This window comes from Roseobacter sp. EG26 (genome assembly GCF_049830555.1).
GTDB lineage: Bacteria > Pseudomonadota > Alphaproteobacteria > Rhodobacterales > Rhodobacteraceae > Roseobacter.
In genome coordinates this window covers 113221-225406 of the sequence record NZ_JBNBLH010000003.1, presented here as the reverse complement: position 1 = coordinate 225406, position 112186 = coordinate 113221, and the positions used below count along the sequence as shown (strand labels likewise).

The window sequence follows — 112186 nt, the reverse complement described above, 5'->3', positions numbered from 1 at the left end:
GGCCACGTCACGCTGCGCCGGGGTTTCCTCATTGACCCTGCGCCCGCCGATGAAAACCTCCCCCCGGTCGAGCTTTTCCAACCCGGAAATCAGACGCAGGGTTGTTGTCTTTCCGGCACCCGTTGGCCCCAGTAGCACGACAAATGCGCCATCCGGGATGGTCATGTCGATGCCTGCGACACCAACCGTGCTGCCGAAGGATTTGGACACATCCTTGAGGACAACTTCAGCCATGGGCGAGCACCCCTTCATTCAACTCGGACCGCAACGCGCGGCCGGAGGTTTCGTCAAAAAGCGTGATGGTGTCGGGCCGGAAATCCAGACCGATCTTCTCTCCCACTGTGGCCACCTGCCCCGCAGGAACGCGGGCCTTCAGGTCGCCGTCGGGCGTCTCCAGCGTGATGATCTGGGTGGTGCCCAGATACTCGGTGGCCAGTACTTCCCCCCGGTATGCGTCCGCATCGTTCAGGCGCACATGTTCAGGCCGCACGCCAAAAACCAACTTGCCGGACGCCCCGTCGATCTGGCGCGGCACGGTCATGGGTTGGCCATTCAAATCAACGGTTTGCGCCCCTTTCGCAACGGAGCCGTCAAAGCGCAGAAAGTTCATCGACGGCGAGCCGATGAAGTCGGCGACAAACATCGTGGCGGGCTTGTCATAGATCTCCTGCGGGGTGCCGAACTGTTCGACCACGGCGTTGTTCATCACCACGATCTTGTCGCCCATCTGCATGGCTTCCAACTGGTCGTGGGTCACGTAGACGGTGGTGGCGCCCATGCGGTCGTGCAGGGCGCGCAGCTCTTCGGACATGTGCTCGCGGAACTCTGCATCCAGCGCACCTAAGGGTTCGTCCATCATGAAGGCCTTGGGGTCGCGCACGATGGCCCGGCCCAGAGCCACCCGCTGACGGTCACCCCCCGACAGACCGCCCACGGGTTTGTTCAGAATATCGGTGATCCCGAGGATGCCCGCGACCTCCTCGACCTTGGCCTTGACGGCAGCGCGCGCCATGCCCTGAGAGACCAGCGGATAGCTGAGGTTCTTGCGCACGTTCATATGCGGGTAGAGCGCGAACATCTGAAAAACGAAGGCGATGTCGCGCTGGCTGGGTGGGCGCTGGCTGATCTCTTCACCATCGAGGTAGATCTCTCCGGCGGTGGGCAGCTCAAGCCCCGCGATCATCCGCAGGGTGGTGGTCTTGCCGCAGCCGGAGGGACCCAGCAGCATGAAGAACTCGCCGTCCTCGATGGTGAAACTCGACTCCTTCACAGCCGTGAAATCGCCGAATTCCTTGCGCAGATTTTTGATGATGATCTGGGCCACTGGGCTACTCCGGAAAGTGGCTGACGATGATGAACATCACCGTGCCGACAAGTGTGGTGATGAAGGAATAGGTGAAGGCCCACATCACGAAAGGCTGCATCAGCATGAAGACCCCAAGCGCGATGAGAATGGTGGCGACCATCTCCCAGGGGCCGCGTCTGAGGCGTAACAGACCGGAGAAGAAATTGCTCATCTCGGACCCTCCAAAGGCCGGTATGATCCGCGTGCACAACCTGTGCACCGTCTGTGCACCGCTTTGGTGCATATGGGAAAATCGCGAGACAGGATCATTTGCGCACCGCTCCGAAGGTAATGCCGCGCAACAGGTGTTTGCGCAGGGCGACGGTGAAGATCATCACCGGCAGCAGGAAGATCGTGGCCCCTGCCGCGACGGCGGGCCAGTCGAGGCCGCCGACGCCGATGATGGTCGGGATGAATGGCGGCGCTGTCTGGGCCGTGCCGGAGGTCAGCAGCACCGCAAAGGCATATTCGTTCCAGGCAAAGATCAGACAGAAGATCGCGGTCGACGCGATGCCGGTGGCGGCCTGGGGCAGCACGACCTTGTAGAAGGCCTGAAACCTTGTGTAGCCGTCGATCAGCGCGGCCTCTTCATACTCGCGGGGGATTTCGTCGATGAAGCCTTTGAGCAGCCAGACGGCCAGCGAAATATTGACCGCCGTATAGAGCAGGATCATGCCCAGATGTGTGTCCGAGAGGCCCAACTGCCGGTACATCAGAAAGATCGGGATGGCCACAGCGATGGGGGGCATCATCCTTGTGCTGAGGATGAAGAACAGCAGGTCGTCGGCCAGCGGGATTTTGAACCGAGAGAAGGCATAGGCCGCGAGGGTACCGAGCACGATGCTGAGGAAGGTGGAGCCAAAGCCGATGATCACCGAATTGAGGAACCGCTCGCCGAATTTCGAGGGGCCTGCGATGACCATGTCGCGTTCGCGCACGATCTCTTCGTACCAGGTGTCGGGTGGTGGCAGGGCGTCGAGCGCTTCCTGCCCAATGCGCGTGCGGGTGGTAAAGAGGTTCACGTAGCCTTCGAGAGAGGGTTCAAAGAACACCTTGGGCGGGTAGGAAATGCTGTCGGGCGGGGTCTTGAACCCGGTGAGCATGATCCATGCCAGCGGCACCATGGTGATGAGCGCGTAGAGGATGACCAATGTGCCGGCAAACCACTTGCTGCGCTGGCTGGGTTCGGTGACGGAAAAGCTGCTCATGAGGTGGCACCCTGTTTCCGAGGCACCGGCCCGGTGGGAACCGCCGGGCAGCGCCCGAGCCTGGGAGGGCGCTTCACGCCCCCCCAGGCTCGGGCGCTGCCCTCAGCGCAGGCGATTTCGGTGCAAAGCCAGTCGTTCATCATCACCGCTCCTTCACCTTGTTCAGTGCTTTCACATAGATGCTGGCCAGACCGAACACCGTCACAAAGAGGATGATCGCATAGGCCGAGGCATAGCCCGTGCGCCATTTCTCGAAAGCCTCGCGTTTGAGGTTGATCGAGGTGAGTTCCGTCGTCGACCCCGGCCCGCCGCCGGTCAGTTGCACCACCAGATCGAACATCTTGAAATTCTCGATGCCACGGAACAGCACCGCCAGCATCAGAAAGGGCAACACCATGGGAATGGTGATGGTAAAGAACTGCCGCAGCTTGGAGGCGCGGTCGATCTCGGCAGCCTCATAGATATAGTCGGGGATGCTTCGCAGCCCGGCGAGACAAATGAGCATGACAAAGGGCGTCCACATCCAGGTATCCACAATCACAATGGACCAGGGGGCCAGATCCACCGACCCCAGCATCTCAAAGCTGGAGGGATCCTTGCCGGTGAAAAAGGCCACGATGTAGTTGAAAAGCCCGATCTGCGGTTGATAGAGAAACTTCCAGAAGTTGCCGACTACTGCAGGCGACAGCATCATCGGCAGCACGATGATGGTGGTCCAGAGGTCATTGCCCCTGAATTTTTTGTTGATCAGATAGGCCAGCGTAAAGCCGATGAGCACCTGAAAGAAGATCGTCCAGAAGAGGAAATGCGCCGTGGCCTGCATGTTCAGCCAGATGTCGCTGTCCGTCAGGATGCGTTCGTAATTGCGCAGGCCCACGTTCTTGATTTCGCGCCCGGCGCGGTTGGCCTTGAAGTCGGTGAAGCTGAGCCTGATCGTCCAGATCAGCGGAAAGATGTTGATCGCCAACAGCAAAAAGATCGTCGGCCCGACAAATATCCAGGCAATGGCGCGGTCACTCAGCCCGCGGATCTTGCGCGCAACGCTGGGCGGTGTGGCCTGCGCGGCTCGGGAAAGAGGGGTCTCGGTCATCAGGCGCATCTTTCCTGACGCAAGACGGCCCGAAGGCACGCCTTGCGGTGTGAGATTTCCGTAAGGTGGGCTTCAGGCCACCTCGCCGGATGGGTTCAGAGCTTGCCTTCGTCCTCGAAGACTTCGGTCCAATCCTCGATCAGCTTGTCCAGCGCCTCCTTGGCGGTGCCCTGATCGGCCACGATGTAGTCGTGCATGCGTTTCTGCATGGCGATCAGAAGTTCCGCATAGGCTGGCTCCTGCCAGAAATCCTGCACGGCCCCCATGGCTTCGAGGAAATCACCGGCAAAGGGTGCTGACGCCGGAAAATCCGGGCTTTCCAGCACGGCCTTATGCGCGGAATAGCCGCCCAGATCCCACCATTTCTGCTGGACAGCCGGGTCCGCGAACCACTTGATGTACTCAAGCGCCGCATCCTGCTTGTCGGAATAGGCCACAACGGAAATGCCCTGCCCGCCCAATGTGGAGCCTTCCTGATTTTGCGGCGGGTTCACAAAGAAATCGATCTTTTCGCCGCCCGTGTCAGGGTCCGCGTAAAGACCGGGGAAAAAGGCAAACCAGTTCATCGCCATGGCGACCTGACCGGATTTGAACGCGTCGAGCGATTCGCCCATGTAGGAGTTCGTATAGCCCGGCGGCGTCGCCGTTTCATAGAATTCCTTATAGAATTCAAGTGCTTCCACGGCCTCTGGTGAGTTTACGGCGCCTTCCATATCATAGGAACCGGGCGTGTTTTCATATTTGAAACCCCAGGGATAAAGCGCGCCGGTGACGCCCATGGTGATGCCTTCGGAGCCACGTTCGGTGAAGATGGCCGCGCCATAAACGGTCTGGCCGTCAATCTCGCGGCCTTGGAAAAACTGCGCGATTTCCAGCAGTTCCTTTTGCGATTTGGGTTCCGCCAGATCGCGGCCCGTGGCTTCCTTGAAAGCGGCCTTGATGTCGTCGCGGCCAAACCAGTCCTTGCGATAGAACCAGCCATTGGCGTCCCCCATGGCGGGCAGCGCGTAGTAATTCGGCGTCCCCTTGGGCCAGGTCGAATAGGCGTAGACGGTCGCATCAGCGAAATCATCCATGGAGATGCCCGCGCTGTCGAAGAAATCGTTGAGCTTGACGTAATGACCGTTCTCCGCCCCGCCACCGATCCACTGGCTGTCGCCGATCAGCACGTCGCAAAGCTTGCCGCCGGAGTTCAATTCGTTGAGCATGCGGTCCGCAAAATTCGGCCATGGAATAAATTCAAAGCTCATCGTGTGCCCGGACTGGGCCTCAAATTCCTTGCTGAGCTCGACCAGCGCGTTCGCCGGGTCCCATGCGGCCCAGCAGAGCGTCAGATCATCCGCCTGCGCCGAGGCGCCAAAACCCGCGGCGACAAGGCTCAATGCGCTGACCGTTGTCAGTTTCGAATATGTCATGTGATTCCTCCCTAAGTGTCCTCCGACCGGTTGAAACGATTCGGATTTCAGACAGGTGAAGGCTAAATGAGGGGCGTACCTCATGTCGAATGATTTTTGAGGGGCGTACCTCGAAAACATACGCAATCACCTGATTTATAAAAGAAACATTTCTTGTACAGCCTGAAAATCAGGTGGTTTTCAGCGACCCGCAAAGGCCGGATCAGGCGCTGCGGTGCCGCAAACGCCGCTCGCGCCAGACAATCATCAACCCGCCAAATGCCACCAGAATGGCGCCGGGAAAGAGCTCTTCCCAGGGGGCTTCGTCAAAGAAAATCCAGCCCAGAACAAAGGCCATGGGGATGCCGAAATAGCTGAACGGGGCCAGATTGCTTTGTTCGGTCATGCGGTAGGAAACCACCAGAAACAACACCGCCGTGCCGCCAAATCCGCCCATTGCGAGGATCCATCCGATATCGCTGATCTGTGCCAGCGGGCTGAACCCGCCGGTCACAAACACCAGAGCCAACGCGCCCATCGCCGCCACGCCGGTGGAGTAGAGATTGATCAGCGCCGAGGGCACATCGTCATCCATCATCCGCGCCGTGACACCGGCCAATGCGTAAAGCAGGGCGGAGATCAGCGGCAAGAGCGCTGCCGGTGTAAAGGCATCGCTGCCGGGTTTGACGATCAGCATGACGCCCGCAAACCCGATGAGCACCGCCCCCCAACGCAACAGGCCCACCTTTTCGCCCAGAAGCGGCACGGCAAGCGCCGTCATGAACAGGGCATTGGCATAGGTGATCGAACTGGCCGTGGCAAAGCTGAGCAACCCCAGCGACATGTAAAAGGTGAACTGCGCAAAGGTCAGAATGACACCGCGCGCCATGGCAAGCGGCCATTGACGCACGCGTATCCGCCGCCCCGCAGCACGCCAGGCCGATGACGACCAAAGGACAATCGCCGACGGGATCAGACCACAGAAATTACGATAGGCAGACAGCTCGGCGGCTGAATAATCCGCAGACAAATACTTGATCACCAAGCCCATCAGATCGAACAGCAACAGGGCAACCAGAGAGTAAACGATGGCCAATGTGGTGCGGTTGGGGAGCATGAAACCTCGGTTCTGATGACCGGCACCCTAGCCAAAAGCGCGGCACTCACCAGCCCTTTCGGGGAAACCGGCCTCGCGGGCTTCAGCTTTCGGGGTCCACGCGCCCGCGCATTGCCTTGACCTCTCCACGCACTTTCTTGGCTTTGAGACGCCGCTTTTTCGACCCTAACGTGGGCTTTGTCGCGATCCGTCGCTTGGGGGCAACCAATGCCTTTCGGATCAGTTCCGCCAGACGTGTCCGCACGATATCACGGTTGCGCGCCTGACTTCGGGTCTCATCACATTGCAGAACCAGCGCGCCATCGGTGGTCCAGCGGCGCCCGGCAAGACGTTTCAGCCGGGTCTTCACCGGCCCGGGCAGGGATGGTGAACGCGCAGCCTCGAACCGCAACTCCACTGCTGAGGACACTTTGTTCACGTTCTGACCGCCGGGGCCGGAAGCACGCATGAAGCTCTCGGTCAGTTCCCAGTCCTGGAGTGCGATATCATCGTTGATCTGCAACATGCGCCCATCCTACTCCGTTGAAAAGCGCCCCGAAACACTGACGGAATTGCCTGATGGGTCCTTTGCATTGGCAAAAACATAGCCATCGCCGCTGTGCAAGGGGCCGAATGCCAGGCCGCGCTCTTTGCTCTGCGCGCAAAAGGCTTCGACATCTGCGACGGTGAACACCAGTTTGACCGTGGCCTGACCTTGCCTTTGACCCTTCGCTGCTTTGTGCAGGAGCAACCGCGTACCGGTGCCTGGAGGCCGCAATTCGACGATGCGGTCGCCGCCGGTGTCGTGCCGCGTATAACCGAAATGGGTGCTATAGAACGCGACAGTTTCATCGATCTTTGATGTATAGAGGATCAGGCTGGTGAGTTCCGGCATGGTCTTTCCCAATTGACTACGAAAAAGGGCCGCACGGTGACATGCGGCCCAATCGAATGGTTTTAGGAGGGGGATCGGTTAGACCGAAATCCACTCAGGAGTTCTGCCCGTCAAGGGCTGCCTCAGCAGGCGACCTCCAAAGCTGTTCCGACACCTCGCTCCAATACCTTTCTTGACACTGGATCACCTCCTTTACCTATCTGTTGACGTTGCAGGAATCGTCGCACAGGTTTCGAAAATCACCAAGCTTTTTTTCGTTAACGCGGGGTCAATGCGCGGGTGTGAGCCGGGCTGTAATCACGCGGAAGGGGATGAGAGCCAGAAGCGCCAGCGACAGTTTGACCATCCAGTCGGCCACAGCCAGCGAGACCCACAAGGGCGCGGCAGGGCCAAAACCCAAGAGGGGCAGAACCTCACCGGCCCAGGACACGTCATTGCCAGGCTCGATCCACATGAGGCTCGCGGAAAAGGCGATGGTGAAGAAAAGGGCGGTGTCCAGCGTGCTGCCGATCAGCGTCGAGGCCAGCGGCGCGCGCCACCATTTGCCGCTCCGGAGGGCTGCAAAGACCGATACGTCAATCAGTTGCGCGGTCAGGAAGGCCAGACCAGAGCCTATCGCGATGCGCAGGGTCACAAGCGGGCCGAATTCGCCGATGATCTGTGTGCCGATAAGCGAACAAATGATGCCCACCACAAAGCCCACGAAGACAACGCGGCGCGCGGCGGAGGCGCCGTAGACACGGTTCATTACATCCGTAACCAGAAAAGCCAGCGGATAGGTGAAAGCCCCCCAGGTCAGCCATTGGCCGAAGAGAAACTGCACAAGAATGTTGGAGGCAACCACGATGGCAGCCATGGCAAGAATGCCGGGAAGGTAAGCGCGTGTCATAAGATGATCCGTTTTGGCAAGGGTGCGGCACTTGGTCTGACGAGGCCAGACGGGCGCTCTTTAGGCCCAAAATCCGGCCTGTGCAAGTCAATCCTTGAGGACGTACTCAACGATATCGGTGTGCAGAATGGGCAGAAAATTGTCGTCCGATATCATGGTCAGCCGCGTCCGACCTGTATCATCCTGCCAAACTGATAGCCCTTCGAGATTGCCGTGATGCCGATGAGGTGTTTCCAGCAGCGTCTCGATATTCTCAAAGCCCGCGTCGGTTACGGTCATGCGGCGGATGCGGCTGCGAAATCCGAACCAGACAAAGGACCGTTCCAGCAGATAAAACTGCCCATCCGGCCCAAAATCGCCCCCAACGGGCAGGTAGCCCTCATCCAGCGGCAATGTGAACGCCTGAGACCAGCGCCCTTTCTCGTGGCGGCGGTAGACAAGGGCCTCGCGGGCACCGCGCGCCACACCTTCGGGGATCGAGAACAGTGTTCCCTGAGCGTCAATGGCGACGAGTTCGAGCCCCTTGTTGCTGCCCAACGCCCGCCATGCACGGGTATAGGAGGGCCATTCCGCGGGGCTGTCCCATGTATTGTAGCGCAGGATTCTATCCGCGAATTCAAAGGATACGAACAACCTACCTTTGTGATCGAGCGCCAATCCTTCGGCGTCGTTGTAGGGTCCGTCGCGCGTTTCCCCAAAGCGATCGACAAGTGGCTTGGCGGTAGTAACCTGGGCGTCGGTAATTTGATCGTTTTTGCGGGTGAGAGTCCCCCGCGCGAGAAATCCTCTGTCGGTCACAGCAAAGAAGTCCCGGCCGTTAGCGCCCAGCTCGAAGCCCGAAAATCCTCCGAACCACGGGGCATCATGACGCCACCTGTGCGTTGAAAGATGTTGGGCGGGCTGGGCTGAGGGTGCCACATCTGGCGGCTGAGGCAGCGGGTGGAATGCGAAGATCGGGGCGATGGCCAGAAGGCCGATTGCGGCTACTGCAATACTGCGGCGCATTGTTGGGGCAGGTCCGCCAGCAGGATTTCGCGTTTGGGTTTGGGTTTCGGTGCGTTCGGATCGGGTGGTGGCGGGTTCAGGATGTTGTTGACCCAGGCCTGCGCATCGGCACAGCCGTCACCCGCAGGGGGCGGGTTTTGGTTGACGCAGCCTTTCGCGCCGGCCGGGCAAGAGAGCCGCACGTGGAAATGATAGTGATGCCCGTACCAGGGCCTGATCTTGCGCAGCCAACTGCGATCCCCCTTGGCGTCGTTGCACATCTGCACCTTGGCACCGGGAAAGATGAAAATCCGCGCCACACGTGGGTCGGAAGCGGCAGCTTTGAGGATTTCATGATGCGCGGGCGTCCAGTTTTCATTCACGAAGGCCCCCTTGTTGCGCCGCATGGAGATGGACGAAATGCTTTCGCGTTGGGCGGCAGAAAGCGACAGATTGTCCGCCGGGCGCAGCCAGATATCCGCATCCAGACCGATCTGGTGACTGGCGTGCCCAGTCAGCATCGGCCCCCCGCGCGGCTGGCTCAAATCCCCTACGTAGAGACCGTTCCAACCCGGTTGCCGGGCGGCTTTGGCGCTGAGCCTGCGGACAAAATCAACCGTTTCCGGATGTGCCCAGTTGCGATTGCGCGACAGCCGCATCGCCTGCCATGTGGGCCCGGATTCCGCCAGCCGCTCTGACCCTGCAAGACACCCTTTTGCGTAACTGCCGAAGGGGGCCGGGGCGCTGGGCGAGCCTGAGGTTTCCGCTCCGAAAAGCTGTCGCGCCGGTTGCTTGCTTTTCGTGTGACCGGAGGTGCCAATGGTCGGCAGGATCACCGATGCCGTCTGCTGTGACTGCGGCGTGCCGTCCGAACAGGCAGCAAGACCCAGACCCAGAACAACGGCGGTGGCTAACTGGCGGAGTTTCATGTCACAAAATCCCCTTTCGGTTTGACCCATGCTAACAGGATGAGGCCCAGAATAAACAGCCCTGCGACGGGGGTGATGCCCATCCGCTGACTGCCGCTCAAATCGCTGGCCAGGGCGATGAGGGCCGGTGCGATGAAGGAGGTGGCCTTGCCGGAAAGCGCATAAAGCCCGAAAGCTTCGGTCATGCGTTCGGGATTGGCCTGATGGGTGAGCATGTTGCGCGATGACGCCTGTAGCACGCCGCCTGCCGCCCCGATCAAAGCACCCGCCACAAAGAAGGTGATGTCCGGGACGGGCGAGCCGTCGGCCAGCCCGATGCCCAGCACGGAGGTGGGCGTGAGCGAGATGATCAGCCCGGAAGTCAGGATCAGGAGGATGCAACAGGTCACGATCACCGGCATAGGGCCGATGCGCCGGTCGATACGGCCCCCCACCCAGCAAAAAACCGCGCCACTGATGGCCGCGACGATCCCGAAAATGCCAATGTCGATGATCGACCAGTTCAGCACACCCAGCGCATAAATGCCGCCGAAAGTGTAAAGCCCGTTGAGCGCATCGCGGTAGAACATCGACGAGCCGAGATAGGCCAGAAGCGAGGGGTGTTGCGGCAGCCCTTTGAGCGTTTGCAGCAGATCGCGCATCCCCTTGCCGAGCCTGTAGGGGCTTTTTTGCGGGCCGGGTCTGTCGCGGATGTAGAGAAAGAAGGGGATCATGAAGAGGGCGAACCACAGCGCGGTGAGCGGGCCCACGATGCGCGTATCGGCCCCTGTTGCCGGGTCGAGCCCGAAGAGCGGTGTCAGCCCGATCATGGTGCGCCCGCTGTCGCCTGCCTGAAAAAACCCGATCATCACGATCAGCGCGATCACCCCGCCCAGATAGCCAAAGGCCCAGCCAGAGCCTGATATGCGGCCACGTTCCTCTTTGCTGCTGTCCAGTTCCGGCAGGTAGGAATTGGTGAAGATGGTGGCAAATTCCATCCCGATGAGACCCAGGCCGAATAAGAAAAGCGCCCGGAGCACGGAGAAATCCGCAGGCGCCGTCCACCACAAGCCGCCTGCGCCGACCACATAGAGCGTTGAGAAAAGCCAGATCCATGGCAAACGTCTGCCGGAACTGTCGGCCACCGCACCTAGCACCGGGGCCAGAAGCGCAATGGCAATGCCTGCCGCTGTCAGCCCGTAACCCCAATAAGCCTGTGCCTGCGCCTTGGCGGCCTCCGCTGTCATACCGTCCGCGACAAGGGCTGCGGTCGCGGTCTGTGCGAAATAGGGCCCGAAGATGAAGGTCAGCAACAAGGTATTATAGGGCTGGCTGGCCCAGTCGAAAAAGTACCACCCCCAGATGCGTTTTCGCGGGCTGATCATGGATGTGCCTGTATCACTGCTTTGAAAAAGTTAGATCAGTCCGGGGCGGAGGAGGCAAGTGAAGCTTTGGGATCCATCAACCATGCAGCAGCACCGGCCTTGCTTATTGGAGCGGCCTTGCTTAATTGAGCATCGACACGGAAAAAGAGGTCTGCCGATGCAATCGCTGTTCCAAATCCTGATGCTGCTGCTGAACGTGGTGTGGTTTTTCATCATCGCCCATGTGATCATGAGCTGGCTGATCAATTTTCAGGTGCTCAACACCCGTCAACAACTGGTGGCGCAGATCTGGTATAGCCTGAACCGCATTCTGGAGCCGCTTTATGGCCCGGTGCGTCGCATTCTGCCCCCGATGGGCGGGATTGATCTGGCCCCCCTGGCGGTTCTGATCGGGGTGGCGGTGCTGCGGATCGTTCTGGTCAACAACTACGCGCTCTTTCTCTAGCCAAATTGCCCTGAGCGGTGATTTTTTGGGCCTGGGCGAGGCCTGAAGGCTTGTTCACGAATCCTTAGTGTGGGAGTCTGCGGCAAAAGAGCAGATTTCAATAAGGGTTTCCGATGACAGGCGCTGCCACTCTGTTGCAGGATGTGTTTGGTTTTGATGATTTTCGCCCCGGTCAGGCGGAGATTGTCGAGGCGGTGAGCGCTGGTGAAAACACCCTTGCGATCATGCCCACGGGGGGCGGGAAATCTCTTTGTTTTCAACTGCCTGCGCTGCTGCGCGAGGGGGTAACGGTTGTCATATCCCCCCTGATTGCCCTGATGCGCGATCAGGTGCGCGCCTTGCAGGAAGCCGGTGTCAGTGCCGGGGCGCTGACCTCCGGCAACACGCCGGAAGAAACCGATGCGGTCTTTGAGGCGCTGGAGGTGGGCAGGCTGAAACTGCTTTATATGGCCCCGGAGCGTTTGGCGGCCGGGTCGGCCATTGGGTTGCTGCAACGTGTGGGCGTGTCGCTGATCGCCGTGGATGAAGCCCATTGCGTCAGCCAGTGGGGCCATGATTTTCGCCCCGATTACCTGCGGATCGGGGCCTTGCGGCAGGCATTGAACGTGCCGCTGGCCGCGTTCACGGCAACGGCGGATCGCGAAACGCGGGTGGAGATTGTCGAAAAGCTGTTTGACGGGCAGGCCCCCCGGGAATTCCTGCAAGGGTTCGACCGGCCCAATATTCATCTGGGGTTTGCCGCCAAGGACGGGCCGCGCCGTCAAATCCTGGGGTTTGCCGCTGCCCGCAAGGGGCAATCCGGCATCGTCTATTGCGGCACGCGCGCCAAGACCGAAAGCCTTGCCGGGGCGCTGCGCGAGGCAGGCCATGCGGTGATGCATTACCATGGGGGCATGGAGGCTGACGACCGCCGCATCGCCGAGACCCGATTTCAGCGCGAGGACGGGTTGATCGTGGTGGCGACCGTGGCGTTTGGCATGGGCATCGACAAGCCGGACATTCGCTGGGTGGCCCATGCGGATCTGCCGAAATCCATCGAGGCCTATTATCAGGAGATCGGGCGCGCCGGTCGGGATGGGGCACCTGCCGAAACCCTTACGCTTTTTGGTCCCGAAGACATCCGGCTGCGCCGCGCCCAGATTGACGAGGGCCTCGCCCCGCCGGAAAGACGTGCGGCGGATCACGGGCGTCTGAACGCGCTTTTGGGCCTGGCTGAAGCGCTGACATGCCGCCGCAAAACCCTGCTGGAATATTTTGGCGAAGGGGATGTGACCTGTGGTCATTGCGATCTTTGCGATCAGCCAGCGGAGGTTTTTGACGGAACCACCGCGGTGCGCAAGGCCCTGTCGGCCATTTTGCGCACGGATGAGTGGTTTGGTGCAGGCCATCTGATCGACATTCTGATCGGTAACGAGACAGACAAGATCCGGCAACGCGGCCATCAGTCTTTGCCCACTTACGGCGTGGGTACTGAATACGACCGTCGCCAGTGGCAGGCGATTTTCCGTCAGATGATGGGGTATGATCTGGTGCGGCCCGATCCGGATCGCCATGGTGCACTTCGAATGACCGACGCCGCCTTGCCGATCCTGCGGGATGAAGCCCAGATCATGCTGCGGCGCGACAGCATCCGCGCGGCGGCCTCCAACCGCAGGCCTGCAGTCAAGGCGATGGTTTCTGACGAAGACGCGCCGCTTCTGTCCGCGCTGAAGGCCAAACGCCGGGCTTTTGCCGAAGCCGCCAAGGTACCGGCCTATGTGATTTTCAATGACCGCACCCTGATCGAAATGGCGCAAACCAGGCCGCAGTCGCTGGACGCGATGGCACAGGTTTCCGGCGTGGGGGCCAAGAAGCTGGAACGCTACGGTGCTGCATTTCTGGAAGTGATCAGCGGCGAGGTGACCCATATGCATCCCACGCGGCGCAAGCTGGCGGGGCGTGAGGCTGGCTCAATCTATGACCAGTTGCTGGCCGTTCAGGCCGATCTGTCGCGTGGCGCGGAAGGGACAGACAAACCGCTGAGTTGCTCGGCTTCTCTGCTGGCGAAGGTGGCACAATTGCGTGATGCGGATTCCACCGCCCTTCAACGGCTGTTAGGGGATCGTCGGGCGCAAAGATTTGGCCCGGCCTTTCTGGACGTCCTGCGGGAGGCGAGCTAAGTCGCGCAGCAAGGGGGCGTTGCCCTCCGCGCAAATGAGAATGGGGATGACAATATGTTGGTGGTGATTTCACCGGCCAAACGGCTGGATTGGGCAGAGCGGGATGTCACGATGACAGAGCCCGCGTTTCACGAAGATGCCCGGCGGCTGGTCAAAACGGCGCGCAACCTGACGCTTGGCAAGCTCAAGGGGCTGATGGATCTCTCCGATGATCTGGCCCGGTTGAACCGCGACCGGTTCGCCGCCTTTGCCGATGACCCGGCACCCCAGATCACGCGGCCCGCAGCGCTGGCTTTTGCAGGTGACACCTATCAGGGATTGGAGGCGCAGAGCCTTGATGCGGATGAAATGGCCTGGGCGCAGGATCACCTGCGCATTCTGTCAGGGCTCTACGGGCTGTTGCGGCCATTGGATGCGATCCAGCCCTACCGTCTGGAAATGGGCAGCCGTCTGAAGACGCGGCGCGGCAACTCCCTTTATGACTATTGGCGTGACGGGCTTTCCAAAGCGCTCAACGCGCAGGCCGAGGCACTGGGGTCGGACGTTCTGATCAATTGTGCCAGTCAGGAATATTTTGGCGCAGTTGCGCCCAAGGCGCTGAAACTGCGGGTCATTACGCCGAGCTTTATGGAAGACAAGGAGGATGGCAAAGGGCCGAAAATTGTCAGTTTCTTTGCCAAGAAGGCACGCGGGTCTATGGCGCGTTTTGTGATTCAGCAGCGGCTTGACGACCCGGAAGAGGTGCTGGGTTTCACCACCGGCGGTTACCGCTATGACGCGGCACTGTCACAACCGGACCGCCCCGTCTTTGTGCGGCCCTACCCGGCTTCCTGATCGGGAACATCGGGGCGCGGGTTTAGCGCCACTTCGGGGCAGTAATCCAGGATATGCGCGTGCATTTCTGCCTTGCGGACAGGTTTTGACATATAGTGATCGAGCCCGACGGCGAGGATTTCCTTGTTGTCGCCCTGCATGGCATGGGCGGTGAGCGCGATGATGGGCACATGCCGACCTGAGGTTTCCTCTTTTTTGCGGATCGTCTGGGTGGCCTCCTTGCCATCCATTCGCGGCATGGAAATATCCATGAAGATCAGATCGGGTTCAAAGCTGTCGTAGGCTTCGACCGCTTCGATGCCGTCGTTGGCAAACTTCAGGTCTATGTCGAAATCCTTGAGCATTTTACGCAGAACAAGCTGGTTGGTCTTGTTGTCTTCTGCGGCCAGAATGCGCATCTGACGCGGGGCGTCGACAGCGGGTTCTTCGATCTCGGCGGGGCTTTCCGTTTCGACCACGGGTTCGATCACAGCATCGGGCGCGTCCGTCGGCGGGGCGCTGGCATTTGCCCTGCGATGTGAGAATGTCGGCATCTCAAGATTGGGGAGCGCGTCCTCCTCCGGCTCGGCCGCTTTGGCCTCAAAGGCGGCCAGGCGTTGCAGGATTTCATGCCGCGGATAAGGCTTTTGCGCAATCGCATCGACCGCGCCTTTTGCCGGATCGGCATGGGCATGACCGACATTTGAACTCAGCAGAAAAATGGGCATTTTATGCCCGGCCTGACGCGCGGTTTCAGCAAATTGAATACCGTTCATATCGGCCATGATATGATCCACCAACACAACATCAACTGTCCGGTCCAAAAGCGCCAACCCGCAGGCCGCGTCCTCACAAAGCGTGACCTTGAGACCAAGCTCTTCGATCTGGCGGCCCATGATCAACCGGTTGGGTTCAAAATCGTCGATGACCATCACGTGCCGCAGCGCCGGGGGCAGGGTCGGGTGTTGGGCCTCCATTGCGTCCGCCACATCAAAGGAAATTTCAAAGCCAAAGCAGGACCCGACCCCTTCTTCGGAGGTCAGCCAGATACGCCCGCCCATCATCTTAATCAGACGTTTGGTGATGGCGAGGCCCAGACCGGTGCCGTCAAACTGGCGATTTCGTTCATTTTCGACCTGATTGAATTCCCCGAACACATGGTCGATCATATTTTCCGGAATGCCGATCCCGGTATCTTCCACGGTCACGCTGAGCGCCATTTTCTTGGCCTCGGCATCCGGTTTACCGCGCACTTTTACCGTGACGTGACCTTCTTGCGTGAATTTGACTGCATTGCCCATCAGATTGGTCAGGATCTGACGTATCCGCCCGGGGTCCCCCACAAACTGCGATGGCAGGAACAAATCGTAATCCAGAAGCAGGTCCAGCCCCTTGTCCCTTGCGGTTGATTGCAACAGCATGATGATTTCAAGAATAGATCGTTCGAGATCAAAGGGTTCAGGGTGCAAATCGAGACGTTCCGCCTCGATCTTGGAGTAATCGAGCACGTCGTTGATGATCACCAGCAGCGCTTCGCCCGAATTTTTGATGGTATCGACATAGAGCCGCTGCTCTTCGGTCAGCGGTGTATCGACCAGAACATCCGCCATGCCGACAACACCATTCATGGGCGTGCGAATCTCATGGCTCATATTGGCGAGGAAGGCCGATTTCGCTCGGTTGGCAATCTCGGCACTTTCGCGGGCGGCTTTCAGCTTCTCTTCGTATTTGACGGTGGCGGTGATGTTCAGACCCAACGAAATGATGTCGCCGTCCGGGCCACGCTGGTCGATGATCTTGATATACTCGCCGTTCCACAGGCGGATGACCACCGGTTCAGGCTCAGGGGATTGCACCCGTTCAATCATCATCTGACGCCAGGCGTCGGGCGTCATGTCCCCGGTGTTGACGATCCCCTCGTCTGTCAGAACCTGCAGGATGGTGACATAGCTGACACCGGGTTTGATCTCCTCAAGCTTGTCGAAAACCGCAAGATATGAACGGTTTGCCATGATCATTTCCAGATCTGGCGTGAAGAAGGCAAAACCGTCATTGATGGTCTCAATCGAATGCCACAGCCGCCTTTCGACAAGCTCGATCTTTTCATGGGCCGCTGAAAGGTCGGATTTGACGCGCTGGTTCTCATCGCGGACGTTGGCCACTTCGGCCTGGGTTTCGACGATCTGATGCGACAAGGCCTTGGCATGGGCGCCAAGTTTGCGATTGGCAGCAAAAAGCTCTGCCTGCTTGAGTTCAAGCAGGCGCTCAGCAGCCAATCTGCCACGTCGTTCCTCAGCCAGTTTGTTGGCGAGACTCATCCGATCACCGGCAATTTCGTTCCAATTGCGGCAGTTTTTCACAAATGTCGTGAATATCTGTTTAATTCATGTTGGTGAAAGTGAGCAGGCGATGCCAAACCAACGGATTTGGCCAGATATTCTGCTGGTTATCTGCGGCCTTCGCGCAGCCAGGCCGCGGTGATGAATGCAGCGGACATCAGCAGGACAAGCCAACCCGGCAACAGGTTGGTTTGCCGCACGTCCCGGGTTTCAAACGCATCGCGGGGTGTGAGGCCCACCCATCCACGCCCGGCAGCGGGGCGGCCTGCGCGGACGTTGCGAATCCTTGGTAACCCGTCTTCGATGCGCGTGGTGCCGCCGCGCAATCCCGCCAGTACCGGGGTTAGAATATCGGCGGTTGCAATTGTCTGTTCAAATTCGCGCGGGGCGGCAGGGCCAAGGCCGATAACTGCAAGCTGATCGCCATTCTCCAGCCGGTAGAGGCCGATTTCGGGGCCTTCGAACATACCTTCAAAAACACCGGGGCTCACCTCGTCGAGGGTCAATTCGGATTGATTGCCGGAGGGATCTGTGAGGGTCAGCGGGGGGACGCTGTCCTCAAGCGTGCGCCGCCGGATGCGCATCGTCTGCCCGGTCGCCTCCGCAGTCAGTGATTCCTCTTCGAGCTCGGGTTCCTTCATCATCCAATGCGCAAGACGCCGCAGCAGTTCCAGTTGCGGTCCGCCGCCTTCGTATCCGCGGTTCCACAGCCAGGCGTGATCTGATGCCAGCAAGGCAACGCGCCCCTCGCCGACCCGGTCCAGCACCAGGAGCGGGCGTTCGCCCACACCTGACATGACAACGTTGCCTTTGGCTTCGGTCACATCGATCTGCCGCAACCAGCGCCCCCAGTCCCCGTTCATCGGAAGATCGGTTGTCACGGGATGACGCGCGCCAAGGTCGGTGATCGTCGGCAGATAAGGCTGTTCAAGAACGCGGGCAGTGGGTGCGGCTGGTAGCACCGTGCCAAGCGGCGAGCGGAATATGCTGTCGGCACCGGCGAAATCCTCGCCCGCCGCCACCAGAACCGCGCCGCCCTGCTGAATGTAGTTTGCAACATTGTCCAGATAGAGCGCCGGCAGGATGCCACGGCGCTTGTAGCGGTCAAAGATGATCAAGTCGAAATCAGTAATTTTTTCCAGAAAAAGCTCGCGGGTCGGGAAAGCAATGAGCGAGAGTTCATTGACCGGCACACCGTCCTGCTTTTCGGGGGGTCTTAGAATGGTGAAATGCACCAGATCGACGGAACTGTCTGATTTCAGCAGGTTACGCCAGGTGCGACCGCCTGGATGCGGTTCGCCACTGACCAGCAGCACACGCAGGCGGTCACGTACCCCGTTCATTTGGATGAGGGCCGTGTTGTTGCGATCCGTTAATTCACCCTCGGCCATGGGTACCGTGAACTGGATCACGTTGCGCCCGCCATGCGGCAGGGTTACAGGCAGTTCGATATCCTGCCCAAGTGGCACGTCAAAACGTTGCGGCGGGTCGCCATCGACGGAGATTTCAAGAGGTGCCAGTCCGCTGCCTTGCGGGGCTGCGCCCATATCCTCGATGCGCAGCGTGAGCGTCACAGGTTCGCCAATGATGGCAAAGGCGGGGGCATTGCGGATGCTCAGGCGACGATCCCAATCGCTTTCTTTGCCTGTCATCAGCAGGTGCATCGGCGCGGGCAGATCGACCGGCAGGTCGGCGTCATGCACGCGGCCATCGCTGAGCGCCAGAATACCGGCGATCCGTGCGCGGGGTTCTTCGGCAAGTGCCTTTGAGAGCGCGGTCATGAGCTGGGTGCCCGCGTCGCCTTCGCCATCCGGAACCGTTACGCGGCGCACCTCGGTGTTGGGTCGGGCGGCGATGCGGGCGGCCAGCGCATCAGCAGAAGTGGCGACCTGTTCGGCGCGGTCGGAGAGTTGCTGGCTGGCGCTTTCATCTTCGAGCAGGATCACGATGTCGGTCAGGGGCGCGCGGTCCTCCTGCTGGTAGGAGGGGCCGGTCAGCGCACCCAGGATCACCAGTGCCGCCAGCGCGCGCAGGGCCCAGCCGTTCAGCCGCCGGACAATGGCCAGCATCACGCCGATGGCCGCAATGACACCTACCATGACCAGCAGCGGCCAGGGGATGAGCGGATCAAAGACAATGCTGCCGGTCATTGGCCCAACCTGTCGAGCAGTGCAGGCACATGCACCTGATCGGACTTATAGTTGCCGGTGAGCACATGCATCACCAGATTGACGCCGAAGCGGAAGGCGATTTCGCGTTGCCTTTCGCCGGTAAAGCCCCGCCCGATGGGCACCAGCGGCGCACCGTTCGACGCCACAGCCCAGGCGGCGGCCCAGTCATTGCCGCCGATCACCACGGGCGTGACCCCGTCGTTGAGGTTGCGGAAGGGCATGCCCTCAACCTGTTCGGCATCGGGCGGGGCTGCTTCGACCCAGACATCACGGCTGGCGTGGCGTCCGGGAAAATCCTGAAGCAGATAGAAGGTGCGGGTCAGAACATGATCGGCTGGCAGGGGTTCCAGTGGCGGAATGTCGAGCGGTGCGGCCAAATCCTGCAGTTTGCGCCCATTGGGGCTGGATGCGCCAAAACGCGCAATATCCGCGTCACGGGTGTCGAACAGGATCAACCCCCCGGAGCGCAGGTATTCGTTGAGCTTTACGTAAGCCTCGGAAGACGGGCGCGGCTGATCTGGCGTAATTGGCCAGTAGAGGATCGGGAAGAAAGCCAACTCATCCATTTCCAGATCCACACCAGTGGGGGCTGCGGGTTCGACAGAGGTACGGAAAAAAAGTGTATCCGACAGCCCGCGCAACCCGGCTTGGGATATCTCATCCACCCGGTCGTTACCGGTCTTGACGTAGGCCAGGGTCAGTTCGGCGGTGGCATCAAGTGCAAAGATATCTTCTTCGGCGCTCTGGGCGCTTGCCCGGTCCGGGAGCGTCAAAGGCACCCCCAGCATCAGCGCCACCATCGCGGCGCGGTTGACGTTGCCAAGCAGCCGTCCGGACAGGGACAGGGAGGCCACGACATCCGCCAGAAGCAGAAGTATGGCGAGGCTCAGAAGCCATCCGGCAACGGGTTGTTCCGGAGGCACTGCGAAGCCCTTGACGGGGATGCGCGCGGGCCAGGACACCGGGGTGATCGTTGTTTCTGCCTCAATGACATTGCGCGCCAATCGCCGGTCACCCGAAGCATAGATGCCGGGTTGCATGTCCGGACCGGGCGGCGCGTTCAGCAGGTCTGGTCCCGGCACGCCGGGCAAGGTTCCCGCATCACTGAGCGTGCCGAACCCATCCATCACCAGTTCCGGCGTCCAGGTGGTGCCCTCAAGCTGAACCGCATCCGGGCGCGTGGCCGAGGTTGAGACGGCGAGGCGTTCGAGCATCTGCACGAACAACCCGGAGAGCGGCAGGGTCGACCAATCCGCAGTCGCCGTGATGTGGAAAAGCACGATCTGCCCCTGTTCGCGGGTCTTGCGCGTGACCAGCGGCGTGCCGTCGGTCAGTTCGGCAATGACGCGGGCCGCCAGTGTCGGGTCGGGTTGCGCCATGACCTGACTGGTGATCTGCACATCGTCGGGAATTTGCAGACCAAAGAAGGGAGAGGTTTCGCGGAAGGGTGCCAGTTTCTTGGGCGCGCCCCAGCTCATTGCCCCGCCCACCGTGCGCCCGCCGGAACGCAACCGCACGGGCATCATAGGGTCCTCATCAATGCGACTGACATCGCTGGCGGCAATGCGCGGGCCAGCAAAGCGCACGAGCATGCCGCCTTCGTCGATCCAGGCCCCAAGCTCTTCGGCCTCGGCCGGGGCCAGCGTGGCCACATCCGCCAGAACGATCACATCGGGGTTGGCGGGCAACACGTCGCGCAGATCGCCGCGGATAAGGTCCGCCGTCGGCAACAGCGCCTGTTCAATGTAGTGCATCGGCGAGAGCAGCGGCAAGCCTTCGCGGTTCTCTGTTCCCGCGATCAGGGCGACTTCCCGGCGTCTCAGACCGTCATCCGCAAGGGTTGTTGTCCCTGCCGAGCGTTGGCCTTGCAGGTCAAAACGCGTGACCCGCGCGCGCATTTCGGAGGGTATCGACAGGGCAGTGCTGGCGGTTGTCTCACCCGGTGCAAAACTTGCCGTGGCCGTGGCCAGAATGCTTGCGTTGCCAGCGGGATCGCGTCCGTTGGCCTGAAACGTCACTTCACGTTCCGGCCCGGCGGCTGCACGAATGGCCGTAAGCTGTACCGCGCCATCCTCAAACCCGGCGGGGCTGAGCGCCAGGACATTTGCTGCGGTCTGATAAACCTCGACCCTGCCTTTGGCCTCAAAGGCGTCCAATGCCGCCTCGCGCCCGGGGTAGTCGAGCCCGTCACTGAACCAGAGCGTGTCGAAATTGCCTTCCGCTGCCGCGAAGGAAACCGCCTGAGCAGCATGTGCCGCGCTGGGTTGCCACGGGGCTGGTCGGAATCCCGGCAGGCGGCTGCGCCAGGCATCAGCGGTCTGGAAAACGGGGGGCTGCGGGCGCGCCATGTCGAGGAAGGCGACGGTGCGCCCGGCCCGACTGGCGCGGGTCAGCTGTGCTGCAATCGCCTCTTCCTGATCAGACCAGCGCGTCGCCCCGGCCCAACTGCCATCCAGCACGATCAGCAAGGGACCATTGCCCTGCGCCTGATCTTCGCTGGGGTTCAGAACCGGCCCTGCCAGACCCAGAATGATCGCCGCGATCGCCAGCATGCGCAGCAGCAACAGCCACCAGGGCGTGCGGTCAGAGACGGTTTCATCGTCCGTGAGCCCCAAAAGCAGGGCCACACCGGGAAACCGCCTGCGAATGGGCGCAGGGGGTACGGCGCGCAGGATCAGCCAGAGGATCGGTAGCGTCAGCAGGGCCAACAGCAACCAGGGTGAGGTGAAGCCTATGCCGCCCAGAACGGTCATCGCATCCCCCCTGTATCAAGTGCTCTGTAAAGCCAGAGCAGGGCGGATTGCGCCGAGGCATCCGTGTGATGCAGCCCGTATTGCCAGCCGGTCAGCGCACAGAGTTTTTGCAGTTCGGATTTGCGCGCGGCGAGGCGGTCAAGGTAACGGTCGCGCAGGTCATTGGCCTTCAGGGTTTCATGGCTCAGAGAGCCGCCAACGCTTTCGAAAATCGTGCGCCCGCGAAAAGGAAACGCCTCCTCGGATGGGTCCAGCACATGCATCAGCACGCCCCGTACGCCCCTGTCAGCGGCCTTGGTCAGCGCCAGTTTGACCTCTGCCACGTCGCCCATGAAATCGGAGATGAACAGCGCGCGGGCCGAGGGGATCATCGCGCGGTGTTCGGGGGGGGCATAGTCTTCGGCGGCATCCGTGGTGAACATTTCGGCCAGCCGCAGAATCTGGGCGTTCCCGCGTCGCGGGGGCAGAGCCGTGCCTGTCAGCCCAACCCGTTCACCGCCCCGCACCAGCAGGATCGCAACGGCTAGACCCAGCAGCCGCGCGCGGTCGGCTTTTTGGGCCAGATCCTTGGTGCTGGCAAAGCGCATGGAGGCCCCCTGATCGACCCAGAGCATGACCGATTGCGCGATCTGCCATTCGCGTTCACGCACGAATTCGGTGTCACCCCGGGCGGAGCGCCGGTGGTCGATCAGCCGCTTGCTGTCGCCGGTTTGCGCCGGTCGGTACTGCCAGAAATCATCGCCCATGCCCGCGCGCCGCCGCCCGTGATCGCCCAGAAGGACAGCGCCCGCCAGATGATCGGCGCGCGCCAGAAGGGCCGGCAGGGAAGCCGCCTGCGCTTCGGCGTCCGCGCGCAGGGCCGTGGGTCTGGAAATATCCTGAGAGGCGCTGAGCGGTGTCACGCGGCTGCTTTCGCCCCGGCCAGATCGCTTGCGATGGTGTCAATCAGATCAGAGAGGCTGTCGCCACGCGCGCGGGCTGCAAAATTCAGCGCCATGCGGTGGCTGAGAACCGGTCGTGCCATGTCCAGCACATCTTCGGCCGAGGGTGCGAGCCGCCCTTGCAGGAGCGCGCGCGCCCTGACGGTCATCATCAGGGCCTGTGCGGCACGCGGTCCCGGACCCCAGGCAACGGTCTCTCGCACCCGCTCGGAAGCGCCGTCTTCTTCGGGGCGGAAGGCGCGCACCAGATCGAGGATCATCTCGACCACGCTGTCGCCCACGGGCATCCGTCGCAGCACCTGTTGGGCTGCCAGCAGTTCGGCGGCGGTAAAGACTTCGGTCGATTCCGCTTCCGTATCGCCGGTGGTGGCCAGCAGGATATCGCGCTCGGTATCGCGGTCGGGATAATCCACGTCGATCTGCACGAGGAACCGGTCAAGCTGCGCTTCGGGCAGCGGGTAGGTGCCTTCCTGCTCAATCGGGTTTTGCGTGGCCAGCACGTGGAAAGGCATACCCAGGGCGCGGTCCTCGCCCGCAACGGTCACGGTTTTTTCCTGCATCGCCTGCAACAGGGCGGATTGGGTCCGTGGGCTGGCGCGGTTGATTTCATCAGCCATCAGAAGCTGACAGAAGATCGGCCCCTGAATGAAGCGAAAGGCGCGACTGCCGTCTGCAGAGGTATCAAGCACTTCAGAGCCCAGAATATCCGCGGGCATCAGGTCGGGCGTGAACTGCACGCGATTGCCGTTGAGCCCCATGACCGTCGAGAGCGTTTCGACTAGTCGCGTCTTGCCCAGCCCCGGCAGTCCGATGAGCAACCCATGGCCGCCACACAGCAGAGCAGTCAGCGTCAGCTCAACCACACGCTCCTGTCCGATAAAGCGCTTGGTCACCGATGTTTTGGCCTGGGTGAGTTTTTCGCCCAGCGCTTCGATCTCAGCAACCAAATCTTCTGCATTACTCATGACAAGCCACTCCAAAGAAATATATGTGTTAGATGTAACTCTATCGCGCGTGAGGGAAATGGCAAAAGCAATGAGTGGACAAAAAACCGTTACACCCTCGGCAGAAAGCCTTGCGGCTTCCTTAACAGCCGCAAAAACACGCGGTTTGCCGCCCGTGCACCTGTGGAATCCGCCGTTTTGCGGTGATCTGGACATGCGCATCGCACGCGACGGGACGTGGTTTTATCAGGGCACACCCATTGGACGGCCCGGGTTGGTCAAGCTGTTCGCGTCGATTCTCAAGCGCGAGGCGGGCAAATTCTATCTTGTCACGCCGGTGGAAAAGGTGGGGATCACGGTGGATGACGCCCCTTTTGTCGCCGTTGATTTCGAGGCAAAGGGTAGCGGGCAGGATCAAATCCTGACCTTTGAAACCAATGTGGGCGACAAGGCTGTTGCGGGCAGCGATCTGCCAATCCGGGTGGTGCGCGATGCCGAAACGGGCGAGCCTTCGCCCTATATTCTGATCCGCGCGGACCTTGAAGCGCTGATCGACCGCAAGAGTTTTTATCGTCTGGTCGATCTGGGCGTTCATTTTGACGACTGGTTTGGCGTCTGGTCCAAGGGCACGTTTTTCCGGATCATCCCGAGCCGCGAACTGCCCTGACGCCCTGCCGTTTGCGCGCGGCTGCGTGGCTTGAGAGCAACGCGTTGATGTGCATCAGCATCCGCAGAGTGCCGGAAAGCTTGGGCGTACCGACGAAGACCCCTAGTGTACTTTCGATGTACAGGGGTGGGGACCAATGTTCAAAATCGCAGCAAACCTGAGCCATTTATGGCCTGAACTACCCTATCTGGATCGGTTTGACGCCGCTGCCGAGGCGGGTTTCGAAGGGGTTGAGGTGCTCTTTCCCTACGATATGCCCGCCAAGGACACTCAGCGCGCGTTGTTGCGCAGCGGGTTGCCGATGGTCCTGATGAACGCGCCGCCGCCCAATTATACAGGCGGCCCCCGCGGTTTCGCGGCGGTGCCTGAGGCACAGGACCGTTTTCGTTTCGATCTGAGACGCGCGTTGCGGTACTGCGATGCGCTTAGTGTGCCAATGCTGCACATCATGACGGGTGCGGCTGAGGGGCAGCGGGCACGGGAGGTATTGATCGAGAACCTCAGCTGGGCGGTGCAAAACATTCCCAACGGTCTGACCCTGACGCTGGAACCCCTGAACGCCATCGACATGCCCGGATATTTTCTGGGGGACTATGATCTGGCCGCGGACATCCTGCAGGAAATTGACGCGCCCAATCTGGGGCTGCAATTCGATACATACCACGCGCAAACCATCCATGGGGATTGCCTTGCGGTTTTTGACGCCCACAAGGATATTATCCGTCACATCCAGATCGGTGATGCCCCCGGTCGTTGCGTGCCCGGGACGGGTGAAATTGACTTTGCCAGGTTTTTCGAGGTGCTCAAAGACAGCGGATATGACCGCTGGGTCAGTGCCGAATACACGCCGACCCTCCAGACGGAGGATAGTCTGGGATGGATGCAGATGTCGCAAAAGTGACCGGCGGCAGGGCCTGTCAGGTTCAGATTAACCTGCTTGAAATGCAAATCTGTGCATCTTTCATGGTCAGGATCGTCAATGGAGGTTCGCGATGATTCCCGCCCGCTACGCACATTTTGCCTATGGGTTCATCCTGTCCGGACTGATGTCGATGATGGTGTCGGGTATTGCCACGTTCCGAACTGTCGGGATGATCGACGGCTTTGTGACGCTCTGGCTGGGCAATTGGTTGCCAAGCTGGTCGGTGGCCTATCCCACGCTGCTATGTGTATCGCCTGTTGCGCGTCGGATCGTGGCAAAATTCACCCGCGTTGACGCCTGAAGGTAAGGCCGCGCGATGCTGACAATGATCTCAGTGTGCCACAGCCCAATTCGGACCCTGACCCGCATCGACATTCAGGGTGACGTCCAGCCTGACCACCGGGTCGGCGGCTGATTCCATGACCTTGCGGGCGGCGGCGATCAGATCGTCTTCCGCGCCTGTCTCAACTTCGAACAGCAGCTCATCATGCACCTGTAGCAGCATCTTTGCGGGCAGGTCTGAAATCGCCGCCGGCATGCGCACCATGGCGCGCCGGATCACATCTGCTGCGGTCCCCTGAATGGGCGCGTTGATTGCGGCGCGGGCGGCAAACCCAGCATGCGGTCCCTTGGCCCCGATGTTGGGCGTGTGAATGCGACGGCCAAAGAGGGTCTGCACATACCCGTGCTCTTTGGCAAAGGCCTTGGTGTCATCCATATAGGTGCGAATGCCGGGGAACCGTTCGAAATAACGATCAATAAACCCCTGGGCCTCGCTGCGCGGAATGCGCAGGTTGCGCGCCAGACCAAACCCCGAAATGCCATAGATCACACCAAAATTGATCGCCTTGGCGCGGCGTCTGATCTCCGGTGTCATCTCATCCATGGGTACATCGAACATCTCGGAGGCAGTCATTGCGTGGATGTCATCGCCGCGTTTGAAAGCCTCCTTGAGGGCTTCAATATCCGCGATATGGGCCAGAATGCGCAGCTCAATCTGGCTATAGTCCAGCGCCACCAGCGTCTTGCCCTCCTCGGCCACAAAAGCCTCGCGGATGCGGCGGCCCTCCTCGGTGCGGATCGGGATGTTCTGCAGGTTCGGATCGGTAGAGGCCAACCGCCCCGTGGACGCCCCGGCAATGGAATAAGAAGTGTGCACGCGGCCCGTCTCCGCGTTGATATGGTCCTGCAACGCATCTGTGTAGGTCGATTTCAGCTTGCTGAGTTGCCGCCAGTCCAGCACCCTGGCGGGCAGTTCATGTTCGGTGGCAAGGTCTTCGAGCACATCAGCCCCGGTCGCATAGGCCCCGGTCTTGCCCTTCTTGCCGCCCGCGATCCCCATTTCGTCAAAGAGGATTTCGCCCAGTTGTTTGGGCGAGCCCACATTGAACTTGCGCCCGGCAAGCTGGTAGATTTCGTCCTCCAGCCCGGCCATCTTCTGGCTGAAGGCATTGGACATGCGGCTGAGCGTATCGCGGTCTACCTTGATGCCCGTGCGTTCCATCTGCGCCAGCACCGGCACCAGGGGCCGTTCCAGCGTTTCATAGACCCGCGTGACCTGTGCCCGGTGCAGCGACGGCTTGAACTGCTGCCAGAGCCGCAGCGTGATGTCCGCATCCTCTGCCGCATAGGGCACCGCGTCGTCCATAGCTACCTTGTCAAAGGTGATGGCCGATTTACCAGAGCCTAACAGGGGTTTTATCGGGATCGGCGTGTGGTTCAGATAACGTTCGGACAGCATGTCCATACCGTGCCCGTGCAACCCGCCGTGCATCGCGTAGGACATCAGCATGGTGTCGTCGATGGGGGCAACGGTGATGCCGGCGCGGGCAAAGATCTTGAGATCGTATTTCATGTTCTGCCCGATCTTGAGGATCGAGGGGTCCTCCAGCACAGGCTTCAGCATCGCCAGCGCCTCCTCAACGGCTATTTGTCCCTCGGCCAGATCATCGGAGCCAAAGAGATCATCCCCCTGATGCGCCTTGTGGATCAACGGCACATAGCAGGCCTGCCCGGCCTCGACACAGAGCGAAATGCCCACCAGATCAGCGGTCATTTCATTCAGGCCGGTGGTTTCGGTGTCCACCGCCACATAGCCGCGCTCGTAAATCCGGTCGATCCAGACCTGCAACTCTTTGGCGGTGCCAACCTTGCTGTAGCCCGCGCGGTCAAAGGGGATATCCTCAACCTGCGGCGCATCAGGTGCCTCTGCGGGCGCGTCCTCGATCACGGGTGGTTCCACGTCAAGCTGGGTTGCGATGCGCTTGGTCAGCGTGCGGAATTCCATCTCCGCCAGAAACGGCATCAGTTGATCGGGGTCCGGGGCGCGTACTTCCAGATCGTCCAGCGCGAAGTCCAGCGGCGTGTTCTCATCCAGCAGCACCAGCCTGCGGGACAGGCGAATTTGCTCGGCGTGGTCAATCAGCGTCTGGCGGCGCTTGGGTTGCTTGATCTCTTCGGCGCGTTCCAGCAGTGCATCCAGATCACCGTATTCATTGATCAGCAGAGCGGCGGTCTTGACACCGATACCGGGGGCGCCGGGGACGTTGTCAACACTGTCACCCGCCAATGCCTGCACGTCCACCACACGGTCGGGATAGACACCGAATTTTTCGAAAACGCCGTCACGGTCAATGCGCTTGTTTTTCATCGCATCCAGCATTTCCACGCCGTCGCCGACAAGCTGCATCAGGTCCTTGTCGGAACTGATGATGGTGCAGCGCCCACCTGCAGCACGCGCCTGTACGGCCAGCGTGGCGATGATGTCGTCCGCCTCAAACCCTTCCTTTTCCTCGCAGGCGATGTTGAAGGCGATGGTGGCCCGGCGGGTCAACGGAATCTGCGGGCGCAGGTCTTCGGGCATGGCCTCGCGGTTGGCCTTGTACTGGTCGTACATTTCATTGCGAAATGTGTGACTGCCCTTGTCGAAGATCACCGCCACATGGGTGGGTGCGTCGGGGCCGGTATTCGTCTCTACATAGCGTTGCAGCATGTTGCAAAAGCCGGAGACCGCGCCAATCGGCAGCCCGTCTGATTTGCGCGTCAGGGGCGGCAAGGCGTGATAGGCACGAAAGATAAAGGCCGATCCGTCGATCAGGTGAAGATGATGCCCCTTGCCAAATGTCGTGCTCATAATAGGGTGCCCTCGTCATCGATCATTGAAAGTTCGCAGATGTTATCCCGTATCGCGGCAGGCGCTGCAATCATCCATTGTGCAACAATGGCAAATGACGCTCAGGCGGCGGGGTTCGGGTGCCAGTCGGATGTTGGCGCTTCAGAGGTTTGCGTGCCATTTGTCGGCTGTGTCGGCGAGCAGGGTGATTTTTTCACGGGCCGCGCACTGGGGCGCACGGAAGGCACGCTGGCCGTGGAAACCAGCGGCGGCGTCATTTGCTCCGGTGATTGGATCCCGCAGAATTTTCTGGGCGTGGGGCAGGCCAATTTTACATGCGACGATGGCAAGACCGGCATAGCCTATTTCACCTATCAAGACCCCCGAACAGGTACCGCCACAGGAAACGGGTTGCTGTCGGATGGATCAAAACTGCTGGTCTGGTCGGGTAACAACATCCGTCAGTTTCTGGCAGTTGATCCGAACAATCCTGACGGCAATCTGACCTGTGCCAATTCGGTCGTGCCCATCGGCTGATCGCTGCCCGCGCGCCTGGAGTTTCAAGGCGTGATCAGCAGAGGATTCGGATTACCCCAGTATGCTGTCGAGGTTTGTCAGAATATGGCACAGCAGGATGACGCCCGCGATCAGCAAGGCGACGAAAAGCACGACCTGCACCATCACAGCCATTGCACCAAAGGCGACGCCGAAAAGAACAAGCCTGGTCGGTTCGCGGCGCAGCATGCCAACAAAAGCCAGAACAATTGCAAAAACGCCAGCCGCCGGGGCAACAACCTGGAGAATGCGGTCGATATCCCAGGCCCGCACGGTGGGGGCCGGTTGTTCCTGTCCCAACATGGCGCGTTGTGCTGCCTCGCGAATACCGGCTGCCATTTCTCCGATGGAGACTTCAATGCTTTGTGTTGGGGCAAACGGGCCCGCGAAGGTGTGAATGAGCGCAATCGCCATGCCGAGTGCCGCCAATATGATCGCGGTCAGCGCAAAGGGTGCATGAAGGTGTTCAGGGGCAGGTGTCGCCGTCATATCCGCGCTTTCGATCAGTCCACTGTGCTTTTGGCATTGCTACAGTGGCATGAGGGCGGAAATTGGGCGGGATTTAGGCTTTGCCTTCGAAAGCCTTGTGGACATATTTGCAGTCGCAATAGCCACATTCGACCCAGCCGGTATCCTTGGGGATTTGCAGCCAGACGCGCGGATGACCCAAGGCCCCTTCGCCGCCATCACAGGCGATGCGGAAACTCTCAACAATTTTTGTCTCGGGCGGTTGCTGCATGGTGGGCGTGTCCTCTGGCTCTGCGCTGTTGTTATGACCAAAGCGCAGGCCTGGAGCAAGCCCATGCAGGCCAATTGCCGTCAGTCCCGTTCGATCCGCGCCAGATAACAGTTGTTGCGGGCAGAACGAACGTGGGCGAAGGCGACATTTGGAACGCGAAATACCTCGCTGGCCTTCTTTGGTATTGCATCCGTCGCGACCACTTCGCCCGTGCCATAGACGATGCGTTCATCTGCCGAATAGCCTTTGACCAGATAGTCCGGGGCTTCGAGGATTTCCGGGATCACATCGGAAGGGTCCTTTCGTTCACAGGCGTCGGCACACAGGAAGATCGGCCCGGTTTCGGCATAGGCGTGCAGGGTGTCAAACGGCCTGTGTGCGAGAATCAGCATGTCCTCTCCGGCGGGCACATTCTTCAGGCAATGGCGGCAGGGTGTTCCCTGACCATCAGAACGCGCGCGCTCGGGCTTTTGGCTGTTCGCGTCGGTACCGCCATTTTGCAAGCGGCGCACGATGTCTGTTTCAAGGGCAACGAAAGTCGGCATGAGTTTTCCTTTCTCGGTGTTGATCCGCTGTCGGTCTAACTGCTTGGAGTGGGGCTCATCGAACCGAATGTTGCGCTTTCGGCCGACGGTAAAACCTGGTGGAACCTTCATCGAAGCAAGGCGCTTCCGTTTCGGGGTTCAGCGGGTTGCGGGCACCATCTGCACAAGAAGTGGGGAAAGAAGAGGTTCACGCCGCGCGCTGCACCGGTTACAACGCCGCAAAACCCTTGCGAGGAGGCATAGGCAGATGAGCACAGGCAAACCGGTGGTGCTATGCATTCTGGACGGATGGGGCATCAGCGATCGGCGCGAAGGCAATGCGCCCCTGCTGGCACAGACACCGACGATGGATCACATCATGGCGACCTGTCCCAATGCAACGCTCACCACCTTCGGGCCGGACGTCGGCCTGCCAAAAGGGCAGATGGGCAATTCCGAAGTGGGTCATACCAACATCGGGGCCGGTCGCGTGGTCGCCATGGATTTGGGTCAGATTGATCTGGCCATCGAAGAGGGAACGTTCGAGAGGAACGCGCGCCTTGTCGAATTTGCTGAAAAGCTGATCGCTAGCAGCGGAACCGCACATCTGTTGGGCGTGGTTTCTGACGGCGGTGTGCATGGGCATCTGAACCACATGATCGCCGCCGCCAAAGCGCTGGATGCTGCGGGCGTGCCAGTGGTCATCCATGCATTGGGGGACGGGCGCGATGTGCCGCCGTCCTCGCTGAAGGGGTATCTTGCGACGCTGAAGGCCGGGCTGCCCGCTTCCGTTCAGATCGGCTCGGTTACGGGGCGCTATTTTGCGATGGATCGCGACAACCGCTGGGATCGTGTCGCAAAAGCCTATGGTGCCATCATCCGTGCGGATGGGGATGCCGCTGCCTCCCCCGAGGCGGCGGTCGCGGCGGCTTATGCGCGGGGCGAAACGGACGAGTTTATCGCGCCCACGGTCATTGAAGGATATGCTGGCGCTCAGGAAGGTGACGGCGTGTTTTGCCTCAATTTCCGGGCCGACCGCGCGCGTGAGATCATGGCGGCCATCGGCGCGCCGGACTTCGACGCTTTTGAAACCGGCAAGCGCCCCGAATGGGCCACTTTGATGGGCATGGCGCCCTATTCCGAGCATCACAACACCTATATGTCGGTCATGTATCCAAAGCCTGAGATCGTAAACACGCTGGGCGATTGGGTGGCGCAAAAAGGCCTGCGTCAGTTCCGGCTGGCGGAGACCGAAAAATACCCGCATGTGACGTTCTTTCTGAACGGTGGCGAAGAGGTCTCTTTCACTGGTGAAGACCGCAAAATGCCCAAATCACCCGATGTTGCGACCTATGATCTGCAACCGGAAATGTCGGCTAGTGAGGTCACCGAGGCATTGGTGGGGGCCATCGACAGCGGATACGATCTGATTGTCGTCAACTATGCCAATCCGGATATGGTCGGCCATACCGGCGACCTGCAGGCCGCGATCAAAGCCTGCGAAGCCGTCGATCAGGGATTGGGGCAAGCATTGACGGCCCTGCAAAACGCAGGGGGCGCCATGATCGTCACGGCGGATCACGGCAATTGCGACGTCATGATCGACCCGGAAACGGGCGGGGCGCATACGGCACATACGCTGAACCCGGTACCGGTGGCCGTTGTGGGCGCGCCCGATGGGGCCAGCCTCAATTCGGGCCGTCTGGCAGACCTTGCACCCACGGTTTTGCACCTGATGGATTTGGAGACACCGCCTGAAATGATGGGGTCCTGTTTGCTGTTATGAGGTGGTTGGTTTTCGGCATATGCCTTCTGTTTCCCGGCCTGGTTTGCGCGCAGCAGGAGAGCGCGGAACGGGCGCGGGCAGCACTTGTCATGCTGGAAGAGGCCTCGACGCAGTTGGCGGAGGCGGAGTCTGCGCGGGACCGGGTGCGCGCGCTGACGGAAACCATCCAGGCTTTCGAGGCAGGGTTGAGTGCTTTGCGCGGCGGATTGCGGCAAGCCTCCATTCGCGAAGAGCAACTGAGTGCTCAATTACTGGTCCGCGATGAGGAGATCGCGGCACTTCTGACCGTGTTGCAACGCATGGGAAACAAACCCTCGCCGGTGGCCCTTCTGCATCCCGGTGGGCCGACGGGCACGGCGCGCGCAGGAATGCTGCTGGCCGAAATGACCCCGGCGCTCAATGCGCGGGCGACGTCCCTGCGCCGTGATCTTGAGGACCTGCAAATCCTGCGCGGGATGCAGACCGATGCTGCCGACAGGCTTGCCACAGGATTGCAGGAGGTTCAGGCGGCGCGCACGGCGTTGAATCACGCCATCGCAGAGCGGACCGAGCTGCCGACACGGTTCGTGAATGACCCTGTGCGTGAGGCGATCCTGATTGCCTCCGCTGACACGCTGGAAGGTTTCGCGCGTGGTCTTGAACGTATCAGTGTTGAAGAAACCGGTGCTGCGCCCGAAACGCTGGGGGGCCAGAAAGGCGATCTGCCTCTGCCGGTTCAGGGCATTTTGCTACGTGGCGCCGGTGAAGCAGATGCTGCCGGTATCAAGCGCCCGGGCATCATTCTGGCGACCCGTCCTCAGGCGATTGTGACCAGTCCCGTGGCCGCGACCATTCGGTATACCGGCCCCCTGCTGGATCTTGGGCAGGTGGTCATTCTGGAGCCTCAGGCGCAGGTGCTTTTCGTTCTTGCCGGTTTAGACACCGTTTACGGTACTGCCGGACAGGTCATTGACGCAGGCGCGCCACTGGGGCTTATGGGCGACGCTGCGGCGAAAAATCGATCAGAGTTGTCAACAGATGGTGATGACACTGGCGCGGAGCGATCAGAAACGCTCTATATAGAGGTAAGACAGGATAATGCGCCCGAGGACCCGAGCCTCTGGTTCCGAACCGATAAGGATGGATAGAAAACAATGAAAAAGTTTGCCATGGCGGCGTTGGGTGGCACCCTCGCAGGCGTCATCGCCACGACGCAGATCGCCGGCCCCCTGCTGGCGCAGGAAGCGGCAAAGTCGAGCAATGTTTATGAACAGCTGGATTTGTTCGGGGACATCTTTGAACGCATCCGCGCGCAATATGTCGAAGAGGTTGAGGCCGGGGAATTGATCGAAGCTGCCATTGACGGCATGCTGACCTCGCTTGACCCGCATTCCAGCTATCTGTCGCCTGACGATGCTGCGCAAATGCGTGTTCAGACCCGTGGTGAATTTGGAGGTCTGGGTATCGAGGTGACGCAGGAAGAAGGCTTCGTCAAAGTTGTGTCACCCATTGATGGCACCCCTGCCGATGAGGCCGGTGTCGAGGCGGGTGATTTCATCACCCACGTCAATGGCGATTCCGTCTTGGGGCTGACCCTCGATGAAGCGGTTGAAATGATGCGCGGGCCCGTGGGCTCCGAAATTCTGATCACCATCGTGCGCGAAGGTGAAACCGAGCCGTTCGATGTCTCGATCATCCGCGATACCATCAAGCTGACGGCAGTGCGCACACGTACCGAAGGCGACACGGTTGTCCTGCGGATTACGACCTTCAACGATCAGACCTATGGCAATCTGGAGGCCGGCCTTAAGGAACAGGTCGAGGCTGCGGGCGGTATGGACAAAATCAACGGCATCGTCGTCGATCTGCGCAACAACCCCGGTGGATTGCTGACACAAGCGATCCGCGTATCAGATGCCTTCCTTGAAGAGGGGGAGATCGTCAGCACGCGGGGCCGCGAAATTCAGGATGGCGAGCGGTTCAATGCAACCGCTGGTGATCTGGCGGAGGGTAAGCCCATCGTTGTACTGATCAATGGCGGGTCAGCGTCGGCCTCGGAGATCGTGGCCGGGGCGCTTCAGGATCACCGCCGTGCTATCGTCGTTGGCACCAAGAGTTTTGGCAAGGGTTCGGTCCAGACGGTGATGCCCCTGCGTGGCGATGGCGCAATGCGTCTGACCACGGCGCGTTACTATACGCCTTCGGGCAGGTCCATTCAGGCGCTGGGCGTCTCGCCGGATATCGTGGTTGCTCAGCCGCGCCGCCGGCCGGATGCGGAGAATGAAGAGGAAACACCCGCCCGCGGTTCACGGTCTGAAGCGGACCTGCGCGGGAGCCTGAACAACGACAGCTTGTCCGAAGATGAAATCAAGCAGATCGAAGCGGACCGTGCCAAGGCCGAAGCCGCAGCGGCCCTGCGGGAGGAAGATTATCAGCTGGCCTACGCCATTGATATTCTCAAGGGGCTGAACGCCCTGGTACCCGTCGAATAAATCCCCTCGGGGTCGATGTGAAGATGCCTCGCCCATCAACCGGCGGGGCATTTTTCGTATCGGCGTTCCGGTCAAGAACCTGCATCGACTGATGTGCCAAACCGCTCCGGCATCCGGCAAAACACAGCGTTGACATGGTGCTGCAACCTGCCTTACGCAGGGCATCATGATGAAGCCGCTGTTCTCAAAAGACGTTTATTATCCTCAGCTTTGATAGCTGCGGACGCTTTATCGTGAATTATCCGCTGCCCTGACAGCGGTCTGCATTCAAAATATGACCTTGCCCGGGTGGCACCTAACGAGGTCATTGAAATGAAAAACGACATACAAAAAACGTCAAAAGAAACCCTTGGGATCATTGGGTTTGGCGCCTTTGGAAAACTGATTGCCCAAAGCCTGAAGGCGTATTTCGAGATTTTTGCCTATGACCCTTTGCCAGAGCCGCAGGCTGGCGCTACGGCGCTTGGAGCCACCTTCGCTTCTTTGGAGAGGGTCTCGCAATGTGACGTTGTGGTCATCGCGTCACCGGTTTCGAGCTTCGAGGATGTGGTGGCGTTGGTGGCCAAAGCCTGCCGCCCCGGTGCACTGATCGTTGATGTCGGATCGGTCAAGGTGCAGCCTGCCGACATCATGGCGAGAACGCTCCCGGAGGATGTAGACGTTGTTGCCACGCATCCGCTCTTTGGCCCGCAGAGCGCGCGCGATGGTTTTCGGGGTTTGAAGATCGCCCTGTGTCCAATCCGGGGTGCCTGTCATTGGCGTCTCGGTGCCTTCCTCCGCAAATACCTTGGGCTGGATGTCATCATGACCACGCCGCACGCGCATGACCGCGAGGCGGCAACGGTCCAGGGGCTGACCCATCTGATTGCCAAGGTCTTGCTCAGCATGGGACCATTGCCCTCCCGAATGACAACACGGAGCTTTGATCTGCTGATCACCTCAATTTCTATGGTCCAAAACGACGCGCCCGAAGTTTTTGACGCCATAGAGAATTTGAATCCCTATGCGCAGGATGTCAGGCGGCAATTTTTCCGGTTGGCGCACGAACTGAGCCTCGATCTGGAAAAGAGCCACTAGCGGGGTACCCGGAGCGCCGTTTGGCAGGTTCGCCTCGGCTCTGGTGTTTCCCGGGGTTCTTCGCCTAGTGTCGGCAAACAACTGAGCCGAGGAAACCTATTATGCCTGCCCCGATCAACCCTTTCAAAAAAGCGCTTGCGGATGGCAAGACCCTGTTTGGCTGCTGGATGGGCCTCTCCGATCGCTACCCGGCGGAAGTTATGGGAAAAGCTGGGTTCGACTGGCTTGTCATAGACAGCGAGCACTCTCCCAATGACCTGCGTACCATTCGTGACCAGCTGATGGTGCTGGAGGCGTCGGACAGTCATCCGGTGGTACGCGTGCCGATTGGCGAGACGTGGATCATCAAGCAGGTGCTCGATGCCGGGGCACAGACGGTTCTGGTCCCCATGGTGGAGAGCGCGGAACAGGCCCGGCGGCTGGTGCGGGCGGTAAGGTATCCGCCGGGCGGAGATCGGGGCGTGGGCTACTCGCTCGCCCGGGCCTCTAAATTCGGCACGCTGAAGAACTATGGCCCCACGGCGGATGCGCAGATGTGCCTGCTGGTGCAGGTGGAAAACCGCAAAGGACTGGCTGCCCTGGATGAGATATTGGAGGTTGATGGGATTGACGGCGTGTTTGTTGGCCCGGCAGATCTCGCCGCCGATTTGGGGCATCTGGAGGATATTTTTCACCCCGATGTACAAAAGACCGTCATGGACACCTTGGCGACAATCGCGGCATCTGGCAAAGCCGCAGGTATTCTCACCACCAATGAAACAATGATCAACGACAGCCTCAAAGCCGGTGCGCGATTCGTCGCGGTGGCGCTGGATATCGACATGTTGTTGCAGACCGCCAAGAAAACAGCGGCCAAATGGAAGAACAACAGCGCGTGAGGCCCTTTCCCCCAAGGCAATAGGGGTATAAGAGGCGCCCACCATCACTTGAACATTGGAGTAAAACAGATGGGTTACCGCGTCGTTGTTGCGGGTGCCACAGGTAATGTGGGCCGCGAAATGCTGAACATTCTGTCCGAACGTCACTTCCCTGTGGACGAGATCACGGTGCTTGCCTCGCGCAAGTCACTGGGTACGGAAGTGAGCTTTGGCGAGACGACGCTCAAGACGAAGGACCTCGATACGTTTGACTTCACCGGCTGGGACATCGCGCTCTTTGCCGTGGGCTCCGAGGCGACCAAGCAATACGCACCCAAGGCTGCCAAGGTGGGCTGCGTCGTGATCGATAACTCGTCGCTCTATCGCTATGACCCGGATGTGCCGCTGATCGTGCCCGAAGTGAACGCGGATGCGATTGAGGGGTACGCCAAGAAAAACATCATTGCCAATCCCAACTGCTCGACCGCGCAAATGGTTGTGGCCCTGAAGCCGTTGCATGACCGTGCGACGATCAAACGTGTTGTCGTCTCGACCTACCAATCGGTCTCGGGCGCGGGCAAGGAAGGGATCGATGAGCTTTGGGATCAGACCAAATCCATCTACAACCCGGTTGATGACAAACCCGCCAAGAAGTTTACCAAGCAGATCGCGTTCAACGTGATCCCGCACATTGATGTCTTCATGGAAGATGGCTCTACGAAAGAAGAGTGGAAGATGGTCGCGGAGACGAAAAAAATCGTCGATCCAAAGATCAAGGTCACAGCTACCTGCGTGCGCGTGCCGGTTTTCGTGGGCCATTCCGAGGCCGTGAACATCGAGTTCGAGGATCATCTGGACGAAGACGAGGCCCGCGAGATTCTGCGCGAAGCCCCGGGCGTCATGGTGATCGACAAGCGCGAAGACGGCGGCTACGTCACACCGGTTGAATGCGTTGGTGATTTCGCCACATTCATCAGCCGCATCCGTCAGGACAGTACGATTGATAACGGGTTGAACCTGTGGTGTGTGTCGGACAACCTGCGTAAAGGGGCCGCGCTGAACGCGGTGCAGATCGCGGAACTGCTGGGCAACCGGGTGCTGAAAAAAGGGTGATCCTGCGCCAATCGAAACATGAACCCGTCAGGTCAAACTGGCGGGTTTTTTGTACCGCGCGCGCCCCGATCCGCAGAAATGATCCCGGCGATGATGTCTACAACGGACGAATTCGCGAAATAGCTATTGTGGATCAGCACATTATTTGTATCCCCAAAAGCCTTCATGGCATCATTGACCGCGCCGACGGAGAGATGACGCAAGGCAGGTCGGGTACCCGACGACGAGTTTGCAAGAGCTGCATCACAGGTTGTGCGCAATTCGGCTTGAACCGCTTCGGGCAAGGGGCTCTCCCGCTTCAGGCTTTCATGCGGCCAGGGTTCGACGGATTTCACGATGTTCAATTGACTCATTCCGAGCAAGATACCAGCAAGCCGTGCCTTCAGCAGGCGGTCCAATAGCGGTAGAAAGAACCCGATCCACAGGCGCACAACGATCCGTGTCGGTAAGAAAAACACTCTGAGAATTAACCGGGAAGGGAGCGAAAGAACTCCCGGTTTGATTCCAAGTAGCTCGTCGGGGATATCCAACTGCACACCATTTAAAATTTGCGGCGTTTGAGACAAGCGTTGGGCAGCTCTTAATAACGCGATGGCCTCATCATCCTGAGACCACAGACCCGACCATTTTTGACCGTGCAAATCGAGAACTCTTTGCAGATGGCCATCGATTATAGCTTGCTGTCTGGGCAGAACTCTCAGATTGGAAACCGCAAACAGGATCCAGGCCAAGATCGAAATGACAAACACACCTGCGAACGTCCAAAAACCGAATACCCTATTTTGGCCAATGTCTGCCTGCAGTTTTGAGGCAAGAAATGCAATGCCAATGAAAACTGGCACCCAGAAAAGGGCTTTGAGAAGGAATTTGACGATGTCTGATCGCCTGAGAAACAATTTTTGCGGATGTAGATGGATGAAAGGGGTCCCAACAGTAATCAGGTTTCGCAAGTTTGGTAGTTTTGTTTTAGCGTATCTTCTGAGTAGAAATCGGGCTAATTGTTGTGTGGGATCGATAGCATACCGTAGCTCCGCCCAACAGATCATGTACCAGGCAACGCTGCCACCGTGGCTATGCGCCACGATGTGATAGGGGATGTTCTGATCCTCATAGGTTTGAACAAAGTCTTTCAGTTTGCGGGCTGCAGCCATACGATGTAGCTGGTTATTTTCGCCACCCCAGCGAAAGATTTCTCCGGGTTCCACGATGCGGATGTGATCCGGAAGCTGTCGTGCCAGGTTCTCGTAGAAATCACTTCCCTTTTGCCACCACAGCAGACCTTCGTCCTCATCGGCCGTCGCATAGGTTCCATGGACCAGAATGACGACTTCCTGTTTCGTGCGCGCGCCAGATGTCTCGTTGTTTTTAGCCATACCTTCACCGGTTATGGTGCCCACCCATGGCCAAGCACAAGACATTTACAGCCAGCCTAGCCGATCGCAGCACAATTGAAGAGCGAAACTTGGCTTTTGGGGTGTGGTGCACCGATAGGCGCCAGTCTATTCCGACCGGGGGTCTTTCGGTTTGCCCGGGCCGAAACGGCGTAGGAAAGTGACGTAGGAAAATCCCAGGTCGGCGGTGTTGCACAGTTTGTGACCGCTGGTTTCCGTGTGCAGCGCCAATCCGCCCCAGGCGATTTTGAGGTAGTACCCATGACGCCGGAGCCGCAGGTCAAGATCGTCCCAGCCTTCTGCTTCGGCCATGTCTCGGAACAGCAACTTCTGCAAAGCAAAGATTAATCGTTCATCGACGATTTCAGCTTTCTTCTTTGCGCCTTTGTGCGTTGCAAGGTGGGCGACCAGCAGGTCTTCGACAATCGTCGCCACGGTGCCCTCTTGCTCCGTTGCCAGATCATGTACTGCAAGAAACAAATCGGCCGGAAGCTGGACCGTGACGGTACGTTTGTTCATGCCGCCGAGGATTCCTTAATTTTGGTTTAGAAAAGGTTAAAATCGTTCCGCGCGCAGAACTTCGCAGTCGACAATGCTCACAACGCCGATGTGTTTCTCGACAACTGCGAAGGCGGCTTTGAGAAGACTGTCCAGCCGTACCGGGCGGATGATACAGATAACCTGAACCATACCGCTGGCGCGACCGATTTCACCGGCGCGCACCCATGTTCCGGACCGGCCCGTTCCCCCCAAAACAGGAAGCACTGTAAAACCGGTGACACCGGCCCCGATCAAAGCGTCGGTCAGGCGGGACTGCATGATGGCTTCGATGGTGATCTCGACACGTTTGGCCTTATGCGTCTTCATGATATCAGGCTCCGGTCAGGGCGCTCGCGACCGCGATGTAGAGCGGAATGCCAAGCGTCAGGTTGAAGGGAAATGTAACACCAAGAGAGAGCGTCAGATAGATGGATGGGTTCGCTTCCGGAAGAGCGACACGCATTGCTGCGGGTACCGCAATGTAGGAGGCCGAGGCTGACAGAACCATCATCAGGGCAACGCCACCGGTCGAAAGCCCCAGCAACAGGCCTGCAATGAGGCCAAAGCCGCTGCCGATGACAGGCATCACCAGGCCGAAGGCGAGCACCCCGGGACGCAGGACGCCACCGCCGCCGCGCAATCCGCGACCTGCGACAAGGCCCATGTCCAGCAGGAACAGGCACAGGACGCCTTTGAAGGGAGCAACGATAAAGCTGGAAATCTCCGCCAGACCGTCCTCGCCGGTGGCCCAGCCGATGAAAAAGGATCCCACCAGCAAAACAATTGACCCGTTCAGCAAAATCTCGCGCCACAGATCACGATCCATGCGGCGACCGTCCCCGCCGCGTGAAATCAGCCAGAGGGCCGACAGGATCGCCGGAGCCTCCATCGCTGCTGCGACCGCAACCATATAGCCTTCGGACGCGATTCCGCTGCTTTCCAGAACCGAAGTGGCCGCAACGAATGTGACGATGGAGATTGACCCGTAGTGGGCCGCAACCGCGGCTGCATCAAGCCGGCTCAGCCCGGTCATGACGTTCAGCAGCGCAAATGCGATGATCGGTAAGGCCGCGGACAGGAAGATACCCGCAATCAGTGAAAATCCCAGTTTGGCGTCAATGCCATGGGCAGAGACACTGACACCCCCTTTGAAACCGATGGCAAAAAGCAGGTAGATGGAAAGCGCCTTGGCGGCGGCTTCGGGCACGCTGAGATCAGACCGCGCCAGCGCTGCCGCAACCCCAAGGGCAAACGACAGAATGATCGGCGACAAAAGGTTGTTCGCCGCAAGCGCTAAGATCTGGTCCATGCAATCACTCCCTGAACATCTGTCGGGAAATAAAACACTTGTTCAATTCATCAAGGTCAGACGGGCAGAAACAGGTGTTTTTCGGTGTTATAATATTCCAGACCACCCTCACCGATGTCGGTCCAAAGGCCGTGCAGGGTCAGCTCACCGTCATCGACACGCGATTGTATGAAGGGAAAACTCATCAGGTTTTCGAGGCTGGTCAGGACCGCATGTTTTTCAAGCTGCCGCACCTGAGTTTCCATATCAGGCTCGGCTGACACAAGCTCATACTTTGGTTTCAGAATATCCATCCAGCGGCCCACGAAGCTGTGTTTTTGCTCCAGTTCGGGTGCCTGGCCCCGACACATGTCAAGACATCCCTGAACGCCTCCACAACTGGAGTGACCCAATACGATCAGATGCGCCACTTTCAACACCGTCACCGCATATTCGACCGCAGCCGAAGTGCCATGATGATCGCCGTCGGGCTCGTAAGGTGGCACAAGATTGGCGATGTTGCGGTGAATAAAGAATTCGCCCTGATCGGCACCAAAAATCGACGTGACGTGCACGCGGCTGTCACAACATGAAATCACCATCGCCCGTGGATGCTGACCCTCGCTGGCAAGCCTGCGATACCATGCTTTGTTTTCCGCATAGCCCGTGGCTTTCCAGCCGTGATAGCGTTGCACCAGATATCCCGGAAGCGGTTTTGCCTGTTCCATTTTTCTGTCCCGATCGTCCTTGTGGTTGAGTGCAACTATCCTGAATTCTCATAGAATTCGAGAGAAATCGGTGGCCGGCTTCAACACTTTGGAGAGGATTTCGCGAGATAAAGTCCGCGTGTCGTGGGGACAAAAAGGTGAGTTTTATGGATCAGGTCCTGAAAATCAGGCTCAAAGAGACCGTACATGTCGATCAGGATCGTCTGGGCGCCCTTTATGCCGAGCTTGGAGAAGCTGCGGCTGAAGATGTCGTTTGTCGCGCGATGGAGGAGTTGGCGCTGCGCCTGTCCCACTGCAGCAGGTTGCATAGTGCCGCGAACTACGACGAGCTACGCAAATGTTCCCGCTCATTGATTGCCATCGCGGAGCAGATTGGCATGCATGTGCTGGCACGTGTGTCCGCTGATGTCATAAACGCTATTGATGCAAACGACGGACCGGCTATTGCGGCAACTCTGGCGCGCTTGATCCGCACCGGAGAGCAATCGTTGACAGCAATCTGGGATTTGCAGGACATCACGATCTGATCGGTTGCGCTGAAGGGCCAAGGCGTTACTCTGCCAGTCAGGCATTTCAGACAAAAGGTCCTGGCACATGCTCTCGTTCTTTGCACCCGGCTCTCTCAGCAGGCAGATCGCTCAAGCACCCCCGATACAGCGCGGTTGGGTGCAAAACCCATGACCGATCCACGCAGCGTTCCTGATCCAGATCTGGCGACGCGGTCAGAGCCCATGCAAATCATGGCGCCGATTGTGGATTTATGCCGCCAACCAGACGGCGCGCGCGACCGCCAGCTGCTCTTTGGAGAGCGGGTGACAGTTTTGCGCCACGACGCCGAATGGCGGCTCATCCGGGCGCAAAAAGACGGGTATTGTGGCTTTGTTCAGGCCAAGTCATTGACCGCATGCCGCGATGCAACGCACCAGGTCACAGCGCGCTCAACCCATGTATATCTTGAAGGTGATCTCAAATCCCCAGAGCAGTTGTGCCTGTCTTTTGGCAGCCAGCTTTCGGCGATTTCGGAAACGCCTACGTTCATCGAAACGCCCGAAGGGTTTGTCCCGCGCCAACATGTTCACCGGCTGTCGGACAAGGCCGACAATCCCATTGACGTCGCCAGGCTGTTCATGGGGGTGCCCTATCTTTGGGGCGGGAATTCGGCCTGGGGAATAGATTGTTCCGGATTGGTTCAGGCAGCCCTGTTGGCTTGTGGCACGCCCTGCCCCGGCGACAGCGACCAACAGCTTCAGTCCTTGGGCAGAACAGTGGCCCCTGGTGCCTCCTACGAGCCGGGGGATCTCTTATTCTGGACGGGCCATGTGGCCCTTGTGATTGATGAACACACCATCATTCATGCAAATGCCGGACATATGGCCGTGGCGATTGAAAACATCGACGCCGCGATTTCCCGGATCTCGGCACAGGGCGATGGGCCGGTTACGGGGCATAAGCGACTGGATTAGCGCCAAAAAGCTCACCGATGAGTGCTGCAATTGGAACCGCTATTCCACGACGCGTATCAGTTTGCGCTCCAGTACCCGCAACACTGTTTTCAGATCATGTCCGCGCCGCATGATTTGGCCGTCCATTCCGACAACGGTGTACATGCCCTGTTTGTCACGCAGTTTTGGACGTTTTTCGATCCGATAAAGCGGGTTTTCCGCCGTGCGCCGGAATATGGAAAAAACGGCAACGTCGCGGAGGCAGGAAATGCCGTAGTCGCGCCACTCACCTGCGGCAACAAATCGACCGTATAGCGAAAGGATCACTGACAATTCCGTACGATGAAATGCAATCTGATCCGGAGGAACCGAGGCAGAGTTGCCGGACGGTGGCACTTGAAAGTTCATACCTTAGACTTGCGCTCTTCGGCGCCCAAATCAAGTCCCCACGTTCTTGATGTACAGCGAGAGTTCAATTTGTTACAAAATTTCAATCCACATGAAATTTCGGAAACATAAATGATAAATCAGGATTGGGCGCAGACCCGCGCGGAAAAATGTGCAGCCATAATGATGGAGAAAGATGCGGCAAGTCAGGCGCTTGGTATGAAAATTGACAGGATTGGGCCGGGACGTGCCACGCTTTCGTTCGATGTGCTGCCGCATATGCTGAACGGGCACGAGATTTGCCATGGTGGCTATATCTTCACGTTGGCTGATTCCGCCTTTGCCTTTGCCTGCAACACCTACAATCAACTGACAGTCGCTCAGCAAAATCAGATCACCTATCTGATGCCAGGGCAGTTGGGTGACAGGTTATCGGCTGAGGCTGTTGAGACGGCCCGCACAGGAAGATCAGGCACCTACGATGTTCGCGTCACCAACGACAAGGGCGATCTTGTTGCACTGTTTCGCGGATTGTCGCGTACCATCAACGGACACCACTACGCAGAAGACGGAGACAAGGCATGAAGGATTTGACGCCGGATCGTGCGAGCCTCGACCCCATCGAAATCGCAAGTCGGGACGAAATTTCGAGTGTACAACTGGGTCGCCTGCAATGGAGCCTGCGCCACGCCTATGAAAACGTCCCCTTCTACCGGCAGAGTTTTGATGCCGCCGGCCTGCATCCGGATGATCTCAAGACGCTCTGCGATCTGGCGAAATTTCCATTCACGGTCAAAACCGATCTAAGGGCTAATTATCCGTTTGGGATGTTTGCCGTACCGCGCGATCAGATCGCCCGTATTCACGCGTCATCGGGGACAACCGGGCAACCGACGGTCGTTGGCTATACGCAGAATGATTTGGAAAACTGGGGGGCCGTGGTTGCGCGATCTTTGCGCGCGGCGGGCCTCAGACCCGGGGATTTGTTGCACAATGCCTATGGTTACGGATTGTTCACCGGGGGTTTGGGCATTCATCTTGGTGCCGATGCTCTGGGTTTGACCACGGTTCCGATTTCTGGTGGGATGACGCCCCGGCAGGTGCGTCTTATTGAAGATTTTCAACCAACCGGGATCACCGTCACGCCGTCCTATGCCCTGTCGATCCTGGATGAGTACGCAGCGCAGGGTCTCGATCCGCGTGCATCGTCACTGCAGGTGGGTATCTTCGGCGCGGAGCCCTGGACCAACGCCATGCGTAACGAGATTGAGCAGGCTTTCGACATGCATGCCGTCGATATCTATGGGCTTTCCGAAGTCATGGGCCCCGGTGTTGCCAATGAATGTGTGGAGACCAAAGACGGTCTGCATATCTGGGAGGACCATTTCTATCCCGAAGTCATTGATCCGGAAACAGGCGAACTGGTTGCCGAAGGAGAGCAGGGAGAGCTGGTTTTCACGTCTCTGACGAAAGAGGCTTTCCCGATCATCAGGTACCGGACCCGCGATCTGACGCGGCTTTTGCCCGGAACGGCCAGATCGATGCGCCGCATGGAAAAAGTCACAGGCCGTTCCGACGATATGATCATTCTGCGGGGTGTGAATGTTTTCCCGACGCAGATCGAAGAAGCCTTGATGGCGACGTCCGGCCTCGCGCCACATTTCCAGATCGAATTGACGCGCCCCGCTCGCATGGATCAGATGCGTATTCTTTGTGAAGCCGCCGATGCCTCCATGGGTGCCGCAGATCGTGAAAGAAGCGCAAGCGCGCTGGCGGCCGCGATCAAGCAAACGGTTGGGATCAGCGTATCCATTGAGGTCGGAGATGTTGGCGCTGTCGAACGCTCCGCCGGAAAGGCAATCAGGATACGCGATCACCGGAACAAGAGCTAGGGAACGCCTGTTCGGGATCGTGTGGACTTGAATCAAGCGCCTTTTCGTGATCCTCAAATAAAACTTGTTCAGACAGACGGGAATGGCACCATGGCAGGAAAATTTGATCGTCTGTCGGAGCTCAGAAAGTACATCGACAAGAGCCAAGCCGGGATAGAGGTTGCGCCTTACTGCACGCCGATCGCGCCCAGGTCGGACGGATACCGGACAATCGTGATGGATGTGTTCGACACCGACACTATTCGCGAGCGAGCGGCAAAGGACGTTACAATTGAAAAGGAAAAAATAGCGCTTATCGAGGACGTTGATGTGATCGGTGACGCCAGTGACATCGTTGCACTTTCTGAAGCCGTTCGGGCGGAACATCCCATCAACTACATTGTTTCGTCGCATAATTTTGAACATCTGCCGAACCCCATAAAGTTTTTGGCCGGATGTGCTGAGATTCTGCAGGACGGCGGGGTGCTGAGCATGGCCATTCCAGACTACCGCACATGTTTTGATCACTTCAGATACCCCACAAATTTGGCAGAGTGGTTGGACGCATATCACCGGCCAACTGATATGCCGTCACCTGCCCGAATATTTGAGGCGTTCAGTGTGTATGCCGAATATGCTGAGGGAGATACACGGCATCTCGCTTTCAATTTCGATCAAGCAGAGCCGAGAAAATTCAGGTCTCAGGTCGACCTGAAAAGCCTGTATCAAACATATGTTAGTAGGCTCGACGGGTCTTTTGACTATGTGGATTCTCATTTCAGCGCGATGTTTGACAAGACATTTGAGTTGATGATCTGCGATCTCATCTGGTTGGAAATTCTCGACTTTGAAATCCTGGAAATTTCGCCAACCAGGGGCCACGAGTTTTTTGTCCATTTGCGAAAACCACTCAAACCGACAGCGGCGATTGATCAGTACCAAGACGTTCGCATGAAACTGCTGCACGAAATTCAATTTGGCCTTGGAGCGCAAGCTTTCAAAACGGTTCGTGCCAGACAGGTTTTTCGACTTTCCGATCTGTCGGTTTACTCGTTTTTCAACCCAAAGCATCTCGCTCGCCGCCTCATGGGGGAGGCTTTTTTCACGCGTTTGCGGGTGATGAATGCTGCGCGCAAGAACAGGCAACGATAACCCCGAAGTACTTATTGTCGCCGCCTCAATCGTGAGAATGCCGCACGTGCTTCAAAGCCGAGGCGATTGGTCTGATGTCAAAGGTTGAAACAGAGGGCCGGGAATGGGCGGTTTCCCCGGTTCAGGCGTTGATCTAGCTTTGGGCGCTACCCTGGCCAGCACCATATCGCGCCATAAAAGTTTTCACGGCACCGCGAACCACGCGTTCGATCTCTGCTTCGCTCACGGATTTGGTTACCCCGAAAATCAAACGCGGCCAGACATCCGCTTTGCAGAGCTCGCCAAATTGGTCGACGGCCAGGATGCGATCATCAATGCGCAATTCACCACGCGCTTCGGCCTGTTCGAAATAGGCGGCCATTTCGGCTCGCATGACCGCTGGGCCGGAGCTATAGAATTTCTGGCCGAGTTCCGGGAAACGATCCGATTCCGCGACACAAATTCTGAAAATTTGCAGCCCGAATTTCGACGTGATGAACCGGAGGAAATGGCGACCTGTTTGCAACAGAACCTCACGAGGCTCTGCCGCCATATCGATGCTGTCCAAGGCATCGCGGGCCTGCCTCTGGCACTCGGTTGTTGCCACCTCCATAAAAAGCAGCCGTTTGTCCGGGAAATAACTGTAGAGCGTTGCCTTGGAGACACTTGCTACCCGGGCAATTTCGTCGACGCTAGCGCCTTCGAAACCATCCGCCATAAAAACCCGCCGAGCCCCCTCAAGCACCTGATCGAACTTGCGACCCTTTCGGATCATTTCTGCTGTGGCTGCCATGGAGTCTCCTGGTATTCGACCCCAGAATATAAACCGATCCGTTCAGTTCCAAGCAAATTCCAATGTCGGCCTCGGTAAACGCGATTGTCCCGGAGGATATTATATATTAGAACGATTCTAAATATGGAAGGTGATCATGCGTTTTTCCTTTAACCGCAAACGGTTCCGAGATTTGAACGAGCAGGAAATACTGGCTCTGGCGATCTCTTCCGAAGAAGATGATGCGCGCATCTATCGTGGATATGCAGAACGATTGCGTGCCGATTTCCCGGATTCCGCGCATATCTTCGAAGGAATGGCGCTAGAGGAAGATCAACATCGACAGCGTTTGATTGATCTGCACAAGGAACGTTTCGGCGACACGATCCCCCTGATCCGGCGAGAACATGTTGCAGGTTACTATAATCGCCGCCCCGTCTGGTTGATTGAGAACCTTGGCCTTGAGCGCATGCGGGCCGAGGCCGAAGCGATGGAGCGCGAGGCGGAGAGATTTTATCTCAATGCCGCTGCTCATACGTCGGATGCAACAACGCGCAGGCTTTTGGGCGATCTTGCTGCCGCAGAAGCCGGCCATCAGATTGCTGCGGAAGATCTCGAAGCCAAGCACCTTGACGCAGACACACGACAGACCGAGGAGCAGGCAGCGCATCGCCAGTTCCTGCTGACCTGGGTGCAACCCGGTCTGGCGGGGCTCATGGATGGATCCGTCTCAACGCTCGCCCCGATCTTTGCCACGGCTTTTGCCACGCAGGATACCTGGACAACCTTCCTCGTCGGGCTTGCCGCTTCCGTGGGCGCGGGCATTTCCATGGGATTCACAGAGGCTGCGTCGGATGATGGCCAGCTATCGGGCCGCGGATCACCAATCAAACGTGGCTTTGCCTCCGGCATCATGACAACGCTGGGTGGTCTGGGTCATGCCTTGCCCTATCTCATCACTGATTTCTGGACCGCGACAGTCATCGCCATTGCCGTGGTGTTTGTTGAACTTTGGGCGATTGTATGGATTCAAAACCGCTTCATGGACACGCCATTCTGGCGCGCGACCCTGCAGGTCGTAATGGGGGGAGCCTTGGTCTTTGCGGCGGGCGTGCTGATCGGTTCGGGGTGACTTGCGGGCACGTACACTTCGCACTAACAACCTTTCATGATTGAGATTTTCCTGAAGACAGTCCCGTTTTTCGCCTTGATCGGTCTGGGATACTGGGCGGGCTACACGCGGTTCTTCAGTGAAGAAGCCACGGCCTATCTCACCAAATTCGTCTTCTACTTTGCCCTGACCGCGATGTTGTTTCGGTTTTCCGCGAACCTGTCCTTGTCGGATGTCTGGGACGCCAATCTCGTGGCCGGATACCTGCTGGGCACGCTTGCCGTCTATCTGATCGCCACCCTGGTTGCCTATTTTCGAAAACTGGATGTGGCCACCGCCGCCGTGGAGGCGCAATGTGCCGCCATTGGCAATGTGGGCTTTCTGGGCGTGCCGATGCTGACTCTATTGATGGGGGCCGCTGCGATTGGACCGATCATGATGGCACTGGCCGTTGATCTGATCGTTTTTTCCAGCCTCATCGTTATCCTCATCACCGGATCGCGCGACGGTCGGCTGAATTTTGGCATCTTTAGGACCGTCGGTCTTGGGCTTGTCAAAAATCCGATGATCGTCTCGATTGTTCTCGGGCTTGCATGGTCTTTTTCCGAATGGCCCATCCCTGCGCCCGCCAACGAATTTCTGGCCATCCTGGGCGGGGCGGCGACCCCGGGTGCGCTGTTTGCAATTGGCGCATCGCTTGCCAGCAAATCCGCTGAACGCATCCAGGTGGCCGCCTGGCTCACCATCTGCAAACTGGGCCTGCATCCGCTTTTCGTGGCAATCGGTGTGCTCTATATCTTCCCGGCGGATCCCTATTTTGCCGCCGTGATCATCGCCGCCGCTGCCCTGCCGGTGGCAGGCAATGTCTATATCCTCGCACAGCATTACGGTGTCGCACCGCATCGCGTCTCCGCCGCCATCCTGTTTTCCACGATCGTCAGTATCGTGACCGTGAGTGGCATCATCGCCTGGGTGTCGCCGGTATGATCCGTAACCCTTGCCGCAAGCGCCCCGGCAGGGTAGCCAACAGATAGCCGTCTTACAGGAGATTGATATGGAAACCATTTCGGAGAATGCGTGCTTTGGCGGAACGCAAGGCGTGTATTCACATGCGTCCCAAAGCTGTGCCTGTGACATGACCTTTGGCCTGTTCATGCCAGAAGAAGCACAGGACGGCCCGGTTCCCTTGCTGTGGTATCTTTCCGGGCTGACCTGCACGCATGAAAACGCCATGACCAAAGCGGGTGCGCAGGCCTGGGCGGCGGAACACGGCATTGCGCTGGTCTTTCCGGACACATCCCCCAGAGGCGAAGGCGTGGCTGATGACGACGCCTATGATCTTGGGCAGGGGGCCGGGTTCTACGTAGATGCGACGCAAGCGCCGTGGGCCGCGCATTTCCGCATGTGGGACTATGTGACCGAAGAATTGCCCAAGCTGCTGGGCGAAAAATTTGCGCTGGACATGACGCGGCAGGGGATCACCGGGCATTCGATGGGCGGACACGGCGCGCTGACCATGGCCATGGCGCTGCCCGGACGCTTCCGGTCGGTTTCGGCCTTTGCGCCTATTTCCAATCCGACGGCAAGTGACTGGGGCCGCAAACAGCTTGGCGCCTACCTCGGCCCGGACGAAAGCACTTGGGTGGCACATGACGCGACTTTGCTGATGCAGGAGAAGGGTTTTGATGGACCCATCCTCATTGATACCGGTACCGATGATCAGTTCGTCGACCTGCTCAAGCCCGAAGCGCTGGCCCATGCCATCGCGACGCGCAGGCAACAGGCGACATTGCGCATGCAGCCGGGATACGATCACAGCTACTTCTTTGTTTCCACCTTCATGGAAGAACATGTCGCTTTCCACGCGGATGCGCTTTACGCATGACGCAGCTTTTCATTGATGCGGATGCCTGTCCGGTCAAAGCCGAAGCAGAGAAAGTTGCAACCCGCCACCGGGTAAAAATGTATGTGGTGTCCAATGGCGGATTGCGCCCGTCGCAAAACCCGCTGGTCGATACCGTGATCGTGCCCGACGGGCCGGATGTTGCCGACATGTGGATCGCCGAGCGGTGCGGTGCGGGCGATGTTGTTGTCACGGGCGACATTCCTCTGGCGGCCAGATGTGTCGAGGCGGGCGCGCAGGTGCTCAAACACAATGGCGAAGCACTGACAGCCACCAATATCGGCAATGTGTTGGCTACCCGTGACCTGATGGCCGATCTGCGGGCGGCTGATCCGTTCAGGCAGGGCGGCGGCAAAGGCTTTACAAAAGCAGACCGCTCCCGTTTTCTGGATGCATTGGAACGTGCCTTGCGCGCGGCAAAAACAACAAAATAAATTGGGGCGGATCATGCAGCCAAAAGCAGTGATATTTGACATTGGCAACGTGCTGATCGAATGGCAGCCGGAACGATTTTATGATGCGGTCATCGGGCAGGAACGTCGCCGTGCGATGTTTGCAGAAGTCAATTTGCATAGCATGAATGAACTGGTGGACCTTGGCCATCCTTTCACCGAAACCATCTATGCGCAGGCGGAGGCGACGCCGGAATGGCGTGAGGAAATACGCATGTGGCATGACCGCTGGATCGAAATGGCAACCCCGGTGATCGCACATTCGGTGCGCCTGATGAAAGCCTTGCAGGCCAAGCAGGTGCCGGTCTTCTCGCTGACCAACTTCGGGGTGGAGAGCTATGCCTATGCGGCGACGCATTACCCGTTTCTGAATGATTTCGACCGGGATTTCATTTCCGGTCACATGCGCATGACCAAACCGGACCCCAACATCTATGCTCAGGTTGAGGAAACATCGGGCCTCGGCGGTGCTGACCTGATTTTTGCAGATGATCGTGCGGATAATATTGTTGCCGCACAATCTTTTGGATGGCAGACGCATCTGTTTGAAGGCCCGCAGGGATGGGCCGAAAGGCTGGTCGTCGCCGGGTTGTTGACCGCGGATGAAGCTCTATGAATGCGCCCGTGATCTCCTTTGAGGATGGTGACGCTTGTCTTGATTGGCTCGCCTTGACAGAGGCGCTGGCGGCGGGCCACCTGATGCCCAAAGCGGAAATTGCAGATACGTTTTTGTACCGCGATCCGGACACGCTTCTGAACCGCGCTGCCTGGATTGACGGGTTGGGGCTCGCCGTCAAATCCGCCACGGTTTTTCCGGGCAACAGGTCGCAGGGCGACGCGGCGATCAACGGTGGTGTCATGTTGTTTTCGGATCGCGACGGCACCTTGCAGGCCATCATCGACTTTCATTTGGTGACCAAATGGAAAACGGCGGGGGACAGTCTGCTAGCGGCGCGCAGGCTGGCCCGTCCAGACAGCAAAGACATTCTGATCGTTGGCGCAGGCACGCAAGGCCACGGTCTGCATGCTGCTTATCGGGCCGCGTTCCCCGACGCGCGGTTTTCGATCTGGAACCGTACAGGCGAAAAAACCGAAAAAATGGCCGCAAAAATCCCCGACCTCAAAGTGGTGACCGATCTGGCCGATGCTGTTGCGCAGGCCGACATCATCACCAGTGCAACCATGTCAACGGAGCCGCTGATCAAAGGCGCGTGGTTGCGACCGGGTCAGCATATTGACCTGATCGGTGCCTATCGTCCCGATATGCGCGAGGTCGATGACAACGCCATCACCCGCGCGCGCGTTTTCGTGGACAGCCTCGATACCACGGTCGGCCATATTGGAGAGATCAAAATACCTATCGAAACGGGTGTCATCACCCCTGATGACATTGTGGCCGATTACTATGCGCCTGAGCGTTTTAAACGGCAGTCCGATGAGGAGATCACGCTTTTCAAGAATGGCGGCGGTGCGCATCTGGATCTGATGACGAGCCGCTACATTCTGGACCAATGGGAGGCATGATGTGATCTGGGTGTACCTGATCATTGCGGGCCTCATCGCGTCGCCCTTGATTGTGGAAGCCACGCGCAAACCGATGAACGATGCCGCCCGCGCCAATGCGCCCGGGGAATTTGCCACGCTGTCGCAAGGTGTGACCCACTACCAATGGTCCGGCCCTGCAGAGGGGCCGATTGCCCTGTGCATCCATGGTCTGACCACGCCAAGTTTCGTCTGGGGCGGGATCACCAAGGGGCTGGTTCTTATGGGCTACCGGGTGCTGACCTATGATCTCTACGGTCGCGGATTTTCCGACAGACCCAGAGGCAAACAGGATCGCGCGTTCTTTTTGCAACAGTTGGGCGATCTGCTGGAGGATCAGAGGGTTGAAGATAATATTACCGTAATTGGCTATTCGATGGGGGGCGCAATCGCTTCGATTTTTGCAGCCAGTCAACCGCACCGGATTTCGCGACTCATACTTCTGGCACCTGCCGGGATGAGCAATATTCGCAAAGGTCTGATTGGTTTTGCGGCGCGCACGCCGATCCTGGGGACCTGGTTGATGCTGGAGTTTTATCCGACGCTGCTCCGCAAGGGTCTGAAGGCGGAAAAAGATCAGCCCAGCAGTGTCGCGGGCATCAATGCGATGCAGGATGCTGAATTGAACTGGCGCGGCTTCGTGCCTTCGGTTCATGCCAGTCTGCGCGGCATGTTGGCCGAGGATTTGCAACCGGACCATCAAATCCTGCGCAACGAAAATGTGCCTGTCCTGGCAATCTGGGGGCGCGAGGATGATGTGATCCCACTATCCTCCGCCGAAACCCTCGCAGGTTGGAACCCGGACGTTCAAAATCAGGTGATAGACGGGGCCGGCCATGGTCTCACCTACTCCCACACTGTTGATGTGCTGGAACACATCAATGTCTTTGCCCATCAATCGGCTTAGGCGGTCTGCAAACCCTCCAGCCTGCGTTCACGAATGGGCAGGTGAATGATGGCGCTGAAGGCACCAACCGCAAGACCGATCCACCAGACCAGCGTGTAGTCGCCGTAGACATCATACATGCGCCCACCCAGCCAGACACCCATAAAGCTGCCAAGTTGGTGGCTCAGAAAGACGATGCCGTAGAGGGTCCCCATGTATCTAAGCCCGTAGATATGTGCGACGAGACCCGAGGTCAGCGGGATTGTCGCCAGCCACAGCATCCCCATGCCAATCGAGAACAGAATGACGCTGGTTGGCGTGATGGGCAGCATGATAAAGAGCGCCCCGATGATGGTGCGCCCTGTGTAGATGCCCGCCAGCAGATATTTTTTCGAATAGTATTTACCCGCCCATCCGGCCAGCAATGTGCCCGCGATATTGGCCAGGCCGATCAATGAAATTGCGACCGCGCCAAGAGCGGACGTCGTGCTGATCCCGAGGTTGTCCAGCATTCCGCCCGGCATGATCGGCCCGCACAGCTCGGTGATGAAGGCGGGCAGATGCGCCGTCATGAAGGCCACCTGATACCCGCAGGAGAAAAACCCCAGATAGATGAACGTGAAGGACGGATCGCGAAAGGCTTTGACGAGAATCTGGCCCAGGCTTTCTTCCAGCTCGGTCTTTGATGCCATGGCTGGCGCACGCATCATCGGCAAAGTGAGAAGCACAAGCAGGATGGCGGCCGCAAAAAGCAGGAAGGTTGATTGCCAGGTCATGAAACCCAGCATCCATTCTGCGAGTGGCGGGCCGAATATCTGCCCCCCGCTTCCGGCGGCCGACACGATGGCCAGCGACATGGAGCGGTTCTCGTTGGATGCCGCACGCCCGACAACCGCCAGTATCACGCCAAATCCGGTACCCGCGATACCAAAGCCCACAAGCCAGGCGTAGAGCTGCTGCTCGGCCGGGGTCGTCGACTGCGCGGTCAGCAGCAGCCCAAGGGCATAGATGATCGCCCCTAGCACGATTGATTTGCGATCCCCGATTTTCTCGGCCAGCGCGCCAAAAAGCGGCTGCCCGATCCCCCAGGCGAGGTTCTGGATGGCGATGGCCAGCGAAAATTCAGCGCGCAGCCATCCGAATTCTTCCGCGATGGGGATCTGGAACACGCCGAAGGTCGAGCGAATGGCAAAGCTGACAATGATGATGACGCAGCCGACAACAAGGACCGGTGTGATCAGGGGGGGGCGGGTTTGCATGAAGAAGCCTCCGGTTGGGGCGATATTATCGCCGCCATCTTGAGGGTCAAATCAGCGTTTTTTGCAGTGTCATCACAGGACGTGATGCAAGTGCTGCCTTTTCTCCGCCACAAGCGCGCGGTATTGCTGAGGGATGAAGACGTTAGGTGCAATATACCAGGAACTGATCGATGCGGGGGCGCTACAGGCCGATGACGCGCAACTGACCGTCATGCCCGAATTTGAACGGATTCGGGAGGCGCTCAACACGCCGGTCAAAAAGGGATTGTTTCGGAAAGCGCCAGAACCGCCAAAGGGTCTCTATCTCTGGGGCGGGGTCGGACGTGGCAAATCCATGTTGATGGATATGTTTGTCGAGCATCTGGGCGACATCCCGGCGCGGCGCGTGCATTTTCACGCTTTCATGCAGGAAATTCATGCGGCCATGCATGAGGTTCGCAAATCCGGTGTGGAGGATGCCATTGCGCCGGTTGCGGCAGACGTAGCTGCTTCAGTTCGATTGCTGGCCTTTGACGAGATGCAGATCACTGACATCACGGATGCCATGATTGTGGGCAGGCTGTTTGAGGCCCTCTTCGCCGATGGGGTGGTGGTGGTGACCACGTCCAATCGTGTGCCTGATGCGCTCTACACGGACGGGCTGAACCGGGACCTGTTTTTGCCATTTATCGAGTTGATTAAAGAGAAGATGCACGTCGTTGAACTGGCGAGCCCAACGGATTACCGACAGGATAGGCTGGGCGGGCAACCTGTCTATTTCACACCAGTCAATGCTGTGGCCCGCGCCGCAATGGATAGCATGTGGAATGACCTTACCGGAGGGGCGGGCGAGCGGCTGATCCTGAAGGTCAAAGGCAGAGAGGTTGAGTTGCCCGCGTTCAGAAATGGTGTTGCACGCGCGGGCTTTCATGACCTTTGCGGGAAACCTCTGGGGCCAGCGGATTTTCTGGCGCTTGCCGATGCTGTGAAGGTCCTGATGCTGGATAACATTCCCACCCTTTCACGTAACAACTTCAACGAAGCCAAACGGTTCGTGACGCTGATTGACGCCTTGTATGAGGCCAAAGTGCGCCTGATCTGCTCTGCTGCCGCGAAACCAGAGATGCTTTATTTGGAAGGCGAAGGGACATTTGAATTCGAACGCACGGCCTCGCGCCTGCGCGAGATGCAATCGGAAGGCTGGGGTTTCTAGTTTTTTGCTTCAGCAAGAACCGCGGCCAATAAGCGTGCCGTGTCGATCTCGCCAAAGGGTGTGGTCAGACCGATCGGAGAGGCAAACGCGCCCTGGCTCAGCGCCGAATTGAGGGTTGCGTTGACGTAAGCATCACTTTGACCTTCGGCCAATGTCTGTACCAGCAGATCATGCAGTACATCCCCAGGCGTGGTCTCATGATTGAACCGGGCCAAAGCACGCGATGTCAGATATGGCAGATTATGCTTCTGGGCGGTGCGATCGGTCAATCGGAGAGGTAGGCGCAGCTGATGGCTGACAGGCTCACCGGTCGATAGGGGCAAGGCTGGGGTCAGTTCCAATAAGGACGGCGCGGAGCGGGACACTTCCTGCTGAGCGGCAGCATCCCCCTGCCGTACGGCTGCGGAGCGGATTTCGCTGCGATCGCCCCCATAGAATGCCCAGATGACCGAAGCAGTGAGCAGACTCAATAACACCATAACCACAAAGGGCCAGCGCATCACACTTGGGGACGATTGTGGTCTCATCACCATTCGCGTCAAATCAAGTTCGGAAGCGAACTCCCGATCTCGCGTTTTCATCTTATATTCCCCCGACAGACCTGATGCGCCTCATACATGAATGGCGTCAGCCCGCATTATCCGCCACAACATATAGATGCAGCGTTATCCACACGTCAATATCGCGCGAGGATAGCTAAATCTGGAGTTGATACGGCTTCAGGAGTTTAACCGTTTTCTCGCAATATCGCGCCAGCGAGATACAAAGAACCGCAGATCAGCACTCGCGCCGAGGGGGTTGTCGAGGTGATTTCAGCCACCGCATCCTGTACGCTTTGAGCAGTGTGGCTGGAGATGCCGACCTCTTTTGCCGCTTGTGCCGTGGTTTCTGCCGGTAACGTATTGGCCTCGCCCGGGATCGACACAGCGATCAGCCCGTCTGCAACCTTGGCCAGCGGGCGCAGGTATCCGCCAATATCCTTGGTGTTCAACATCCCGCAAATGAGGACGGTGGGCCGATCCGGCAGGCTGTTCAGGTGGCTTGCCAAGGCCTCGCCAGCGGCAGGATTATGACCGCCGTCAAGCCAAATCTCAGCTTGAGGAGCGCCATCGACCAGCGGTCCCTTTGACAAACGCTGCATGCGTGCGGGCCAGTGTGCATTGCTGACCGCCATTTCACAGGCTTGCGCGCCGATACCAAGTTGCCGCAACACTGCCAGCGCCGCGCCTGCGTTCATCAGCTGATGATCGCCGGGAAGGTTCGGGCGTGGTAAATCTAGCAGGCCTGTCTCATCCTGGAAAATCATTCCGTCGCGCTCTGCCGCCACATGCCATTGCTGACCGTAGGCGCAAAGAGGCGCACCGACACGGGTCGCAACCGTTTCAATAACCTCCAAACCCTCTTCTTCCTGACGGGCGACAACACAGGGCACATTGCGCTTGAGAATTCCTGCTTTTTCGGCGGCGATCTCCGCCAATGTATCGCCAAGGAATTGCTGGTGGTCGATGGAGACAGGGGTAATCACGGTCATTTTCGGATTTGCAACGACGTTCGTCGCGTCCAGACGCCCGCCAAGACCAACTTCTAGGAGCGTGTAATCAGCCTTTGAGCGAGCGAATGCGAGAAGCGCAGCACAGGTGGTAATCTCGAAATAGGTGATGTTCTCGCCATTATTGGCTGCATAACACTCGTCCAGAACGGCCGAGAGATCGGGCTCGGAGATCAGTTCCCCGACGACCCGAATGCGCTCATGAAAGCGGGCCAGATGGGGGCTGGTATAGGCATGTACCTTGTGCCCCGCCGCTTCCAAGCCAGCTCTGATCATGGCCTGGGTCGAGCCCTTGCCATTTGTCCCCGCAATATGGATTACAGGCGGCAGGTCATCTTGCGGATTTCCCAAGGCATCCAACAGCCGCCAGACACGATCCAATGTAAGATCGATGATCTTCGGGTGCAGGGCCATCATCCGTTCCAGGATAACGTCCGATTTTGTGTGGCTCATTTCTTGGCAGTCTCAGAGGGTGCTTGCTCTTCCTCTTCGGACAAAGCGTGGGGAAGTTCTGCGCCCGGTTCAGGTGGGGGCAGGTCGCCCCGAACTGCCGGGGGCAGACCGAGCAGCATACGCGTGATGGAAATCAGCTCGTCACGCATCTGACCCCGTGGCGTCACCCGATCCAGCATCCCGTGATCCAGCAGATATTCCGCGCGCTGGAAGCCTTCGGGGAGTTTCTCACGGATGGTTTGTTCGATAACACGCGGACCGGCGAAACAGATCAGCGCGTTCGGTTCTGCGATATGCACATCACCCAACATTGCGTAACTCGCGGTAACGCCGCCTGTTGTTGGATGGGTCAGCACGACGAGATAAGGCAGGCCAGCTTCCTTGAGCATTTCAACCGCCACGGTGGTGCGGGGCATCTGCATGAGGCTCAAAATACCCTCCTGCATCCGTGCGCCACCTGCGGCAGAAAAGAGGATCAGGGGCCGTTTCAGCCGAACCGCTTCCTGAGCAGCCGCGATGATGGCATTGCCCACATACATTCCCATGGAGCCTGCCATGAAAGAAAAATCCTGTGCGGCGGCCACAATGGGTGTGCGTCCGATCTCACCGCTGGCCACCAGCATGGCCTCAGCTTCGCTGGTTTGTTTTTGCGCGGCCTTCAACCGATCAGGATATCGTTTCTGATCGCGGAAATTGAGCGGGTCGGGCTTGGGCGCATCGACCTTCACCTCGGTGAAAATCCCGCCGTCGAACAGTGCCGTAAACCGGTCCCGCGGGGTGATGTGCATGTGGTGATCACAGTTGGTGCAGACATTCAGATTGTCCGACACTTCGCGATGAAACAGCATCGTCCCGCATTCGGGGCATTTGGTCCACAGGTTGTCCGGTGTTTCGCGGCGCGAGAAGATCGAATTGATCCGAGGCCGGACATAGTTGGTGATCCAGTTCATGGCGGTTCCTTTGGCGTCCCTTGGCTCCTAAATAGTCAGGTCACAGGGAAAGTGCAATCAGCGCCGGATGGCCAGGCGTGCGCCCAACCAGCTGACAATCATGAAGCCGAACTCGACCGGCAACCAGGCGCGCACGGTCTCGGTATCGTCAAGCGAGAAAGGGCTGAGGTAGAGCGAAAGCCCCGAAAGTTCATCGGGCAGCGAGACAATCAAGATGGCTGTCACGTTGTTGATGAAATGTACTGCGATGGCTGGCGCCAGTGTGCCCGCGCGTGCCGTTAAATCTGCCATCATTATGCCGAATATCATGGCCCAAAGCGCGATGGGTAAGGCATTTGGGCCGGCGGTGTCTGGCAGGTAGTGGCCCAATCCGAACAAACCCGCAGGCATCAGCATCCAGATGAGCGGTGAGTTAAATCGTGCGGCAAGCTGTTGCTGGATATATCCGCGAAACAGAATTTCCTCTGCGCTGACCTGAATGAACACTGCGACAAGGGAAAAAGGCAGCAAAACGGCCCAGAGGCTAAGGTTCATGTTGGGTACAAGCGGCGCTCCCAGATCCCACGGCGGCAATACCCAGATGGCAATGTTGATCAGGATCAGCAGGACCAGAACGGAGACCATCTGCTGTCGAAACAGTTGCCCGTCCCCCAAGGCAGCTGGCAAGCCCCGGTTGTGCACCACACGCAGCGCGATGGCCACGCCCAGTATCATGAACCCAAAGCTCAGGAGTGTGAGGTACATCGCAATGGGCGTTGTCCCTGCGGCCAGCGAGCGGGCAAAGGCTTCTACGTTCTTGCCCTGCCAGGTGAAAAGCGTCCGGTACATGGTCTGATTGCAGATCAGATAGACACCCGATGCGAGGATCAGGCCCATGATCAGCCGCCATAGCTGCGCTTTCTCGCGCGCGGGGTCCACGAGACGTCGATGCGCGCGATAGTCGGTTCGCCTGAACATACTCATCAATCCTCAGGCGTCGGTTTTCTCGGTATCATCATCGTCTTGCGGGACGTCCAGACGCGCTTCCCTCAGCAATTCCGCAGCACCGGTCAGATGGCCAGCGACAGTGTGCAAGAGGCTCATCAGGACGGTGGGGTCGGTTGCAATCACCGATTTGAATTCATCGGCTCCGATGCGCAGAAACTTCGTATCCTCTCGGGCAATCAGGTCCAGTTGACGGGGCTCATTAAGAATGATGGCCAGATCGCCGATTAACCGTCCGGGTCCCACGGCTGTGACATCATGCCATGTCTCGTCATCGTCGCGATAGCCCATCATGGCATTGCCGGACAGGCACAGATAGGCCGCATCCGCCCGTTCTCCCATAGCAAAGATGCGCTTGCCCTTTCGGGCGGTATACCACTGGGCAGAGAAGGCAAGAAGGCGCTGATTGCGCGAGTCCAGATTGGAGAACAGATCGGTACGGGAAATCTCGCGTATCTTGCGGCGCAGGTCATCCGAACCGCTGTCTTCGGTGTCCTGCACGTCCGTCTGTTCAATCCCGTCTATGCGCCCGTTCCGGATTTCGACAAATACATCATAGGCCGTTGGATTCCTGAATGTGTCCTCCAGGAAAATCATGGTGGTATTGGGCAGAAGGTCCTGCAATTTCGCGCGCGTCCGAATGCGGCTGTCTGAATCGTGGCTGGCCAGAACCGTGTCGAGAATGAGAATATCGGGGCGCTTGATACCGGCGCGGCTGAAGGCTGCGCGCTCCTGAAAGGCGCTGGCCAGATTGGAGCCGCCAAGGCCGGTTTTGATGCCCAGAATGGTTTCGGAAACCTGCCGTTTCAGACCGTGCGCCTGTAACACCTCGGCGACGAGATCCTCGACCAGTTCACCTTGAACACCGGCAATGCCGGACACCCTGCCGTAAAGCGCGTTTTCCATCAATGTGAGGCGAGGCAGGTAGTTTTCAGGCGCGACAGGCACAAACATGCCACTCATCCTTTCGCGCATTTCGCCGCTCTTGGATTTCCTGATTTGAAGGATTTCCTCCTTGAAGCTCTCTGGAAACCCGGGCCCGATCTGTTCCGCTGTAAAGGCAAATGGGACGGTCAGAAGCAATGCAAACTCTTCTTCTGTCAGAGCCTGATCGCCCTTTTCCTGCCGACGTGTGGCGATGTCGACCATGCGCTCGTAAAGCTCGTCCTCGATGCCGAGCGCTGTGAACAGCGGGTGGCTGGTTCCGTCCATGCCAAAGGTCTGGTGCAGTGTTTCGATCAGCGTTTGTGAAATCGCAATCCCCTGCTCGGCGAGCCCAAGTTCGCTGATCAAGGCCAGAAAATCCTGCTCCGCTGCGAGACCGCGTTGAGAGATGTCGCGTTTGGGCGATGCGAACATCAGGTTACCGCCCAGGGGGATCGAGGGGTTGAACTCATCTGGGTGAAACCGGTTCACAACTCCGTCCAGCCCGCGCTCCACAAGCTTCTCGTGAACCTCTTCGCGTAGTCCCACGATGTCGCCCGCCAGTTGCGCATGCTGCTCCGGATCCATGCGGGACTTCAGCATCAGGCGAAACATCACCTCGTCCAGGCCCATGGCTTCCACCAGGCGGAACCACCACCCCCGGATTTCTTCGGTTGTGTTTAATCCGGCGAGACCCGGGTCCACCCAATCCGCCTCAATACTGTCGAGGCTGTTGCCGGATTTTCTGGCCTCATTGGCTTTCTTGTCTTTCCCGTTGGGGTCCCAAAGTATGGTTTTCGGGCTTGATTTCAAAGGCATCAGAAGGTTGTCACCGAGGGTCCCGTCAAAGAGATAGGGCCGCGAATGGGCATAGCCGATCCGCGCGGCGATGACGGCCTGATGCATGTCTTCCAGATCACGTCCGGCGATAGTGACGCTGCCGCGGGTGGGCAGCACCTCACGGGTCAGCACTTCGGCAAGGGCCGTACGTTCGATCTGACTGCTTGCCTGAATGGCGACGCGGGCGCCCGCGGGTATTTCCAGATTTATGTTCTCCAGAACGGCATTGCCATCGGAGTTGCGCACGGTGACATTCTGAATCGAAATTGCGCCATCGAGGCGGGGGATTTCTTCCGGTTCACCCTCAAAGAGTCTCTCATCAATCATATCTTTTGGGGCGAAACGTTCGATCACGATCTCCCAGCGCAAAGACATGTCCTGTACCTGATTGTAGTAGGTCAGCAGCTCTTTCCACGGCGAGCTGAGGTCTTTGTAGGCCGCGAGTGCGGCCACCAGAGCTCCGACCGTGATCTCGCCCTGAATGGCCAGATACCCCCCGGCCGAGTAAAAGAAAAACGGCGTGAGCTGTGTAATGAAGTTGTTGAGAAACTTCATGAAGAATTTCTTCTGGTAAATTTGAAAGCGGATATCGAAGAGCCGCCCCAAACGGTCAGAGAACACGGCCAAACGGTACCGCAGACCCCCATTTGTGCGTAAATCGCCAATACCCGCTGCCGTTTCACCAATTTCGGACGAGAATTGCCGTACTTCGACGATCCGTTTCTTGTTCAGTTGGTTGATCTGACGCTGCAGGATCGGGATGACGTAGGCCTGAAGCGGTATCAGGGCGATCCCGGCAAGGCCGAACCACACACTTTGAGCAAAGAGGAAGGCCACGATGATCAGCATTTGACCTGCCTGAAACACCGGTTGCGCGACCGCATCCCCCATCAGCCCCCCCATGGGTTCTGCCTCAGACGTGACCATGGAAACCAGTTCACCCTGACTGGTGTTGCGGAAATAGATGCGCGGGAACCGCATCATCCGGTTGAGAAGCTGATATCTGAAGCGGCGAAGGAGCCTTTCGGCCAGCACACCTTTCATCGTGTTGAGGCGCATTTTGAGGACGCCATGCACAAGTACGGAACCCAAATAGAGGAAACAGAGCGCCATCAGGAATTGCGTCTGCGTCATGGTGAAATCAAACACCGTAATGCTGCTATCCTGAGCCCCAATGGCATCGTTGATGATCCGCTTGGGCAGCTCCAGCGTCGCGTAGAGGAACGGAAAGGTGAACAGCGTAAAAAACAGCAAAAACAGCTGTTCGCGTTTCGAAAACTTCCAAATGAAGGCAAAAAGAGAAGATTCCATGAAACGGCTTTCGGTAATGGATTGGCCACGAACCATTGTGTCAAACAAGCGCACAGATGCGGGTGTCTGGTCAACTTAGGATCGCGGTTTTGGCAATACAAGCGCACAAATGGTCAGGCCATGTGCAGATCTGAACGCTTGGTCCTTGCAGGCTGGAGGGGGACTGGCTATGCCGTATCGGACGATTTTTTGAGGGGGGATGCCCGTGACCAGCCAGCGTTTTGATAAATCCAGACTGCCCAGCCGCCACGTAACAGAAGGCCCGGCGCGCGCGCCGCACCGGTCTTATTATTATGCGATGGGCATGACGGATGAAGAAATTCACCAACCGCTGGTGGGCGTGGCGACCTGTTGGAACGAGGCCGCGCCGTGCAACATCGCGCTCAACCGTCAGGCCCAGGCGGTGAAGATGGGTGTGAAGCGCGAAAGCGGCACACCGCGCGAGTTCACTACGATCACTGTGACGGACGGCATCGCGATGGGTCATGAAGGCATGCGCTCATCGCTGGCGTCGCGCGAGGCCATTGCCGATACGGTCGAATTGACCATGCGCGGCCATTGCTATGACGCCATCGTGGGGCTCGCGGGCTGCGACAAATCCCTGCCCGGCATGATGATGGCGATGATCCGTCTGAATGTGCCTTCCGTTTTCCTTTATGGCGGGTCGATCCTGCCCGGTCGGCTCAACGGCAAGGACGTGACCGTTCAGGACGTGTTTGAGGCCGTGGGCCAGCATCAGGCGGGCAATCTGAGCACCTGCGAGTTGGAAAAGCTCGAAGCCGTCGCCTGCCCTTCCGCCGGTGCCTGTGGGGGTCAGTTCACCGCCAACACCATGGCCTGTGTCTCCGAGGCCATTGGTCTGGCGCTGCCCAATTCCGCCGGTGCGCCTGCTCCTTACGAAAGCCGCGACGCCTATGCCGAAGCCTCCGGCGCGGCGGTCATGAACCTGATCGAGAAAAACATCCGCGCGCGCGATATCGTGACGCGCAAGTCGCTGGAAAACGCGGCCCGGATCGTCGCCTGCACAGGTGGTTCCACGAATGCGGGTCTGCACCTGCCCGCAATGGCGCATGAAGCGGGCATTGATTTCTTCCTCGAAGATGTCTGCGAGATTTTCCGCGACACGCCTTATTTCGTCGATCTCAAACCCGGCGGGGCCTATGTTGCCAAGGATCTCTATGAGGCAGGCGGCGTGCCTGTCGTGATGAAAGAGTTGCGCAAGGCGGGTCTTATCCACGAAGACTGCATGACAGCCACAGGATATTCCATCGGCGAGGAGATCGACAAAGTCTCTCTCGAAGCAGATGGTCGGGTGATTTATCCGGTGGAAACGCCACTTAGCAAAACCGGCGGTGTCGTCGGGCTCAAGGGCAATCTCGCCCCTGAAGGTGCAATTGTGAAAATTGCCGGGATGGAACCCCAGCACCAGCTTTTCACCGGCCCTGCCCGTGTTTTCGAATGTGAGCAGGACGCCTTCGAGGCCGTCCAGAACCGCACCTATGAAGAGGGCGACGTCTTCGTCATCCGTAACGAAGGGCCCGCCGGTGGGCCGGGCATGCGCGAAATGCTGGCGACAACGGCGGCACTTTCCGGGCAGGGCATGGGCAAGAAGGTCGCCCTGATCACGGACGGTCGGTTCTCCGGGGCGACGCGCGGCTTCTGTGTGGGTCACGTCGGACCCGAGGCAGCCCATGGGGGCCCGATTGCCTTGCTCAAAGACGGCGATCTGATCACCCTCAATGCCATCGAAGGCACTATTTCGGTGGACGTGTCAGATGAGGAAATGGCCGAACGCAAGGCCGCTTGGGCCGGCCCACGCCCAACGATCTACGGTGCAGGCGCACTTTGGAAATATGCAAAGCTTGTCGGTCCAACCTATCTTGGTGCTGTGACCCACCCTGGCGGCAAGGAAGAGGGCCACGACTATATGGAGCTGTAGCGCCATTGCCTCTGGGCGTGTTCGACGCGCGCAGGGGCAACAATTTCACTATTTCCGGCAGATTGTCTCAAATTCATGGTTTATAAACCGGAAACTCTTTCGTTAGATAAGGAAGAGCGCAGGATTTGAGGCACACGAAAACCGATGGGTAAGGGCGGCGACACCTTCTGGGATACGGCGATATACCGGCGCGCATTGCAGCGCTGGGCCCTTTCGGCACGAGAGGCCAGTACCGCCAAAATTTCCGTCCTGCGCAAACAGCGTACACGCGCAAGATTGCTGCGGGCTCATCTGGACAGGCTTATTCACGTGGCCGACGAACGATTGGCACTTCCGATTGTCGGATCCAGCAGCTTTCCCAGGCCGCATAACGCCGATTGGGCCTGGCGTCCGGAGCTATGGCGCGGTCCCTTGGCCACCCCGGGTATTTCATCGGTACAGAACAAATCCATGCTCGGCGATGAGGTAACACTGTTTCATGATTGCGATCACTCGGAACTGACGCTCCGGCAGGTTCGCAACACGCGGCAGGAAGATCTCGCACCTTACGGCTTGCGCGTTGATGTATTTCGCTTTGACGGGTCTTTCCTGTCTGTGGTCGTCGATTTGCCGGAGGCAGCAACAGGTGGTTTGAAACGCACTCATATTCTGCGCGTGGAAAGCATTGTGGAGATGGAGAAGCCAATCGAGATATTTGTCCGGCTCAATATCCGGCACGGGCCGAACACCGAGCAAATCGTGCGGGAGTTGTCGGTGGCGGGCAAGGAGGTCGAGGTGGAATTTGATCTCGCTTATTCAAGCCTGAACGAAAAACGTATCGAAAAGGCCTGGATCGATTTCATTTTCGAAGGCCCCGAGATGAACATGGTCACATTGCGTGACCTGACTTTTTCACGCCGCGCCCGCGCGCAGATCTAGGAAGGTCGGGTATGAACCAGTTGGTCGTGACAAAATCGAAGATGCAGGGTGGCATTTGGGAGGGGCTGGTCACAGGCGCGGGTGATACCAAACCCAAGCTGAATGTGACGCACCTTGAAAATCCCTTGGAGGACGTCACGCTGACAGAGGCCCGGGAGGCAGGTGGATGGCTGCTGCAGATCCCGGTACCGTCGGAGGCGATTGCCGATGGGGTTCAGACGATCCTTATTACGGATGTTGAAACAGGCGCGCAGCTTGACAGCTTCACGTTGATAGCAGGTGAGGCATTGGGGGATGATCTGCGTGCGGAGGTGGACCTACTGCGGGCAGAGCTGGACATGCTGAAACGGGCGTTTCGCAGACATTGCGTCGAAACCACCTAACCCATAAATTTGATCAGGTTTGACCGTTTGGCTTGGTCCTTCAGTGTGCGCCGCAAGATCAATCTCAATCCGGCCCCAGGATACTCGCCAGATCATCGGGAGGCTGCTTTCGCGCATCCATGTCCAGCCCGCTCTGGATATGATTCAAATGCGCGATGAGCAGCTTCTCCGCCCGTCGTGCATCTCCTGCATGGATGGCATTCAGGATTTTGGTATGCTCGTCATCGGGGCAGCTTGCCGTATCCGACGATCCAAACAGACCAACGATCAGCGAGGTGCGGGTAACGAGTTCGCGCATCATCCGTGAAATGACGCTGTTGCCGCCAGCTTGCGCCAGCTTGACGTGAAACTCGCCAGACAAACGGATCATCTCCGTGCGTTCATGCCGCGCGCGGGCCGCATCTTCCAGCGCGATATGGTCCGAGAGTATCCTCAGGCTAGTGCCATCTGATTTCTGTGCCAGTTGTTTCACAAGTGGCGGTTCGATCAGCATGCGGGCGTCAAATACATCCCGAGCTTCGGATTTATCGGGGCAGGCGACATAGGCGCCACGGTTGGACTGAAGATCTATGATTCCCTGGCTCGACAACAGCAAAAGTGCGCGCCGAACGCGCATTCGGCCGACCCCGAAAGTTTCGCACAGCCGGGCCTCACTCAGTTTTGTGTTTGGAGCAAGGCGCTGCTCCATCACTGCCCGGTAGATTCGGTCCACAATCGTCTTTTCTGTCGGGTCAGCCGAATTTTCGTTTTCACTGTAAGCTTTTACTTGAGTTTCGCCGTTCACATCCGAACCTTTCAAAACCGCCCTTTTCATAATCATATAGCGCTCGAAACTGCTCAAACTGCAAGCAATGATGCGGGTATTTCAAGATTTTTGTTATCAAGAGTTGATTAATATGTTGACATAAATTGTTAACAATCGTGAACTGATGGTGCGGCAACCAGAGGATTTCCATCGAACTGCCGGCCAAGAAAGGCGCGTTGAGCGTCAAATTGAAATTCAACGGGAGTTTAGAAATGCAAAGACGAACGCTTTTGAAAACGGCAGTGATTGTCACTGCGCTTCAGGCCACGATGGCGCTTGCGGAAAACCCAGTTCTGAAGATCGGATTTGTCGGCGTGACCAGCGGGCCTGCTGCGGCTTGGGGTATATCAAACCAGCGCTCCATGGAAGCTCGGGCGGCGTGGATCAACGAAACCGGCGGATATACCATCGGTGAGACAACCTATGACATCGAGATCGTTTCCTTCGATGATCAGAAGGACCCGAAGCGGGCGATTGCGGGTATGGAAAAAATGGCACAGGAAGGTATCCACTATGTCGTGGGGCCTAACGTGGATGACGGGGCAGCCGCCGTTCGTCCGGTCGCTGAGGCCAATGGCATCATGTATTTCCCTTACGCTTTCCCCAAATCGCTCTACCAGGCTCCCGCGTCAAACGCAGTTTTGGGCATGGTGGCCAACTATCAGTCTGGACCAGCGATCTACAAATATCTGATGGAAAACGAGGGCGTCAAAACTGTCGCCTTTATTGCGGCCAATGAATCTGATCCGCTCAGCCAGCGGGATGGCGGGGTTGCGGCGGCCAAGGAGCTTGGGCTGGAAGTCGTTTCCGACAATGTCACATACCAGGTTGATACCACGGATTTCACACCGGTACTGACCCCTGTCATGCGTTCGCGCCCTGATTTGCTGGTTCTTTCGGGGGTGTCCCCGGCAAATGCGCCACAATTGATCCGTTCCGCACGCGAACTGGGTTTCGAGGGTTTGATCTCGACTGAAACGGCGCAGGACGCGGGTGTTCTGGCTGAAGGTGCCGGCGATCTGGCGAATGGTTTCATTTCTGTCGGCGGCGCCTCCACACCGGAATTGGCATCGCCCATGATGAACGAGTTTGTCGACCGCTATAAAAAGATGTTCGGTGAGTACAACGACGAGTCCAATACAAAAGTCTACGCATTGGAGTACATCCTCGAAACCCTCAAGGCGGAGCCCTCGGCGATCAAGGATGTGGATGTCTTTCAGGCCAGCATGGACACCTTCGAGGCACCAAACCCTTACATGAATGGTGATGCGAAGCTCCGGTATGTCGGCATGTCATCCTTCGGTCAGCGCCGTCAGGTTGCCGTACCTTTGGTGGTGAATGTCTATCAGGATGGCGTGTTCGAAACACTCTTCGTCGCCGAAGTTGACTAAAACCAACTGGTTGCCCTGCATGGTCAGGGCAACTTCCCCGGGCCCGGCGGGTCTGGGATTTTCTTCCTGAAGGAATAAACCAATGGAACAGATATTGGCCAATGGCGTCTATCTGGGGTCTCAATACGCGATGATCGCGCTTGGACTGACCCTGATTTTTGCTCTGATGAATGTCCTGAACTTTGCGCATGGTCAGATGTATGTGATCGGAGGCTTCGTCACCTACACGTTCTATGGTCAATTAGGGGTGCCGTTCGTTCTGGCTCTGATCATTTCATGTCTTACGCTCGCTGTTCTGGGCGCGCTGATTGAGAAGTTTCTCTTTGCACCGGTGATCAAGGGATCTGCCCGTGAAGAGAGCACCATGCTTCTGGCTGCGGGTATCGCGTTCCTTCTGGATGCGCTTATCCTGTTGATTTTCGGAGAGAAACAACGGGGTGTCCCCAAGATCGTCAATGGCGTATTCAACTATGATTTCAGGCTGATCATGCCATATGACCGTATCGTGATCTGTGTTCTGGCGATCCTGTCGATCGTCGCCTTTATCTGCCTCATGCAGTATTCCAAGACCGGACGGGCGCTGCGCGCGTTGGCGCAAGACCGGACAGCAGCGCAGCTGATGGGGGTGAATGTTGATCGCTACTCCATGATAGGATTTGCGCTCGGTGCAATGCTTGCAGGTCTTGTAGGCGGACTGCTCGTCACGATTACCGGCGTCAACCTCGGGATGGGCGGCCCAACCTCGATCAAAGCTTTCATGATGGTGATGATCGGTGGCGCTGGCGTGATTTCCGGCGCGATCTGGGGCGGAATCATCCTGGGTTTCATGGAAGCGATCGGGCTGGCGGTCCTCTCTCAATACGGCGATATCACCTACCTGCTGATCTTCGTCTCACTGATGATTTTTCTTGCGATCAGACCTCAGGGTCTGATGGGCAAGCCTTGGGGCTGATTTCATGAAAAACCTCACATCAAAACAATTGGTCGGGGTAGGATTGTTCCTCTTCGCCGTGTTCGTCGCGGTCCCTGTGCTTATTCGTATAACCGGCCGTTGGGATTTCTACTTTACCCTGACATCCGTGGCGCTTCTTGCCATCGCAAGTGCCGGCGTCTGGCTGACTTTCTATATCGGTCGCATCAACATCGGTCAGGGCGCATTCGCTCTGATCGGAGCCTATGTCTCCGCCATTTTGGTGGTAAAGGGCGGCGTCTCATTCTGGATCTCACTTCCGGCGGCAGGTCTCTTTGCAGCACTTGTGGCCATTCTGATAGGTTTACCGATCTTGCGCCTGCGGGGCGTCTACTTCGCGATGATAACACTGGTGTTGACGCAAGTGGTCACGCTTACAGCGCTTGCCTTGCCCATTACAAATGGCGCGAAGGGCATCTCTTCAATCCCGCTACCTTCTGGAATTTCGATTTTCGGCGTCCCGATCATCCCAGATTTCGCGGCGATGGAGAACACAAAGCTGGCCTTCTACTATGCCGCCTGCATTCTGATGATCCTGACCTATGCCGCTCTTTATCGGCTGGTGAATTCGCGGCTGGGTCATCTCTGCCGGTCGATGCAGCAGAACGAGGAACTGGCAAGTTCCATCGGCGTGAACATCAGCTATATTCGTATTGTCATCTTCGCGATCTCCTCCTTTTTTGGTGGGATCGGCGGGGCGATGTTCGGGTCAATCGCGCAGTCGGTTTATCCCTCCAGCTTCCAGGTCGCTGATTCCGTCAATTTCATGCTGAACTGCTTTCTGGGCGGGCTTGGCTACGTCTTCGGGCCCATGCTGGGCACTCTGGTGCTCTATTTTGGGTGGGATTTGCTCTTTGAACTCGGCAAATACCAACTGCTTGTCTACTCGCTCATTCTGATCGCGGTCATTCGTTTCCTGCCCAATGGATTGCTGAGCCTGCGATTGGGCAAGGGAGGGCCAAAATGACCCCCCTTCTCCAGATCAAGAATGTCACCAAGAAATACGGTGGTCTGACCGCGAACAATGACATCAGTTTCGACGTGTCGGAAAATGAAATACTCTCGGTGATCGGTCCCAACGGGGCTGGAAAATCGACCTTGTTCAAGATGATTTCCTCTTTCGTACCAACCACTTCGGGTGAGGTCCTCTTTGGCGGAGAGAGGATATCAAATCTCAAACCGCATGTCGTGGCGCGCAAAGGCGTTGTCCGGACATTTCAGGAAACAACGATCTTCAAAAGCATGACCGTGCGCGAAAGCGTGATTGTTGCTCAGCATTTACGTGCGAAGGCCTCGCTTGGCGGTTACTTCTGGGGGTCGAAAGCAGCAAAAGACGATGTTGTATCCTTTGGAAAATATGCCGATGAGCTGCTGGAGTTCCTCGGCATGTCGGAGATCAGTGACGAGCTGGCAAGTAATCTCCCGCAGGGCAATCTGCGGGCGCTTGGCGTTGCGATTGGCCTTGCGACCGGGCCCAAGGTTCTGCTGCTGGACGAACCTTTTGCGGGCATGAACCATGATGAAACCATGCGTATGGTTGAGCTGGTCCGCTCGGTCCGCGATGCGCGCGGTGTCACGGTTTTGCTGGTGGAGCACGACATGCCGGCGGTCATGACCATATCCGACCGGATTGTGGTGTTGAACTTTGGCGAAAAGATTGCCGAAGGAACGCCGTCGGAAATCCAGAACAATGAAAAAGTCATTGAGGCCTACCTTGGTAGTGCCGATGACGAGATCGGGATGTAGGGCATGACAAGCATGTTGGATTTCAGGGAAGTCGAGCTTTACTACGACCACGTTTATGCGCTGAAGGGTGTCTCTCTGGCGCTCGATCAGGGGGAAACCGTGGCCTTGATCGGGGCCAACGGCGCGGGGAAATCATCGATCCTGCGGGCCATCACGGGTCTGGCACAGCCCTTCAAAGGAACGGTTTCCTTTGAAGGCGAACGCATTGATGGGACAAACCCTTCGGATATCGTCAAAAAAGGTATCGCGATGGTGCCCGAGGGGCGTCGCGTTTTTCCCTACATGTCGGTCAAAGACAATCTGATGATGGGGGCTTTTACGCGCAACGACAAAGCCAAGATTCAACTGACATTGGACAGTATTCTGCACCGGTTTCCACGCTTGAAGGAACGTTATGCGCAGGCGGCCGGCACATTGTCGGGGGGCGAGCAACAAATGATGGTCATTGGCCGCGCCTTAATGGCCAAACCCAAACTGCTGTTGCTGGATGAACCCAGTCTTGGGATCGCGCCCAAGCTTGTTCAGGACATTGCGCGTTCGATCGTTGCAATCAACCGCGACGAAGGTGTCTCTGTCTTGCTGGTCGAGCAGAATTCACGCATGGCGCTCAGCATCTCCCATCGTGCCTATGCAATGGCGACGGGGAAGGTGGTGATCGAAGGTAATTCAAAAGAACTGCTGCATGATGACCGGATTAAGGCCGCCTACCTTGGCGGCGAGGTTTAAGCTGAGATGAAAATTCTGATCGTCAATCCAAATACAACGGCCTCGATGACCGCAAAAATTGCCGCTGTCGCGCGCGTGACCGCCCGCGCAGACACCGAGATTGTTGCCGCAAATTCAAAAAACGGCCCTCCTAGTATCCAGGGGTTTCTGGATGTGGCGACTTGCGTACCCGGGTTGCTGACAGAGGTGAAACAACATTCCGACATCGACGCCATTGTGATCGCATGTTTTGACGATACCGGGCTTGATGCCCTGCGGTGCATGGTACCGGTGCCGGTTCTTGGCATTGGGGAAGCGGCGTACCACGCGGCCAGCATGATCGCTACAAAGTTCAGTGTCATCACAACTCTGGCGCGCTCTGTGCCGGGGTTAGAGAACAATCTGATGCGTTACGGTCTGTCGCAAAAATGCGTACGTGTACGTGCCACCGATATCCCTGTATTGAAGTTGGAAGAGGGTAATCCCGCAACGCTTTCCAGAATCAGGGACGAGATTCGCTCGGCCATTGTCGAAGACCGCGCGGAAGCCATCGTTTTGGGGTGTGCGGGCATGGCTGATCTGATGGCACAATTGAGTGACGAATTCGGTGTACCTGTTATTGACGGAGTCGCAGCCGGAATCGCCTTTGCCGAAGCTCTCGTCAACACCGGATTGAGTACCTCAAAAATTGGGGCTTATGCCGCTGGCTAGGCACTATGTTGCGTAGCCGCAAGAACCCCTCTCCCCGGGGGCGGCGCTAGGTGTTTCGACCGCGATTTGACGCATTCGTCGCTGCTCTTACATGCCGAAACGTTTCAGATCACCTTGATGACATCTTTGTCGATTGCGAGCATGTAGCCGCGCCGCGCGATGTTTTTCACCAGAAGCTCGGCGACGATCTGGTTGCCCAATGTATCTCGCAGGCGTTTGATGCGCGTGGCACCGGCGGCTTCCTCGCAATCAACCGCGGGCCGGCCCGAAATGACCCCTTCGATCTCTGAGCCGGAGAGAACATCATCATCCATCCGTGCTTCGGCGAGGACCGACATCGTTTCCATCGCCGCGTCCGTCAGTTTGAATCCAAGATTGTTCAGATAGACAGTGTTTTCTTCCCGGCTGATCAGTAGCGAGTTGACCTGAATACCGGCGCGCTCGATTTGGGCCATGCGGCGGTTGAAGCCAACCAACATGATCAGAAAGACCAGCGCGGCGATCAACATTGCAGTGGCAAAGACCAGCAGGACAAAGATGACCAATCGGTAGCTCATCAGCGTATCGGAAAAAGCTGTTCCGGATTGCGCAAGGATCTCCAGGAGTTTTATTTCCGCCAAAGCCGTAAGGTCATTGTTCTCGATGAACAACTGTTCGACGCGTGCGTTGAAGGCATTGCCATCGGGCAGCGCCCAGAACAGCATGCCCGCGGCAAGCAGCAGGATAACAACAATCGCAGCAATCCCAAGAATGACAATCCGACCGCCGGAACGACGCATTTCAGAAGCGGAGGTAGTTGGGTCCTGCACTCTGTTTCCTTTTTGCCAAACCACTTTCGTCGAACACTGAAACGATGTTCAGCAAGGTCCATCCCTGTGCTGCGAGCCGTGCTGACAGTTCAGCTTTGGCTGCACCTTTTGAGCACTCCGAGATTTGCGCCACACCATAGTGCAGCCGCAACGGGTTGTCTTGTTTGGCTTTGTAATCGGCATAGCAGTCCGCTGAAAATCCAGAATCTGGTATCAGCAATGTGACCACGACGCCCAAAATGAGAGACATGTGTTTCATGCGCCCAATCCTGCGCATGAACGATGAGATATTCAATAACAAAGGGGCCTTAGCCGTTTTGTTATCAGATATCAGCCGAGCGATATTGCCTGTCGGAGGGGGGCGAGCCCAGTTTGATCGGGACAAGACGGTCGGTTCTCGGACGGCTGGACAATATCTACTGAAAGGGGTTCCCGATGCACCGTAAATTCATTGCCACGATCGTTGCTGCCGCTCTGGCTGTTACCGCGATTGGCAGCGCGCCTGCCCGTGCCGACAACGACCTGCTGAAGGCGCTTGCCGCCATCGCCGGGGTCGCGATTGTCGGCAAGGTCATTCATGATCGAAACAAGCGCCATAAAGAGCGCGACACGGTCACCCGGAATACTTACCAGGCGCCCATCTATGAAAGCAGCCCCCGCGTTTACGATCTCGAACCGCGCCCGCTTCCGAACCGCGCAAAACGGCGTTTGTTGCCGGGTGATTGCCTGCGCAGCGCGCAAACCCGCCAAGGGCGCGTTCGCTATTTCGGCAAGCGCTGTCTTGAGCGGAACTACAAGCACGTCAACAAATTGCCGCGTGACTGCTTTATTCGCCTGCGCGGCGATGATCAGTCCCGTCGGGGATACGATGCCCGTTGCCTGCGCGACAGAGGATACCAATTAGCGCGCCGCTAATGACGCGCTGATGCAAAGCCGGGTGGGTCCCCCAAAACCGGCTTTGTTCAGGAAGGGGGCGTTCGGGCGCCTCCTTCTTTTGCTTAACCAGTGTAACGCGCGTCTTTAAAGGGCGCGCGTTTTTTCATGGGGGGTTGCACCTTTTGCAGGATCATTGGATGCAGAAGAGATGAAACCCGATTTCGAAATGGAACAGGCGGCCTATGCATCCGGAAAGCTCCGGGTGGCCGGTGTTGATGAGGTTGGGCGCGGGCCACTGGCCGGTCCGGTGACTGCGGCGGCGGTAGTCCTGGACCCCGCGTGCATTCCCGACGGGCTAAACGATTCCAAACAGCTCACCGCCAAGCGCAGGACTCATCTGGCCGAGTTGCTGATGCAAAGTGCCGATTTCTCAATCGGGCACGCGAGCGTTGAAGAAATCGAACAGCATAACATACTGCGGGCCAGTCACCTTGCCATGCAGCGCGCTGTCGCGGGCCTTGATGTTGCACCGGATCATGTGCTGATCGACGGCTCGATGGTGCCACGCGGCATGAACATATCAGCCCAACCGGTGGTCAAGGGAGATACACGTTGTCTGTCGATTTCTGCGGCGTCAATTGTGGCGAAAATATGTCGCGACAAGATCATGGTGGATTTGGCGCAACAGCATCCGGGTTATGGTTGGGAGACGAACATGGGATATGGATCAAAAAGCCACATGTCTGCGCTTCAAAATCTTGGGCCAACCCCACACCATAGACGAACGTTTAAACCGGTACACAATATGTTGTATCAAGAAAAAATGTTAAAGCCTTGATTCAAAAAAGAAATTGACCCCGATTCGCCTTTGACTCATGTTTGTCTCAACCAGCGAGTGCAAAAGCACCGGTACAGAGGCAGAACATGATGACCCAGACCAAAGGCGCCAAAGCGCTTCCTTTGAACACTATTCTTGACGGCGACTGCATCGAGATGATGAACAGCCTGCCGGCAGCTTCGATCGACCTGATTTTCGCTGACCCGCCCTACAACCTGCAACTCAAAGGTGATTTGCATAGGCCCGACAACAGTCGCGTGGATGCGGTGGACGATGCCTGGGATCAATTCTCTAGCTTCAAGGCCTACGACGATTTCACCAAAGCGTGGTTGAAAGCCGCGCGACGGTTGTTGAAACCCAACGGGGCGATCTGGGTCATTGGCAGCTATCACAATATTTTTCGCGTCGGGGCTGCGTTGCAGGATGCAGGATATTGGATTCTGAATGATGTGGTGTGGCGCAAATCAAACCCGATGCCGAATTTCCGCGGGAAACGTTTCACCAATGCTCATGAGACAATGATTTGGGCAGGGCGCGACGAATCCAGCAAATATACTTTCAACTATGAAGCGCTTAAGTCCCTGAATGAAGGTATTCAGATGCGCTCGGATTGGGTTCTGCCGATCTGTACTGGTCACGAGCGTCTGAAAGACGATCAAGGTGAGAAAGCGCACCCCACGCAAAAGCCTGAAAGTCTCCTGCACCGCGTGTTAGTAGGGTCGACCAATCCCGGTGACGTTGTTCTCGATCCTTTCTTCGGAACCGGTACCACGGGCGCGGTCGCAAAGATGCTGGGTCGTGATTTTATCGGGATCGAACGGGAAGCGGCCTACCGGAAGGTGGCGGAGAAACGCATCTCGAAAGTGCGCAAGTTTGATCGCGAAGCACTCCAGGTGTCGACTTCGAAACGTGCTGAACCCCGCGTGCCCTTCGGCCAGCTTGTGGAACGCGGTATGTTGCGCCCCGGCGAAGAACTATATTCGCCACGCGGGCAGATTGCCAAAGTACGCGCCGATGGCACCTTGATCGGCAATGATGTCAAAGGGTCGATCCATCAGGTCGGAGCCCATCTTGAAGGTGCCCCAAGCTGCAATGGCTGGACGTATTGGACCTATAAGAGGGAAGGCAAAAAAGTCCCGATTGATGTCCTGCGCCAACAGATCAGATCAGAGATGGCCAATTGAATTTTCACTGAACACCGCCGGTGCCTGTGGCCTTCTGAACGAGGCTGCCTTCCAAGGCACTCAACTTGCCCCGCCTGTCAGGCGGGGTTTTTTCTGCGATGATGAAATCCGCCAGCATCTGACGAAACTCAGGCGTGTCAGTTAATACGCTTGGGAATGACTTTATGGTTCATCGCCGCATGGATGTAGCGCGCGCCAAAATCAGACTTATTGACAACGTGGATAACACCCGCGGATTGCGCTTTGTCGAACATGAAGGGTGTCGGCCAGTCGCTGACAATCACAATCGGGATCTTTGCGAAGTTTGGGTCCTGAGCGAGTTCGACGGCGAAGTTGGCCCCGGTCCCGTCAGGCAGATTGTTGTCCAGCAAGATGAAACTGGTTTGGTACTGAGACATGTGCTGCCGCGCGTCTTCGATCGTCGCGGCGACGGCGACAAAAACACCTTTGAAACTTTTGTCCAGGATACGTTTAATCCGCTCCTGATCAAAAGTACTGTCTTCAACAATCAGACAAGTACGGGTCTGTGTACTATGCTGAGGTGCTGCAATTTGCTGCTGCATTCTGGGCTCTCACGTCGGTCCACCTGAAGAGATAGATGCGCATAAAAGCCTTAAGATATGGTGTTCAGTTTGCACCCGGATACGGGTTGGTCGCGGAGTTGTAAGCACTCCAGTCAGTAACTTCCGGATAGTACATTCGACGCCACCGGCGCACCTTGGGGTTCATCACACGCCGCCACAAAGGCGGAACCATCGCGACCATGGTCATGACCGGATAGCCATAAGGCAACTGTGGGGCGTCAGTGTCGGCGTATGTTTGCAGTACCGGAAAGCGGCGATCTGGTTTGTAGTGATGATCTGAATGTCGTTGCAGATTGATCAACAGCCAGTTGGAAACGCGATGATCTGCATTCCATGAATGTTGGGGTTTGACGTGTTCATATTTTCCATCGCCCAGGTGTTTGCGCGTCAGCCCGTAGTGTTCGATATAATTGACCAATTCCAACTGCCAGATCGCGGTGCCCGCTTGCACCACAAAAAGGCCAAGGCCCGACCAACCGCCCAGCAAGAAGGCCAAGAGCAGCATGAGCGCCTGCAACAGCCAGTATTTAAGGAACGGATTGCCCAAGTCATGCCAGGGCAGATTGCGCCGTGCCAGCATTTCTTTCTCCGCACGGAATGCCGAGCGTAAGGATTGCTTCAGCACGCGTGGGTAAAATCGGTGAAACCCTTCGTTGTACCGCGCCGTCACCGCATCGCGTGGCGTGCCGACATAGCGGTGATGCACCAGCAGGTGTTCCGAGCGGAAATGTGAATAGAGCACCATCGCAAGCAGCAGATCGGCCATCCATCGCTCAGTCTTGTTCTTCTGGTGCATCAGTTCGTGGCTGTAATTGATCCCGACGGTTCCGGTGATCACACCAACCCCAAAAAAGAGAATAATGCGGTCAAAACTGCTCAGGTGCTGCGCCTGAGGCACATACCAGATCAGACTGAAAAGCAGGAAAAACTGGACCGGTGCCCATATCATGGTCACCGCGCGATACCAGTAAAGGTGATCGTCCGGTGTTGACGGATCCGCATTGGTCCCGTCACGCCCGAAAAGCGCGTCGAGAGCGGAAAACAGATACCAGGTGACAACCGGCAATAACCAGATCGTCCAACCACCATAAAGGGCACTTAGCCAAGCGACAGGGACCAACAGCATCGACATCCAGAAGGGTGCCGCGCGCGTGATCTTCACAAGCTCTGACATTGGAACGGTTTTCAGGTCATCTTGCATCAGGGTTTCCGTTCTCCTCTTGATCGCAATCTAGAACGGCTTTGCCTGTTTCACCAAGTGTGACGCAACGCTCAAAACGCACTTCGGGCCAGATCAAAGGCTTTGCGCATGACCGTGGGCAGATCAGATGGCCTGAATGTTTCCGGGGTGGAAAAATGTCCACGTTCAACCGCAATTCCGTCCGGTAACGTTGCGACGTAAATGGCAAGGCGCAGGTGAAAATGTGTGAATGTGTGGCGCACCTCGCCCGATACCATTTGCCAGTCTCCGGCACAGGGCGCGGGGGTTTCCGGAATCGGGCTGTCCTTATCTATCCAATCAGACCCGGGCCACCCCAGCATACCCCCCAAGAGGCCTTTTTCCGGTCGTGTTTCCAGCAGCCATGCGCCGTCTTTGCGCCTGCCGATATAGAGAATGCCGTATCGGGTCGGCTTGGCTTTTTTCGGGGTTTTTTGGGGCAGGGTCGGTGCCGTACCCTCGGCGCGGGCCTTGCAGGGTTCCGACCACGGGCAAATGCCACAGGCCGGATTGCGCGGGGTGCAGATGGTAGCACCCAGATCCATGACCGCCTGCGCATAGTCTCCGGCACGCTGGTCGGGTGTCAAAATCTCCGCCTCACGCATCAGGATTGGTTTTGCTTCGGGCAGCGGTGTGTGGATGTCGCGCAGTCGCGCCATCACCCGCTCGACATTGCCGTCCAGAACCGCGTGGGGCAGATCAAAGGCAATCGAAGAGATCGCCGCCGCAGTATAGGGACCAATCCCTGGCAATTTCAGCAAAGCGGCATGATCTGCCGGGAAAACCCCGCCGTGGTCCGAGACAACCTGCCGGGCGCATTTCAGCAGGTTGCGTGCCCGGGCGTAATACCCCAGCCCGGCCCATTCGCCCATCACATCGGCATCTTGCGCCGCTGCCAGATCAGATACCGTTGGCCAACGCTCCATGAAGCGCTGAAAGTAGTCCCTGACCGTCACAACAGTGGTCTGTTGCAACATCACTTCTGACATCCACACCCGGTAAGGGTCGGGCAAGACGCCTGCCTTGCGATCCTGGGGCGATACGCGCCAAGGCATGCGCCGGGCATGAATGTCGTACCAAGCCAGCAAGCGATCGCTCAGAGGGTCGGAATTGTGGGAAATGTCACGCAATGTTTATGATCTTCCGGCTGCTTGGTCTGGTTGCGCGCACGCTGAGACGCTATGTTCACGCAAGTGTGTTCTGTGAAAGATAGCGATGCCACCCCGACGTGCCAGTACAAAAGGCTTCAAGCGCACATCCAGCCTGCTTACGGGTCGGATTCGCTCGGCCTCCGAAAGCCGGGGTTTTGCGCAAAGCCGGTTGCTGACCCAATGGGCAGAGATTGTTGGCAAGGATATTGCGTCGATCTCACGACCGGTCGAGGTCGGCTATGGGCGCGGTGGCATGGGGGCCACGCTGACGCTGCTAACCACTGGATCGAACGCCCCGATGCTGGAGATGCAGAAAGAACAGCTGCGGCAAAAGGTGAACTCGGTCTACGGATACAACGCCATTGCCCGCATTCGGGTGACGCAGACCGCCGGAACCGGATTTGCGGAAGGGCAAGTTGCCTTCGATCCCGCCGCACCTGTTCAAAACAAGACCCCGGTTGACCCTGCGCTACGCCGAAAAGCAACAGAGGTCGCAAGCCCTGTCGAAGATGCGGGACTTCGTGACGCATTGGCACGGCTTGGCGAAAACATTCTAAACAAGACAAATCGTTGAAAAGGAACCTGCGATGTCGCGTATGATGATTATTTCTGCAGCCGTGGCTGCTCTTGGGCTGGGTGCCTATTTCATAACCTCGCCCAGCACTTCCGTCACGCCGGCTGATCCGCTGGGGGCTGCCAACGCTCAGGAAACGGAGGCGGATATCGATACCTCCACCATCGCTGAAATGACCCTTGGCAATCCGGACGCCCCGGTGACCGTGATCGAATATGCATCCTTCACCTGCCCGCATTGTGCGTCTTTCCACGCGGGCGCCTACAAGCAGCTCAAGGCCGACTATATCGACACCGGCAAAATCAATTTCGTCTACCGCGAGGTTTATTTTGACCGCTACGGCCTCTGGGCTTCGATGATTGCCCGTTGTGCAGGCACACCGGAAAAGTTCTTTGGGATGGCCGATCTGATTTACGCTGGCCAATCCGAATGGGCACGGGCAGGCGAACCGACTGCCATTGTCGAGGAGTTGCGCAAGATCGGGCGTCTGGCCGGGTTGGATGCAGACACTATGGAGGCTTGTTTGCAGGATGGCGACAACGCCCGGACGCTGGTGGCGTGGTATCAGGAAAATGCAACCGCTGACGGCGTGGACAGCACACCCAGCTTTGTCATCAATGGTCAGAAATACTCCAATATGCCTTACGCGGAGATGGCCGAACTTATCGACGCCGCAGCTGAGTAATGACGGCGCCGCTGGCCGGTCTCAAGGTCGTTGAACTGGCACGCGTGTTGGCCGGCCCTTGGGCTGGCCAGACGCTGTCCGACCTGGGTTGTGACGTTACCAAGGTAGAAAGCCCCGCGGGCGATGACACGCGCCAATGGGGACCACCCTTTGTGACGCGGGACGAGGATATCTCCGCCGCCTATTTTCATTCCGCCAATCGGGGCAAGAAATCGGTCACTGCGGATTTTCGAACCCGGGAAGGTCAGCAAAAGGTCAAATCGCTCCTGGCGGGCGCGGACATCCTAATCGAGAACTTCAAAACCGGCGGTCTGGCGAAATACGGGTTGGATTATGACAGCCTGTCCAGAGAGTTTCCGCAGCTTATCTATTGCTCGATCACGGGGTTTGGTCACAGCGGACCTTATGCTTCACGGGCGGGCTATGATTTCATCATTCAGGGGATGTCCGGGCTGATGTCACTGACCGGCGAGCCAGAGGGACAACCCCAGAAATACGGCATCGCCATCACCGATATTCTGACCGGGATTTATGCAACAACTGCCATTCTCGCAGCGGTGCATCAACGCCATCAGACGGACCGTGGGCAACATATTGACATGTCGCTGCTGGATGTAGCTGTTTCGGTGACGTCCAATCAGGCAATGAACTATCTGACCACCGGCGTGCCGCCTCAAAGGATGGGCAATGCACATGTGAATCTGGCGCCTTATCAGGTTTTTGATTGCGCAGACGGACATGTGATCATTGCCACCGGAAATGACGGGCAATATCAGCGCCTGTGCAAACTGCTGGGACTGGAGCAGATGGCCACTGCGCCGGAGTTCCTCAAAAACGTGGACAGGCTGGCCAACCGGGCTGACATGATAGAACGGTTGACCGCTGCGACCCGTCTGCGGACACGCGACGATCTGCTCGCGGCTTGCGAGGCAGAAGGTGTTCCCGCGGGACCGATCAACGACATGGCCGATGTGATGGCGGACGCTCAGGTCAAAGCGCGTGAGATGGAACTATCGCTCGACGGTGTGCCGGGTGTACGGTCACCGTTCACGTTTTCCGATGCCGAACTGTCGCTAAAAAGGCCTGCCCCAAAACTGGGCGAGAATGATCCAACAGACTGACGACTATGGTTTCAGGGAGCTTTCAACCCGTCCAGCAGATCAAAGAGTGGATTTGAGTCTGCGCCCAACTTCAGGCGCACGGGCAGGGTGATGACCTTGGTTCTGAAAGAGGCTGGCAGGCGCACGGCATCTTTCTCCGTCGTGACCAATTGCGCGCCTCGGGATTTAGCGTCAGCCTCAAGGCGCCCCATGAGCGCGGGCGTCAAGGGCTGATGGTCTTCCAGCGGCTCGGCATGAACAAGATTGGCCCCAAGATCCCTCAATGTGGCAAAGAATTTTTCCGGATGTCCGATGCCTGCGAAGGCCAGAACGGCCTCGTCTTTCCACATCATTCCGGTTTGCAGCGGTGCCAGTTGGCCTCGAACATGCGGCAGATCAACGGGTACCCCCTGTGTATCGAATGCGCGCTGCGCGGATGGCGACCCGATAGACAAAAGTGCATGAGCACGGGCCAGACCCGCGGCAACCGGTTCGCGCAAGGGGCCAGCCGGCAAGCACAGCCCGTTGCCAAAACCGCGTTCGGCATCGACAACCACGATGCTGATGTCCTGATGCAAAGCGGGGTTTTGGAACCCGTCGTCCAGAACCACAACCGTGGCGCCCGCCGCCTGTGCAGCCTTGCCGCCTTCGGCCCGGTCCTGCGCAACCCAAACTTCTGCAAAGGCGGCCAGCAGTAGCGGTTCGTCACCCACCTCAGCCGCCGTATGACGCGCCGGGTCCACGCGTATGGGGCCCTTCAAGGTGCCGCCGTAGCCTCGGGTGACAACATGCGGGTGATGATGGCGTGAGGTCAGATGTTCCAGCACTGCGATAACAGTAGGTGTTTTCCCTGTCCCTCCTGCATTGATGTTTCCGACACAAACGACTGGGATATCCAGCTTGAGTGGGGTGCCCTGCCGTAGCCTTCTGGCTGTGGCGCTTCCGTAAATCCAGCCCAGAGGTTTCAGGAGACGGGCAGGCCATGCGGGTTTGTCAGGCGACGTGAACCAGAATTCAGGCGTTCGCATTGGTATGCTCCGCCGGGCCGTCCAGCGTCGTGTTGACCAGATCAATCACCTTGTCGGTCAGGGCAGCCCCATGGCTGATCACATCCCACCCTGCATGTGCCATCGCGGCCGCCTGGTCCGGAGCGATCAAACGGGTCACCGCTGTGCCAAGCGTCTGTGCATCATTCACAATGCGCGCCGCGCCTGCATTTGCCAGACGCGTGTAGAACGGCAGGTATTTTCGTACGTTAGGCCCGTAAAGCACGGCAGAGCCGAGGGCCGCGGCTTCAAACGGGTTGCACCCCCCATGGCCTGACTTGAGTGAACTTCCCAAAAAGGAAACCGGCGCAAGCCGATAAAACAATCCCAGGTCCTCCTCGTCTTCAACCAGCAGGACTTGCGTGGCTTCATTTGGATCACCATCGGATGACCAATTGCAGACACGAAACCCTTCGTCATGTGCCATCTGGGACAGCTCATCCGTCAGGGCATTATCGGCAGGATGCAGGATCAGAAGCAATCTGTGCGAAAACCTCAAGGCGTGCCGATGTGCGGACAGAACGGCACGCTCTTCGTCTTTTTGAATGCGCGCGGCGAACCAGACAGGACGCCCGCCAAGGGCCTGCGTCATATCCGTCAGATCTTTGTCCTCGCAAGGCAGGGCCTGACCACCGGCTTGCAAGGGCGGCGTCAACTCGATCTGTTCCGGCCTCAGCCCCAGTGTTTCCAGGCGTCGCAATGCCGCCCCGGTCCGCGCCATGAGTGCCGTGAAACTGCTCAGTAAATCGCGCGACAGATCAGGCAACCATCGGTCCCGCTTGCTGTCAAAACCACCGATATCTGCGTCGATCAACGCCATCGGCACACCTGCTTCATGGGTCTGGTGAACCAGATTGGGTCGCAGGCCACCCCATGTCCAAATACAGATGACAGGTTCCCAGTGCGCAAGAAATGCGTCTACAGCAGCGGGATGTTCAGAGGGAATTTCATCGAAGATAATCGCGCTCTGACCCGATGAGTTGTGGCGGGCGGCATCTAAACTTTCGCGATCAGGCAACGTGATCAACACACTCAGATCAAAGCGCGCAGCACAGAGCCGATGCGCCAGATCTTCAATGGCCAGAAGGTTGTCAGGCTCTGCTGCATGAATCCAGATCAGAGCGTTTTGAGGGCGGTCGCGGATGGGGTTGAAAGACTTGCTGGATGACCTGCGGGAAAGGGCGCGATAGGCCGCCAGACCGAATGACCGGCCCATCTTGTGTCACCCCAACTCTTCGGTTGATGATGCTGCGGCCTCCTCGTCGCGCAAACGGTGCAGATGCGCGATGAAATAGCGCATGTGAGCGTTGTCCACCGTGCGCTGTGCTTCTGATTTCCAGGCGTTAAAGGCTGTCGCGTAGTCGGGAAAAATGCCGACGATATGAATGTCGTCCACGTCTTTGAATATGTTTTTCGTAGGGTCAACGAGTTCTCCCCCGAAAACGAGATGTAGCCGCTGCGTCATCAGATTGGTCCTTTTCTCAGGAAGGTTGGCGGAAGTTTGCGTATATGTGCGCCGGGGTCAAGGCGCGCCGGGGGTGGCAGGGGCCAGCGCCTCAAGCACCTTCCGGTGCAACACCGGCCCTGATGCGATCACCCCATTTACGGTGGGTTCTTGATTGTTGAACCGAAGCGGCGCCCCGGTTTTGTCTGTGCAGGTGCCGCCAGCTTCGGTGACGATGAGCACACCTGCGGCAATGTCCCATTCCCAGGTGGGACGAAAGGTCAGCATCAGATCAAACCTTGCCTCTGCAATAAGCCCCAATCGGTACGCGAGTGATGGGCGATGGGATCTGCTGAAACCGGGAAATCCGGACGGCCAATGCTCGGGGCTCACAACGGGCTTGGTGGCAAGCACTTCGGCGCTGGGCAAATCATCGGCCTGCGACACGCTTATCGCGGTGTCGTTGTGAAAAGCGCCCTGACCCAGGGCGGCGGAATAAAGTTTGTCGCGCATCGGCAGATAGACAGCTGCCGCCGTGATCTGACCGTGATGGGCAATGGCAACCGAATGGGCCCATGTGCGGGAGCCTTCGACAAAACTGCGTGTGCCGTCGATTGGGTCGATGATAAAAACCGTGTCGCGCGTCAATCGGTCCCCGTCATCCTCTGTCTCTTCGGAAAGCCATCCATAGGTTGGTCGCGCAGCACGCAAAACGCCTTCAAGCGCCGCATTGACCGCAAGATCAGCTTCGGTGACAGGACCGGCACCTTCGGGTTTGTCCCAGGATTGTGCGGCGGGTCCCACATAGCTGGTCGCAACCCGACCCGCCAGTTTGACCGCATCCTTGATGAGGGCGAGATCAGATGCCTGCAAGGGTCATTCCCGGTACAAGCAGCGATGGAACCACGCGGCTGAGATGGTGCCGCGCGTCGTTGGCAGGGACGATCTCGCGCAGCATGTTGCGCAGGTTTCCAGCGATCGTACACTCATTCACGGCATGTGTGATCTGTCCGTTTTCGACCCACAGACCTGCCGCCCCGCGCGAATAATCCCCCGTATTGGGATTGATCGTGGAGCCGATCATGGATGTCACCAGAAGCCCGGTGCCCATATCGCGGATAAGGTCAGCGCGATTGGCGTCCCCTTCGGTCAGCGTGACGTTCCAGCTTGACGGGCTCGGCGCGGAAGAGGTGCCCCGCACGGCGTTCCCCGTGGAGGGAAAACCAAGTTTGCGCCCGGTGGCCAGATCAAGCGTCCAGCCCGTGAGCACGCCATTTTCGACGATGTTGCGTGACCTTGTGGGAAGCCCCTCGGCATCAAACGGGCGGGACGCTGAAACCCGTGGCCGGTGTGGATTTTCCCCAAGTGTCAGAGCTTCGGGCAACACCTTTTCACCCAGGGCGTCACGCAGCCACGAGGCCCCCCGCGCAACTGATGCGCCATTGATGGCCGCCAAGAGGTGCCCGATCAATGATGCGGAAATGCGTTCATCAAACAGTACGGGGAATTGACCGGTAGGAGGCTTGCGGGCGTCCAATCTTGCAACCGCGCGTTCGGCAGCCCTTCGGCCAATGTCCTCAGCGCTGCGCAAATCGGCCTGAAATATCCGGCTGTCCCCATCGTGATCACGTTCCATCGCGGTCCCGGTTCCGGCAATGGCCACGCAGGACAGGCCGCGACTGGTCCGACGATACCCAGCGGAAAACCCGTTGGTCGCTGCCAGATGCACATTGCGGGCGGAGTAACCCGCCATCGCGGATTGGACCTGCGTGATTTTGCCGTTTTCCAGGGCAGCTTCTTCGGCCGCGGTGGCATCGCGCTGCAAATCCTGAGGCGTGGGTTCAGGCGTAGGATCATGCAGCTCAAGATGTGCCGCATTCATGTTCTCCGCCAATTGATCGGGTGCCGCAATTCCTGCAAAGGCGTCTTCAGGCGCTTCGCGGGCCATGGCGACTGCGCGTAGGGCCATCTCCTGAAGCGTGGCCGCCCGGGTGTCGGACGCCGATACCGTGGCACTGCGTTGGCCAATGAAGACGCGCAGGCCCAGATCAACTGCCTCAGCGCGTTCGGCCTGCTCCAGAACACCGGCGCGCACTTCGATGCTGAGGGATGCTCCTTGCAGGGCAATCGCATCTGCGGTTTCCGCGCCTGCGTCTTTCGCCGCTTGCAGCAATTGCGCGGTCAATGTTTCCGGGGTTTGGCTCATCAGGATACTCCGCGACAGCTTTTGCGTCAGGTAGCCCGTGTGCACCGGATACTGCAAGGGCGGGATGAAAATGGGGCGTCGCAAGCGCCCCAATGCGGGTCAGCCGAACAGCCGGTAACAGGCTACTGTATGCGTTGACCGTTTGCCAGAATGTGACCCTCTTCATTGATCTCAATTTTGGAGTTCAATGTATCGGGGGCATTGCCGGGAACCGCCAGCAGACCCATCATCATGCGCGCGCCCATGGCCTGTTCTTCGGGAACAAGGCCCATGGCAACAAGCGTGTCGAGGAGCTTGTTGCCGCCAACCAGCGATAAATTCACCGCACCTTCGGGCTTTGGCGGCCCGACTGGGGCGGAGTTATCAAAGGTAAACGCCCCTTCGCCGGTGAGTTCAGCACCTGCGACGGTAACTTGCAGGCGGTTGATATCCACGGAACCAATCTCTGCGGGTGTCACATTCGGATCACCAGAGACCACGGCGGCGGAGGGGTCGAGGAAGTCGAACAGCAGCCGCGCCTTGCCGGTGAGGTCAAGAACAAGCGTCGCCGGATCGCGCGGCAATTGGGCTGACGGATCAAACATGCCCCAAAGAAGATCCGACATTGAAAAGTCAGTCAGCGAAAAGCCCGCGGCAAAATCGCTCATTTCATCAGACTTTTGCAGCGGCATGGCGAGATTGAAAGCACCTTCGGCCATGTTGAACTCTACGGGGACCGGCAAATCCTGCGCCGTCATGGAGACATTGATGCCTTGTTGCGCCGCCACATATTCCAGGCCGCCAGCGCCCATGAGGATGCCGAGGGTTCCCCCAGACGAAGACATTTTAGCATTCATCGCGTCCACTCCGTTTTCGACAACCCCAATGGTTGAGGATCCGCCGGAGTAGGAGAAGGTTCCATCAACGGCCATGCCGGCTTCCAGCAGTTCGAGCATATCTCCGGCTGCAACCACGTTCAGCGGCAAGGCATTGGTGCCCGCGTAACTCAGGCCATCAAGTTGGCCCTGAATATCGGCACTTCCCGTGCCTTCCGGGTCCACAAAGGTAATATCATAGGATACTGCACTCGACTGCATGCGCTGGTCATAGCGCCGCATATCCGTGAGGGTGGTTTGCGTAGTGCCGGAAAGCCCCTGCATGACAAGGCTCATGGCGGCGTCTTCAGGGCTCAGGGTCTCTCCGCCTACCGTGACACCCGCCAAACGCATTTCAACGGATTGCGCGCCATAGACACTGGTCATATCGGTCGGTTCGCCTGAAACGGTCGCGGTCAAACCTGATTGCAGGACTTCCAGATTGACATCTATTTTCTCACCATCGGGGTTCACCGCATTGATGGCAACCGGCGATACTTCGGGGAAAATGACCGCAACGCTGCCATCGCCATTTTCCCGAAAGGTAACCGTCTCGAGCGTCATCGACATTGTACCGACTTCTTCGGAACTCGGGGCGGTGAAAACCATATCTTTGACGATCAGCGTGTTGCCAGATTGATTTTCCGTTGCCGTAACTGTGTACCCGACGCCCTTAAAATACTCCTTCCAGTCGTTCCACGTATCCTGTGCTGAAATCTCCGCAAAGGATGCCGACGATGTGGACAAAAGAAACAGGACGCTGGCAGAACAGCGCAGGTTCAAAACTGACATGGGTGAATCCTTATAAAAACTGTCGCGCGCATGGTCTGCGAAGGTCTGGCGATGGTCAAGAGGAAGCAGGGGTGGACCCTTAACGCATCGCGGATTACCACGGGGCAACAGATGGATGGGAGTATTGCAATGGATATGAATGGAAAGACGGTCCTGATCACCGGAGCAAGCCGTGGGATCGGCGCAGAAGCTGCACGGGTATTCGCAGCCGCCGGCGCAAATGTTGCCTTGTTGGCGCGTGGTCAGAGAGAGATCGCTGATCTGGCAGGTGAAATCGGCGATAAGGCCATTGCGATTCCCTGCAACGTCTCAAGCTTCCGCGAAGTTTCGGCCGCAGTGGAGACAACGGTCAACGCATTTGGCGGTTTGGACGTTCTGATCAACAACGCTGGCATAATCGAACCGATTTCACATTTGAGCGAAGCCGATACCGAGGCTTGGGGCGATGTGATCGATGTCAATCTCAAGGGCGTATTTTACGGGATGCGCGCGGCCGTACCGGTCATGAAAGCGGGCGGCGGCGGTTCTGTGCTGACCATCAGTTCCGGGGCAGCCAATGGTCCTGTCGAGGCGTGGAGCCATTATTGCGCCTCCAAAGCAGCAGTAAACATGTTGACGCGCTGCCTGGATAAGGAAGAAGCGGAGAGTGGCATTCGTGCGATCGGGCTGTCGCCGGGGACAGTTGCTACGCAAATGCAGCGCGAAATCAAATCAAGCGGCATCAACCCGGTCAGCCAATTGGATTGGGACGTTCATATTCCTGCCGATTGGCCCGCGCGCGCGTTGTTGTGGATGTGCAGCCCGGCAGCCGACACGTGGTGTGGGCAGGAGATTTCGCTGCGCGACGAAGACATCCGCCGCAAAGTGGGATTGATATGATCGACGTCTCGCAGGATGCGGGCCTTTGGACAGTTACGCTGAATCGGCCCAACAAAGCCAATGCGTTGACCGAAGAAATGCTGAGGTCACTGGTGCAAGCCATCCGAGACGCACACTCTGCACGTGCTTTGATCCTGACAGGCAAGGGGCGTATTTTCAGCGCCGGTGCTGATCTGGATGCAGTACGTGCCGGGCTTGCGACCTCCCCTTTGTGGGAAGAGCTGTCTGCGGCGATTGCCAGCCTGCCGGGGCTGACAATTGCCGCTTTGAACGGCACGCTTGCAGGTGGGGCAATGGGCATGGCGCTGGCCTGCGATATTCGTATCGCGGTGTCCGAGGCAAAATTCTTCTATCCGGTCATGAAGCTTGGGTTTTTGCCGCAACCCAGCGACCCCAAGAGAATGGCCGCTCTGATTGGGCCGTCCAGAACCAAGCTTATACTGATGGGTGGACAGAAGATCACGGCAGATGAAGCTCAGGTATTTGGTTTAGTTGATCGGATTGTGCTAAAGGATGATCTGATGTTCCACGCAAAAGAACTGGCAACCGATGCGCTTGCGGCATCACTGGGCATCGCCCATGGCATCAAGGAACTCTGTGACTAGGTTCGGGACGTTTTGCGCCGTCTACCAGGCACCTTGGACAGAAATCCTGGCGGTCTTTTGGACACCCAGGAAATGAATTTCTGCAATCGCGGATGAGCGCGCAAACTGGTTATTGTATGAAAGTCACGTGCCAGTTCTGCCTCCGTGAGGGTGGCGTGAATTTCACGGTGACAAATATGATGCAGCAATACGGTTGGACCGCCCTTTCCGCCTTTTAGTTTCGGGACAAGATGATGCAGGCTTTGTTTGACATTTGCAGGGATCGGCCGGTCACATAAAGGGCAGATCGGATCGGACATCTGGGCTTGCTCCTCATCGCACCGACGGGCATGACTCTAGCGAGCGCGCACAGGATGAAAAGAGGGATGCCGCATGGAGTTTGATCTGTCTAGCCAACCGGAAATTGTCCAGCAAGCTGCCGAATATGCCCTGCTGGCGTGGGATTTGGCAAAGTCCTGGGCATTGAGCCCGGCAGCCTGGTCCCAATTTGCCTTGCTGGTGATCGCCTATCTGTTGGCAATCATTGTCGCGCGTCGCCTTCGTGGATTATTTGCCAGGATTTTGCCCCCCGCGCCCGAAGCCGACAATATCATTGCCAGCGCGCGCCGAACAGTGCTGCTGGCATTGCCACTCTTGTTGCCCTTGATGGCGTATCTTTTTACCGCTCTCGGAGAGAGCGTCGTCAGATCGATTTTCGACAGTGGTGCGGTCATCGCATTCGGCAAGCGTGTCTTTTTGTTTCTGGCGGTGCGGACCCTGGTGCGCGAGATTATCAAGGACCCGTTCCTGAACCTTCTGGGCCGCTACGTTCTGCTGCCGGTTGCGGCACTCTATACCGTCGGGTTGCTCGATCCGCTGACAATGAAGCTGAACGAGATGACCGTGTCGCTGGGCAACATCTCTTTCACGGTGATGTCGCTGGTACGCGGGGCGATTGCCGGGGGCATTCTGTTCTGGCTCGGCGGTTGGTCCAACCGTCAGACCACGCAGTTCATCGAAAACCAGAAAGACATGCGCCCCTCGCTGCGGCAACTGACCGCCAAAGTGCTGGAGTTCGCCATATTTGCCGTAGCCTTCCTGTTGTTGTTGAACATCATGGGCATCAATCTGAGCGCCCTTGCCGTGATCGGCGGGGCCATCGGCGTAGGTCTTGGTTTCGGGTTGCAGAAGATTGCGTCGAATTTCATTTCTGGCGTCATACTGTTGATCGAAGGGCAGGCGACCGTCGGTGATTTTGTTGAACTGGATGGCGGCGAATCCGGCCAAATCGTCAAGATGACGGCGCGCGCCGCGATATTGGAGACCTTCGATGGGCGTTGGATCGTCGTTCCGAACGAGGATTTCATCACCACGCGCGTGGTCAACTATTCGGATTCAGGTTCAGCCAACCGGTACGAAGCCCCTTTTTCCGTCAGCTATGACACTGACATCAACCTCGTGCCGGGCATTATCGAAGAGGCGGTGGCAACACACCCGGATGTTCTGGACACGCCGTATCCACCGGACTGTGAGTTGCGCGGCTTTGGGGATAGCGGCATTGATTTCGCTGTGGAATTCTGGGTGAACGGCATTGACGATGGCCCTAACAAATACACATCCGACGTGCTTTTCCTGATCTGGAACGCGTTGAAAGAACACGACATTGAAATCCCTTATCCGCAGCGGGTCGTTGAGTTGAAAGGCCCGTTGCCGCAGGGGGGGGCGTGAATCACGCCCTGGTCATTGGGGGCGGACCAGCGGGTCTTATGGCAGCTGAGGAACTCGCATCAGCCGGTGTGAAAGTAACGGTGTGCGACGCCATGCCATCTATCGGACGCAAATTCCTGATGGCCGGAAAATCCGGCCTCAACCTCACCAAGGATGAAAGCTTAGAGGCCATGTTGCCGCAGTACTTCGAAGCCGCCGGGCCGTTGACGCCGATGTTGAGGGAGTTTGACGCCGCCGCCGTGAAGGACTGGGCGCGCGGATTGGGGCAGGAAATCTTTACGGGGTCAACGGGCAGGGTCTTTCCCAAAGCCATGAAAGCCTCTCCGCTCTTGCGCGCCTGGGTTCAGCGGCTCTCCGGTGCTGGTGTTGTTTTTCGCACCCGGATGCGTTGGCGGGGTTGGGAAGACGGGAGGGTGGTTTTTGACGGTCCGAACGGTCCTGAAACGATCGCCGCTGAAGTAACCGTTTTGGCGTTGGGAGGGGGTAGCTGGTCTCGTCTCGGATCGGATGGTGCCTGGCAGGAGGTACTTGTGGCACGGGGCGTCGAGATGATGCCCCTTGCGCCATCCAATGCTGGCCTCAGCCTGCTCTGGACCGATCACATGGCGCCTCATTTCGGCCAGGCGCTCAAGGCAGTACGCTGGCAAGCGGGCTCGATGTCCTCACGGGGGGAAGCGATTGTATCCGCACGTGGCTTGGAAGGCGGCGGTATTTACAGCCTCACACCTGCGATCCGCAACAATGCGCCCCTAACGGTTGACCTCGTGCCGGACAGGGCGGCTGCGGATCTGGAAAAGCAACTGTCGTCAAAGGCTGGAAATTTGCGGCTGTCAAATTGGCTGAAAAAATCCTTGCGACTGCCGCCTGTAAAAACAGGTCTTTTCTTCGAAATGGTTCAGGGGGCGACGTTAGCCCGCGCAGACTGGGTGCGGACGGTCAAGGCACTGCCTCTTCGCCATGCAGGTATCCTGCCGATGGATGAAGCGATTTCGACCGCAGGCGGCGTGGCCTTTCAGGCGCTGACGCCTGCGTTGATGTTCAAAGAAATTCCGGGCGTCTTCTGCGCGGGCGAAATGCTGAATTGGGAAGCGCCGACAGGTGGCTACCTGATCACCGGATGCCTTGCCACGGGGCGATGGGCCGGGAAAGAAGCCGCGCGTTACATCGCCGAGGTTGCTTGAAACGCCGCACGGTCCCGCAGTGATTTTCCGTATGCAAAAAGCTTGTCATCTGTGCGCGGGAACTTAGCACCGATTGCCCAGTTAAGACAATGGCAGGCCAGAATATCCGGTATGGTGAGGTGATCGCCCATCAGAAATGGCCCCTCCAACCGTTCTGACAATTGTGCAGCGGAGCGTTCGAACTCGAACTTCAGTGTATCCTTCACGGCAGGCACACGATGTTCTTCCGGCAAGACGAAACTGTGTTTAGCCGCAGACCAGAGAATTGCGTCAAATTCGTCAATCAGCCACAACGTCATGGCATCCTGCTTTGCACGTTCGACGGTTCCGGCGGATGCGGTCAGCGCGCCATGTTTATCGCCAAGATATGTCATGATGGCCACGGAATCGGTCAAAACCGCATCGCCGTCAACAAGCGCCGGGATTTTTCCAGAGGGGTTGTACTGTCTTGCATCCTCTGAACGAGGGGCCGCCGCGATATGTTCAAAAGGGACGCCAATTTCATTCAGCATCCAGATCACACGAAAGGCGCGCGACTTTGTCGCTCCGATTACCTGATACATTTGCTACCTCGAATTTGCGACTTTCACAGCAGAGTGGCACGTGACACCAGGGCACGCAACTCCTGTCAAAAACTGTCAGTAGGTACGACCATAACTCTGTCATACCCTGCAAGAAAAGGAGCATCGATATGTCTACATCCGGAGCGTGCCTCTGCGGCGCGGTAAGTTACACACTGACTGACAAACCGAAAGAAACCGGGGCCTGTCATTGCAGCATGTGCCGCAAGTGGAGCGGCGGGATATTCCTTGGGATTGAGGTGCCCTCGGAGGCAGTCAGTTTCGATGGCGCGGAGAACCTGACCAGCTACACGTCTTCTCCCTGGGCGGAGCGGGCATTTTGTAAAACCTGTGGCAGCAGCATCTACTATCGCGTCACGGCACCGGGGCCGCACCAAGGCACCTATCACTTCGGCTATGGGACGCTTGACGGGGCCACAGACGTACCGTTGACCGGTGAGTTGTTCATCGACAACAAGCCTGATGGGTATAGTTTCAGCGAAAAAACCCATCAAATGACCACCGAAGAGGTGATGGAGATGTTCGCACCGAAAGACTAGCGGCCACCCAACATTGCCAGGCGAATAAAGGCGCGTTCGACCAATGCCATGCCCGGCGCATGTTGCCCTGCTGATCTGAGTTGCAGATCGGTATCGGTCAGCAGGGTTATCGCTGTCTCCAGTTTCGCCGGGCCCCACTTGCGTGACTGGGCCAGCATCCGGTCCCGGTTGGGTCCGAAGATTGTCGGTCGCCCGGAGGTATCCGATGCTGCCCGGTGCAACGCCCGGAAGTGACGCATGGCACCAATGCAAAGCCCAACCGGCGTTGCCCCCTGCGCTGCCAGCTTCTGCATGACCGGACCGATGTCGCGCGCGCGCGCTTCTGCAACGACCATCAGCACATCATCTACATCGGCCTCGGTCGATGTGGGCGCGCAGGCCGCAATGTCTGCTAGGGAAACGGGTTCTGAGTCGCCAATTTTGTAGAGCGCCAGCTTCTCGACAGTCTGGCGAAAGTCACCGGGGTCAATCGCCTGGGCGAGATCGTTCAAGGCCCCAATTGCATCACCGGGAATGTCACCAAGCCCGGCGTCGCGCAACGCCGTTTCAATCTCTTCGCGCGTGGGGGGATTGTCGTAGATGGCCGCAGCATAGGCCTGCGAATGTGCCTCGAATGCCTTGCGCAGTTTTGACGTGGGTTTGAGGGCACCAGCGGTCACCACAATCTGTGCATCACCGGGTTGCCAATCCTCCAGAGCTGTCAGGATCGCCGCCGCGCAGTTTTCATTCGCTTCTTCCACAAAGACGGCGCGGGGCCCGGGGAAAAACCCGATGGCCTTCAGCGCGTCCAGCAGTGTGGCCGGGTCTTTGCGCACATCGCCACCGGTCAATCGCGTCAGCCGCATTTCCTCTTCAGCGCCATCACCAAGCAATGCGCCCAGCACTTGCTGCCTTTTCAGGGCAACACGCATGGCATCACTCCCAAAAATCAAAAGACCGGCTTTGGTGGCATCCGGTTTGGCGAAATAGGCATTTGCGTCTCTTGTCGAGAGCTTCATGGCACGTCGGTAGATAAAACGCGGGTTGTGATCTGATCCGCCAACAAGACCATAAGGCGCTTTTGCGCATCTCTCTCCGCGGCAAGGGTGGCGACGGTTGTGCCCGCCGCGGAATATCCGGTGAAGTTGTCCACCGAACCCGACGCGACAACGCCTCCGGACTTGGCATTGATCAGCGAAAAATCCGCATACCCTAAAATGTTGTAGCGCGTGATGCTGCCTTCGGTATCAACTGCGAGGTTTTCCTGCCTTGTGCGGACCGCCACGTCAAGTTTGTAACTGGGGTCGCCAGATCGCCCCAAACGTTCCTCGATCCGCCGGGTCAACAGGTAGCCGTTCAATGTGTCAGGTTCGGATACTTCAACCTGGTTTTGAAGCTTGGTGCCGGTACCGCCGGTTCCATAGACGGGGGCAAACCCACAGGCCGCCAGAGCCAGAGAGGCCAAGAGAATAGATATACGTCTAAACAACGACATTAACGATCCGTCCGGGTACGACGATGATTTTCTTAGGGGTTGCACCGTCCAGGGTTCGCTGCACAGCCTGATCCGCGATGGCTGCTTTTTCAACCTCTTCTTTTGGCATGTCGGCCGGTACGGTGATTTCCGCGCGTCTTTTGCCGTTCACCTGAATGGGCAGGGTCACTGTGTCAGAGACAAGCATGGCTTCATCTGCCACCGGCCAGGTGGTGGTTGTCACAAGACCTTTGCCGCCCTGATGTGCCCAGATGTCTTCGGCCAGATGCGGGGTCATCGGTGACATCAACTGTGCCAGCGTCATGATGGCTTCGCGTTGTGCTGAATGGCCTGCTTTGGATTTCTGTAATGTCGCGGTGAAGGCATAGAGCTTGGCAATTGCGGCATTAAATCCGAAACTCTCAATGCCCATGGTCACATTATGGATGCAGGCATGCATGGCGCGCAACAGCGCATCGTCACCCTGCCCGGCGGTATCCCGTTCCATTTTGCCAATGCGGTCGCAGAGATTCCAGACGCGTGTCAGATGTTTGAATGCGGCCTCGGCCCCAGAGGCGGTCCATTCCACGTCACGTTCCGGCGGGCTGTCGGACAGCACAAACCACCGCGCCGTATCTGCGCCATAGGCGGAAATGATGTTGATCGGGTCCACTACGTTCTTCTTGGATTTGGACATCTTGGCCGACGGGATGATCTCGACTTCGGTCCCGTCGCTGAGTTTCCCCTCGGTGACATCTTCGGGCAGGTGATAGACAGGGCGGCCTTTTGCATCGCGGGTCTGGTAAATTTCATGCGTCACCATCCCTTGAGTAAAGAGCGCATCAAAGGGTTCATTGGCTGACTTCGGCAAATGCCCGGTTATCTGCATCGCCCGTGCAAAGAACCGTGAGTAAAGCAGGTGCAGAATCGCATGCTCAATACCGCCGATATATTGGTCAACGTTCATCCAATAGGCGGCATCTTCCTTGATGGTCGGTGTTTTGGCATCTGGCGCGGTGAAGCGGGCAAAATACCACGAACTGTCAACGAATGTGTCCATCGTGTCGGTTTCACGTTTCGCCGGTTTGCCACAGGACGGGCAGTTTGTGTCACGCCATGTCGGGTGGCGGTCAAGCGGATTGCCAGGCACGTCGAAACTGACATCATAGGGCAGTTCGATGGGCAGGTTTTCTTTCTTCTCCGGTACGACGCCGCAATCGGCGCAATGCACGACCGGGATCGGACAGCCCCAGTAACGTTGCCGCGAAAGACCCCAGTCGCGCAGGCGGTACTGGGTTTGACCTTTGCCGAGATCATGCGTCTCGAAATAGTCTATTGTGGCGTTGATCCCGTCCTGGCTGGTCGTCTCCGCGATACCTGCGAAGTGATCAATGAACACGACCTTTTCGGTTTTGGCTGGCACCAGTGCAACGTCTTCAACTTCTGTCTCGTCGCCGGGCATGTAAAAGGCGTTTCGCACATCGAGACCATATTTGCGGGCGAAATCCAGGTCGCGCTGATCATGGGCGGGACAGCCAAATACTGCGCCCGTGCCGTAATCCATCAGGACGAAGTTGCCGATCCAGACCGGTAATTCGACGCCCTCATAGACAGGGTGTTTGACCCGCAGTCCGGTATCGATGCCCTTCTTTTCGGCCTTTTCCATCGCCGCTTCGGTGGTGCCCATCTTGCGGCATTCCTCGATGAAGGAGGCCAACTCGGGGTTGTCAGTTTCAAGCGCTTTCGACACTGGATGGTCAGGGGAGACAGCGATAAAGGAGGCGCCGCGCATGGTGTCGGGGCGGGTGGAGTAACACAGGATGGTGCCTTTGCCATCCGTGCGCTCAAAGGGGATATCGATCCCGCGCGACTCGCCAATCCAGTTTTCCTGCATCAGGCGGACCTTGGCGGGCCAGTTTTCCAGACCGTCGAGCGCGGATTTCAACTCGCCGGCCATATCGCTGATCTTGAAAAACCACTGGGTCAGTTCGCGGCGCTCGACATCCGCGCCGGAGCGCCAGCCTTTGCCGTCAATCACTTGCTCATTGGCCAGCACGGTCATATCGACCGGATCCCAATTCACCTGTGCGTTCTTGCGGTAGACCAGCCCGGCCTCCAGAAAATCCAGAAATAATGCCTGCTGCTGGCCGTAGTACTCTGGATCGCAGGTGGCGAATTCGCGCGACCAGTCGATGGAGAGGCCCAGAGGCTTCATCTGATCCCGCATGTCGGCGATATTGCCGTAGGTCCAGTCTTTCGGGTGACCACCGATCGCCATGGCGGCGTTTTCGGCTGGCATTCCGAATGCATCCCAGCCCATGGGGTGCAGCACATTGTGACCTGTTGCCAATTTGTAACGCGCGATCACATCACCCATGGTGTAATTGCGCACGTGACCCATATGGATGCGCCCGGATGGGTAGGGAAACATCTCCAGCACATAGTATTTCGGCTTGTCTGCGGACCGGACAGCCTTGAAGATTTCATCCCTGTTCCAGACCTCTTGCCAGCGGGCTTCTATCTCTGCGGGTGTGTAACGCGTCATTTATGCGTCCTTCTTAACGTAGGAGCGCCGGGAGCCGTTTCATTCACGGGGCCCGGCGCTGAGATGGGAAAGGGTCTGGGGTCGGCCCTAGAGCCTGTTGTCAGCAATCCGGAGTTGGCGTGCGCGGCTTAGAATCGCATCCTCAATGGCGCGAACAGTTGCCGCATTGGCGGGACCACCCTTGGTCTGAACCGACACATTTAAGGATCGTGCATCCAGCGCGGGATCGTTAATCAGGACTGTTGCCCGGTACGAACGCCCGCCGCCCGGAGGTGTGCCAAACCCGGTAACGATCACACCGGTAAAGGGGTCAACCGATTGAACTGGAAGGAAATTCAGCACTTCGAGCGATGCCGACCAAAGATACTTGTTCACCGCAACTGTGATTTCGGTGTTCTGGCGGCGGAAAGCATCCCAGATGGTTGTGCCTTCGCCACCGCCACCTTCAACGATCCGCGTGGTATCATCATCAATGCTGCTGCCCGGGCGCTGGCTTTCAACAGACTGCGCGGTGCGCGATGTACCACCGCATCCAGACAATGCGACAGCGATGGCGATCACTCCGAAAACCCGGAAAATTGTTGATAGTGTCATAAGGATGCCTGTTGCCCAATTTGAGCTGCACGTTAATCCAAGTGCAGGTGCAGGGACAAGGGCGTTGTGGCGCATATATACTGTCCTGCCTACTTGTTTGCCGCCCCAGAGGAGCGGGACCCTCGGCCAGGTTGAAAAAGGTGTGGCAAAGCTGCACCATTTTTTCCGTCTCTCGCATCGTGACGCTCCAAGTTCTTGCAAAAGGGGGCGTTTAAGAGCGAAACACTGCTCAGGTTCAAAAGGGATTCACCCGTTGGACAAAGAATAGCAACCGAGGACAAGTTCATGAAAAAACTTCTCATCGCTACAACAGCTCTGGTGGGTACAGCCGGCGTCGTAGCAGCAGAAACAACATTCTCAGGTTACGGCCGTTTTGGTATTCTCTATGAAGAAGACCGTGGTGGTAACACAGAAGAAGAAACACGTATTGAGAGCCGTTACCGCCTCAACATCGACTCTTCGACAGAAACAGACGGCGGCATTCGTTTCGCTGCTCGTATCCGCGTTGAAGCAAACGAAAATGCCAACAACTCTGCAAACCAGGGTGTTTTCTCCGGCGCACGCTTCCAAGTGTCTTCCGGCGGCCTGCGCGTTCGCGTTGGTAACGTCTCCGGCGTTACAGACGCAGCAGAAGTTGTAAACTACTTCGGCTACGAGCCCGGTCTTGTTGGTCAAACCGGCCAGTACGCAAACTCCGGCGTTTCCCTGCCAGCGTTCTCCAGCACCGGTGCTGGTAACAACGGCGTAAACGTCAAGTACGAAATGGGCGACTTCGCGTTCATGGCGTCTTACACAGACGACCACACCGACAACCTCGGCGGCGCTGGTGCAACTGCATTTGGTGACTCTTTCGAAATCGGTGCGTCCTACACGTTCAGCGCGTGGACAGTTGGTGCTGCCTACGGTCAGTTCGAAGCTGCAGGTTCCGCAGTTGAGAATGACTTCTGGGTCATCACAGCCAACGGTACACTCGGTATCGCAGACGTTTCGTTCCTGATCTCCGACTTTGATGGCGACGACGACACCGTATTCGGTGCATCGACATCCATCCCAGTTGGCGCGGCAACAAACGTTGTAGCATCCGTATCCACCGGTGGTGCAGACGCAAACGACACATCCTACGGTCTGGGCTTCACCCACTCCCTGGGTGGCGGCGTGTCCCTGTCCGGTATGGCGGGTTCCAACGCAGCCGGCAACACCATTGCTGACCTGGGTGTTCGCTTCAACTTCTAAGTTGACTGCAACAACCTGAAATTGGGGCAGGCCTTCGGGTCTGCCCTTTTTCTTTTCAGCAGGCCCATTTATGTGTCTGTCAGGAAGAGATGGAGTTTAAAGTGGGCATTCAGGATATTTCTGATCGTATCGCCGCCGCAGCATCTAAGGTTGGGCGTTCCAGAGAGTCCGTCAAACTGATTGCCGTGTCTAAGGTGCAGCCAAATGCGCGGGTCGCCGCCGTTTTGCAGGAAGGCCACCGGTGTTTCGGAGAAAACCGTGTTCAGGAAGCAGCCGGGAAATGGCCTGAATTTCGCGAAGGCTTTGACGATATTGACCTGCATTTGATTGGCCCGCTGCAAACCAACAAGGCGCGGCAGGCGTTCGATCTTTTCCAAAGCATTCATTCACTGGACCGTCCCAAGTTGGCCAAAACTTTCGCCCGACTGGCTCAGGAAACAGGGTATTGCCCGGAACTCTTTGTTCAGGTCAACACCGGCGAAGAGGCACAGAAAGCGGGCATCCTGCCGAGTGAGGCGGACGCATTTATCAAGGATTGCAAAGCGCTGGATTTGAGCATCACGGGATTAATGTGCATCCCGCCCGTCGATGAAGAACCATCTTTGCATTTTGCGCTCTTGTCGAAGATTGCAAAACGCAACGGGCTGGATGGGCTCAGCATGGGCATGAGCAGTGATTTCGAAAAGGCGATCCGGCTGGGAGCAACGCATGTCCGCGTCGGATCCGCGATCTTTGGTGCGCGCGTGGCGGCACCCTGATCGGATGCACATTACCGGATAATCAGCCGGGTGCGAGTTGATATCTGACCTGCAATCTTGTGCAGATGGGCGCGGGACAAGGCGATACATCCTTCGGTCGGATACCCGGGGCGCCGATACTGGTGAATGAAAATCGCAGATCCGCGTCCTTTGATGGCATCGGGCCAGTTCCAGTCGGTCAGGATAACCAGATCGTACAGGGGATCCGCACGTCTGAGCTTTTCGTGGCTTGGGGTATAGGGCGCACGCACCATCGTGTTGTAGTTGACATCATTGACATCGTCCGACCAAAGGTCGCGCGGCCCGATGGGAAGAGCCCAAGCGGTGGGTGCAGGCATTCGATCCGGACGGTATAGCATGCCGGCAATGCGGTGCGTTCCAATTGGTGTTCCGCCGTCGCCTTCCTTCTTGTTGGCGGCCAAGCCGGATTTTCCGATGGTGCACGGGTAGGTATGCCCCGCGAACCGCAGGCCCCGGGGCGTCAAAACCAGATCGGCGGGCGTCATAGAAGATGACCGGATTTTCTGGCCTTGGTCGCAAGGTAATCCCGGTTGTGCCGGTTTTCACCCACTTGAAGGGGCACCCGTTCCACCACGTCAATGCCGCTGGCCTGCATCATCGCGACTTTATTGGGGTTGTTGGTCAACAGTTTGACCGCCCTGAACCCCAGCGACGTCAGAATGTCTGATCCAAGGCGAAAATCGCGCTCATCATCTTCAAACCCAAGCCGATGATTGGCCTCAACCGTATCGAACCCCTGATCCTGAAGCGAATAGGCCCGCATCTTGTTCGCCAGACCGATGCCGCGACCTTCCTGGTTCATATAAAGAAGAATGCCATGTGTTTCCTGCCCCATCCTCGCCAATGCGGCACGCAATTGCGGACCGCAATCGCATTTCAGTGATCCCATCAGGTCACCCGTGAAACAGGCAGAGTGCAGGCGCGTTAAAACCGGCTTCGATCGGTCTGGTCTGCCGATTTCGATGGCGTAATGCTCCTCTCCGCCATCCTGCGGGCGAAATACGTGCAAACGGCCTGCCTCGGAGACTTCGAGCGGCAGGCGCGCGCTTACGACCGGGTGCAAAGGGCTTCGTTGCGACAAATGGGCGAGCGTTTCATCTAACGGTAAGCACGTCAGCCCGTGGACTGACGCGAATTCCGACGCCTCGGTGAGGGGCGCAACCAAAGCGGCTGGCAAAAGGCGGGCGGATTTGGTCAGTTTCAATGCAGCACGATGGGCGGACGCATCGCTGTCGCGATCACACGCCAGCGGCCCCTTCATTGGTTTGATCAAATCGTCAGATGGGTCCGCGATCCCCTGTATCCAATCCAATGAGGTCTCCGCAGGCAACAGAATGCGCGCCAGATCACCGTCATAAGCGCGTGCTTTCAGTGTTTCCGCTCGGCGCGCAGTAACTGCCAGCACGACACCCCTGGGCTCGGCAAGGACAGCCCGTAACCGCGCATCTGTCAGAGTTTCCGCCGCGAAGACCAAAGCGGAAACGGGTCCTTCCAAAACAATCGGGACCCCAATGCGCAAGTCAGCACGGGCCCGCGCAAGGCGTTCTGAGATGTTGGGACCAATCTTCATGATGTTACAATGCCTGCCATTTCATTGCATGATCTAGGCCAAATAGCCCGGAATTGAAACAATTACGGGGGGTTGTAACACGACAGCGTGAAAGAAAACCGCCCAAGCTTGCCAGAATGATAAATCGGACACATCTCTATGCCAGATTAGGGAGATAGCTCATGGCACAACTCAAAAAGATACTATTGGTCGATGACGATGATGATCTGCGTGAAGCGCTGAGCGAGCAATTGATCATGACCGAAGATTTCGACGTTTTTGAAGCTGCAAACGGTGCAGATGCGATGGTCAGGGCTAAAGAAGCGCTTTACGATCTGGTGATTCTGGACGTGGGGCTACCCGACACGGATGGTCGTGAGCTTTGCAGATTGATGCGCAAGCAGGGGGTGAAAAGCCCGATCCTCATGCTCACCGGTCATGATAGCGATGCGGACACGATCCTCGGTCTGGACGCCGGTGCAAATGATTACGTGAGCAAACCCTTCAAGTTTCCGGTCTTGCTGGCGCGCATCCGCGCACAACTGCGTCAACACGAGCAATCAGAAGATGCTGTATTCCAGTTGGGCCACTACACCTTCAAGCCTTCCATGAAAATTCTGGTGACCGAGGACGACAAAAAGGTTCGTCTGACTGAAAAAGAGACGAATATTCTGAAGTTCCTCTATCGCTCTACAGATGGTGTCGTGCCACGGGACGTGCTGCTGCACGAGGTTTGGGGATACAATGCTGGTGTCACCACGCACACGCTGGAGACACATATCTACCGCCTGCGTCAAAAAATTGAACCAGATCCGTCCAATGCGCGCCTTCTTGTGACCGAATCAGGTGGATATCGTCTTATGGCGTAAGATGTTTGGATTTTGTTAACCATATTCAAGCTATCGTTGTGCAGGGCGTGGTTCGCTGCGTCCTACGAATCCCGCGCATGTCCGGGTTATGACATGCACCTCCCTGTTGGACTTGGCCGGGCCTTGTGCCCGGCCCTTTTTTTGGGGTCAGTTTTCCGAAACCTGAGCAATCTTCTGTCGATGAGTGGTTCGGCATGGCGCAGCCTTTCACTGCGCGTTACGGTGCCGCAACTTTATCCGGAGAGCGCCCAATGCCCTTTACCCTTGCCACATGGAACATCAACTCTGTCCGACTGCGCGAAGCACTTGTCTTGAAATTGCTCTCAGAAGAAGGCCCCGATGTGTTGTGCCTGCAGGAGTGCAAAAGCCCGGTCGATAAAATGCCATTGGAGGCGTTTGCCGATGCGGGTTACGGCCATGTCGTGGCACGCGGGCAAAAGGGATATAACGGTGTCGCGATCCTGTCGAAAATCCCGATGGTCGAAGCGGGTTCGCAGGATTTTGCCGCCCTGGGCCACGCACGTCACATTGCCGGAACGCTGGAAAATGGCGTCACGGTGCATAATTTCTATGTACCCGCCGGTGGCGATGTCGCTGATCGTACCGTGAATGAAAAATTTGGGCAAAAGCTCGACTACCTGACGGATATGCGTGATTGGTTCCGTGAAAACCGCCCGGAAAAATCCATCCTCGTTGGTGATCTGAACATTGCCCCGCGCGAAGATGACGTCTGGGACCACAAGAAGCTTTTGAAAGTTGTCAGCCACACCCCCATCGAGGTGGAACATCTGGCGGACGCTCAGGACGCGGGCGGATGGGTGGATGTCACCCGCCGGGATGTCCCCGAGGGCCGTTTATATAGTTGGTGGTCATATCGCGCCAAGGATTGGGACGCAGCTGACAAGGGCCGCAGGCTGGATCATATCTGGGCAAGTGCAGATATTCAGGATGCGGGACATTCCAGTCGTATCATGCGCTCGGCACGTGGATGGGAAAAGCCCAGCGACCATGCGCCGGTCTTTGCCAGTTTTGACCTTTGAAATGCTGTGAAACCTCCCATATAAGCGCTGTCGCATATGCAAGGACAAAACGATGATGGATCTGAACCTGACCGCTGCTCCCGAAGCTGATGACCTGATCAAGGACTCTACCGAAGCCACCTTTATGGCGGATGTGATCGAGACATCGCAGACAACCCCTGTGATTGTTGATTTCTGGGCGCCATGGTGCGGCCCGTGCAAAACGCTTGGACCGCAGCTGGAAAATGCGGTGCGCGGCGCCAAAGGCGCGGTGAAAATGGTCAAGGTCAACGTTGACGAAGCGCAGATGATCGCGGGGCAATTGCAGATTCAGTCCATCCCGACCGTCTATGCTTTCCACAAGGGACAGCCCATTGACGGCTTTCAGGGTGCGGTGCCGGAATCCGAGATCAAGTCCTTTGTTGACCGGGTTGCAAAAGCCGGTGGCGGCGAGGCCCCAGGCGAAGCATTGAGCGAGGCGATTACCGCTGCCGAAGAAATGCTCGCCGAGGGTGCGGTCGCGGATGCCGCCCAGACATTCTCAGCCATTTTGGGAGAAGAGCCCAACCACGCTGGCGCTTATGGCGGATTGGTGAGGGCGCATATCACGCTGGGTGAGCTTGATCAGGCGGAGGCTATTCTAAACGGGGCACCCGCTGAAATTTCCAGCTCTCCGGAACTGGAAGCTGCGCATGCGCAGTTGGAACTGGCGCGTCAGGCCGAAGGTGCAGGGCCTGTCGACGAGCTGCGCAGATCCGTTGAGGCAAACCCTGAAGATAGTCAGGCGCGCTTTGATCTGGCGCAGGCCATGCATGCAAATGGTGATGTGGAAGGGGCTGTTGATCAGCTGCTCGAACTTTTCCGCAGAGACCGGGAATGGAATGAAGGCGCTGCCAAAACGCAGCTATTCACCATTTTCGAGGCGCTTAAGCCGAATGATCCGGTGATGTTGAACGGGCGTCGCAAATTGAGTTCAATGATATTTGCCTGAGGCAGCACGCGGGCTAGGTGGTCTTTTATGATAAAAGCCGCTGAGCTTCCCGACACGATCGCAATCTTTCCGCTACCCGGTGCCTTGTTGTTGCCGCGCGCGCGGTTGCCGCTGCACATCTTCGAACCACGGTATCTCCAGATGCTGGAGGATTCTTTGAAGACCTCAACGCGTCTGATCGGTATGGTGCAGCCGAACGAAATCCCGGGCCGAAAGGAAAACGGCCTTCAGGCCATCGGCTGCGCAGGGCGTGTCACTCAGTTTTCCGAAACCGAGGATGGTCGTTATCTGATCACCCTGTGCGGCATTTCCAGGTTTCGTGTTATGCAGGAAATTCAAGGATTTACGCCCTATCGGCGGTGCGAGGTAGCGTGGGATGGTTTTGATCGCGATCTGGGACCAGACGAAAAAGACCCTTGCTTCCAGCGCCCCGGCTTTATGAATTTGCTGGAACGATTTTTTGACGCTCGTGAGCTTTCGGCGGATTGGGAGACCTTAAAGGAAGCGGATGACGAGCTACTGATAAATTCCCTATCGATGATGCTGGAATTTGACCCCGAGGATAAACAAGCGCTTTTGGAGGCCCCGTCTCTGCCGACCCGTCGCGAAACCCTTGTCACCCTGATCGAATATCAGCTGCGTGGCGGTAGCGAGAGTGAGATGATCCAGTGAATGAAACCGCTGTCGAATTTGACCGCAGGATGCTGGAAGCGCTGATTTGCCCGCGTTCGCAGACCACGTTGAAATACGATGCGGAGAAGCAGGAGTTGATATCCATGACGGCAAACCTCGCTTACCCGATCCGCAACGGCATCCCGGTAATGCTGGTCGATGAAGCCCGGACGCTGGATTAGAGCTTTTCACCTTTCAGAAGCCGGGGCAGATCCCCCGTCAGCCCGGCCGCCTCCCGGATAAATCCCCGCCTCATTCCGGGCATGTTTCCCACGATGCCCATGCCGATGTCACGAAGCCCACGTAAGATCGGGTTATCGTTTGAAAACAGCTTGTTGAATGCATCGGTGGCAAGGGCGAGGGCGGTGTTGTCGAAGCGTCTCCACTGCTGGTAACGGGATAAAACCGCTGCGGTTCCGATATCTTCGCCGCGCCGCGATGCATCAGTGACAACATCCGCAAGGGCAGCCACGTCACGTAGCCCGGCATTCAGACCCTGGCCTGCAATGGGGTGGATGCCATGTGCAGCGTCTCCGACAAGTGCCACGCGCGGTGCGACCAACTCATTGGCAAGCGATAGTGACAATGGATATGTGAACCGCGCGCCGGTCAGCGAGAGATCGCCAAGAAAACTCCCGAATCTGGGGCGCAGAACGTTCAGGTAATCCGCGTCTGACATGGCGTTGATCTGATGAGCGTTTTCGGTCGTTTCGCTCCAAACAATCGAAGATCGGTTGCCCTTCAAAGGCAAGATCGCCAGGGGGCCGGCTGGCATGAAGAACTGATGGGCAACGCCATTGTGTGGCAAGGCGTGATCCAATGCACAGACCAGCGCCGTTTGGTTGTATTCCCACCCGGTCCGCTTGATCCCTGACCGCGCGGCGGTGCCGGAGCGCCGCCCGTCGCATCCGACAAGGAGCTTGGCACGTAGTGTCTTGCCGGACTGCAACACCACCGAGATACCTGTTGGATCAAGCTTCTGATCTATCACGACGTCGCCATTGATCTGCCGGATGGCCTTTTCTTTCTGAACAGCGTTCAGCAGAGCGGGGCGCAAATGGCGATCTTCGACCATGTACCCCATCGGGCCTTCCTCGATCTCGGCATGATCGAAGTGCATGAAAAACGGGGACGCACCTTCGCCCGCGCGCCCATCTGTGACCTTTATGTCGAGCATCGGTTGGGTGTAATCTTCGATCTTGTCCCAAATGCCAAGGGCCTGCAGAAGCCGGGCAGAGGTCAGCGCAAGTGCATAGGAACGCCCGTCGAACCCCGCGTTCTTGCGCGTTTTCACGGGCAGGGCATCGACGACAATCACCGATTGCCCCGCACTTGCCAAAGCCAGCGCCAAGGTCGGCCCATTCAGCCCGCCGCCGACAATCAGGATATCGCAATCGAAAACCATGGTCCTCATTAGGACGGTGTGCGGGGGATTGTCCATGCGCGCAAGCGTCGCTACCCTTTTTGCCAAAGACCATCGAAGGAAAAGATATGCAAGACTGGCTTCAGATGACGGCCGCGGATTTGGGCCGCGGCATTGGCGCGGGAGATATTGACCCGTGCGCTTTGACCGAAACCTATCTGGATGCCATCGAAACACATGAATTCAAAGATAGAATCTACGCGCGGACAACGACACCCCGGGCTTTGGCAGAAGCTGCCGCAGCCGCTGAGCGCGCAAAAACCGGCCATCGTTTGTCCTTGCTGGACGGTGTTCCGATCAGCTGGAAGGATCTGTTTGATACGGCGGGTGTTGCCACGGAGGCAGGCTCGAACCTGTTGAAAAACCGGATGCCGGAAATTGACGCCCTTGTCTTGCAAAATGCGACCGCGGCGGGCCTTGTTTGCCTGGGAAAGACACATATGAGCGAGTTGGCCTTTTCGGGCCTTGGACATAACCCCAGCACCGCGACCTCGCCTTGCGTCAATGACACGACCGCTGTTTCAGGGGGGTCTTCGTCGGGCGCGGCGGCGTCTGTGGCATTCAATCTGGCAGCAGCGGGCATTGGCTCTGATACTGGCGGTTCGGTGCGTATCCCATCGGCCTGGAATGATCTTGTAGGGTTGAAAACCACCTCCGGAAAGCTGAGCCTCGAAGGGGTCGTGCCGCTTGCCTTGCGGTTTGACACGGTAGGCCCGCTGTGCCGTTCGGTAGAAGATGCCAACCTCATGCTGGCGGCTTTGGAAGGAAGCAGAGCCTTCGATCTCGGCGGTGCTGCGCCTCAGGGGAGACGCATGGCGATACTCGAAACCGTCGCGATGGAGGACGTACGCGAGGCGCCTTTGGCGGCCTTTGAAAACGCCGTTGTTCGATTGCAAAATGCGGGTGCGCATATTGATCGCATCAAGGTTCCTGAGGTGGAAACAGCAATGGCCCAGAGCACTTGTGTCTATACATCAGAGGCTTACGGCCTCTGGCGCGACGCTATTGAGGCCAAACCGGAGGCACTTTATGCTGAAATTCTCGAACGTTTTCGTTTGGGAAAGGGGTTTTCCGGCCCGGATTATGTTGCTGCCTGGGCCGTGCTGAAATCTGCACGTATGGCATATGACCGTGCGACCGCCGGCTATGACGCGGTTATCTTGCCATCAGCGCCGATCTTGCCACCAAATCTGGAACTGCTGAACACGGATCACGACTATTATGTGTCTGAGAACCTGCTGGCATTGCGAAATACAAGGATCGGTAATCTGATGGGTTTATGCGCACTGACATTGCCGACAGGTGTGCCGAGTTGTGGTCTGATGTTGATGGCGCCCCCAAATTGCGAAGGCGCTCTTTTACGGGTGGCGGCCGCCGCCGAAGAGGCGTTGTCCTAAAAGCCACAAATTCTCAGAAAGCTGCGCGTTTTTGTGGACGCAGGGAGCTGCCTTCGGTACTTTGGGGCAAACGGGACGTTAATGATCCCGAGCTGAGGCAGTTTTAATGGTGTATCCTGAGCGGTTTTCGAACCTTCCGGCACATGCATGGCCGCGCTTGCGCGCCCTGTTGGACGTGTCCGAAGGAGGTGGCCCGGCCATCCACATGACCATAGGCGAGCCGAAACATGCGTTTCCGGCCTGGGTTACGGATGTGATTTCTGAAAATGCTGCCGGGTTCAACAGCTACCCGCCAAATGACGGATCGCCTGAGCTGCGTCAGGCCATCGCTGATTTCGTGAAACGGCGGTATGGTGTGCCGGTCAATGCGGACACGCAGGTTATGGCCCTGAACGGGACGCGCGAGGGGCTTTATAACGCTGTCATGGCGCTTTGCCCGGAGACAAAAGGTGGGCAAAAACCGGCAATCCTGATGCCGAACCCATTCTACCAAGTTTACATGATCGCGGCGCTTTCCGCGACGGCGGACCCGATCATGGTGCCGGCGACGGTTGAGACCGGCCATTTGCCGGAATTTGCGGGGCTCTCCGAAGATGTCCTGAACTGCGCCACGGCCGCCTACATTTGTTCGCCAGCGAATCCGCAAGGGGCGGTTGCGAGCCGGGAATATTGGCGTGACCTGATCAATCTTGCGGAGAAATACGACTTCAAAATCTTTGCAGACGAGTGCTATTCCGAGATTTACCGCGATACGCCGCCCGTAGGCGCGCTACAAGTGGCGCAGGAAATGGGCACCGATCTCAACCGCGTGGTCATCTTCCATTCCTTGTCAAAACGATCAAACCTGCCCGGCCTGCGGTCGGGGTTTGTGGCAAGTGGCGCGGAAAACATTCGTGAAATCAAACAACTGCGCAACTACGCAGGCGCACCCCTGCCGCTGCCGTTGCAAGCGGCCGCCGCAGCGGTCTGGAATGATGAAGCCCACGTGATCGAGAACCGCCGTCTTTATGTCGAGAAATACGAATTGGCGGACCGGATGCTCGGCAATGTGCCGGGGTACGCTAGCCCCGATGCCGGGTTTTTCCTGTGGCTGCCGGTTGAGAATGACGAGGCGGCAGCGGTCAAGCTCTGGCGGGAAACCGGTGTGCGGGTGCTGCCGGGCGGCTATCTGGCGCAGGACTACAACGGGGTGAACCCCGGCCAAGGCTACATAAGAGCCGCGATGGTGGCTCCAAAAGCGGAAACGGCGCGTGGGATCGAACTGATCCGCGATTGCCTCTATCCGCAATAAAAATGAGGGATCGTAAAATGGCATATCAAACACGAGGACGCGATCCGCTGCTGGACAGCAATATGGCAGCAGCAGTGGAAAGGCGCGGCAAGGAATTGTTTGGCCTCGTATTGATCGCGCTGGGGTGTATGGCCTGTGCGATGATTGCGTCTTACACGCCGGATGATCCCAATTGGATGGTGTCCACTGATGCGCCGGTGCAGAACTGGCTCGGGCGGACAGGTGCTTCATTGGCGGCGCCACTTTTCATGATTGTTGGCTGGGGAGCCTGGGGCATTGGTATTGTGCTGGTTGCCTGGGGTTTACGGTTCGCGCTGCATCAGGGGGCTGATCGCGCCATAGGTCGTCTGATCTTTGCCCCTATCGCGATTGTGCTTGGTGCCATCTACGCGGCAACTCTGACACCGGATGGAAACTGGCTGGACACTCACAGCTTTGGGCTGGGAGGCCTCTTTGGTGACACTGTCATGGGTGCTTTGCTGACCTTGCTCCCTATTGGTTCGACCTTTACGGTCAAGCTGATGTCGCTGCTGATGGCAATTGGCATTCTTGCGATTGGGGCCTTTGTCACGGGCTTTACCAAGCCTGAATTGACCCGGATTGGTCGTTTCCTGCTGGTAGGTCTGATCGTGATCTACGCCGGGATCATGGCCGTGCTGGGGCGTGGTGCCAGTGGGGCGCTCAATACCGCCCAAAACATGTCAGCGCGTCACGCCGAACGTCGTGCACAGGCGAAGGAGGCGCGCGCGGCGGCAGCGCAGGAAATCGCGGACACGACCATCCACACCGAAGTTGCACCTGTACTGGCGGTTCCGAAGTTCCAGGAAGATCCGGAGGAAACAAGACAGGGGTTGCTGTCCCGTTTACCGGGTTTGGTCAAACGTCCGGAAAAAATGCCTGAGCCTGAATTGATCGAATATGACGCTGAAGTTGATTATGAGGATGCACCGGGTGAAGAGCGGATCAAGGCCCGTATCGCTGATGTGATCAAATCGCGCGCCCGGACCAGTAACGCGGTTCATGTTCCTGCAACGGCCCCGTTGACCAAAGGGCGTGGCCGGGGCCCGGATGCTTTGGTTCTTGATACTTCTGGCGCGCGGGCCGAACCACCTTTGACGGCCTCCAAACCAGCGTCTATTCCTCCGCTCCCAGATGAGCTTGACATATTGGAGCAGGATTTCGAGGTCGCTGACGTTGAGGCACCCGTAATTCCGGCGGCAGAGCCACGTCGGGTCATCCAGCAACTGAACCGCAAACCGGTACAACCTTCGACCCGTGCCAAGGCCGAAGCGCAACCGAAGCTGTCCTTTGAGGATACGCATCCGGGCTTCGAATTGCCGCCGCTCAGCCTGTTGGAAAATCCGGTCAACGTGCAACGGCTGCACCTGAGCGACGAAGCGCTGGAAGAAAATGCGCGGATGCTGGAATCCGTTCTGGATGACTATGGCGTGAAGGGGGAAATCGTCGCGGTGCGCCCCGGTCCCGTGGTCACCATGTACGAACTCGAACCCGCGCCCGGTCTTAAGGCGTCGCGGGTGATCGGATTGGCAGATGATATCGCACGTTCCATGGCGGCACTTTCCGCGCGCGTGTCTACCGTCCCTGGCCGCTCTGTCATCGGTATCGAATTACCCAACGAGAGCCGCGAGAAAGTCGTGTTGCGCGAGATTCTAGCAGGTCGCGATTTTGGCGACAGCAACATGCGTCTGCCGCTGGCTTTGGGCAAGGATATCGGCGGCGATCCGGTCGTGGCGAACCTTGCCAAGATGCCCCACCTTTTGATCGCGGGGACAACGGGTTCGGGTAAATCTGTCGCAATCAATACGATGATCCTGTCGCTGCTTTACAAACTGACGCCCGAAGAATGCAGAATGATCATGATCGACCCGAAGATGCTGGAACTCAGCGTCTATGACGGTATTCCACATTTGCTGTCGCCTGTCGTAACCGACCCTAAAAAGGCTGTTGTGGCGCTGAAATGGGTCGTCGGCGAGATGGAAGAACGGTATCGCAAGATGTCCAAGATGGGCGTACGCAATATCGAGGGTTACAACAGTCGGGTGCGTGAAGCCTTGTCCAAGGGGGAGCTTTTTACCCGCACGGTCCAAACCGGATTTGACGAGGAGACGGGTGAACCCGTGTTCGAGACTGAAGAGAACACACCCGAAGCACTTCCCTATATCGTCGTGATCGTTGATGAGATGGCTGACCTGATGATGGTGGCGGGCAAGGAGATCGAAGCCTGTATTCAACGCCTTGCACAGATGGCGCGGGCTTCCGGTATTCACCTGATCATGGCCACGCAGCGCCCGTCGGTAGATGTCATTACCGGCACCATCAAGGCAAATTTCCCGACGCGTATTTCGTTCCAGGTGACATCGAAAATCGACAGCCGCACGATCCTGGGTGAAATGGGGGCCGAACAACTTCTGGGCATGGGGGACATGCTCTACATGGCAGGTGGCGCAAAGATCACCCGGTGTCATGGTCCTTTTGTATCTGACGAAGAGGTTGAGGAAATCGTCAATCACCTCAAGGCATATGGAGAGCCCGATTACATCAACGGTGTTGTCGAGGGGCCGTCGGAGGACAAGGAAAGTGATATAGATGCTGTTCTTGGCTTGGGCGGAAATACCGATGGCGAAGACGCTCTCTACGATTCAGCGGTGCAGGTTGTGATCCGGGACCGCAAGTGTTCGACCAGCTATATCCAGCGTAAACTGGCTATCGGCTACAACAAAGCCGCGCGTCTGGTGGAGCAAATGGAAGAGCAGGGATTGGTGTCCGCTGCCAACCATGTCGGCAAACGTGAGATACTTGTTCCGGAACAACAATAGGCTTTTGAGCGTTACCTTGGGATTCAGTGGCGGAATGACGATCATTCTGACCGCTGATATCGCATAACAAGGCCTTCGTACTTAACTGATGTCCAGAATACGATTGCTCAAGGAGCTTTGGATGAAACGTTTGATTGCCGCCGTTCTGATCGCCTGTCTGGCCTTGCCAGCTGCCGCGGATCAACTGTCACTGAATGAGATTTCCAACTATCTCAACAATTTGAAAACCGCCCAAGGCGCCTTTACGCAAATCAATGGTGACGGGACGATCAGCAGCGGTCAGCTTTACATCAAACGACCGGGAAAAATGCGGTTTGAATATGATCCACCGGAACAGGCTTTGGTGCTTGCTGACGCCAATGCAGTCGTGATCATTGACAAAAAATCCAACCAGCCTCCTGAGACCTATCCGCTAAGCAAGACACCACTGTCGCTGATATTGGCCCGAAATGTGAATTTAAGCCGGGCGAGGATGGTCACTGGACACACATACGATGGCACAGCCACGATTGTGACCGCGCAGGATCCTGATAACCCGGACTACGGAACCATTCAGATGAGCTTTACCGAAAATCCGGTGGAGCTGCGGCAATGGATCATCAACGATGCCAATGGCGGCCAGAC

The 112186-nt window shown here is 57.7% G+C and carries 113 protein-coding genes (2 of these 113 running past the window's edge); 57 read left to right on the top strand and 56 right to left on the bottom strand.

Annotated features, from left to right (window positions below; all coding sequences use genetic code 11):
• The 13 genes from ACOTTU_RS08975 to ACOTTU_RS08915 all read right to left on the bottom strand — a co-directional run.
• On the bottom strand, nt 1–234 hold the 5' end (the start) of the coding sequence (locus tag ACOTTU_RS08975; protein ID WP_425657457.1) for an ABC transporter ATP-binding protein. Its footprint begins 762 nt before the window's first position; 234 of the gene's 996 nt are visible here — the first part of the coding sequence; its start codon is at nt 232–234; the stop codon falls past the left edge of the window.
• Nucleotides 227–1324, bottom strand: a complete 1098-nt coding sequence (locus ACOTTU_RS08970) for an ABC transporter ATP-binding protein (RefSeq protein WP_425657456.1) — start codon at nt 1322–1324, stop codon at nt 227–229. Before ACOTTU_RS08970 ends, ACOTTU_RS08975 begins: the two co-directional genes overlap by 8 nt.
• 4 nt (nt 1325–1328) lie before the next feature.
• Nucleotides 1329–1517, bottom strand: a complete 189-nt coding sequence (locus tag ACOTTU_RS08965) for a hypothetical protein (protein WP_298915912.1) — start codon at nt 1515–1517, stop codon at nt 1329–1331.
• Nucleotides 1518–1611: 94 nt separating this feature from the next.
• Nucleotides 1612–2553 (bottom strand): carbohydrate ABC transporter permease, encoded by a 942-nt coding sequence (locus tag ACOTTU_RS08960; protein WP_298915910.1) that lies wholly within the window; start codon nt 2551–2553, stop codon nt 1612–1614.
• A gap of 142 nt (nt 2554–2695) precedes the next feature.
• A complete protein-coding gene (locus ACOTTU_RS08955) occupies nt 2696–3643 on the bottom strand; it encodes a carbohydrate ABC transporter permease (protein ID WP_425657454.1) in 948 nt (315 codons plus the stop codon).
• A 95-nt stretch (nt 3644–3738) separates the two neighbouring features.
• Complete coding sequence (locus ACOTTU_RS08950) at nt 3739–5058, bottom strand: ABC transporter substrate-binding protein (protein ID WP_425657453.1); 1320 nt, start codon at nt 5056–5058, stop codon at nt 3739–3741.
• 202 nt (nt 5059–5260) lie between these two features.
• Nucleotides 5261–6154, bottom strand: a complete 894-nt coding sequence (locus ACOTTU_RS08945; RefSeq protein WP_425657451.1) for a DMT family transporter — start codon at nt 6152–6154, stop codon at nt 5261–5263.
• An 82-nt stretch (nt 6155–6236) separates the two neighbouring features.
• Nucleotides 6237–6659: an alternative ribosome rescue aminoacyl-tRNA hydrolase ArfB gene (gene arfB / locus ACOTTU_RS08940; RefSeq protein WP_425657450.1), complete on the bottom strand. Its 423-nt coding sequence runs from the start codon at nt 6657–6659 to the stop codon at nt 6237–6239.
• A gap of 9 nt (nt 6660–6668) precedes the next feature.
• Nucleotides 6669–7028 carry a VOC family protein gene (locus ACOTTU_RS08935; protein ID WP_425657448.1) on the bottom strand — a complete coding sequence of 120 codons (360 nt, stop codon included), beginning with the start codon at nt 7026–7028 and terminating at the stop codon, nt 6669–6671.
• A gap of 268 nt (nt 7029–7296) precedes the next feature.
• Nucleotides 7297–7917 (bottom strand): queuosine precursor transporter, encoded by a 621-nt coding sequence (locus tag ACOTTU_RS08930; protein WP_425657446.1) that lies wholly within the window; start codon nt 7915–7917, stop codon nt 7297–7299.
• 87 nt (nt 7918–8004) lie between these two features.
• Nucleotides 8005–8922, bottom strand: a complete 918-nt coding sequence (locus tag ACOTTU_RS08925) for an esterase-like activity of phytase family protein (protein WP_425657445.1) — start codon at nt 8920–8922, stop codon at nt 8005–8007.
• Nucleotides 8901–9830 carry a penicillin-insensitive murein endopeptidase gene (gene mepA / locus ACOTTU_RS08920; protein ID WP_425657443.1) on the bottom strand — a complete coding sequence of 310 codons (930 nt, stop codon included), beginning with the start codon at nt 9828–9830 and terminating at the stop codon, nt 8901–8903. Before mepA ends, ACOTTU_RS08925 begins: the two co-directional genes overlap by 22 nt.
• Nucleotides 9827–11194: an MFS transporter gene (locus ACOTTU_RS08915; protein ID WP_425657441.1), complete on the bottom strand. Its 1368-nt coding sequence runs from the start codon at nt 11192–11194 to the stop codon at nt 9827–9829. Before ACOTTU_RS08915 ends, mepA begins: the two co-directional genes overlap by 4 nt.
• Nucleotides 11195–11351: 157 nt before the next feature.
• Here ACOTTU_RS08915 and ACOTTU_RS08910 point away from each other — a divergent pair, with 157 nt between their 5' ends.
• The 3 genes from ACOTTU_RS08910 to yaaA all read left to right on the top strand — a co-directional run bounded on the left by ACOTTU_RS08910 (nt 11352) and on the right by yaaA (nt 14632).
• Nucleotides 11352–11639, top strand: a complete 288-nt coding sequence (locus ACOTTU_RS08910) for a YggT family protein (protein WP_298915879.1) — start codon at nt 11352–11354, stop codon at nt 11637–11639.
• 113 nt (nt 11640–11752) lie between these two features.
• A complete protein-coding gene (gene recQ, locus ACOTTU_RS08905) occupies nt 11753–13798 on the top strand; it encodes a DNA helicase RecQ (RefSeq protein WP_425657439.1) in 2046 nt (681 codons plus the stop codon).
• 54 nt (nt 13799–13852) lie between these two features.
• Nucleotides 13853–14632 (top strand): peroxide stress protein YaaA, encoded by a 780-nt coding sequence (yaaA, locus tag ACOTTU_RS08900; RefSeq protein WP_425657438.1) that lies wholly within the window; start codon nt 13853–13855, stop codon nt 14630–14632.
• Here the strand turns inward: yaaA and ACOTTU_RS08895 are convergent.
• The 5 genes from ACOTTU_RS08895 to ACOTTU_RS08875 form a co-directional block, all read right to left on the bottom strand.
• Nucleotides 14617–16929, bottom strand: a complete 2313-nt coding sequence (locus ACOTTU_RS08895; RefSeq protein ID WP_425657436.1) for a response regulator — start codon at nt 16927–16929, stop codon at nt 14617–14619. The genes yaaA and ACOTTU_RS08895 overlap by 16 nt on opposite strands.
• A gap of 128 nt (nt 16930–17057) precedes the next feature.
• Nucleotides 17058–19100: a hypothetical protein gene (locus ACOTTU_RS08890; protein ID WP_425657434.1), complete on the bottom strand. Its 2043-nt coding sequence runs from the start codon at nt 19098–19100 to the stop codon at nt 17058–17060.
• The gene (locus tag ACOTTU_RS08885) at nt 19097–21874 is read right to left on the bottom strand and encodes a DUF4159 domain-containing protein (RefSeq protein WP_425657432.1); all 2778 of its coding nucleotides are present in this window, start codon (nt 21872–21874) and stop codon (nt 19097–19099) included. The genes ACOTTU_RS08890 and ACOTTU_RS08885 overlap by 4 nt, the downstream gene beginning before the upstream one ends.
• Nucleotides 21871–22776: a DUF58 domain-containing protein gene (locus tag ACOTTU_RS08880; RefSeq protein WP_425657430.1), complete on the bottom strand. Its 906-nt coding sequence runs from the start codon at nt 22774–22776 to the stop codon at nt 21871–21873. The genes ACOTTU_RS08885 and ACOTTU_RS08880 overlap by 4 nt, the downstream gene beginning before the upstream one ends.
• The gene (locus tag ACOTTU_RS08875; protein WP_425657428.1) at nt 22773–23780 is read right to left on the bottom strand and encodes an AAA family ATPase; all 1008 of its coding nucleotides are present in this window, start codon (nt 23778–23780) and stop codon (nt 22773–22775) included. The genes ACOTTU_RS08880 and ACOTTU_RS08875 overlap by 4 nt, the downstream gene beginning before the upstream one ends.
• A 70-nt stretch (nt 23781–23850) precedes the next feature.
• On the opposite strand from ACOTTU_RS08875, the gene ACOTTU_RS08870 reads away from it, so the two are divergent.
• The 3 genes from ACOTTU_RS08870 to ACOTTU_RS08860 all read left to right on the top strand — a co-directional run bounded on the left by ACOTTU_RS08870 (nt 23851) and on the right by ACOTTU_RS08860 (nt 25649).
• Nucleotides 23851–24426 (top strand): DUF1285 domain-containing protein, encoded by a 576-nt coding sequence (locus ACOTTU_RS08870; RefSeq protein WP_425657426.1) that lies wholly within the window; start codon nt 23851–23853, stop codon nt 24424–24426.
• Between the two features lie 136 nt (nt 24427–24562).
• Nucleotides 24563–25327, top strand: coding sequence for a hydroxypyruvate isomerase family protein (locus tag ACOTTU_RS08865; protein WP_425657424.1), 765 nt, complete (start codon nt 24563–24565; stop codon nt 25325–25327).
• Nucleotides 25328–25418: 91 nt separating this feature from the next.
• Nucleotides 25419–25649 carry a DUF2798 domain-containing protein gene (locus tag ACOTTU_RS08860; RefSeq protein WP_298915853.1) on the top strand — a complete coding sequence of 77 codons (231 nt, stop codon included), beginning with the start codon at nt 25419–25421 and terminating at the stop codon, nt 25647–25649.
• Between the two features lie 30 nt (nt 25650–25679).
• On the opposite strand, the gene polA is transcribed toward ACOTTU_RS08860, so the two are convergent.
• The gene (polA, locus tag ACOTTU_RS08855; protein WP_425657422.1) at nt 25680–28481 is read right to left on the bottom strand and encodes a DNA polymerase I; all 2802 of its coding nucleotides are present in this window, start codon (nt 28479–28481) and stop codon (nt 25680–25682) included.
• A 39-nt stretch (nt 28482–28520) separates the two neighbouring features.
• On the opposite strand from polA, the gene ACOTTU_RS08850 reads away from it, so the two are divergent.
• Nucleotides 28521–28997: a hypothetical protein gene (locus ACOTTU_RS08850; RefSeq protein WP_425657421.1), complete on the top strand. Its 477-nt coding sequence runs from the start codon at nt 28521–28523 to the stop codon at nt 28995–28997.
• A gap of 51 nt (nt 28998–29048) precedes the next feature.
• Here ACOTTU_RS08850 and ACOTTU_RS08845 read toward each other — a convergent pair whose 3' ends face one another.
• The 3 genes from ACOTTU_RS08845 to ACOTTU_RS08835 form a co-directional block, all read right to left on the bottom strand.
• On the bottom strand, nt 29049–29504 hold the full coding sequence (locus ACOTTU_RS08845) for a hypothetical protein (protein ID WP_425657419.1): 456 nt from the start codon (nt 29502–29504) through the stop codon (nt 29049–29051).
• A gap of 73 nt (nt 29505–29577) precedes the next feature.
• Entirely contained in the window at nt 29578–29754 is a 177-nt protein-coding gene (locus ACOTTU_RS08840) for a zinc-finger domain-containing protein (RefSeq protein ID WP_298915842.1), read from the bottom strand.
• Nucleotides 29755–29834: 80 nt separating this feature from the next.
• Nucleotides 29835–30299: a DUF1203 domain-containing protein gene (locus ACOTTU_RS08835; RefSeq protein WP_425657417.1), complete on the bottom strand. Its 465-nt coding sequence runs from the start codon at nt 30297–30299 to the stop codon at nt 29835–29837.
• A gap of 247 nt (nt 30300–30546) precedes the next feature.
• Here ACOTTU_RS08835 and gpmI point away from each other — a divergent pair, with 247 nt between their 5' ends.
• The 6 genes from gpmI (at nt 30547) to ACOTTU_RS08805 (ending at nt 37582) form a co-directional block, all read left to right on the top strand.
• Nucleotides 30547–32064, top strand: a complete 1518-nt coding sequence (gene gpmI, locus ACOTTU_RS08830; RefSeq protein WP_425657415.1) for a 2,3-bisphosphoglycerate-independent phosphoglycerate mutase — start codon at nt 30547–30549, stop codon at nt 32062–32064.
• The gene (locus ACOTTU_RS08825) at nt 32061–33191 is read left to right on the top strand and encodes a murein hydrolase activator EnvC family protein (RefSeq protein ID WP_425657413.1); all 1131 of its coding nucleotides are present in this window, start codon (nt 32061–32063) and stop codon (nt 33189–33191) included. Before gpmI ends, ACOTTU_RS08825 begins: the two co-directional genes overlap by 4 nt.
• A gap of 6 nt (nt 33192–33197) precedes the next feature.
• Complete coding sequence (locus ACOTTU_RS08820; protein ID WP_298915833.1) at nt 33198–34535, top strand: S41 family peptidase; 1338 nt, start codon at nt 33198–33200, stop codon at nt 34533–34535.
• A gap of 312 nt (nt 34536–34847) precedes the next feature.
• Entirely contained in the window at nt 34848–35612 is a 765-nt protein-coding gene (locus tag ACOTTU_RS08815) for a prephenate dehydrogenase/arogenate dehydrogenase family protein (RefSeq protein ID WP_425657412.1), read from the top strand.
• 101 nt (nt 35613–35713) lie between these two features.
• Complete coding sequence (locus ACOTTU_RS08810) at nt 35714–36490, top strand: HpcH/HpaI aldolase family protein (protein WP_425657410.1); 777 nt, start codon at nt 35714–35716, stop codon at nt 36488–36490.
• A gap of 69 nt (nt 36491–36559) precedes the next feature.
• Nucleotides 36560–37582 (top strand): aspartate-semialdehyde dehydrogenase, encoded by a 1023-nt coding sequence (locus ACOTTU_RS08805; RefSeq protein WP_425657408.1) that lies wholly within the window; start codon nt 36560–36562, stop codon nt 37580–37582.
• Nucleotides 37583–37614: 32 nt separating this feature from the next.
• Here ACOTTU_RS08805 and ACOTTU_RS08800 read toward each other — a convergent pair whose 3' ends face one another.
• The 5 genes from ACOTTU_RS08800 to ACOTTU_RS08780 all read right to left on the bottom strand — a co-directional run bounded on the left by ACOTTU_RS08800 (nt 37615) and on the right by ACOTTU_RS08780 (nt 41529).
• The gene (locus ACOTTU_RS08800) at nt 37615–38955 is read right to left on the bottom strand and encodes a hypothetical protein (RefSeq protein WP_425657406.1); all 1341 of its coding nucleotides are present in this window, start codon (nt 38953–38955) and stop codon (nt 37615–37617) included.
• A gap of 126 nt (nt 38956–39081) precedes the next feature.
• Nucleotides 39082–39492, bottom strand: coding sequence for a hypothetical protein (locus tag ACOTTU_RS08795; protein ID WP_298915819.1), 411 nt, complete (start codon nt 39490–39492; stop codon nt 39082–39084).
• A gap of 36 nt (nt 39493–39528) precedes the next feature.
• Nucleotides 39529–39840, bottom strand: a complete 312-nt coding sequence (locus ACOTTU_RS08790; protein WP_425657404.1) for a P-II family nitrogen regulator — start codon at nt 39838–39840, stop codon at nt 39529–39531.
• A 4-nt stretch (nt 39841–39844) separates the two neighbouring features.
• Entirely contained in the window at nt 39845–40822 is a 978-nt protein-coding gene (locus ACOTTU_RS08785) for a sodium-dependent bicarbonate transport family permease (RefSeq protein ID WP_425657402.1), read from the bottom strand.
• 56 nt (nt 40823–40878) lie between these two features.
• Entirely contained in the window at nt 40879–41529 is a 651-nt protein-coding gene (locus tag ACOTTU_RS08780) for a carbonic anhydrase (RefSeq protein ID WP_425657400.1), read from the bottom strand.
• 146 nt (nt 41530–41675) lie between these two features.
• Here ACOTTU_RS08780 and ACOTTU_RS08775 point away from each other — a divergent pair, with 146 nt between their 5' ends.
• Both ACOTTU_RS08775 and ACOTTU_RS08770 read left to right on the top strand, forming a co-directional pair.
• The gene (locus ACOTTU_RS08775) at nt 41676–42056 is read left to right on the top strand and encodes a hypothetical protein (RefSeq protein ID WP_425657758.1); all 381 of its coding nucleotides are present in this window, start codon (nt 41676–41678) and stop codon (nt 42054–42056) included.
• 150 nt (nt 42057–42206) lie between these two features.
• Nucleotides 42207–42992 carry an NlpC/P60 family protein gene (locus tag ACOTTU_RS08770; protein WP_425657398.1) on the top strand — a complete coding sequence of 262 codons (786 nt, stop codon included), beginning with the start codon at nt 42207–42209 and terminating at the stop codon, nt 42990–42992.
• A gap of 39 nt (nt 42993–43031) precedes the next feature.
• Here ACOTTU_RS08770 and ACOTTU_RS08765 read toward each other — a convergent pair whose 3' ends face one another.
• Nucleotides 43032–43379 carry a DUF2794 domain-containing protein gene (locus ACOTTU_RS08765; RefSeq protein WP_298915806.1) on the bottom strand — a complete coding sequence of 116 codons (348 nt, stop codon included), beginning with the start codon at nt 43377–43379 and terminating at the stop codon, nt 43032–43034.
• Nucleotides 43380–43490: 111 nt separating this feature from the next.
• Here ACOTTU_RS08765 and paaI point away from each other — a divergent pair, with 111 nt between their 5' ends.
• The 3 genes from paaI (at nt 43491) to ACOTTU_RS08750 (ending at nt 46381) form a co-directional block, all read left to right on the top strand.
• Nucleotides 43491–43943, top strand: coding sequence for a hydroxyphenylacetyl-CoA thioesterase PaaI (paaI, locus tag ACOTTU_RS08760; RefSeq protein ID WP_425657397.1), 453 nt, complete (start codon nt 43491–43493; stop codon nt 43941–43943).
• On the top strand, nt 43940–45250 hold the full coding sequence (gene paaK / locus ACOTTU_RS08755) for a phenylacetate--CoA ligase PaaK (RefSeq protein ID WP_425657395.1): 1311 nt from the start codon (nt 43940–43942) through the stop codon (nt 45248–45250). The genes paaI and paaK overlap by 4 nt, the downstream gene beginning before the upstream one ends.
• 90 nt (nt 45251–45340) lie before the next feature.
• A complete protein-coding gene (locus ACOTTU_RS08750; RefSeq protein ID WP_425657393.1) occupies nt 45341–46381 on the top strand; it encodes a methyltransferase domain-containing protein in 1041 nt (346 codons plus the stop codon).
• Nucleotides 46382–46514: 133 nt separating this feature from the next.
• Here the strand turns inward: ACOTTU_RS08750 and ACOTTU_RS08745 are convergent, their stop codons facing one another.
• Entirely contained in the window at nt 46515–47153 is a 639-nt protein-coding gene (locus tag ACOTTU_RS08745; RefSeq protein WP_425657391.1) for a TetR/AcrR family transcriptional regulator, read from the bottom strand.
• Between the two features lie 136 nt (nt 47154–47289).
• Here ACOTTU_RS08745 and mbfA point away from each other — a divergent pair, with 136 nt between their 5' ends.
• The 7 genes from mbfA to ACOTTU_RS08710 all read left to right on the top strand — a co-directional run bounded on the left by mbfA (nt 47290) and on the right by ACOTTU_RS08710 (nt 53047).
• Nucleotides 47290–48264, top strand: a complete 975-nt coding sequence (mbfA, locus tag ACOTTU_RS08740) for an iron exporter MbfA (protein ID WP_425657389.1) — start codon at nt 47290–47292, stop codon at nt 48262–48264.
• A 36-nt stretch (nt 48265–48300) separates the two neighbouring features.
• Nucleotides 48301–49230, top strand: a complete 930-nt coding sequence (locus ACOTTU_RS08735) for an AEC family transporter (RefSeq protein ID WP_425657387.1) — start codon at nt 48301–48303, stop codon at nt 49228–49230.
• Between the two features lie 67 nt (nt 49231–49297).
• Nucleotides 49298–50128, top strand: coding sequence for an S-formylglutathione hydrolase (fghA, locus tag ACOTTU_RS08730; protein ID WP_425657385.1), 831 nt, complete (start codon nt 49298–49300; stop codon nt 50126–50128).
• The gene (locus ACOTTU_RS08725; protein ID WP_425657384.1) at nt 50125–50580 is read left to right on the top strand and encodes a YaiI/YqxD family protein; all 456 of its coding nucleotides are present in this window, start codon (nt 50125–50127) and stop codon (nt 50578–50580) included. Before fghA ends, ACOTTU_RS08725 begins: the two co-directional genes overlap by 4 nt.
• 13 nt (nt 50581–50593) lie before the next feature.
• A complete protein-coding gene (locus ACOTTU_RS08720) occupies nt 50594–51214 on the top strand; it encodes an HAD-IA family hydrolase (protein ID WP_425657383.1) in 621 nt (206 codons plus the stop codon).
• Complete coding sequence (locus ACOTTU_RS08715) at nt 51211–52122, top strand: ornithine cyclodeaminase family protein (protein WP_425657381.1); 912 nt, start codon at nt 51211–51213, stop codon at nt 52120–52122. Before ACOTTU_RS08720 ends, ACOTTU_RS08715 begins: the two co-directional genes overlap by 4 nt.
• A gap of 1 nt (nt 52123) precedes the next feature.
• Entirely contained in the window at nt 52124–53047 is a 924-nt protein-coding gene (locus ACOTTU_RS08710; protein WP_425657380.1) for an alpha/beta fold hydrolase, read from the top strand.
• Here the strand turns inward: ACOTTU_RS08710 and ACOTTU_RS08705 are convergent.
• Nucleotides 53044–54285 (bottom strand): MFS transporter, encoded by a 1242-nt coding sequence (locus ACOTTU_RS08705; RefSeq protein ID WP_425657378.1) that lies wholly within the window; start codon nt 54283–54285, stop codon nt 53044–53046. The two genes, ACOTTU_RS08710 and ACOTTU_RS08705, sit on opposite strands and share 4 nt — an antisense overlap.
• Nucleotides 54286–54418: 133 nt before the next feature.
• On the opposite strand from ACOTTU_RS08705, the gene zapE reads away from it, so the two are divergent.
• Entirely contained in the window at nt 54419–55477 is a 1059-nt protein-coding gene (gene zapE, locus ACOTTU_RS08700; protein WP_425657376.1) for a cell division protein ZapE, read from the top strand.
• Here zapE and ACOTTU_RS08695 read toward each other — a convergent pair.
• The 5 genes from ACOTTU_RS08695 to ACOTTU_RS08675 form a co-directional block, all read right to left on the bottom strand.
• On the bottom strand, nt 55474–56058 hold the full coding sequence (locus ACOTTU_RS08695) for a hypothetical protein (protein WP_425657374.1): 585 nt from the start codon (nt 56056–56058) through the stop codon (nt 55474–55476). The two genes, zapE and ACOTTU_RS08695, sit on opposite strands and share 4 nt — an antisense overlap.
• Nucleotides 56059–56204: 146 nt before the next feature.
• Nucleotides 56205–57479 (bottom strand): bifunctional folylpolyglutamate synthase/dihydrofolate synthase, encoded by a 1275-nt coding sequence (locus tag ACOTTU_RS08690; protein ID WP_425657372.1) that lies wholly within the window; start codon nt 57477–57479, stop codon nt 56205–56207.
• The gene (gene accD / locus ACOTTU_RS08685; protein ID WP_298915763.1) at nt 57476–58429 is read right to left on the bottom strand and encodes an acetyl-CoA carboxylase, carboxyltransferase subunit beta; all 954 of its coding nucleotides are present in this window, start codon (nt 58427–58429) and stop codon (nt 57476–57478) included. Before accD ends, ACOTTU_RS08690 begins: the two co-directional genes overlap by 4 nt.
• Nucleotides 58430–58486: 57 nt before the next feature.
• Nucleotides 58487–59392 (bottom strand): CPBP family intramembrane glutamic endopeptidase, encoded by a 906-nt coding sequence (locus tag ACOTTU_RS08680; RefSeq protein ID WP_425657370.1) that lies wholly within the window; start codon nt 59390–59392, stop codon nt 58487–58489.
• 6 nt (nt 59393–59398) lie between these two features.
• The gene (locus tag ACOTTU_RS08675) at nt 59399–62488 is read right to left on the bottom strand and encodes an ABC transporter transmembrane domain-containing protein (RefSeq protein ID WP_425657368.1); all 3090 of its coding nucleotides are present in this window, start codon (nt 62486–62488) and stop codon (nt 59399–59401) included.
• A gap of 205 nt (nt 62489–62693) precedes the next feature.
• Here ACOTTU_RS08675 and ilvD point away from each other — a divergent pair, with 205 nt between their 5' ends.
• The 3 genes from ilvD to ACOTTU_RS08660 all read left to right on the top strand — a co-directional run bounded on the left by ilvD (nt 62694) and on the right by ACOTTU_RS08660 (nt 65728).
• On the top strand, nt 62694–64427 hold the full coding sequence (gene ilvD / locus ACOTTU_RS08670) for a dihydroxy-acid dehydratase (RefSeq protein WP_425657367.1): 1734 nt from the start codon (nt 62694–62696) through the stop codon (nt 64425–64427).
• 144 nt (nt 64428–64571) lie between these two features.
• A complete protein-coding gene (locus tag ACOTTU_RS08665; RefSeq protein WP_298915750.1) occupies nt 64572–65345 on the top strand; it encodes a DUF6478 family protein in 774 nt (257 codons plus the stop codon).
• Nucleotides 65346–65356: 11 nt separating this feature from the next.
• Entirely contained in the window at nt 65357–65728 is a 372-nt protein-coding gene (locus ACOTTU_RS08660) for a hypothetical protein (RefSeq protein ID WP_425657365.1), read from the top strand.
• A gap of 64 nt (nt 65729–65792) precedes the next feature.
• On the opposite strand, the gene ACOTTU_RS08655 is transcribed toward ACOTTU_RS08660, so the two are convergent.
• Nucleotides 65793–66440 carry a GntR family transcriptional regulator gene (locus tag ACOTTU_RS08655; RefSeq protein ID WP_425657363.1) on the bottom strand — a complete coding sequence of 216 codons (648 nt, stop codon included), beginning with the start codon at nt 66438–66440 and terminating at the stop codon, nt 65793–65795.
• A gap of 305 nt (nt 66441–66745) precedes the next feature.
• Here ACOTTU_RS08655 and ACOTTU_RS08650 point away from each other — a divergent pair, with 305 nt between their 5' ends.
• The 6 genes from ACOTTU_RS08650 to ACOTTU_RS08625 all read left to right on the top strand — a co-directional run bounded on the left by ACOTTU_RS08650 (nt 66746) and on the right by ACOTTU_RS08625 (nt 72056).
• Complete coding sequence (locus tag ACOTTU_RS08650; RefSeq protein ID WP_298915745.1) at nt 66746–67924, top strand: ABC transporter substrate-binding protein; 1179 nt, start codon at nt 66746–66748, stop codon at nt 67922–67924.
• Between the two features lie 82 nt (nt 67925–68006).
• On the top strand, nt 68007–68876 hold the full coding sequence (locus ACOTTU_RS08645) for a branched-chain amino acid ABC transporter permease (protein WP_425657362.1): 870 nt from the start codon (nt 68007–68009) through the stop codon (nt 68874–68876).
• A 4-nt stretch (nt 68877–68880) separates the two neighbouring features.
• Nucleotides 68881–69861, top strand: coding sequence for a branched-chain amino acid ABC transporter permease (locus tag ACOTTU_RS08640; protein WP_298915741.1), 981 nt, complete (start codon nt 68881–68883; stop codon nt 69859–69861).
• On the top strand, nt 69858–70640 hold the full coding sequence (locus ACOTTU_RS08635; protein ID WP_425657360.1) for an ABC transporter ATP-binding protein: 783 nt from the start codon (nt 69858–69860) through the stop codon (nt 70638–70640). Before ACOTTU_RS08640 ends, ACOTTU_RS08635 begins: the two co-directional genes overlap by 4 nt.
• 3 nt (nt 70641–70643) lie before the next feature.
• Nucleotides 70644–71366, top strand: coding sequence for an ABC transporter ATP-binding protein (locus ACOTTU_RS08630; RefSeq protein ID WP_425657358.1), 723 nt, complete (start codon nt 70644–70646; stop codon nt 71364–71366).
• A gap of 6 nt (nt 71367–71372) precedes the next feature.
• Nucleotides 71373–72056 carry an aspartate/glutamate racemase family protein gene (locus ACOTTU_RS08625; protein ID WP_425657357.1) on the top strand — a complete coding sequence of 228 codons (684 nt, stop codon included), beginning with the start codon at nt 71373–71375 and terminating at the stop codon, nt 72054–72056.
• Between the two features lie 104 nt (nt 72057–72160).
• Here the strand turns inward: ACOTTU_RS08625 and ACOTTU_RS08620 are convergent, their stop codons facing one another.
• Nucleotides 72161–72865 (bottom strand): winged helix-turn-helix domain-containing protein, encoded by a 705-nt coding sequence (locus tag ACOTTU_RS08620; protein WP_425657355.1) that lies wholly within the window; start codon nt 72863–72865, stop codon nt 72161–72163.
• A complete protein-coding gene (locus tag ACOTTU_RS08615; RefSeq protein WP_425657353.1) occupies nt 72837–73124 on the bottom strand; it encodes a hypothetical protein in 288 nt (95 codons plus the stop codon). The genes ACOTTU_RS08620 and ACOTTU_RS08615 overlap by 29 nt, the downstream gene beginning before the upstream one ends.
• Before the next feature lie 176 nt (nt 73125–73300).
• Between ACOTTU_RS08615 and ACOTTU_RS08610 the strand changes: the two genes are divergently transcribed.
• The 3 genes from ACOTTU_RS08610 to ACOTTU_RS08600 all read left to right on the top strand — a co-directional run bounded on the left by ACOTTU_RS08610 (nt 73301) and on the right by ACOTTU_RS08600 (nt 75763).
• Nucleotides 73301–73780: a hypothetical protein gene (locus ACOTTU_RS08610; RefSeq protein ID WP_425657352.1), complete on the top strand. Its 480-nt coding sequence runs from the start codon at nt 73301–73303 to the stop codon at nt 73778–73780.
• A 169-nt stretch (nt 73781–73949) separates the two neighbouring features.
• A complete protein-coding gene (locus ACOTTU_RS08605) occupies nt 73950–74579 on the top strand; it encodes a ribonuclease HII (protein WP_425657351.1) in 630 nt (209 codons plus the stop codon).
• Nucleotides 74580–74665: 86 nt separating this feature from the next.
• Nucleotides 74666–75763 (top strand): site-specific DNA-methyltransferase, encoded by a 1098-nt coding sequence (locus ACOTTU_RS08600; protein WP_425657349.1) that lies wholly within the window; start codon nt 74666–74668, stop codon nt 75761–75763.
• 137 nt (nt 75764–75900) lie between these two features.
• Here ACOTTU_RS08600 and ACOTTU_RS08595 read toward each other — a convergent pair whose 3' ends face one another.
• The 3 genes from ACOTTU_RS08595 to mutY form a co-directional block, all read right to left on the bottom strand.
• A complete protein-coding gene (locus ACOTTU_RS08595) occupies nt 75901–76326 on the bottom strand; it encodes a response regulator (RefSeq protein ID WP_298915717.1) in 426 nt (141 codons plus the stop codon).
• A 64-nt stretch (nt 76327–76390) separates the two neighbouring features.
• On the bottom strand, nt 76391–77548 hold the full coding sequence (locus ACOTTU_RS08590; protein WP_425657347.1) for an alkane 1-monooxygenase: 1158 nt from the start codon (nt 77546–77548) through the stop codon (nt 76391–76393).
• A gap of 71 nt (nt 77549–77619) precedes the next feature.
• Complete coding sequence (gene mutY, locus ACOTTU_RS08585; protein WP_425657345.1) at nt 77620–78696, bottom strand: A/G-specific adenine glycosylase; 1077 nt, start codon at nt 78694–78696, stop codon at nt 77620–77622.
• A gap of 85 nt (nt 78697–78781) precedes the next feature.
• Between mutY and ACOTTU_RS08580 the strand changes: the two genes are divergently transcribed.
• The 3 genes from ACOTTU_RS08580 to ACOTTU_RS08570 are packed head-to-tail and all read left to right on the top strand — an operon-like array spanning nt 78782 to nt 81097.
• Complete coding sequence (locus tag ACOTTU_RS08580) at nt 78782–79291, top strand: DUF721 domain-containing protein (protein WP_425657343.1); 510 nt, start codon at nt 78782–78784, stop codon at nt 79289–79291.
• A gap of 13 nt (nt 79292–79304) precedes the next feature.
• The gene (locus ACOTTU_RS08575; RefSeq protein ID WP_425657341.1) at nt 79305–79976 is read left to right on the top strand and encodes a DsbA family protein; all 672 of its coding nucleotides are present in this window, start codon (nt 79305–79307) and stop codon (nt 79974–79976) included.
• Nucleotides 79976–81097 carry a CaiB/BaiF CoA transferase family protein gene (locus ACOTTU_RS08570; protein ID WP_425657339.1) on the top strand — a complete coding sequence of 374 codons (1122 nt, stop codon included), beginning with the start codon at nt 79976–79978 and terminating at the stop codon, nt 81095–81097. The genes ACOTTU_RS08575 and ACOTTU_RS08570 overlap by 1 nt, the downstream gene beginning before the upstream one ends.
• An 11-nt stretch (nt 81098–81108) precedes the next feature.
• Here ACOTTU_RS08570 and lpxK read toward each other — a convergent pair whose 3' ends face one another.
• From lpxK to ACOTTU_RS08540, 6 genes are all read right to left on the bottom strand, one after another.
• A complete protein-coding gene (gene lpxK / locus ACOTTU_RS08565) occupies nt 81109–82104 on the bottom strand; it encodes a tetraacyldisaccharide 4'-kinase (RefSeq protein ID WP_425657337.1) in 996 nt (331 codons plus the stop codon).
• A complete protein-coding gene (locus ACOTTU_RS08560) occupies nt 82091–83338 on the bottom strand; it encodes a 3-deoxy-D-manno-octulosonic acid transferase (RefSeq protein ID WP_425657335.1) in 1248 nt (415 codons plus the stop codon). The genes lpxK and ACOTTU_RS08560 overlap by 14 nt, the downstream gene beginning before the upstream one ends.
• Nucleotides 83339–83344: 6 nt before the next feature.
• A complete protein-coding gene (locus tag ACOTTU_RS08555; protein ID WP_298915693.1) occupies nt 83345–83587 on the bottom strand; it encodes a DUF4170 domain-containing protein in 243 nt (80 codons plus the stop codon).
• A gap of 57 nt (nt 83588–83644) precedes the next feature.
• Complete coding sequence (locus tag ACOTTU_RS08550) at nt 83645–84439, bottom strand: 3'(2'),5'-bisphosphate nucleotidase CysQ (protein WP_425657333.1); 795 nt, start codon at nt 84437–84439, stop codon at nt 83645–83647.
• Nucleotides 84426–85772, bottom strand: coding sequence for a TldD/PmbA family protein (locus ACOTTU_RS08545; RefSeq protein WP_425657331.1), 1347 nt, complete (start codon nt 85770–85772; stop codon nt 84426–84428). Before ACOTTU_RS08545 ends, ACOTTU_RS08550 begins: the two co-directional genes overlap by 14 nt.
• Before the next feature lie 122 nt (nt 85773–85894).
• Nucleotides 85895–87418: a DUF2125 domain-containing protein gene (locus ACOTTU_RS08540; protein ID WP_425657329.1), complete on the bottom strand. Its 1524-nt coding sequence runs from the start codon at nt 87416–87418 to the stop codon at nt 85895–85897.
• Between the two features lie 129 nt (nt 87419–87547).
• Between ACOTTU_RS08540 and ACOTTU_RS08535 the strand changes: the two genes are divergently transcribed.
• Nucleotides 87548–88297 (top strand): SDR family oxidoreductase, encoded by a 750-nt coding sequence (locus ACOTTU_RS08535; protein ID WP_425657327.1) that lies wholly within the window; start codon nt 87548–87550, stop codon nt 88295–88297.
• Nucleotides 88294–88902 (top strand): enoyl-CoA hydratase/isomerase family protein, encoded by a 609-nt coding sequence (locus ACOTTU_RS08530; RefSeq protein WP_425657325.1) that lies wholly within the window; start codon nt 88294–88296, stop codon nt 88900–88902. The genes ACOTTU_RS08535 and ACOTTU_RS08530 overlap by 4 nt, the downstream gene beginning before the upstream one ends.
• Here the strand turns inward: ACOTTU_RS08530 and ACOTTU_RS08525 are convergent.
• Nucleotides 88899–89201 (bottom strand): HNH endonuclease, encoded by a 303-nt coding sequence (locus ACOTTU_RS08525; RefSeq protein ID WP_298915675.1) that lies wholly within the window; start codon nt 89199–89201, stop codon nt 88899–88901. The genes ACOTTU_RS08530 and ACOTTU_RS08525 overlap by 4 nt on opposite strands.
• A gap of 73 nt (nt 89202–89274) precedes the next feature.
• On the opposite strand from ACOTTU_RS08525, the gene ACOTTU_RS08520 reads away from it, so the two are divergent.
• On the top strand, nt 89275–90609 hold the full coding sequence (locus ACOTTU_RS08520) for a mechanosensitive ion channel family protein (RefSeq protein WP_425657323.1): 1335 nt from the start codon (nt 89275–89277) through the stop codon (nt 90607–90609).
• A complete protein-coding gene (locus ACOTTU_RS08515; RefSeq protein WP_425657321.1) occupies nt 90606–91790 on the top strand; it encodes a TIGR03862 family flavoprotein in 1185 nt (394 codons plus the stop codon). Before ACOTTU_RS08520 ends, ACOTTU_RS08515 begins: the two co-directional genes overlap by 4 nt.
• Here the strand turns inward: ACOTTU_RS08515 and ACOTTU_RS08510 are convergent.
• Complete coding sequence (locus tag ACOTTU_RS08510) at nt 91769–92353, bottom strand: glutathione S-transferase family protein (RefSeq protein ID WP_425657319.1); 585 nt, start codon at nt 92351–92353, stop codon at nt 91769–91771. The two genes, ACOTTU_RS08515 and ACOTTU_RS08510, sit on opposite strands and share 22 nt — an antisense overlap.
• 128 nt (nt 92354–92481) lie before the next feature.
• On the opposite strand from ACOTTU_RS08510, the gene ACOTTU_RS08505 reads away from it, so the two are divergent.
• A complete protein-coding gene (locus ACOTTU_RS08505) occupies nt 92482–92910 on the top strand; it encodes a GFA family protein (RefSeq protein ID WP_298915661.1) in 429 nt (142 codons plus the stop codon).
• On the opposite strand, the gene holA is transcribed toward ACOTTU_RS08505, so the two are convergent.
• From holA to ACOTTU_RS08485, 4 genes are all read right to left on the bottom strand, one after another.
• A complete protein-coding gene (holA, locus tag ACOTTU_RS08500) occupies nt 92907–93908 on the bottom strand; it encodes a DNA polymerase III subunit delta (RefSeq protein WP_425657317.1) in 1002 nt (333 codons plus the stop codon). The two genes, ACOTTU_RS08505 and holA, sit on opposite strands and share 4 nt — an antisense overlap.
• Entirely contained in the window at nt 93905–94384 is a 480-nt protein-coding gene (lptE, locus tag ACOTTU_RS08495; RefSeq protein ID WP_425657316.1) for an LPS assembly lipoprotein LptE, read from the bottom strand. Before lptE ends, holA begins: the two co-directional genes overlap by 4 nt.
• Nucleotides 94371–96908 carry a leucine--tRNA ligase gene (gene leuS, locus ACOTTU_RS08490; RefSeq protein ID WP_425657314.1) on the bottom strand — a complete coding sequence of 846 codons (2538 nt, stop codon included), beginning with the start codon at nt 96906–96908 and terminating at the stop codon, nt 94371–94373. Before leuS ends, lptE begins: the two co-directional genes overlap by 14 nt.
• An 87-nt stretch (nt 96909–96995) precedes the next feature.
• Nucleotides 96996–97502: a DUF3576 domain-containing protein gene (locus ACOTTU_RS08485; RefSeq protein ID WP_425657312.1), complete on the bottom strand. Its 507-nt coding sequence runs from the start codon at nt 97500–97502 to the stop codon at nt 96996–96998.
• Between the two features lie 285 nt (nt 97503–97787).
• Between ACOTTU_RS08485 and ACOTTU_RS08480 the strand changes: the two genes are divergently transcribed.
• Together ACOTTU_RS08480 and ACOTTU_RS08475 are read left to right on the top strand one after the other, a co-directional pair.
• Complete coding sequence (locus ACOTTU_RS08480) at nt 97788–98735, top strand: porin (protein ID WP_425657310.1); 948 nt, start codon at nt 97788–97790, stop codon at nt 98733–98735.
• An 89-nt stretch (nt 98736–98824) separates the two neighbouring features.
• Nucleotides 98825–99493, top strand: a complete 669-nt coding sequence (locus ACOTTU_RS08475; protein WP_425657308.1) for a YggS family pyridoxal phosphate-dependent enzyme — start codon at nt 98825–98827, stop codon at nt 99491–99493.
• Between the two features lie 11 nt (nt 99494–99504).
• Here ACOTTU_RS08475 and ACOTTU_RS08470 read toward each other — a convergent pair whose 3' ends face one another.
• A complete protein-coding gene (locus ACOTTU_RS08470; protein WP_425657306.1) occupies nt 99505–99999 on the bottom strand; it encodes a L,D-transpeptidase family protein in 495 nt (164 codons plus the stop codon).
• Nucleotides 99996–101084, bottom strand: a complete 1089-nt coding sequence (ribA, locus tag ACOTTU_RS08465; protein ID WP_425657304.1) for a GTP cyclohydrolase II — start codon at nt 101082–101084, stop codon at nt 99996–99998. Before ribA ends, ACOTTU_RS08470 begins: the two co-directional genes overlap by 4 nt.
• Nucleotides 101085–101245: 161 nt before the next feature.
• On the opposite strand from ribA, the gene ACOTTU_RS08460 reads away from it, so the two are divergent.
• The 5 genes from ACOTTU_RS08460 to ACOTTU_RS08440 all read left to right on the top strand — a co-directional run bounded on the left by ACOTTU_RS08460 (nt 101246) and on the right by ACOTTU_RS08440 (nt 104796).
• Nucleotides 101246–101932 (top strand): response regulator transcription factor, encoded by a 687-nt coding sequence (locus ACOTTU_RS08460; RefSeq protein WP_298915635.1) that lies wholly within the window; start codon nt 101246–101248, stop codon nt 101930–101932.
• A 251-nt stretch (nt 101933–102183) separates the two neighbouring features.
• Nucleotides 102184–102972: an exodeoxyribonuclease III gene (locus ACOTTU_RS08455; RefSeq protein ID WP_425657302.1), complete on the top strand. Its 789-nt coding sequence runs from the start codon at nt 102184–102186 to the stop codon at nt 102970–102972.
• Between the two features lie 52 nt (nt 102973–103024).
• Nucleotides 103025–103942, top strand: coding sequence for a thioredoxin (gene trxA / locus ACOTTU_RS08450; RefSeq protein WP_425657300.1), 918 nt, complete (start codon nt 103025–103027; stop codon nt 103940–103942).
• A gap of 27 nt (nt 103943–103969) precedes the next feature.
• Nucleotides 103970–104614 carry an LON peptidase substrate-binding domain-containing protein gene (locus tag ACOTTU_RS08445; protein WP_425657296.1) on the top strand — a complete coding sequence of 215 codons (645 nt, stop codon included), beginning with the start codon at nt 103970–103972 and terminating at the stop codon, nt 104612–104614.
• Between the two features lie 29 nt (nt 104615–104643).
• A complete protein-coding gene (locus ACOTTU_RS08440) occupies nt 104644–104796 on the top strand; it encodes a Trm112 family protein (protein WP_425657756.1) in 153 nt (50 codons plus the stop codon).
• Here ACOTTU_RS08440 and ACOTTU_RS08435 read toward each other — a convergent pair.
• Nucleotides 104793–106055, bottom strand: coding sequence for an FAD-dependent monooxygenase (locus ACOTTU_RS08435; RefSeq protein WP_425657294.1), 1263 nt, complete (start codon nt 106053–106055; stop codon nt 104793–104795). The two genes, ACOTTU_RS08440 and ACOTTU_RS08435, sit on opposite strands and share 4 nt — an antisense overlap.
• Nucleotides 106056–106105: 50 nt before the next feature.
• Between ACOTTU_RS08435 and ACOTTU_RS08430 the strand changes: the two genes are divergently transcribed.
• The 4 genes from ACOTTU_RS08430 to ACOTTU_RS08415 all read left to right on the top strand — a co-directional run.
• Complete coding sequence (locus tag ACOTTU_RS08430; protein WP_425657292.1) at nt 106106–107434, top strand: amidase; 1329 nt, start codon at nt 106106–106108, stop codon at nt 107432–107434.
• 109 nt (nt 107435–107543) lie between these two features.
• The gene (locus tag ACOTTU_RS08425; protein ID WP_425657754.1) at nt 107544–108725 is read left to right on the top strand and encodes an aminotransferase class I/II-fold pyridoxal phosphate-dependent enzyme; all 1182 of its coding nucleotides are present in this window, start codon (nt 107544–107546) and stop codon (nt 108723–108725) included.
• 17 nt (nt 108726–108742) lie between these two features.
• Nucleotides 108743–111562, top strand: coding sequence for a DNA translocase FtsK (locus ACOTTU_RS08420; RefSeq protein WP_425657290.1), 2820 nt, complete (start codon nt 108743–108745; stop codon nt 111560–111562).
• 121 nt (nt 111563–111683) lie between these two features.
• A protein-coding gene (locus ACOTTU_RS08415; protein WP_425657752.1) for a LolA family protein crosses the window boundary here: on the top strand, nt 111684–112186 show its 5' portion. Its footprint extends 91 nt past the window's final position; only the first 503 of its 594 coding nucleotides appear in the window; its start codon is at nt 111684–111686; its stop codon lies beyond the right edge, outside the window.

Excerpts from the sequence above, each read along its gene's own strand:
- ACOTTU_RS08735 (WP_425657387.1), top strand. The coding sequence starts at position 48,301 with ATGATTGAGATTTTCCTGAAGACAGTCCCGTTTTTCGCCTTGATCGGT.
- lptE (WP_425657316.1), bottom strand. The coding sequence starts at position 94,384 with ATGTCGTTGTTTAGACGTATATCTATTCTCTTGGCCTCTCTGGCTCTG.
- ACOTTU_RS08455 (WP_425657302.1), top strand. The coding sequence starts at position 102,184 with ATGCCCTTTACCCTTGCCACATGGAACATCAACTCTGTCCGACTGCGC.
- accD (WP_298915763.1), bottom strand. The coding sequence starts at position 58,429 with ATGAACTGGATCACCAACTATGTCCGGCCTCGGATCAATTCGATCTTC.
- ACOTTU_RS08820 (WP_298915833.1), top strand. The coding sequence starts at position 33,198 with ATGAAAAAGTTTGCCATGGCGGCGTTGGGTGGCACCCTCGCAGGCGTC.
- ACOTTU_RS08885 (WP_425657432.1), bottom strand. The coding sequence starts at position 21,874 with ATGACCGTTCTGGGCGGCATAGGCTTCACCTCACCCTGGTTGCTGTTG.
- ACOTTU_RS08485 (WP_425657312.1), bottom strand. The coding sequence starts at position 97,502 with ATGACACTATCAACAATTTTCCGGGTTTTCGGAGTGATCGCCATCGCT.
- ACOTTU_RS08910 (WP_298915879.1), top strand. The coding sequence starts at position 11,352 with ATGCAATCGCTGTTCCAAATCCTGATGCTGCTGCTGAACGTGGTGTGG.
- ACOTTU_RS08545 (WP_425657331.1), bottom strand. The coding sequence starts at position 85,772 with ATGAGCCAAACCCCGGAAACATTGACCGCGCAATTGCTGCAAGCGGCG.
- ACOTTU_RS08630 (WP_425657358.1), top strand. The coding sequence starts at position 70,644 with ATGACAAGCATGTTGGATTTCAGGGAAGTCGAGCTTTACTACGACCAC.
- ACOTTU_RS08815 (WP_425657412.1), top strand. The coding sequence starts at position 34,848 with ATGAAAAACGACATACAAAAAACGTCAAAAGAAACCCTTGGGATCATT.
- ACOTTU_RS08635 (WP_425657360.1), top strand. The coding sequence starts at position 69,858 with ATGACCCCCCTTCTCCAGATCAAGAATGTCACCAAGAAATACGGTGGT.
- ACOTTU_RS08800 (WP_425657406.1), bottom strand. The coding sequence starts at position 38,955 with ATGGCTAAAAACAACGAGACATCTGGCGCGCGCACGAAACAGGAAGTC.
- ACOTTU_RS08870 (WP_425657426.1), top strand. The coding sequence starts at position 23,851 with ATGAGTGGACAAAAAACCGTTACACCCTCGGCAGAAAGCCTTGCGGCT.
- ACOTTU_RS08505 (WP_298915661.1), top strand. The coding sequence starts at position 92,482 with ATGTCTACATCCGGAGCGTGCCTCTGCGGCGCGGTAAGTTACACACTG.
- ACOTTU_RS08695 (WP_425657374.1), bottom strand. The coding sequence starts at position 56,058 with ATGAAAACGCGAGATCGGGAGTTCGCTTCCGAACTTGATTTGACGCGA.
- ACOTTU_RS08525 (WP_298915675.1), bottom strand. The coding sequence starts at position 89,201 with ATGTCCGATCCGATCTGCCCTTTATGTGACCGGCCGATCCCTGCAAAT.
- ACOTTU_RS08480 (WP_425657310.1), top strand. The coding sequence starts at position 97,788 with ATGAAAAAACTTCTCATCGCTACAACAGCTCTGGTGGGTACAGCCGGC.
- ACOTTU_RS08460 (WP_298915635.1), top strand. The coding sequence starts at position 101,246 with ATGGCACAACTCAAAAAGATACTATTGGTCGATGACGATGATGATCTG.
- ACOTTU_RS08860 (WP_298915853.1), top strand. The coding sequence starts at position 25,419 with ATGATTCCCGCCCGCTACGCACATTTTGCCTATGGGTTCATCCTGTCC.
- zapE (WP_425657376.1), top strand. The coding sequence starts at position 54,419 with ATGAAGACGTTAGGTGCAATATACCAGGAACTGATCGATGCGGGGGCG.
- ACOTTU_RS08650 (WP_298915745.1), top strand. The coding sequence starts at position 66,746 with ATGCAAAGACGAACGCTTTTGAAAACGGCAGTGATTGTCACTGCGCTT.
- ACOTTU_RS08680 (WP_425657370.1), bottom strand. The coding sequence starts at position 59,392 with ATGAGTATGTTCAGGCGAACCGACTATCGCGCGCATCGACGTCTCGTG.
- arfB (WP_425657450.1), bottom strand. The coding sequence starts at position 6,659 with ATGTTGCAGATCAACGATGATATCGCACTCCAGGACTGGGAACTGACC.
- ACOTTU_RS08770 (WP_425657398.1), top strand. The coding sequence starts at position 42,207 with ATGACCGATCCACGCAGCGTTCCTGATCCAGATCTGGCGACGCGGTCA.
- ACOTTU_RS08705 (WP_425657378.1), bottom strand. The coding sequence starts at position 54,285 with ATGCAAACCCGCCCCCCCCTGATCACACCGGTCCTTGTTGTCGGCTGC.
- ACOTTU_RS08645 (WP_425657362.1), top strand. The coding sequence starts at position 68,007 with ATGGAACAGATATTGGCCAATGGCGTCTATCTGGGGTCTCAATACGCG.
- ACOTTU_RS08780 (WP_425657400.1), bottom strand. The coding sequence starts at position 41,529 with ATGGAACAGGCAAAACCGCTTCCGGGATATCTGGTGCAACGCTATCAC.
- ACOTTU_RS08445 (WP_425657296.1), top strand. The coding sequence starts at position 103,970 with ATGATAAAAGCCGCTGAGCTTCCCGACACGATCGCAATCTTTCCGCTA.
- ACOTTU_RS08825 (WP_425657413.1), top strand. The coding sequence starts at position 32,061 with ATGAGGTGGTTGGTTTTCGGCATATGCCTTCTGTTTCCCGGCCTGGTT.
- fghA (WP_425657385.1), top strand. The coding sequence starts at position 49,298 with ATGGAAACCATTTCGGAGAATGCGTGCTTTGGCGGAACGCAAGGCGTG.
- ACOTTU_RS08765 (WP_298915806.1), bottom strand. The coding sequence starts at position 43,379 with ATGAACTTTCAAGTGCCACCGTCCGGCAACTCTGCCTCGGTTCCTCCG.
- ACOTTU_RS08775 (WP_425657758.1), top strand. The coding sequence starts at position 41,676 with ATGGATCAGGTCCTGAAAATCAGGCTCAAAGAGACCGTACATGTCGAT.
- ACOTTU_RS08555 (WP_298915693.1), bottom strand. The coding sequence starts at position 83,587 with ATGACGCAGCGGCTACATCTCGTTTTCGGGGGAGAACTCGTTGACCCT.
- ACOTTU_RS08935 (WP_425657448.1), bottom strand. The coding sequence starts at position 7,028 with ATGCCGGAACTCACCAGCCTGATCCTCTATACATCAAAGATCGATGAA.
- ACOTTU_RS08640 (WP_298915741.1), top strand. The coding sequence starts at position 68,881 with ATGAAAAACCTCACATCAAAACAATTGGTCGGGGTAGGATTGTTCCTC.
- ACOTTU_RS08690 (WP_425657372.1), bottom strand. The coding sequence starts at position 57,479 with ATGAGCCACACAAAATCGGACGTTATCCTGGAACGGATGATGGCCCTG.
- ACOTTU_RS08960 (WP_298915910.1), bottom strand. The coding sequence starts at position 2,553 with ATGAGCAGCTTTTCCGTCACCGAACCCAGCCAGCGCAGCAAGTGGTTT.
- ACOTTU_RS08660 (WP_425657365.1), top strand. The coding sequence starts at position 65,357 with ATGAACCAGTTGGTCGTGACAAAATCGAAGATGCAGGGTGGCATTTGG.
- ACOTTU_RS08850 (WP_425657421.1), top strand. The coding sequence starts at position 28,521 with ATGTTATCCCGTATCGCGGCAGGCGCTGCAATCATCCATTGTGCAACA.
- ACOTTU_RS08785 (WP_425657402.1), bottom strand. The coding sequence starts at position 40,822 with ATGGACCAGATCTTAGCGCTTGCGGCGAACAACCTTTTGTCGCCGATC.
- ACOTTU_RS08745 (WP_425657391.1), bottom strand. The coding sequence starts at position 47,153 with ATGGCAGCCACAGCAGAAATGATCCGAAAGGGTCGCAAGTTCGATCAG.
- gpmI (WP_425657415.1), top strand. The coding sequence starts at position 30,547 with ATGAGCACAGGCAAACCGGTGGTGCTATGCATTCTGGACGGATGGGGC.
- ACOTTU_RS08430 (WP_425657292.1), top strand. The coding sequence starts at position 106,106 with ATGCAAGACTGGCTTCAGATGACGGCCGCGGATTTGGGCCGCGGCATT.
- ACOTTU_RS08915 (WP_425657441.1), bottom strand. The coding sequence starts at position 11,194 with ATGATCAGCCCGCGAAAACGCATCTGGGGGTGGTACTTTTTCGACTGG.
- ACOTTU_RS08890 (WP_425657434.1), bottom strand. The coding sequence starts at position 19,100 with ATGACCGGCAGCATTGTCTTTGATCCGCTCATCCCCTGGCCGCTGCTG.
- paaK (WP_425657395.1), top strand. The coding sequence starts at position 43,940 with ATGAAGGATTTGACGCCGGATCGTGCGAGCCTCGACCCCATCGAAATC.
- ACOTTU_RS08675 (WP_425657368.1), bottom strand. The coding sequence starts at position 62,488 with ATGGAATCTTCTCTTTTTGCCTTCATTTGGAAGTTTTCGAAACGCGAA.
- ACOTTU_RS08625 (WP_425657357.1), top strand. The coding sequence starts at position 71,373 with ATGAAAATTCTGATCGTCAATCCAAATACAACGGCCTCGATGACCGCA.
- ACOTTU_RS08875 (WP_425657428.1), bottom strand. The coding sequence starts at position 23,780 with ATGAGTAATGCAGAAGATTTGGTTGCTGAGATCGAAGCGCTGGGCGAA.
- ACOTTU_RS08530 (WP_425657325.1), top strand. The coding sequence starts at position 88,294 with ATGATCGACGTCTCGCAGGATGCGGGCCTTTGGACAGTTACGCTGAAT.
- ACOTTU_RS08895 (WP_425657436.1), bottom strand. The coding sequence starts at position 16,929 with ATGAGTCTCGCCAACAAACTGGCTGAGGAACGACGTGGCAGATTGGCT.
- ACOTTU_RS08720 (WP_425657383.1), top strand. The coding sequence starts at position 50,594 with ATGCAGCCAAAAGCAGTGATATTTGACATTGGCAACGTGCTGATCGAA.
- ACOTTU_RS08580 (WP_425657343.1), top strand. The coding sequence starts at position 78,782 with ATGCCACCCCGACGTGCCAGTACAAAAGGCTTCAAGCGCACATCCAGC.
- yaaA (WP_425657438.1), top strand. The coding sequence starts at position 13,853 with ATGTTGGTGGTGATTTCACCGGCCAAACGGCTGGATTGGGCAGAGCGG.
- paaI (WP_425657397.1), top strand. The coding sequence starts at position 43,491 with ATGATAAATCAGGATTGGGCGCAGACCCGCGCGGAAAAATGTGCAGCC.
- ACOTTU_RS08930 (WP_425657446.1), bottom strand. The coding sequence starts at position 7,917 with ATGACACGCGCTTACCTTCCCGGCATTCTTGCCATGGCTGCCATCGTG.
- ACOTTU_RS08955 (WP_425657454.1), bottom strand. The coding sequence starts at position 3,643 with ATGACCGAGACCCCTCTTTCCCGAGCCGCGCAGGCCACACCGCCCAGC.
- ACOTTU_RS08865 (WP_425657424.1), top strand. The coding sequence starts at position 24,563 with ATGTTCAAAATCGCAGCAAACCTGAGCCATTTATGGCCTGAACTACCC.
- lpxK (WP_425657337.1), bottom strand. The coding sequence starts at position 82,104 with ATGCGAACGCCTGAATTCTGGTTCACGTCGCCTGACAAACCCGCATGG.
- ACOTTU_RS08520 (WP_425657323.1), top strand. The coding sequence starts at position 89,275 with ATGGAGTTTGATCTGTCTAGCCAACCGGAAATTGTCCAGCAAGCTGCC.
- polA (WP_425657422.1), bottom strand. The coding sequence starts at position 28,481 with ATGAGCACGACATTTGGCAAGGGGCATCATCTTCACCTGATCGACGGA.
- ACOTTU_RS08810 (WP_425657410.1), top strand. The coding sequence starts at position 35,714 with ATGCCTGCCCCGATCAACCCTTTCAAAAAAGCGCTTGCGGATGGCAAG.
- ACOTTU_RS08945 (WP_425657451.1), bottom strand. The coding sequence starts at position 6,154 with ATGCTCCCCAACCGCACCACATTGGCCATCGTTTACTCTCTGGTTGCC.
- ACOTTU_RS08610 (WP_425657352.1), top strand. The coding sequence starts at position 73,301 with ATGCACCGTAAATTCATTGCCACGATCGTTGCTGCCGCTCTGGCTGTT.
- ACOTTU_RS08560 (WP_425657335.1), bottom strand. The coding sequence starts at position 83,338 with ATGGGCCGGTCATTCGGTCTGGCGGCCTATCGCGCCCTTTCCCGCAGG.
- mepA (WP_425657443.1), bottom strand. The coding sequence starts at position 9,830 with ATGAAACTCCGCCAGTTAGCCACCGCCGTTGTTCTGGGTCTGGGTCTT.
- ACOTTU_RS08965 (WP_298915912.1), bottom strand. The coding sequence starts at position 1,517 with ATGAGCAATTTCTTCTCCGGTCTGTTACGCCTCAGACGCGGCCCCTGG.
- ACOTTU_RS08510 (WP_425657319.1), bottom strand. The coding sequence starts at position 92,353 with ATGTATCAGGTAATCGGAGCGACAAAGTCGCGCGCCTTTCGTGTGATC.
- ACOTTU_RS08575 (WP_425657341.1), top strand. The coding sequence starts at position 79,305 with ATGTCGCGTATGATGATTATTTCTGCAGCCGTGGCTGCTCTTGGGCTG.
- ACOTTU_RS08950 (WP_425657453.1), bottom strand. The coding sequence starts at position 5,058 with ATGACATATTCGAAACTGACAACGGTCAGCGCATTGAGCCTTGTCGCC.
- ACOTTU_RS08925 (WP_425657445.1), bottom strand. The coding sequence starts at position 8,922 with ATGCGCCGCAGTATTGCAGTAGCCGCAATCGGCCTTCTGGCCATCGCC.
- holA (WP_425657317.1), bottom strand. The coding sequence starts at position 93,908 with ATGAAGCTCTCGACAAGAGACGCAAATGCCTATTTCGCCAAACCGGAT.
- mbfA (WP_425657389.1), top strand. The coding sequence starts at position 47,290 with ATGCGTTTTTCCTTTAACCGCAAACGGTTCCGAGATTTGAACGAGCAG.
- ACOTTU_RS08605 (WP_425657351.1), top strand. The coding sequence starts at position 73,950 with ATGAAACCCGATTTCGAAATGGAACAGGCGGCCTATGCATCCGGAAAG.
- ACOTTU_RS08440 (WP_425657756.1), top strand. The coding sequence starts at position 104,644 with ATGCTGGAAGCGCTGATTTGCCCGCGTTCGCAGACCACGTTGAAATAC.
- ACOTTU_RS08600 (WP_425657349.1), top strand. The coding sequence starts at position 74,666 with ATGATGACCCAGACCAAAGGCGCCAAAGCGCTTCCTTTGAACACTATT.
- ACOTTU_RS08840 (WP_298915842.1), bottom strand. The coding sequence starts at position 29,754 with ATGCAGCAACCGCCCGAGACAAAAATTGTTGAGAGTTTCCGCATCGCC.
- ACOTTU_RS08595 (WP_298915717.1), bottom strand. The coding sequence starts at position 76,326 with ATGCAGCAGCAAATTGCAGCACCTCAGCATAGTACACAGACCCGTACT.
- ACOTTU_RS08795 (WP_298915819.1), bottom strand. The coding sequence starts at position 39,492 with ATGAACAAACGTACCGTCACGGTCCAGCTTCCGGCCGATTTGTTTCTT.
- ACOTTU_RS08615 (WP_425657353.1), bottom strand. The coding sequence starts at position 73,124 with ATGAAACACATGTCTCTCATTTTGGGCGTCGTGGTCACATTGCTGATA.
- ACOTTU_RS08715 (WP_425657381.1), top strand. The coding sequence starts at position 51,211 with ATGAATGCGCCCGTGATCTCCTTTGAGGATGGTGACGCTTGTCTTGAT.
- ACOTTU_RS08420 (WP_425657290.1), top strand. The coding sequence starts at position 108,743 with ATGGCATATCAAACACGAGGACGCGATCCGCTGCTGGACAGCAATATG.
- ribA (WP_425657304.1), bottom strand. The coding sequence starts at position 101,084 with ATGAAGATTGGTCCCAACATCTCAGAACGCCTTGCGCGGGCCCGTGCT.
- trxA (WP_425657300.1), top strand. The coding sequence starts at position 103,025 with ATGATGGATCTGAACCTGACCGCTGCTCCCGAAGCTGATGACCTGATC.
- ACOTTU_RS08435 (WP_425657294.1), bottom strand. The coding sequence starts at position 106,055 with ATGGACAATCCCCCGCACACCGTCCTAATGAGGACCATGGTTTTCGAT.
- ACOTTU_RS08570 (WP_425657339.1), top strand. The coding sequence starts at position 79,976 with ATGACGGCGCCGCTGGCCGGTCTCAAGGTCGTTGAACTGGCACGCGTG.
- ACOTTU_RS08835 (WP_425657417.1), bottom strand. The coding sequence starts at position 30,299 with ATGCCGACTTTCGTTGCCCTTGAAACAGACATCGTGCGCCGCTTGCAA.
- ACOTTU_RS08475 (WP_425657308.1), top strand. The coding sequence starts at position 98,825 with ATGGAGTTTAAAGTGGGCATTCAGGATATTTCTGATCGTATCGCCGCC.
- ACOTTU_RS08590 (WP_425657347.1), bottom strand. The coding sequence starts at position 77,548 with ATGCAAGATGACCTGAAAACCGTTCCAATGTCAGAGCTTGTGAAGATC.
- ACOTTU_RS08725 (WP_425657384.1), top strand. The coding sequence starts at position 50,125 with ATGACGCAGCTTTTCATTGATGCGGATGCCTGTCCGGTCAAAGCCGAA.
- ACOTTU_RS08540 (WP_425657329.1), bottom strand. The coding sequence starts at position 87,418 with ATGTCAGTTTTGAACCTGCGCTGTTCTGCCAGCGTCCTGTTTCTTTTG.
- ACOTTU_RS08750 (WP_425657393.1), top strand. The coding sequence starts at position 45,341 with ATGGCAGGAAAATTTGATCGTCTGTCGGAGCTCAGAAAGTACATCGAC.
- ACOTTU_RS08790 (WP_425657404.1), bottom strand. The coding sequence starts at position 39,840 with ATGAAGACGCATAAGGCCAAACGTGTCGAGATCACCATCGAAGCCATC.
- recQ (WP_425657439.1), top strand. The coding sequence starts at position 11,753 with ATGACAGGCGCTGCCACTCTGTTGCAGGATGTGTTTGGTTTTGATGAT.
- ACOTTU_RS08535 (WP_425657327.1), top strand. The coding sequence starts at position 87,548 with ATGGATATGAATGGAAAGACGGTCCTGATCACCGGAGCAAGCCGTGGG.
- ACOTTU_RS08665 (WP_298915750.1), top strand. The coding sequence starts at position 64,572 with ATGGGTAAGGGCGGCGACACCTTCTGGGATACGGCGATATACCGGCGC.
- ACOTTU_RS08805 (WP_425657408.1), top strand. The coding sequence starts at position 36,560 with ATGGGTTACCGCGTCGTTGTTGCGGGTGCCACAGGTAATGTGGGCCGC.
- ACOTTU_RS08845 (WP_425657419.1), bottom strand. The coding sequence starts at position 29,504 with ATGACGGCGACACCTGCCCCTGAACACCTTCATGCACCCTTTGCGCTG.
- ACOTTU_RS08470 (WP_425657306.1), bottom strand. The coding sequence starts at position 99,999 with ATGACGCCCGCCGATCTGGTTTTGACGCCCCGGGGCCTGCGGTTCGCG.
- leuS (WP_425657314.1), bottom strand. The coding sequence starts at position 96,908 with ATGACGCGTTACACACCCGCAGAGATAGAAGCCCGCTGGCAAGAGGTC.